77 protein-coding genes and 1 pseudogene are annotated in these 93836 nt (G+C 37.2%); 19 read left to right on the top strand and 59 right to left on the bottom strand.

What is annotated here, in order from left to right:
* Nucleotides 1-144: 144 nt before the first annotated feature.
* The 4 genes from CWS20_RS13015 to CWS20_RS13030 form a co-directional block, all read right to left on the bottom strand.
* Nucleotides 145-861 carry a GntR family transcriptional regulator gene (locus CWS20_RS13015; protein WP_066193465.1) on the bottom strand — a complete coding sequence of 239 codons (717 nt, stop codon included), beginning with the start codon at nt 859-861 and terminating at the stop codon, nt 145-147.
* Nucleotides 862-975: 114 nt separating this feature from the next.
* Nucleotides 976-1338, bottom strand: a complete 363-nt coding sequence (locus CWS20_RS13020) for a hypothetical protein (RefSeq protein WP_083957261.1) — start codon at nt 1336-1338, stop codon at nt 976-978.
* Nucleotides 1339-1395: 57 nt separating this feature from the next.
* Nucleotides 1396-1599: a nucleotidyltransferase domain-containing protein gene (locus tag CWS20_RS13025; RefSeq protein WP_158237005.1), complete on the bottom strand. Its 204-nt coding sequence runs from the start codon at nt 1597-1599 to the stop codon at nt 1396-1398.
* 25 nt (nt 1600-1624) lie between these two features.
* Nucleotides 1625-1903 carry a hypothetical protein gene (locus tag CWS20_RS13030; protein WP_241504180.1) on the bottom strand — a complete coding sequence of 93 codons (279 nt, stop codon included), beginning with the start codon at nt 1901-1903 and terminating at the stop codon, nt 1625-1627.
* 336 nt (nt 1904-2239) lie between these two features.
* On the opposite strand from CWS20_RS13030, the gene CWS20_RS13035 reads away from it, so the two are divergent.
* Entirely contained in the window at nt 2240-3556 is a 1317-nt protein-coding gene (locus tag CWS20_RS13035; protein WP_083957259.1) for an alkaline phosphatase, read from the top strand.
* Nucleotides 3557-3646: 90 nt separating this feature from the next.
* On the opposite strand, the gene CWS20_RS29190 is transcribed toward CWS20_RS13035, so the two are convergent.
* The 3 genes and pseudogenes from CWS20_RS29190 to CWS20_RS28470 form a co-directional block, all read right to left on the bottom strand.
* Nucleotides 3647-3793: a BBE domain-containing protein gene (locus tag CWS20_RS29190; RefSeq protein WP_083957258.1), complete on the bottom strand. Its 147-nt coding sequence runs from the start codon at nt 3791-3793 to the stop codon at nt 3647-3649.
* A pseudogene (locus tag CWS20_RS13045) lies at nt 3757-3906 on the bottom strand (FAD-binding oxidoreductase); the annotation flags it as partial. The pseudogene CWS20_RS13045 and the gene CWS20_RS29190, both read right to left, overlap by 37 nt.
* 224 nt (nt 3907-4130) lie before the next feature.
* Complete coding sequence (locus CWS20_RS28470; RefSeq protein ID WP_241504182.1) at nt 4131-5414, bottom strand: globin-coupled sensor protein; 1284 nt, start codon at nt 5412-5414, stop codon at nt 4131-4133.
* 584 nt (nt 5415-5998) lie between these two features.
* Between CWS20_RS28470 and CWS20_RS13055 the strand changes: the two genes are divergently transcribed.
* Nucleotides 5999-7063, top strand: a complete 1065-nt coding sequence (locus CWS20_RS13055; protein WP_066193460.1) for a M14 family zinc carboxypeptidase — start codon at nt 5999-6001, stop codon at nt 7061-7063.
* Nucleotides 7064-7329: 266 nt separating this feature from the next.
* Here the strand turns inward: CWS20_RS13055 and CWS20_RS13060 are convergent, their stop codons facing one another.
* The 6 genes from CWS20_RS13060 to CWS20_RS13085 all read right to left on the bottom strand — a co-directional run bounded on the left by CWS20_RS13060 (nt 7330) and on the right by CWS20_RS13085 (nt 13020).
* On the bottom strand, nt 7330-7755 hold the full coding sequence (locus CWS20_RS13060) for an SRPBCC family protein (RefSeq protein WP_066194286.1): 426 nt from the start codon (nt 7753-7755) through the stop codon (nt 7330-7332).
* Between the two features lie 219 nt (nt 7756-7974).
* A complete protein-coding gene (locus tag CWS20_RS13065) occupies nt 7975-9624 on the bottom strand; it encodes an SLC13 family permease (protein WP_066193458.1) in 1650 nt (549 codons plus the stop codon).
* A 177-nt stretch (nt 9625-9801) separates the two neighbouring features.
* Nucleotides 9802-10128, bottom strand: a complete 327-nt coding sequence (locus CWS20_RS13070; RefSeq protein ID WP_066193456.1) for a DUF3870 domain-containing protein — start codon at nt 10126-10128, stop codon at nt 9802-9804.
* A gap of 79 nt (nt 10129-10207) precedes the next feature.
* Nucleotides 10208-11323 (bottom strand): muconate cycloisomerase family protein, encoded by a 1116-nt coding sequence (locus CWS20_RS13075; RefSeq protein ID WP_066193455.1) that lies wholly within the window; start codon nt 11321-11323, stop codon nt 10208-10210.
* A gap of 247 nt (nt 11324-11570) precedes the next feature.
* Nucleotides 11571-12353 (bottom strand): dioxygenase family protein, encoded by a 783-nt coding sequence (locus CWS20_RS13080; protein ID WP_066193453.1) that lies wholly within the window; start codon nt 12351-12353, stop codon nt 11571-11573.
* 292 nt (nt 12354-12645) lie between these two features.
* Nucleotides 12646-13020, bottom strand: coding sequence for an SLAP domain-containing protein (locus CWS20_RS13085; RefSeq protein WP_066193450.1), 375 nt, complete (start codon nt 13018-13020; stop codon nt 12646-12648).
* 385 nt (nt 13021-13405) lie between these two features.
* Between CWS20_RS13085 and CWS20_RS13090 the strand changes: the two genes are divergently transcribed.
* Genes CWS20_RS13090 through CWS20_RS13115 form a run of 6 tightly spaced genes read left to right on the top strand, consistent with a single transcriptional unit; the run spans nt 13406 to nt 17398 of the window.
* Entirely contained in the window at nt 13406-13780 is a 375-nt protein-coding gene (locus CWS20_RS13090) for a YwqH-like family protein (RefSeq protein ID WP_066193448.1), read from the top strand.
* A 23-nt stretch (nt 13781-13803) separates the two neighbouring features.
* Nucleotides 13804-14076 carry a DUF5344 family protein gene (locus CWS20_RS13095; protein ID WP_066193445.1) on the top strand — a complete coding sequence of 91 codons (273 nt, stop codon included), beginning with the start codon at nt 13804-13806 and terminating at the stop codon, nt 14074-14076.
* Between the two features lie 13 nt (nt 14077-14089).
* The gene (locus CWS20_RS13100; protein WP_066193443.1) at nt 14090-15643 is read left to right on the top strand and encodes an LXG domain-containing protein; all 1554 of its coding nucleotides are present in this window, start codon (nt 14090-14092) and stop codon (nt 15641-15643) included.
* Nucleotides 15644-15658: 15 nt separating this feature from the next.
* Nucleotides 15659-16504: a hypothetical protein gene (locus CWS20_RS13105; protein ID WP_066193441.1), complete on the top strand. Its 846-nt coding sequence runs from the start codon at nt 15659-15661 to the stop codon at nt 16502-16504.
* The gene (locus tag CWS20_RS13110) at nt 16501-16959 is read left to right on the top strand and encodes a DUF5085 family protein (RefSeq protein ID WP_066193439.1); all 459 of its coding nucleotides are present in this window, start codon (nt 16501-16503) and stop codon (nt 16957-16959) included. Before CWS20_RS13105 ends, CWS20_RS13110 begins: the two co-directional genes overlap by 4 nt.
* Nucleotides 16952-17398 carry a DUF5085 family protein gene (locus CWS20_RS13115; RefSeq protein ID WP_066193437.1) on the top strand — a complete coding sequence of 149 codons (447 nt, stop codon included), beginning with the start codon at nt 16952-16954 and terminating at the stop codon, nt 17396-17398. The genes CWS20_RS13110 and CWS20_RS13115 overlap by 8 nt, the downstream gene beginning before the upstream one ends.
* A 771-nt stretch (nt 17399-18169) precedes the next feature.
* Here the strand turns inward: CWS20_RS13115 and dmpG are convergent.
* From dmpG to CWS20_RS13135, 3 genes are read right to left on the bottom strand one after another with little or no spacing between them, the layout of a single operon-like run.
* A complete protein-coding gene (dmpG, locus tag CWS20_RS13125; RefSeq protein WP_066193433.1) occupies nt 18170-19192 on the bottom strand; it encodes a 4-hydroxy-2-oxovalerate aldolase in 1023 nt (340 codons plus the stop codon).
* A gap of 24 nt (nt 19193-19216) precedes the next feature.
* Complete coding sequence (locus CWS20_RS13130; RefSeq protein ID WP_066193430.1) at nt 19217-20092, bottom strand: acetaldehyde dehydrogenase (acetylating); 876 nt, start codon at nt 20090-20092, stop codon at nt 19217-19219.
* A gap of 12 nt (nt 20093-20104) precedes the next feature.
* Entirely contained in the window at nt 20105-20878 is a 774-nt protein-coding gene (locus tag CWS20_RS13135; protein ID WP_066193428.1) for an IclR family transcriptional regulator, read from the bottom strand.
* Between the two features lie 299 nt (nt 20879-21177).
* Here CWS20_RS13135 and CWS20_RS13140 point away from each other — a divergent pair, with 299 nt between their 5' ends.
* The gene (locus CWS20_RS13140; RefSeq protein WP_066193426.1) at nt 21178-21801 is read left to right on the top strand and encodes an acyltransferase; all 624 of its coding nucleotides are present in this window, start codon (nt 21178-21180) and stop codon (nt 21799-21801) included.
* Nucleotides 21802-22015: 214 nt separating this feature from the next.
* Here the strand turns inward: CWS20_RS13140 and CWS20_RS13145 are convergent, their stop codons facing one another.
* From CWS20_RS13145 to CWS20_RS13170, 6 genes are all read right to left on the bottom strand, one after another.
* On the bottom strand, nt 22016-23482 hold the full coding sequence (locus tag CWS20_RS13145; RefSeq protein ID WP_066193424.1) for an alanine/glycine:cation symporter family protein: 1467 nt from the start codon (nt 23480-23482) through the stop codon (nt 22016-22018).
* 101 nt (nt 23483-23583) lie between these two features.
* A complete protein-coding gene (locus CWS20_RS13150; RefSeq protein ID WP_066193422.1) occupies nt 23584-25068 on the bottom strand; it encodes an aldehyde dehydrogenase family protein in 1485 nt (494 codons plus the stop codon).
* Between the two features lie 19 nt (nt 25069-25087).
* Complete coding sequence (dapA, locus tag CWS20_RS13155; RefSeq protein WP_066193420.1) at nt 25088-25981, bottom strand: 4-hydroxy-tetrahydrodipicolinate synthase; 894 nt, start codon at nt 25979-25981, stop codon at nt 25088-25090.
* A 16-nt stretch (nt 25982-25997) separates the two neighbouring features.
* Nucleotides 25998-26885 carry a proline racemase family protein gene (locus tag CWS20_RS13160; protein ID WP_066193418.1) on the bottom strand — a complete coding sequence of 296 codons (888 nt, stop codon included), beginning with the start codon at nt 26883-26885 and terminating at the stop codon, nt 25998-26000.
* Nucleotides 26882-27919, bottom strand: coding sequence for a proline racemase family protein (locus CWS20_RS13165; RefSeq protein ID WP_066193416.1), 1038 nt, complete (start codon nt 27917-27919; stop codon nt 26882-26884). The genes CWS20_RS13160 and CWS20_RS13165 overlap by 4 nt, the downstream gene beginning before the upstream one ends.
* Nucleotides 27916-29064, bottom strand: coding sequence for an NAD(P)/FAD-dependent oxidoreductase (locus CWS20_RS13170; RefSeq protein WP_411814280.1), 1149 nt, complete (start codon nt 29062-29064; stop codon nt 27916-27918). Before CWS20_RS13170 ends, CWS20_RS13165 begins: the two co-directional genes overlap by 4 nt.
* A gap of 193 nt (nt 29065-29257) precedes the next feature.
* Between CWS20_RS13170 and CWS20_RS13175 the strand changes: the two genes are divergently transcribed.
* From CWS20_RS13175 to CWS20_RS13190, 4 genes are all read left to right on the top strand, one after another.
* Nucleotides 29258-30874, top strand: coding sequence for a sigma-54 interaction domain-containing protein (locus CWS20_RS13175; RefSeq protein WP_066193414.1), 1617 nt, complete (start codon nt 29258-29260; stop codon nt 30872-30874).
* 76 nt (nt 30875-30950) lie between these two features.
* On the top strand, nt 30951-31226 hold the full coding sequence (locus tag CWS20_RS13180) for a (2Fe-2S)-binding protein (RefSeq protein WP_066193413.1): 276 nt from the start codon (nt 30951-30953) through the stop codon (nt 31224-31226).
* Nucleotides 31219-31554 (top strand): (2Fe-2S)-binding protein, encoded by a 336-nt coding sequence (locus CWS20_RS13185; RefSeq protein WP_066193411.1) that lies wholly within the window; start codon nt 31219-31221, stop codon nt 31552-31554. The genes CWS20_RS13180 and CWS20_RS13185 overlap by 8 nt, the downstream gene beginning before the upstream one ends.
* A complete protein-coding gene (locus CWS20_RS13190; RefSeq protein WP_066193409.1) occupies nt 31547-32779 on the top strand; it encodes an NAD(P)/FAD-dependent oxidoreductase in 1233 nt (410 codons plus the stop codon). The genes CWS20_RS13185 and CWS20_RS13190 overlap by 8 nt, the downstream gene beginning before the upstream one ends.
* Before the next feature lie 319 nt (nt 32780-33098).
* On the opposite strand, the gene CWS20_RS13200 is transcribed toward CWS20_RS13190, so the two are convergent.
* From CWS20_RS13200 to CWS20_RS13210, 3 genes are all read right to left on the bottom strand, one after another.
* Nucleotides 33099-33647: a competence protein ComK gene (locus CWS20_RS13200; protein WP_066193405.1), complete on the bottom strand. Its 549-nt coding sequence runs from the start codon at nt 33645-33647 to the stop codon at nt 33099-33101.
* 138 nt (nt 33648-33785) lie between these two features.
* Nucleotides 33786-34829, bottom strand: coding sequence for a DNA sulfur modification protein DndB (locus CWS20_RS13205; protein ID WP_066193403.1), 1044 nt, complete (start codon nt 34827-34829; stop codon nt 33786-33788).
* A gap of 3 nt (nt 34830-34832) precedes the next feature.
* Nucleotides 34833-35915 (bottom strand): DNA sulfur modification protein DndB, encoded by a 1083-nt coding sequence (locus tag CWS20_RS13210; protein ID WP_066193402.1) that lies wholly within the window; start codon nt 35913-35915, stop codon nt 34833-34835.
* A gap of 448 nt (nt 35916-36363) precedes the next feature.
* Between CWS20_RS13210 and CWS20_RS13215 the strand changes: the two genes are divergently transcribed.
* Nucleotides 36364-36759, top strand: coding sequence for a (deoxy)nucleoside triphosphate pyrophosphohydrolase (locus CWS20_RS13215; RefSeq protein WP_066193401.1), 396 nt, complete (start codon nt 36364-36366; stop codon nt 36757-36759).
* A 19-nt stretch (nt 36760-36778) separates the two neighbouring features.
* Here the strand turns inward: CWS20_RS13215 and CWS20_RS13220 are convergent, their stop codons facing one another.
* From CWS20_RS13220 to codB, 4 genes are all read right to left on the bottom strand, one after another.
* Nucleotides 36779-39583, bottom strand: coding sequence for a DEAD/DEAH box helicase (locus CWS20_RS13220; RefSeq protein ID WP_241504183.1), 2805 nt, complete (start codon nt 39581-39583; stop codon nt 36779-36781).
* Between the two features lie 200 nt (nt 39584-39783).
* Nucleotides 39784-42660: an AAA domain-containing protein gene (locus CWS20_RS13225; protein WP_066193397.1), complete on the bottom strand. Its 2877-nt coding sequence runs from the start codon at nt 42658-42660 to the stop codon at nt 39784-39786.
* A 788-nt stretch (nt 42661-43448) separates the two neighbouring features.
* Complete coding sequence (locus tag CWS20_RS13230; protein WP_066193396.1) at nt 43449-44717, bottom strand: cytosine deaminase; 1269 nt, start codon at nt 44715-44717, stop codon at nt 43449-43451.
* Entirely contained in the window at nt 44686-45957 is a 1272-nt protein-coding gene (gene codB / locus CWS20_RS13235; protein ID WP_066193394.1) for a cytosine permease, read from the bottom strand. The genes CWS20_RS13230 and codB overlap by 32 nt, the downstream gene beginning before the upstream one ends.
* Before the next feature lie 469 nt (nt 45958-46426).
* On the opposite strand from codB, the gene CWS20_RS13240 reads away from it, so the two are divergent.
* Complete coding sequence (locus CWS20_RS13240; RefSeq protein ID WP_066193392.1) at nt 46427-47374, top strand: zinc-binding dehydrogenase; 948 nt, start codon at nt 46427-46429, stop codon at nt 47372-47374.
* A gap of 361 nt (nt 47375-47735) precedes the next feature.
* Nucleotides 47736-48956 (top strand): serine/threonine transporter SstT, encoded by a 1221-nt coding sequence (sstT, locus tag CWS20_RS13245; RefSeq protein WP_066193390.1) that lies wholly within the window; start codon nt 47736-47738, stop codon nt 48954-48956.
* Nucleotides 48957-49657: 701 nt separating this feature from the next.
* On the opposite strand, the gene CWS20_RS13250 is transcribed toward sstT, so the two are convergent.
* The 6 genes from CWS20_RS13250 to CWS20_RS13280 form a co-directional block, all read right to left on the bottom strand.
* Nucleotides 49658-51874, bottom strand: coding sequence for a M6 family metalloprotease domain-containing protein (locus CWS20_RS13250; protein WP_066193387.1), 2217 nt, complete (start codon nt 51872-51874; stop codon nt 49658-49660).
* 481 nt (nt 51875-52355) lie between these two features.
* A complete protein-coding gene (locus CWS20_RS13255) occupies nt 52356-52601 on the bottom strand; it encodes a hypothetical protein (protein ID WP_066193385.1) in 246 nt (81 codons plus the stop codon).
* A 219-nt stretch (nt 52602-52820) separates the two neighbouring features.
* Nucleotides 52821-53525, bottom strand: a complete 705-nt coding sequence (locus CWS20_RS13260; RefSeq protein WP_066193384.1) for a YfjC family protein — start codon at nt 53523-53525, stop codon at nt 52821-52823.
* 30 nt (nt 53526-53555) lie between these two features.
* The gene (locus tag CWS20_RS13265) at nt 53556-53864 is read right to left on the bottom strand and encodes a hypothetical protein (RefSeq protein WP_083957282.1); all 309 of its coding nucleotides are present in this window, start codon (nt 53862-53864) and stop codon (nt 53556-53558) included.
* Nucleotides 53865-53917: 53 nt separating this feature from the next.
* Nucleotides 53918-55582, bottom strand: coding sequence for a T7SS effector LXG polymorphic toxin (locus CWS20_RS13270; protein WP_066193380.1), 1665 nt, complete (start codon nt 55580-55582; stop codon nt 53918-53920).
* A gap of 655 nt (nt 55583-56237) precedes the next feature.
* Nucleotides 56238-56834 (bottom strand): TetR/AcrR family transcriptional regulator, encoded by a 597-nt coding sequence (locus tag CWS20_RS13280; RefSeq protein ID WP_066193378.1) that lies wholly within the window; start codon nt 56832-56834, stop codon nt 56238-56240.
* 164 nt (nt 56835-56998) lie between these two features.
* Here CWS20_RS13280 and CWS20_RS13285 point away from each other — a divergent pair, with 164 nt between their 5' ends.
* Both CWS20_RS13285 and CWS20_RS13290 read left to right on the top strand, forming a co-directional pair.
* Complete coding sequence (locus CWS20_RS13285) at nt 56999-58339, top strand: short-chain fatty acid transporter (protein ID WP_206391993.1); 1341 nt, start codon at nt 56999-57001, stop codon at nt 58337-58339.
* A gap of 22 nt (nt 58340-58361) precedes the next feature.
* Nucleotides 58362-59885 (top strand): class I adenylate-forming enzyme family protein, encoded by a 1524-nt coding sequence (locus CWS20_RS13290; protein WP_066193376.1) that lies wholly within the window; start codon nt 58362-58364, stop codon nt 59883-59885.
* 111 nt (nt 59886-59996) lie between these two features.
* Here the strand turns inward: CWS20_RS13290 and CWS20_RS13295 are convergent, their stop codons facing one another.
* From CWS20_RS13295 to CWS20_RS13410, 24 genes are all read right to left on the bottom strand, one after another.
* Nucleotides 59997-60179 (bottom strand): hypothetical protein, encoded by a 183-nt coding sequence (locus CWS20_RS13295; protein WP_066193374.1) that lies wholly within the window; start codon nt 60177-60179, stop codon nt 59997-59999.
* A 499-nt stretch (nt 60180-60678) separates the two neighbouring features.
* The gene (locus CWS20_RS13305) at nt 60679-61173 is read right to left on the bottom strand and encodes a YehS family protein (RefSeq protein ID WP_066194280.1); all 495 of its coding nucleotides are present in this window, start codon (nt 61171-61173) and stop codon (nt 60679-60681) included.
* A 539-nt stretch (nt 61174-61712) separates the two neighbouring features.
* Complete coding sequence (locus tag CWS20_RS13310; protein WP_066193372.1) at nt 61713-62567, bottom strand: malate synthase; 855 nt, start codon at nt 62565-62567, stop codon at nt 61713-61715.
* A gap of 690 nt (nt 62568-63257) precedes the next feature.
* The gene (gene rlmD, locus CWS20_RS13315; protein ID WP_066193370.1) at nt 63258-64628 is read right to left on the bottom strand and encodes a 23S rRNA (uracil(1939)-C(5))-methyltransferase RlmD; all 1371 of its coding nucleotides are present in this window, start codon (nt 64626-64628) and stop codon (nt 63258-63260) included.
* A gap of 252 nt (nt 64629-64880) precedes the next feature.
* Nucleotides 64881-65795 carry a diacylglycerol kinase gene (locus CWS20_RS13320; protein ID WP_066193368.1) on the bottom strand — a complete coding sequence of 305 codons (915 nt, stop codon included), beginning with the start codon at nt 65793-65795 and terminating at the stop codon, nt 64881-64883.
* Between the two features lie 238 nt (nt 65796-66033).
* Nucleotides 66034-66378, bottom strand: coding sequence for a hypothetical protein (locus tag CWS20_RS13325; RefSeq protein ID WP_101226321.1), 345 nt, complete (start codon nt 66376-66378; stop codon nt 66034-66036).
* Nucleotides 66379-66512: 134 nt separating this feature from the next.
* The gene (locus tag CWS20_RS28015) at nt 66513-66665 is read right to left on the bottom strand and encodes a hypothetical protein (RefSeq protein ID WP_157090502.1); all 153 of its coding nucleotides are present in this window, start codon (nt 66663-66665) and stop codon (nt 66513-66515) included.
* 53 nt (nt 66666-66718) lie between these two features.
* Nucleotides 66719-67915 (bottom strand): ABC transporter permease, encoded by a 1197-nt coding sequence (locus tag CWS20_RS13330; protein WP_066193363.1) that lies wholly within the window; start codon nt 67913-67915, stop codon nt 66719-66721.
* A 2-nt stretch (nt 67916-67917) separates the two neighbouring features.
* Nucleotides 67918-68604, bottom strand: a complete 687-nt coding sequence (locus CWS20_RS13335; RefSeq protein ID WP_066193361.1) for an ABC transporter ATP-binding protein — start codon at nt 68602-68604, stop codon at nt 67918-67920.
* Entirely contained in the window at nt 68601-69725 is a 1125-nt protein-coding gene (locus tag CWS20_RS13340; RefSeq protein ID WP_066193359.1) for an efflux RND transporter periplasmic adaptor subunit, read from the bottom strand. The genes CWS20_RS13335 and CWS20_RS13340 overlap by 4 nt, the downstream gene beginning before the upstream one ends.
* A gap of 5 nt (nt 69726-69730) precedes the next feature.
* Nucleotides 69731-70378: a YknW family membrane protein gene (yknW, locus tag CWS20_RS13345; RefSeq protein WP_066193357.1), complete on the bottom strand. Its 648-nt coding sequence runs from the start codon at nt 70376-70378 to the stop codon at nt 69731-69733.
* A gap of 619 nt (nt 70379-70997) precedes the next feature.
* Complete coding sequence (gene carB, locus CWS20_RS13350; RefSeq protein ID WP_066193355.1) at nt 70998-74198, bottom strand: carbamoyl-phosphate synthase (glutamine-hydrolyzing) large subunit; 3201 nt, start codon at nt 74196-74198, stop codon at nt 70998-71000.
* Nucleotides 74185-75291 carry a glutamine-hydrolyzing carbamoyl-phosphate synthase small subunit gene (gene carA / locus CWS20_RS13355; protein WP_066193353.1) on the bottom strand — a complete coding sequence of 369 codons (1107 nt, stop codon included), beginning with the start codon at nt 75289-75291 and terminating at the stop codon, nt 74185-74187. Before carA ends, carB begins: the two co-directional genes overlap by 14 nt.
* Nucleotides 75292-75388: 97 nt before the next feature.
* Nucleotides 75389-83557 carry a non-ribosomal peptide synthetase gene (locus CWS20_RS13360; RefSeq protein WP_066193350.1) on the bottom strand — a complete coding sequence of 2723 codons (8169 nt, stop codon included), beginning with the start codon at nt 83555-83557 and terminating at the stop codon, nt 75389-75391.
* Complete coding sequence (locus tag CWS20_RS13365; RefSeq protein WP_066193348.1) at nt 83551-85014, bottom strand: methylaspartate mutase subunit E; 1464 nt, start codon at nt 85012-85014, stop codon at nt 83551-83553. Before CWS20_RS13365 ends, CWS20_RS13360 begins: the two co-directional genes overlap by 7 nt.
* Nucleotides 84986-85465, bottom strand: a complete 480-nt coding sequence (gene glmS, locus CWS20_RS13370; protein WP_066193346.1) for a methylaspartate mutase subunit S — start codon at nt 85463-85465, stop codon at nt 84986-84988. Before glmS ends, CWS20_RS13365 begins: the two co-directional genes overlap by 29 nt.
* 83 nt (nt 85466-85548) lie before the next feature.
* Nucleotides 85549-85812, bottom strand: coding sequence for an acyl carrier protein (locus CWS20_RS13375; protein WP_066193344.1), 264 nt, complete (start codon nt 85810-85812; stop codon nt 85549-85551).
* 153 nt (nt 85813-85965) lie between these two features.
* Nucleotides 85966-86994: a 3-oxoacyl-ACP synthase III family protein gene (locus CWS20_RS13380; protein ID WP_066193342.1), complete on the bottom strand. Its 1029-nt coding sequence runs from the start codon at nt 86992-86994 to the stop codon at nt 85966-85968.
* A 13-nt stretch (nt 86995-87007) separates the two neighbouring features.
* A complete protein-coding gene (locus CWS20_RS13385; protein ID WP_066193340.1) occupies nt 87008-87910 on the bottom strand; it encodes an ACP S-malonyltransferase in 903 nt (300 codons plus the stop codon).
* A gap of 15 nt (nt 87911-87925) precedes the next feature.
* Entirely contained in the window at nt 87926-88852 is a 927-nt protein-coding gene (locus CWS20_RS13390; RefSeq protein ID WP_066193338.1) for an ACP S-malonyltransferase, read from the bottom strand.
* A 21-nt stretch (nt 88853-88873) separates the two neighbouring features.
* Nucleotides 88874-89617, bottom strand: coding sequence for an SDR family NAD(P)-dependent oxidoreductase (locus CWS20_RS13395; RefSeq protein ID WP_066193337.1), 744 nt, complete (start codon nt 89615-89617; stop codon nt 88874-88876).
* Between the two features lie 8 nt (nt 89618-89625).
* Nucleotides 89626-90255, bottom strand: coding sequence for a GNAT family N-acetyltransferase (locus tag CWS20_RS13400; RefSeq protein WP_066193335.1), 630 nt, complete (start codon nt 90253-90255; stop codon nt 89626-89628).
* Nucleotides 90256-90274: 19 nt separating this feature from the next.
* Complete coding sequence (locus CWS20_RS13405) at nt 90275-90964, bottom strand: helix-turn-helix transcriptional regulator (protein ID WP_066193334.1); 690 nt, start codon at nt 90962-90964, stop codon at nt 90275-90277.
* A 59-nt stretch (nt 90965-91023) separates the two neighbouring features.
* Nucleotides 91024-92004 (bottom strand): ornithine carbamoyltransferase, encoded by a 981-nt coding sequence (locus CWS20_RS13410; RefSeq protein WP_066193332.1) that lies wholly within the window; start codon nt 92002-92004, stop codon nt 91024-91026.
* A 197-nt stretch (nt 92005-92201) separates the two neighbouring features.
* Here CWS20_RS13410 and CWS20_RS13415 point away from each other — a divergent pair, with 197 nt between their 5' ends.
* Complete coding sequence (locus tag CWS20_RS13415) at nt 92202-93650, top strand: class I adenylate-forming enzyme family protein (RefSeq protein ID WP_066193331.1); 1449 nt, start codon at nt 92202-92204, stop codon at nt 93648-93650.
* The last annotated feature ends 186 nt before the right edge of the window (nt 93651-93836 follow it).

A 93836-nucleotide genomic window follows, 5' to 3' on the forward strand; every position in this document is an offset into this window, starting at 1 on the left:
AAAATTGAATAATTAAATATTAAATGATAACACTATAAATTGTCAACAACTTATAATACTAAGTATTATTTTTTGTACAAACAAAGATGTCTATTTAAAAGAAATTGAACAACTTTTCTTTTAAATAGACATCTTTTTCACCCGTTAGTATCGATAATATGAATGATACTTCCATGTCTTAGTATTTATATGGAATATATTTAAATCAATAGGGACTTTATTTTCATCATATGATATTCTCGTACCTTTCAACACTGCTGATGAATCTGGTATCTGTAAGGCTCCTGCTACATAAGGATCTGCAATGACTGCCTCAATCTCATCTTCTACTTCTAAAATATCTATATTTTTCTTTTCTTTTAATAGTTGTTGGACCGATGAGAAAGAAGTATTCTCCATATAATCTTTTAGCGGAATAAGCGGCCTCAAATAATGTTCTAAATAAAACATTGGCTGATTATTCAAGTACCTGATTCTTTTCAAGTAAATGAGATTCTCTTCCTCGTCTACTTCAAGAAGCTTGGCAAATAGAGGATTTTTTACCACTTTTCCTTCGATGGTTCTTACTGATATTTTTTCCCACTCATTAGAATAATGATTTCTAAATCCGGACATGCTTGTCCATGATTCCTTTGGCTGTCTATTGGATACGAACGATCCTTTTCCTTGAACTCTGTATATAATTCCGTTATTTTCAAGCTGCTTTAATGCCTGTCTTACTGGTGTCCTGCTCACAGTGAACAACTTCTCCAATTCCATTTCAGAGGGCAATATTTCTCCTACTTTATAAAGACCGTCATCAATCTTTTGTTTTATTACATTATATATTTTTTGATAAGCCGGGGTTGTTTGTATAGCCATTCTTCCTCTCTTTTCCTTTTTTTATCTATAATAACGCAAATTAATACTATGCACAATAACTTATAATACTAAGTGTTAATATATGTGATTTTCATTAATATCCTAGGAAACTAATCATTCATAACGTTTCATTTCTATTCTATCGCACCATCTATGCCCTGCAGGAAACTGCTTAGCTAACGCTTTCTTCAGCCACAACCGTTCTGAGATTGCTAGTTTCCAAATTACATTCTTCAAATCCGTCTCATCCTTCTCCCTCAAAACCGAACTCCCGCCTTTATAAAGAAGTTGAATCTCAGGTCTTAAATAAGGAATTCCTTCAGGCGACAACATTCCTATTTCGTTTACAAATTTACGAACCGTTTTTTCACGCTTATATACCCAGTAATCACCATCTGTCTCTAATAGCATAACTTGATAAGACCAAACTTTTTCTCCTTTTTTCCGCACCCAGAGGTTATCGTACTTTGAATGCAAAAACTCATCTGATCTCCATCGGATTAATTCTCCTTTATGTGCTTTGAACAATTCCCATTATGGATGTAAAAATTGCTGCAATATTTTATTATCACGTTGGAGAATCACAATATCGATATCATCATGCTGCCTTGTTTGCTTCCTAAGATAAAGGTCAAGCGCCCATCCGCCTGCAATCCACCATTTTAGCGGGATTGGAGCGAATATAGTGCCTATTTTATTAATAGACAATGGCTGCCATACTTCCGGTTTATTTTTCATACAACCTCCTGAATCATCAATATACTCACAGTTCATCCGGTTCTGCCAGCCCCTTCTGCTCTGTATTTGTCTTTTTCAATCTTTGGTCATCTAATGCACCGAAAAAATCATTTAATAGACGAGCGTATAGCTTTGATTTTCTTGGCACGTTATATAATTCTTGGTTGCCGTCAAATTTCATTTGGAGGGTGCCTGTTTCCGTATTAAGCCAAAATCTATAGCTGCCTTCTTTGTATACATGTTTACTGTTTTTCATTGGATTCACCGCTTCCTTCATTAATCTTGTATATCTTTCTATCTCCACAGTCGCATCCCTTCTAAACTGATAAAAAATGGTTACTTTCCATCCGAATATATATTAATAGTGTAGAAATTGTAAATTATTGAATTTATGTAAATTTCACTTTGCACTCAAAGTTAGGCCGAAAGTTTCACTATGATAATAAATGTTATGGTAGATTTTCTTTTTCTCTATAAAACAATGTTTAAATTAGGTAGTTATTCATATAAAAAAAATGACTATTGATGTAATTTCACCTTTTCTTCCTCCATTTACAGATTGTTCACCTCCGCTTTAAATTGGCTTAATCCTCTTCTTCTATATTTAGAATGTAAAACATAGTCGAGGAGGTAATAAAAGATGTTCAAGAAATCTATCAAAAAGAAGCTGCTCTCGTTCGCTTTAGTATCTACCATTGCTGTTGGCGGTGTTGCCGGAAGCTTATCTGCTCCTGAAGCAGAGGCAAAGTCCATACCTAATAAAGGAAAAGCCAAAAATGTTATTTTTATGATACCAGATGGCTATTCCACTTCTTATGCAACAAACTACCGCTGGTATAAAGGAGAAGAAACAGTGTTAGATTCCATGCTGGTTGGAATGCAGCGTACATATTCAGCTAACTCAAAGGTAACTGACTCAGCTGCTGCTGGAACGGCAATGGCTACCGGTGTAAAAACAAATAACGGCATGATCAGCACCTCACCTGATGGCAAAGATTTAGAAACCGTGCTTGAAGCTGCGGAGAAAAATGGAAAATCATCAGGATTAGTGGCAACATCAACGATTACCCATGCAACGCCTGCCGTATTTGCTTCACATGTAGCTTCTCGTGCAGACGAAGCGGAAATTGCTCCTCAATTGTTGGATAATGATGTAGATGTCATTCTTGGTGGCGGTAAAAATTACTTCCCTGAAACATTATTAAATGATGCAAAAAAGGATGGCTATAAATACGTTTCAAATAAAAATGAGCTGAAAAACACGAAAAAAACGAACAAGCTTATCGGCTTATTTGCTGACGAAGGCATGGCGCCTGAATTAGATCGCGATGAAACAAATCAGCCAAGTCTTGCAGATATGACTAAATCTGCATTAGATGTATTAAAAAGAGATAAAAACGGCTTCTTCCTAATGGTTGAAGGCAGCCAAATTGACTGGGCTGGTCATGATAATGATGCAGCTTGGGCAATGAAGGATAGTGAAGCTTTCGAGGATGCAGTCGCTGAAGCAGTTAAGTTTGCTAAGAAGGATGGCAATACTCTAGTTGTTGTTACTGGCGATCATGACACTGGCGGAATGTCTGTTGGCGGATATGGAAAAGGTGATGCAAACCCAGAAATCCTTCGTAATGTAACCGCTACTGGAGACTATATGGCAAACGAACTGAACAAAAAACGCAGCAATGTTAAAAAGGTAGTTAAGAAATATACTTCTTTAGACTTAACGAATGATGAAGCCAATAGGATTAAATTAGCTGAAAATCCATCAATGGAAATTAACAAGGTCATATCAGAACGAGCGCTAGTCGGCTGGACAAGTACTGGGCATACTGGTACAGATGTGCCTTTATATGCATACGGGCCAGGCTCTGATCTTTTTGCTGGCTTGCACGAAAACACTGACTTGCCAGTGATGATTGCTAAGGCGATGAAAGTGAAGTTTAAACCAGGGAAATAAATAAAGATCGAAAGGAGCGGTTATGCTCCTTTCGTTTTTTTTGAAAAGGTGGCACAAAACTTCACTTCTGCTGTAATGCTAAATCCATTTTTAAAAAGATGGAATGCTCTGTGGAAATTCAAATAGATCCGTAAGGTCGTATTTTGTTTTTATTTCACGAAGCCGCTTAAAGTTTTCTCCATAATAGGCGGTAGGCCAATCTTCAAAGCATTTAAAATATCCCTTGTATCCTGGCAAAACACGATGATTCTAGGGAATTTGGGAACACTTAAATTTTTGTTAACTCTTGCCTGCTCATATTCGGAATCATCAGGTGTTACAATTCGTCCTGTAAGTTTAGTCTTTTCCAACTATATAACTCCTTTCTCAGATAGAGTGAGAAGTGTTATATCGTATGATACCCTATGGGAAAAGACACATATTGTCTGAAACGTTCTGCATATTTTTTGTAATTTCCCGCAAAACAAAAAGGCTACTCGCAAGTCTAAAAAGACAAACAAACAACCCTAAGATGACAAAAATACTAATATCCAGTTACCCGCGCTTTTAGCTGGAGCAAATGAGGCAAACTCATTCAGACAATATTGGATGCTTCTATCAAATGTTCAGAAGAAGAAGCTACATCATCAGTTGCTCTACCAATTTGCTCAATCACAATGGTTAAGTTCTCCATTTGGCTTTGTGCTTCCTGTGTACGATTTAAACTTACACAGGAAGCATCATATATACTGTCTAACATTCCATCTGTTTTCGCTGCTTTTAATTTTCCTTCACGGATATCATGGTTAATCTCTTTAATCGATGAAATGACAAGTTCTGAATAAGATCTTGATGTATTAATAAGCTGCATAATATCGCTAATGGAGGCTTTAGTTTGTTCCGCTAATTTTTTTACCTCTTGCGAAACAACTGCAAACCCATTTCCATGTTCACCGGCTCTTGCTGCCTCAATAGCTGAATTTAATGCTAATAAATTCGTTTGATCAGCGATGTTTTGTACAATTTCCACTACCTTTAATATTTCAACGGATGATTGCTTAAGCTGCTCAACTGTCTGCTCCATTTGATCATTATTATCAACAACGGCCTCAATCGTTTCCAATAAGGAAAACATCTCTTCTTTTCCCCGACTTACTTGCTCTTTAGTCTCATTTGACACTTCATTGCTCAGCCCAACCAGCCTATAAACCTGTTTACTGCTGTCAATTAATTCTTTGACAGATTGATTCGTTTCATTTGATAATGCTACAAGCTCTGAACTGATGACGATAATCTTTTCTTTAACTTCCTTTTTGACCTTTTCATACTGATTTTCAAGTTGTCTCTGATTCTCTTTTTCGTATTGCTCCAGCACAATTTGCTGTTCTAAATTCATTATTTTCGAAACCGCTTTCAGCTTATCATACACTTCATCTTTTGTACTGCTATTCTCGTTGATTAGTTTCATTAGTGATTCTAGCAAGTCTTGAAAAGCACCCATATACCATTCCGGCCTCAGACCAATACGGTAATGAACTTTAGCTACCTTTAATCTTTTCTCAAAAAAACGATCATCAATTTTCCCGCTGAAAAGGTCAATTATATGGTCCTTCAGCGTTGTCCTTAGCCGATCTACTGTACTTTGGTCATGAATAATTTTCTCAAGCTCAGGAACTTGAAAGATCGTGCTGTAAAAAGAATCTACAATGAGTAAAATATTTTGCTTTACCAACGTTTGCAGACTGGCGATAATTTGAAGTTCTTCCACATTAATATCAAGCATTTTTATCTTTGCTGCTAGCGATGGATGAGTTGTAATTAATTCTACATTGAATTCATTTACTAACTCGTTAAATGAGCTTTCTTTCATTTTAAACATCTTAAACACTTATCATACCCCCAAGGTTATATATTTTATTTAACATACGTAAAACTCTTACATAGTTATATTCAACCATTACTTAATACCTAAAATAAAGATATTTTAAACTATTAAACACAATTTTTCATTTATTCAATAGAATTAATACCAATTGATAGAACAATTATTAACCTCTTTTAATACTAATAGGACCATAATTATTACTCTTACGCTCTCTGTTTTGCTCTGCTTCAGGAGAATAATTTCGCGTTATCGCCTGAAATTTTCGGTTTTGTTCAGCTTATTATTCACCCGAAGTTCTCGGTTCTGTTCTACTTCAAATTGTTTTTTAATCTTCCGAAATAATCAAAAGCCTCACAGGAAATTTCGTTCTAGCTCTATTTATCCGATTTCTTTTCTATAAATATTGCTTTCACATATTTCATTTAAAAACTCAGCAGGATAGTCCTCTAGAAGTTCCAATTTTTCACGAAATTTTTGTCGAAACATTAAGGAAATTAGGCTATTAACTTTAATAGTGTAAATATTTAGAATGATATAGAGATATAGAGAACTAGCTATTATAGAACGGGGGACATGATTTGAATTTAAAAAATAAAGTATTAACCGTTTCTTTGTCAGGATTAATGGTATTCGGGGCTATGGCAGCAGGGTCATCATCTGTAAGCGCTGTCGGCAATGGACCTATGCCAGGGAATGGATCTGTACAAACATCCATTTTGCATACATATGATAGTATGGTAGATTACTTAAAAAAACAGGAAGCCAAACAAAAGCTGATGGAGCTGGAAGTGATTGGACAAACAGTAAAGGGGCGGGATATTTATATGGCAAAATACATCTCCAATCCCGATAACCCTACAATTCTATTTTTAACTCAGCAGCATGGAAACGAACAATTAACGACGGAAGGCGCTCTTGAATATGTCAAGCACCTAGGAACTGGGAAAACAAAGGGCGTTCTTGATCATGTGAATGTGCTGATTATACCGATGCTAAATGCGGATGGAGCAATGGGTGACGTGGATTTTTCATTAGAAGATTACATTGCTGATGGCGACCGCCATTTAACTCGCTATAATGCAAATAATGTCGATTTGAACCGCGAACATGATAAAGATCCAGCGGAAATGGAGCTTGAAGCAAAAGTGCTACATGAGAATGTTTTACAAAAATATGATATCGACTATATGATTGATCTCCACCATCAAGGGGCATTGAGTGAAACAAACGGCGAGCTTGTATCTGGATCCATTCTTTATCCAACAAACGCCCAAGTAAAACCAGAAGTGGTTGAGCGCTCTAAGAAGCTCGGTTCTGTCGTCTACAATACACTTGAACCTAAAGGATGGGGACATATAGGAAAATACAACGGCGGCTCTGGAGCCAATATCGGCAGAAACGGGATCGCAGTACGCTACGATATTGCCACACTTCTATTTGAAATGCGCGGCATGTCCGATCACTATCTTGAGTCATATGTACTTGGGCAAAAAAGCAACGGCTATCTTATTAAGCAAACGATTGAGACATTAGATGCAACCGTTCGTTCCATTTCAACAGAATCAATTGAAAATGCTGACATAAGCTTCTGGAACACACTCCCTACCCAAACAAACAGACAGCAAGAAGAAGCTGATGAATAAAAAACTTTGAGGAGACTCTTTACTAGAGTCCCCTTAAAGTTTTGCGTTTGGAGAGGTGTCCGCCGACTCCTTCGTGAGTGGCAAAACAGTCCCACTATTTTTAGGCGTAGTGCCCAGGGTGTCCTGAATTTCGGGTACTGCTTGCCGACGTAGCGTCTCGATGCTCGTGCATGGTAGGCCTCAGAAAATGCCAAACTTCATCATTTTGATTTTGAAAATAAGTTTCTCGGCAGCCTGAAGAGACTCTCCACTAGAGTCTCCTTTTATCATTTTGTATGAGCGTCAGGTGCTTTATCAAATACTGCATTTAAAATCACATTATGCTCAAGAAGCGCCTTTAGCGCACAAAGGACCATCGTATATCCGCCCATGGAATCAACCGCTTGATTGACAATATCATCCTCATTTCCTTTAAACCCTGAATTTACTATCGTTACAAACGTTTCTTTATTCGTTCTTGAATCAAAAACCCACTCAGTCTTAGTGCTGTCTGAGGACTTGATTAAGATACGCTTATTTAGCTGTAGATCTTCAACATATACCTGGTCTGATACTCCGTACATTTCCCAATCCCATGTTACAAGCTTTTCCGTTTCTAATCTCCCGCTGCTTTTAGTAAACCAAAATTTTGTCGTCACTTCAGGATTCACGAAAGCTTCAAACACCTCTTCAACAGGTCTTCTTATAAGCATTTCTGCTTTGACGATGGGTAAATTTATCACAATTCTCAGCTCCTAATAGCTTTTTAATATTAATGTAGCAAATTAGTTAGATACATTCCATTTATTCTCTAATTAGTGTGCCCTTAAACACTGACATCTAGGTTTACTTGAAATGGAAATGGGGACATGAAGGCTGTATTCAAACTAATAAATGCCTGGTCCCCACGCTGCAGGAACCAGGCACTCGATTTATTTTAATTCACTTGGGAATTCCAACAAATTCAGATCAAAAACAATCGGGAACAAGAAATAAATAAACGTGATGATTAGTATTGTCGCCAGGATCGTAATCCATGTCCCCTTTCTGAGCATATCCATGATAGTCACTTTCCCCGTGCCGAAAATAATCGCTTGCGACGGAGTTCCAATCGGCAGCATGAATGCAAAACCCGCTCCTAAGGCTGCCGCCGCCATTAATGGGAGAGGATGCGCATCAATCGCAAGTGCCAGCGTTGCCGCGATTGGCACAAAAATCGTTGTGATAGCTGTATTCGGTGCGATCTGAGTAATGCCTATCGTTAAAATGGTTGTAATCGACAGAATGAGAATGTATGGCGTTCCTTCAAGCAATAATAATTGGCTGCCAATCCAAGTAGATAAATCCGTTCCACTAAAACCAGCTGCGATGGCGAGTCCTCCACCAACTAGTAACAGAACATCCCATGGCATATGTTTTAATGAATCACTTTCCAATATTCTGCCTCCGTTTTTCTTGGATGCCGGGATCAGATAAAGAAGAATCGCGCCAGTCATGGCAATCATCGTATCACTTATTCCAGGAATAATATCTGTCCAAATAAAAGATCTTGTTAGCCACATAAATGCCGTTAAACTAAATACTATAGAAACAATTTTCTCCTCGTAAGTCATTTTTCCTAACGCTTGCTTTTCATCTAATACAAATTGTCGGCCATGCTCCAATCTTTTTACTTTCATTGGATAGGCGATTTTCGTTAAATAAAAGGCTGCAAAGACAGCTAGGATGAGAATGAGCGGAAATGCGAATAAAAACCATTTAGCAAATGAAATTTCGATGCCGTACATCTCTTTAATCAACCCTGCTAAAATCAAGTTGGGTGGTGTTCCGATGAGCGTCGCACTCCCGCCAATTATGCCTCCGAAACCAATAGAAAAAACGATAGATTTCGTAAACTTCTTATCTTCCTCTAAAGTATAAGTGCCTTCTTTTTTCATCAATTCAACCACTTTGAAAGCGATCGCTGTTCCAATCGGAATCATCATCATTACAGTAGCAACATTTGAAATCCACATAGATAAGAAGCCTGTTGCAAACATAAAGCCGTAAACTAAACCTGAAGTGCTCGTACCGACAAAGCTAATAATTGTTAATGCGATTCGTTCATGAAGCTTCCACTTTTCGAGTGCTAAAGCGATGGCAAACCCGCCTAAAAATAAGAAGATATTCGGGTCCCCATAGCTTGCAGTTGCTTGTGCGCCAGTGATTGTCCCCATTAATGGCAGCAGAACGATTGGCAAGAGTGAAGTGATGCCAAGAGGCATCGCTTCTAAAATCCACCAGGTTGATACCCATAACGTAATGGCTAAAACTGCTCTTCCTTCTTCACTTAATCCTGGAAGCGGCAATAAAAATACGGTCATTAAAAATAATAATGGCCCAAGCAGCAGACCAACGAATTGGCTTTTTGTATAAGCCGGTTTTTCATTCTGTTTATTTCCTCCGTCAGAAACAGCAGCGTCAACACTTTCCTTTGGACTTTCCGTTTTCACCTTTCTTAAACTAGCAAAAGTGATTAAATCTTTCGAACGCTGATGCGATAACCATAATGATTGACTCCATGTACGTAGAGATTTTTCCATTAAAATTCCTCCTTTAAAAGAGCGCTTACATTTATACAAAAAAAGCCCTTTAAAAAGGTGTTTCCATTCAAACGAATGGCTGCACACTTTTTAAAAGGCCAGATGTTTATTAAGGTACATTAAAAGAGGACTTCTCCTAATTGTTAATAAACAGGCAAATATAAGATTAACATCGCTTTATTTATGACTTTTCAAAAAAGTATCCCGATATTTTTGATGAGCAACCTTTAAGGCAACAGTGAGCGCCTGCTGGGAAGGAATAACGCAGTTTGTTTCCACATCGTCAATTAATGCTGATATATCCCGGCTAAAGTCAGTACCAACAATCATCCTTTTTAAATAATCCTTTGCTAAATCAGTCATAAAAGTAGAATCTACATTTACAACAATATGTGTTTGCTTATTCACTTCAAGCATCAGACCGATTTGTTTATTGTTTTCATACATCGGTGTATTTTGCGGTGCTTTTGCATAAGCCGTTATAAAAGCTGTTGCCATTGCCATGATTCAACACCCCTTCAGGAAGTAAGATATCTATCTATCCTCATTCTATCAAAATCTTCCGAATACTGAATGAATGTTTTTAACAATTCCTCGAATAATGCTTTACTTTATCAATATCTATCTCCATACCAAAGCCAGGTCCGTCAGGAATAACAATCTCATAGTTTTCGAATTTCACCTCATTGACGGTTATTTGATCCTTAAATAACATCGGGCCAAACAGCTCAGTTCCAAACTCAAATGCTGGGATTGTCGCATAAACAGACGCACAAACAGCCGTGCCTAAGCTAGATTCAATCATCGTTCCTCCGTATAAGCCAAAGCCTGCGCCTTCCGCAATGGCCGCTACCTTTTTCGTCTCCAGCAATCCTCCATGCTTGCATGGCTTCAGTGCGATACAATTTCCAGAGCGATGTTTAGCAATTTGATAGACTTCATGCACAGAATTCGCCGACTCATCTGCCATAATCGGCACCTTAAATCTTTCAGTTAATCGAGCCATTCCTTCATAATTCCAAGTAGGCAGCGGCTGTTCCACCATTGATACGCCGCCCTCTTGCAACGCCTCAATGCAATAATTGGCCGTCGTCTCATCCCATGCCTGATTGACATCCACTGTGACTCGCGCTTGATCGCCTACTGCAGCAATAATTTTTAATACGTGGTCTACGTTTTTATAAGGATCGCCTTTGCCGATTTTTAATTTGAAAATTTTATGGCGCTTTTGCTGCAAAAACTCTTTTGCTTCTTCAATATCTTTGCCAGTATCTCCGCTCGCTAATGTCCATGCGAGCGGCAATGAATCATGAATTTTTCCTCCCAACAATTCATATGCCGGCACTTCTTTGCCTTTCGCAGCCAAATCAATCATCGCAGCTTCAACAACTGCTTTAGCAAAATGATTGCCTCTAACAGCACTAGAAACTTCAAACATGATTTTAGAAAAATGTTTCGGGTTTTTCCCAATTAAGTGAGGGGTAATATACTGGTCAATATTTGCTTTAATGGCTTCAGGCGTTCCTTCCCCGTAAGAAGCTCCCCCGATTGTAGCCACTTCTGCCCATCCTTCCAGCCCAGCTTCTTCTGTCACGCGCGCCACGACAATCGATTGCTCAACAATCGTGTGCATCGCCAGCTGATGAGGGCGAACGGTAGGGATATCCAATATATAAATATCTACTGAACGTATTTTCATTTTGACAGCTCCTTAGTCTTTTTCATTTTTTGCATAAAAAAGGCCTTTTAAAAATGGCAGATTACATGACAAATAGATGTAATCTCTCATTTTTAAAAGGCCGTTGCGTTTACTAAGGTACATTAAAAACGGTGATTCTTAATAGTTAATAAACAGGCTTTTGTATGCGTTTTTTATATTATGTAATAATTTTCGAATAAATTCAACAGCTTTTTTTGGAGCAGAGGAAAAACCTCTGCCCTCGTCCCTATTCTGGCCTCATAACAAAATTTAATGAAGCTTCCTTATGATCTCCTTTATCCACAAGCTTCGTCATCAGGTCTTCTCTTACCCCCTCAGCCACATCTGTTTCAAGCCACTCATCCCCTTCGAAGAACACTTGAGTAATCAGCGTTTCATAGCCTTCTGCTTCAAACATGATGTGAAGGTGGGCAGGGCGCATTGGATGCTGCTCCATGTAATTTAGAAATTCACCAGTAGGGCCATCGGTCGGAATCGGATAAGGAACCGGGACAATTGTCTTCACAAGGAAATCGCCATTTTCATCCGTATAAAAATGACCGCGCAAATTATATTTTGGCGCATCGGAATCAAACGCCGAGTATGTTGCCGAATGATCGTTATGCCACATTTCTACCTTTGTGTTTGCCAATATCCTTCCGTCTGTACCACTGACATTCCCTTTAAAATACAGCACTTCACCAGCCTCATCCGCCCGCTGCGTCAGCACCATTGGCTGTCCATGCACTTGTTCAATTAATGGAGACCCTTCGATAAAATACGGACCTAATAGTGATGGCTGCGTTCCCGGCTTATCCGTATACATCGCCTGCAAAACATGGGTTTCCAAGAATACGTCTGCATACAGCGGCAGCTCCCCCGTGCGCCCTAAACGGTCCGCCCATTTCACAAAATTTGTGTACTCCTCGTGATTCAGCTTTGCTTCTTGCAAAAACGCCTGAATATGCTTGATGAACAAATTGAATACCTCTTCCACTCTTTCATTCTTTTTCACTGCTTCCTTCTGCATCTGTAATCCCTCCATTTTTCAAATTAACTTTTATGTTAACTTTGTGTTGTTTTTTTATGCCATCCCCCTGTTAGACACAAAGTTATTCCTATTATTAAGCGCTTTCAAAGCTAAACAAAAATGGCTGCCTTAAATACAACTATCAAAAATGATAGTTATCTTTTAAGGCAGCCATTCGTTCACTAGTTGTTATTAAAAAAGGTCGTTTTTTAATAGCTAATGAATAGGCGAAAAGTAATCTATTTAATTTTATTATAAATGAAAATTTAAAATATTCAACAACTTTATTGAATTAGATTTCTAATTTCGCATTTTCATGCAATGGACCTTTTATTATCGTGTTCAATGGAAATATAAATGTCCATGGCATACTTGTATGCGGCTCAATAATCAATGATTTGATTGAAAATTGATGCTCAGCCGCTTTTCCTGCCCTATCATGATAACTAATTTTACGCTCATGAAAGGAAAATGGCTGTTTGGATGTATTATGGACAATTGCTGTTACGAGCAATTCTTGCTTATGATTCCTAGCATGCCATAACGGTGTAAATTCGATTGGCTGATTTTCCATCACAGCCGCCTCAGCGAAACATAACTCAATCAATTTGCGGTCCTTTATAGAAATTGTCTTGTCCCATTTTGGGTGAAAAATTAGTTTTTGCATCCATTCGCACCTCGCTTTATTAATAAATTATAGCAAATTCAGTAAGACAGTCACGAATTTACATAAGCAGGCAAACATCAGCAACTATTTACACCTTATTTTGGAATGTATCGCCTTTATCAAAACTAAAGACCTATATTCCGCCAACTACTTTTTCACTAAATATTTTTGTTAAACGGCTGATGATTTAATGTAAGTTTACAAAACACAAGAAGAAAGACCCGAAAAAATTGCCTGTAAACATCCAAAAGACATTCGAACGAAACCTACTATGACTTTTATACCAATATATACCTCTTTTCCTTTTTTATGGTTTATCACAAAACGCAAAAAGTGTATAATTACAATTATTATCATACTAAGTCACCAGAGTGAGGTGAGCATAATGCAGGAAAATCAAATGTTAATTGCCAGCTTAAATCGTGAAAAGGCTGCCCTTCAATCTCAGATTCAAGCAAATCTGGAAAAGATTCAGCGATTGACACAAGCAAAGACGAACATCGCTCATGAGCAGGGAGAATTTTGGTCGCAAAAAAGGCTGATTTCAGAGCCGGACCTTTCAGCTGCATGGTTAGGGAAGCATGCCAATGAATTTAAGAATATTCGTACGAATATGGAACAATCCTATATGGCAATTAATACTCAGCAGGTAGAGAATATTTTGTCAGACATCGAACAAAAAATAGCTCAATTAGAAAGTATCAATAATGGCTATTCCAATAGTATTGCATCCATCAACTACCAAATTTGTCTATTATAAAGGGAAAGACGGAGGTTAACGTTATGACGGAAATTAAAATTCAGCAGAGTCCTACTGAAGCGGCTTTTAATCAACTCAAGTCCAAGACAGGCGAGCTGAACACAGCAAAACCGGCTGTAAACTTCAATGAATCCAACCTAGAATTCCTTCAGCAATTAGAAAACATTGAAACAACTTATTATCAAATGATTCATCAATACAAAAGCCTCTTATTAAAGGCTGAAGACGCAGCGGCAACAAGCATCGCAGATTTTATCGAATTTGAACAGAGCTTAGGAAGGAATATAATGAAATGAAAGGACCAATCAAATGAAAGTATTAAAAGTTTCTGAGGTTACTAATGGAATTGATACCATCTTAAGCAAAAAGAAAGAAGAGAAAAATCAAGTCCACTCCATTCGCAATGCAATGAATAAAGTGATTAACTTGGATAATGCTTTAAAAGGTGAAGGCGGAACCGCCATTAAAGATAACTTTATGCAGTTACATATCCCAATCCTTCTCTCCCTTGATGAATTTATAGATACGTATACCGAAAAACTCGAGGAAATTAAAAGCATTATAGATTCCTATGAATCAGCTGATGGATTGGTAAGAGAGAGTTTTATCGAGCAGGACGTAAATGCTGGCATAAACAGAATTGAACAACTGACCCATGAAATTGCGGATAATATTAATAGACATTTGAATGCTGTGAACGACCTGGTCAGCCCGGCTCCGATCAGCCTCTCACAATTCGATCAAACGGTCAGCGATTCCAGGCAGCAAGTGAGAAAAACGTTGGAAGGCCTTCAGAAATTGGACGCAAACAGCAAAAAAAGCCTCAAGCCTGCTGACAATGACTTGCAGAAAACGCAGAAGCTGACTAGTAAATTTGAAGGGTTTGCAAAGAATGGCGTCCTATTAAGTGAAAAGGATTTGCAGGAAGTCACAAAATCCATTGATACAAATACACTTGGCAAAATGTTTGAGGATTATGATCTAATCACTTTACTAAGAAACACGACAATCAGCTTTGGCGCAGCAATCATGAATTCTGGTAAACTATTAAAAATAGGAAATCTCAGCTTTAAAATGTTTGATAAGGATGGAAAAGTTTTTATCAAAATCAGAAATAAAAATAATGAGATTCTGAACCTGCGCAATTACGAAAAATACCGAAAGATGCTTCAGGAAAACATGGGCGGCCGCTGGAAATGGAAACGCAATTTTGTTACTGAATTATTAACTAAAGGTGTTCCACTATATGACAATAGATTATTAAAAAGGTTTCGAAGCAGCAGCAACAAATTTATCAATAGCCAATTTGATGATTTATCCAGATATGTACAGCGCATAGAAGATCCCTTTATAAAAGTGGCAGGTACGACCTTCAAAAATGAAATGAAAATTTGGGAAAGCTTTAAAGGGTGGAAAGATGCTTCAAAATTGACCAAATTTGGTAAAGGTGCCGGCATAGCGGGAATTGGTCTAACCGTCTTTGATAATGCAACAAGCAATTTTTACAATGATAAGACAGGCAAATGGGATTATACCAGTGGTGAACAAATTAAAAAGTTTACAGTTGATACGACAGTCGATTTAGGAGCGGGAGCCGCAGCAATGGCCGTAGGAGCAGCAGCGGGTTCAGCCATACTTCCTCCTGCTGGCACCGTTGTCGGAGCTGTTACTGGTGCTGGATTATATTTACTTGCAAATTTAAAACTCTCTATCTTCGATCCGCCAAGAAGTGTTGTACAGGCCACAAAAGACCTAGTTAACAAGGGGGTAGATGTAGGAGGAGATTTGGCTAGTAAAGCGGTAGATGGAATAGGAAATGCAGTTTCAAATGTCGGAAAAAAACTTGATAAGATATTTTGGTAGTTTCAGGAGGCTTATATGTTAAAGCAATGTAAGGAAGAAGATTTTTATCAGCTTAGATCAGTTGCAACTGGCCGGTTGCGTCCAAATAAGGCTTCATCATTTCTATGGACCACATTTTTTATTAGCTTGTTAACGAATGGCATAGTTATCTGGGGGGTTTATGGTACCGATTATCATTTACGACCCTCGTGGCTTCTTTTTGCAAATATTTGTCTAGCGAGTCTAATCATTCAATTGATTATTGCCCTTTTTTATTCGAAAGAGACGATGGCTTATAGATTTCAAAAAGCCCAATCTATATTTTTAAGTATTGCCGCATTTAAAATGTCAATTGACATGTATGCTAGCATGACCATTATTAGTGAAGGGGATATTTACCCGAGTCATATAAAGTCCACTGGATTTGCTTTATTTATGGGTGGATTAATCTATTTAATCATCTCTACACTGCGAGGAATAAAAAGAGTCCAGCAAGGAGAATTCCGTGAAGGCGGTAAAGGATTATATGATTTTAAACAATCAAAAGCTTCTGTTAGCCTCCCTATTATATTCGGTGCTACTATGATGGGTGGATCAATTGCCAGAACACTTTCTAATTCTACTAGTGAATTCGCTCAGGTTGGAGCAGTCTATTTTGGTCTCTTGCTAGCAGTTATTCTTCAATACACAATGGCATTCGCATTGCCAGAGTTTTTTCTACTTACATACTGTAAATTGAAATTTGAATTTTTTCATATACAAATGCCTAGGCGCCCGTTAAAAGAGACACCAAGAGAAACGCTCATGGCAAAAAAACAAGCCCAACAAGTAAAGGCTAGTAAAAAAGGGACTCAAAAAAAGGCAAGGAGTAAGAAAAAATGAAAATAAAAAGAGCTCCTATCGTTTTCCATAATGTACTCAGTACGAAATCAAGATGTAAAACTAATGAATGGTACCTTATAGCGAGGGACTTTAGAAATGCCATTATTAAAAACAACCTTTATAGTACTGGTCCAATCATTTATCAAGTATCAAACTTTGACCAGTCTGAAAATGAAGCCGATTATACATTTTTCACATCTGTAAATATGGAACTTGAAATCGATGCGAATGATAAATATCAATTCTTTAAAAAGTGGACATTTGATGATGGCTTATCACTTAGACATGCGGACATGGATGAGGAAATGGAAGATTCCTATGATTTTCTGAGGGAAGCGGCTAAAAACTATAATCTAACATTAGCTGAACCCTTCTACAATATCTTTTTAGATGTTTATGGCGAAGGAATGATTGACATTTATGCCCCTATCTTAAAGGAGAACAGTCATGATTAATCCTGCTGACTCTATCCGTTTTACAAATGTTGTTTCTAAAAAGTACCGGTTTCACTATGAAAATATCAATGACATCATTAAGCTATTTCTTGAAGAAGTTGTACAGCATAATATTAACATCAAAGGTCCATTATTTTATTCCATCAACAATGTACCAATGGATGAAATGGTGAACGCTGAGTTTTTTATGCCCATTGTAGAGGATACGATAGACGAGAAAAATGATATGTATATACATAGCTATTATGCCATTGAAGATATGGTTTCGATTTGCCTTTATAACCAGCTTGAAAAAAATACAGAAATCGCCTACCACATGCTGCTCGATTATATGAATCAGCATCAACTAAATCAGGCTACTCCCTTCTACCATGTCATTTCAGGCGATGAAACACTGCAATATGTATTCATCAAAGTAGGGGCATCAAAGCTAGCATAAACCAGAAGGACACATCCCCATCTTTGGTATGTGTCCTTCTTTGTTTTCATTTTCGGTTTTCAGAGGAAGCTATATGTTAAAAAATTGTTTTTAATATATATTAATACGAAAGTAGAATTGGTATAAAATGATAAATACTAACTCTAAATTAGAACAACCAGTCAACAAATTTTAGCGTGGACCAAAATTCAAAACAATTGTAGAAAATACTCCAATATATAATGAGTAGTAATTTTTTAGAATGAATGCTATCTATTTTATGCATGTATTAATAAGTTTAATTTTTTTAGTAATTGGACTATATGCTTTTTATAAGTTTTATCAAATGTTTTCTCGTAAAAATAATAGTAAGCATATCTCAAAAGGAAAGAACAAACAGAAAAATTTTGCTAACAAAACAAATAAAAAAAATTGTGTTCCTAGTATTAAAGAGGCATTCATACTTAATTAGTAAACGATGAATGCCAATTACTAAGTTAGATTTATAATCTATTTATCCTTCAATTTCTTCTTTTCTGTAAGCATTTTTATAGCATTCTAAGCTACATGTGAAGTTTTATTATCTATGCTTTTATTTGGACGCACGAGCAGCCATACCAACCCTTCAAAAATACATAACACGACTGCGCACCTTTAATGACTCGACTGTCTAGCTTCTCTCCCGCAGGAGTCAAGTAAACACCTCTCCAAATCCAACTGAAATTTTGTTGCTTTCAATTTGTCTACACTCTAGAAAGAAGGGAAAGTAAATTCCTTCACACTATTTTCTTTTTAGGCGAAAGTTTTTGCTTTTGCTAATTCAGCCGCTACATCAACAATCATATCTTCTTGGCCGCCGACAACTTTTCGCTTGCCTAACTCTATTAAAATATCTCTTGCATCGAGGTTGAATTTAGCTGCAGCACGCTGTGCATGGAGAGCAAAGCTAGAGTATACGCCTGCATAGCCGAGTACAAGGCTTCCTTTTGTAATTTCCTGCGGCACCGGCAGCATCGGTGCGATTACATCCTCTGCCAAGTCCATCATTTTATACAGATCCACACCCGTTTCAATGCCCATGCGCTCTAGCACGGCTACAAGGACTTCGGTTTGCGTATTTCCTGCTCCTGCTCCTAGACAGCGCACACTGCCATCGATCCGCGTCGCACCTTCTTCAATGGCAGCAAGTGTATTCGCCATTGCTAACGATAAATTATTATGTGCATGGAAACCGATTTCAACGCTGAGATGCTGCTTCATCGCGCGAATCCGGGCACGAACCTGATTAGGCAAGAGTGCACCTGCAGAGTCGACGACATACACAATATCTGCCCCATAAGTTTCCATCAGCTTCGCCTGTTCAACGATTTTCTCAGGCTGAGCCGTATGTGACATCATTAAGAAGCCAACTGTTTCCATTCCTAATTCTTTTGCTGCATAAATGTGCTGAGCTGATACATCTGCTTCTGTCACGTGAGTAGCAATCCTGGCCATTTTTGCTCCAAGGCTCGCTGCCTGCTTTAGCTCTTTTACTGTTCCAATGCCAGGAAGCAGCAATACGGCAATTTTAGCTCGGTCAGCAACAGATACTGCCGCTTCAATTAATTCAAATTCATTTGTCTTTGATAAGCCATATTGCAGTGAGGACCCAGCCAATCCATCCCCATGAGCGACTTCAATATACGGCATATTCGCATCATTCAACGCTTTAGCAATGGCTGCTACTTGATCGACAGTATATTGATGCGAAAGAGCATGACTGCCATCACGCAAAGCAACTTCTGTAAGCAGCACTTTATTTTGTTTACTTGTCATTCATTATCCTCTCCTTTTGCTTTTTTAATTTGCAATCAAATTTTTGGCAAACTCCTCAGCCACCTTCACACCAGCTGCTGTCATAATATCAAGGTTTCCGGAATATTTAGGCAAATAGTCGCCTGCCCCTTCCACTTCAATAAAAATAGTCACTTTGTTTCCTTCAAATATCGGCTCCGTACGCAAGCGATAGCCCGGTACATAACTTTGAACCGCTTTTTCCATCTCCTGAATCGATCGTTTAATCGCCTCTTCATCCATTGATTTATCTTCTACCATCGCATAAACCGTGTCTCTCATTAAAATTGGCGGTTCAGCCGGATTTAGTATAATGATGGCTTTACCTTTTTTCGCACCGCCAACAACTTGTATCGCTCTTGATGTTGTTTCCGTAAACTCATCAATATTTGCTCTCGTTCCCGGTCCGGCGCTTTTGCTGGAAATGGTTGCAACGATTTCTGCATATTCTACCGAGCTTACACGGTTCACTGCATGCACCATCGGAATCGTCGCTTGGCCGCCACATGTAATTAAGTTAATATTTGCTGCGTCAATATGGTCGCTTAAGTTGACAGGTGGAACAATCAGCTCACCAACTGCTGCCGGCGTCATATCAATGATTTTCTTACCGGCCTCCTTCAACATCCTCGCATGGCGGAGATGCGCCTTGGCTGAGGTTGCATCAAACACAATATCCGCCAAATCAGGCTTTTCCAAAAATCCGTCAATACCAGTATCTAGCGCTGCATATCCCATTTCCTTCGCCCGGCGCAAACCATCCGATTGCGCATCAATGCCAATTACTGCTGTCAATTCCAATATTTCTGAGCGCCCAAGCTTAATCATCAAATCTGTTCCAATGTTTCCTGAACCTAATATTGCCACTTTCACCTTATTCAACCTAACCCCTCCTTAAGTATTCTCTCTCCTATAGCCAATTGCAGCAGAAATCGCTTCTGCCGCTTCCTTAATTCCTTGTATAATCGCTTGCTGCCTGTCATTGCTAAAACGCACAGTCGGGATCGCACAGCTAATTGAAGCCACGACTTTCCCTTGGTGATTAAATATAGGACTTGCCACACACTTCAATCCAATTTCAATTTCCTCATCATCCATTGCGAATAAATGCCGACGTACTTCGGCAAGCTGCTTCTTCAGCTCCGCCTTATCCACAACCGTTTTGATCGTATATCGTTCCATGGAAAGCTGATCGATAATTTCTTCTCTTTCCTCAGCCGGCAAAAAAGCCAAAATCGCTTTCCCCACCCCTGTACAATGCAGAGGTGCGCGCTTGCCGACCTGTGAATAAATCCGCAAAGAATGCGACCCTTCCAACTTTTCCACATAAACCGCTTCGCCTTGAACATAGGCAACCAGATGAATGGTTTCACCTAGCTGTTCACCCAGCTTCTTAATAACCGGCCTCGAGATGTAAGTAATATCCAATTGGCTACCTACAACATTGCCGAGCTCAAACAGCTTCATTCCCAACTGGTACTTCGCATTCTCACCGCTTTGATAAAGATAACCCTTATAAACAAGCGTTTTAATAATTCCATGAACAGTACTTTTCGAAAGCCCAAGTCCCTCACTGATTTCTTTCACGCTTAACTCTTTTTGCTGCCCAAGAAACAGCTCCATAATTTCAGTCGCTCTCATCACCGACTGAATCAACTTCTCTGACATGATAGCCTCCAGTTATAACATTCGTTATTGTCGAACGATGTTCGTTATTACCACATGATTAAATATTAAAATAATTTAAAATAGTTTGTCAATATATATTCTGAAAAAAGGTGTAAAAAGAAGAAAAGAGACGTTCTGATTATTCCATCTGCCACTTTTATAAAAAAAATGTAAACAAACAGCTATTTTCATAACAGTTTCCTAAAAGTTATTTAAGGTTCTGTAAATTAAACCTTTAAAAGCCAAAACCCATGCTATAATACATTCCAACTTAAAGCGTTATTCTAAGGAGGAGCATTATGATCCTGCAAGAAGAAATTAAAGGCCTTACGACGAAAGTATATGGTAAAAATAATAGATTGGAATTGCATGAGGATGATTATATTTTTAAAAATGCTGACCTGAAAATCACGGGCTCAAACAATGTTATTACGATCGGAAAAGGGTCCAAGCTATCCAATATTCTTATACATATTCGCGGCTCTAATAACGAAATCACGATTGGCGAGAATACCGATTTGATTGGTCATATCCTCTTAAAAGGAAAAAAGCAGAGAATATCGGTTGGAGACCGAACAACCTTTAAACATGTTTATTTATTGTCACAAGAAGGAAAGAACATCGAAATAGGAAAAGACTGCATGTTTTCCTATGACATCGCTGTTCGAACGACAGACGCTCACTCCGTCATAGATTTGGAGACAAACGAAAGAATCAATCAAGCAAAGGAAGTGATCATCGGTGATCACGTTTGGGTAGCAGCAAGCTGCTTAATCTCAAAGGGTGCAGCCATCCCTAATGACTGCATTATTGGTGCCCGATCCGTCGTAACAAAACCTTTTGCAGAAGAACATTGCACCATCGCCGGATCACCAGCTAAGGTGATTAAGACAGGGACGACTTGGTGCAGGGATAGAATTTGAGACAATGCCGCCTGGAGAAATCATTTTTTTGAGATTACAAAGTAGCAATATAATCCTTCTTCATGACCACTCTATATTAATAGATTATTTGAATGGTTAAGTATGACTGCATTTAGGTTTTGAAGAAGTTTTAAGATGCCTCTCAGTGGATCGGAAAAAATATACTATAAAGATTAACGTAAAGAAGGTGCCCCATAAAGGAGCACCTTTCACCTCAACCAACAGATTTCTTTTCATTCTCTTTTTCTTTTCTCAACTTTTCCTCCCAAAAGTCAGCGCCTTTGATTCCCAATTTAACCGGGTCAAATACTGGGTCGATTCCTGCTTTTTTCTGTGAATCATAGTCTTTAAGTACTTTTAGTGCGGGCTTTGTTAATAATAGGATGGCAACTAGATTTAGCCAAGCCATGCTGCCGATTCCCAAGTCGCCAAATGCCCATAATAGAGACGCTGATTCGACGCTGCCAATATAGACCATAACTAAGAATAGTACTTTCCATACTGTTTTCATCCATTTAAATTTCATCTTCTTATCTAAAAACAGCAATGTTGTTTCAGAGATATAGTAGTAAGCCATGAGAGTTGTAAAAGCGAAGAAGAACAGCGCAATGGATACAAATAAAGGACCGGCACCAGGCAAGACGGTTTCTACAGCAGCCTGCGTATATAAAGGACCGGCTTCCACGCCTGACATCGTATCGACAATCGGGCTTCCTCCCTCAGGTGTCACACTGTACATGCCCGTAATGAGAATCATTAAAGCGGTAGCCGTACAAACAACAATTGTGTCAATATAAACAGAAAAAGCTTGTACAAGACCTTGCTTTGCAGGATGAGAAACCTCTGCCGCAGCTGAACTGTACGTGCCTTCTCCTACACCAGCGACATTGGAGAATACGGCGCGCTTTACTCCCCAAGCAATTGCCGCACCTACAATTCCTCCAAAGATTTCATTTGCGCCAAAGGCACTAGAAAAAATAAGCGCAAACATGGCAGGTATTTCAGAGAAGTTTGCTCCTAAAATAATGATTGTCATGATGACATAGCCTACGGCCATAAATGGAACAACTTTATCAGCGACAGAAGCAATCCGCTTTACTCCACCAAAAATAATAACAGCTAGTAGAGCAACTAGGACAATCCCTGTCATGCTCGTGTTTATACCTGTGGTATTTTCAAAGCTAACTGCAATCGTATTTGATTGTATGCCCGGCATCAGCATGCCATACGATACAGTAACGACAATAGCAACAAGAATGGCGAACCATTTAATATTTAAACCTTTTTCAATAAAGTATGGTGTACCGCCCCGGTATTCATTGCCAATTTTCCTTTTATACACTTGGGCCAATGTCGATTCTATGAAGGCGCTGGCACCGCCTAATATCGCCATCACCCACATCCAAAAAACCGCACCCGGCCCCCCGAATGCAATCGCTGTTGCAACACCGGCAATATTTCCTATCCCGACACGGCCAGCAAGCGCCATGCAAAAGGCTTGAAAGGAGGAAACGCCCGATTCCGAGCTTTTGCCTTCAAACAGCAGCTTAATCATTTCCTTTATATATCTAATTTGGACAAAACGAGTAAGGAGTGTAAAATACAGACCTGCTCCCAATGCGAAAATAACAAGACCTAAACTCCATACTTGGCTCACTAGCCAATCAACAATCGCTTGCATCAAATTCCCCCTAAAATATATTTAAGAATATTCAGAATCAATCAACCAAAAGAAAACGGACAGCCTTAAACTCTTCTTCCTGTCCGCTCCGAACGTATTGTTTACTTAATATTCACCCACACACTTTTCACTTCAGTATAATTATCAAGGGCATAAGAGCCCATCTCTCTGCCAATGCCTGATTGCTTATAGCCTCCAAATGGCGCAGCGGCATCTTCAAGATTATAATCATTGATCCAAACCGTACCTGCTTTTAATTTGTTCGCTACTTTATGGCCTGTCTTCATACTTTCTGTCCATACACCTGCAGCAAGTCCGTACGGTGTGTTATTCGCTCTTTTAATGACTTCTTCGATCGTATCAAACACTAGAACCGAAACAACTGGTCCGAAGATTTCTTCCTTCGCTATTGTCATGTCATCTGTTACATCCGCAAAAACAGTTGGCCTAACAAAATAGCCTTGACCTATGCCCTTCACGCCGCCGGCAGCCAATCTCGCGCCTTCTGCCTTCCCTTTTTCAATATAATTCAGCACACGCTCCTGCTGCTTCTTTGAAACGAGCGGCCCCATTTCTGTAGCAGCTTCCGTTCCTGGTCCAATTTTCACTTGTTCAGCCATTTTGGCAAGTTCAGCAACAACTGTTTCATAATGCTTGCGATGAACAAATACGCGCGAGCCTGCGCTGCAATTTTGGCCATGGTTATACATAATCCCGTTAAACGCACCTGGAATAGCTTCAGAAAGATCAGCGTCTTCTAAAATAATGTTAGGCGATTTGCCGCCGAGCTCCAATGTGACATTTTTAATCGTTTCAGCTGCTTGGCGCATAATATATTTCCCTGTCGTCGTAGAGCCGGTAAAGGCAACTTTATCCACATCAATATGATTGACAATCGCTGCTCCTGCTTTATTCCCAAAGCCGGGAACAAAGTTTACTACGCCTGGCGGGAAGCCTGCTTCCTTGAAGAGTCGGGCAGTGTATAAAAGCGAAAGTGGCGTCTGCTCTGCCGGTTTAAGCACGACAGTACAGCCTGTTGCAAGCGCCGCCCCCATTTTCCATGCTGACATCACTAACGGATAGTTCCACGGAATAATTTGCCCAACGACACCAATCGGCTCATGTCTAGTAAAATTCAAATAATCTTTAGAAATGGGAAAGGTCTGACCTAGAATCTTTGTTGCCCATCCAGCATAATAACGATAGTGCTCCACTGTTTGCGGAATATCATCTTCTAGAGCAATATGATAAGGTTTGCCATTATCGAGCGCTTCTAACTGTGCCAGCTCTTCTTTATTCTGTTCAATTAAATCTGCCAGTTTATAGATGATATGCGCACGCTCTGCTGCACTTAAGTCAGGCCATGCCCCATGCTCAAACGCCTCGCGTGCCGCTTTTACCGCTTGATCGACATCCTCTTCCTGCGCTTCACTAACATAGGCAAGCACTTCCTCTGTGGCAGGATTATATGTTTCGAAAGTTTGCCTATTTATTGAAGGAACAAATTCTCCATTAATAAATAGTTCAATATCGCCATCTAAAAACGCTTTTACCTTTGGCTTTAATTCAAATGGTGCAGTCAGCATTGGCTCATCCTCCTATCAATTATTGAGAAACAACATTCAAGCTTTCCAAAATTTCTTTTAGCTTATCCTCTTCCTCTTCTGTCAGCCCAAGACGCGGAGATCGAGCCGGTCCGCCTGCTTGTCCATTTAATTCCATTGCCCGTTTAACAATTTGCACATACTTGCCTGAACCCTCGAGAAATTCACATAGCGGCAAAATTAAATCATTTATCTGCCATGCTTCCTCCTCTTCACCTTCTTGAAAAAGGTTATACATTTTTGTTACCAAGCCAGGCACAATATTGCCTGCAACTGAAATCCATCCAGTCGCTCCAACAAAATAGGATTCCATCACTAATTCTTCAGCACCGCAAAAGACTTCAAAGTCTCCTTTTCCCATTCTCGCCAAATCTCTTGCCTTGCGAATGTCCCCGCTGGATTCCTTAATATGCGTGACATTCTTGCAAGCTCTTCCGATTTCCAGCATGAGCTCAATGCTCATGTCCACACCTGATGTAAATGGATTATTATAGAGCATGATAGGAATATCTACTGCTTCTGAAACGGATTTAAAATGATGGTAAATCTCTCTTTCTTTTGGCTTCATATAATATGGATTAATGATGAGTGCACAGTCAGCTCCATGGGCGTTTGCCTGCTTTGTATACTCAATCGTTTCTGCTGTCGTTTCTGCTGCTGTACCAACAATGACCGGCACACGCCCATTTACTGTATTCATGACAGTTTCGACCATTTGGAACCTTTCACTTTTCGATAAACTGACAAACTCACCAGTACTGCCGTTAATGACAAGCCCTGCTACACCTTGATCAATAAAATAATTCACATTATTTACAACGCCTTGCCAGTCGATGCTTTGTTCCTTATCCATCGGTGTAATTAGCACTGGATAAGCTCCTTGTATTTTCTTCATTTATTACTCCTCCTTGTTATTTTATTAAGAAACCTTTAGCTAACGGATCAGTTGGATCAAGGACGAACGTTTGCATACTTGTAATGAAGCCTCTGCTTTTTAATCTGCTACCTTTATCTGAATGGTGCATTTGCAGTCGGCTGCCGAAAATACTTTCATTTATAAATAGCTGTTCACTTGCTGACTCTTTTTTGAAGTTCGCAAAGCAAGCCGCCGTCGTTTCAAAGCCTGGCGATCGCAAAATTTGCCCATCCTTGTTAAAGGTCATTGTTTTTATATGACTAGATTTGCTATCTATTAAGACTATCCCGTCAACACGATCATCCAGTAAGGTAGCTTTGCTCTTTCCCAAATTCGAAAGCTGCGGCAACTTCTCCAGCTCAATCGTGATATTGGAATCAAATAAGGCAAGCCTGTAGCTATTGCCTTCCGCAATGGAATAATCTGCTTGTTGATTTGGAATAACATGGACATCGTCCATAGCCATCCACACTTCTATGACTTCATCCTCTTCTAAAATAGCCGTGACTTGTATAATGCCAGCGATGGTTTCTATTGTATATTGTTGAGATGACCTTACCTCAAGCTTGCCTGTTTCTAATAAACATGTAATGACAGCGACTATTCCGCTATAGGAAACGGTCATTTCTCCCTCATGATTAAAGAAAAGAGCAGCTGCGTCTGCTTGTTGATGATATGGAGGGAGCACAGCACACCCCGATAAACCTGCGTATCCCCGCGGTTCTTTTAACAGCAGGCTGATTTCTTTTTCAAACTTGATTGGAAATTGTTCTGACAGCTGATATAAACTGTTCGTTCTTGGCAAAGAGAGATCATGAATAATGCGAAAGGCTTCACCCGCAACGTGAATATCTATCGTAGAGTAGATTTTATTCAGCTTCATTGCACTTCCTCCATTTCATGATCCATTGGCGGAATAAGTAAAAAGCCCTCATTCAGTGGATCAGCTTCATGGGAAAAGAAGCGATGAGTTCCCATCAGCCATGCGGACCCAGTAATTCTAGTGATGACCGCTTCTACTCCTTTGACATGCGTTGTCTCAACGACTTGTCCTTTAAATAGAGAGCCCACAATACTTTCATGAACAAATTCTTCCTCTATTTGGATTTTTCCATCGTTATACAAAACGGCCAATTTAGCAGAGGTTCCTGTCCCGCATGGCGAGCGATCGATGCCGCCTGGAGGAACGACAACAGTATTTTTCACATCGGCATCTTTATGATCAGGCGTGGTATAAAACTCTACATGCGTCAGTCCTCTAATAAATGAGTGCTCAGGATGTACAATTTCTGTATAATCATTGATGACATTTCGAATCGTAATCGCCGTATTGATTATATGTGCGGCGTGCTCAGGCATTAATTCCACACCAACAGAGGCAGCATCAATAATTGCATAGAAGTTGCCGCCGTAGGCTATATCAGCATCCACTTTTCCAACGCCCTCGACTTCTAGAGAAATTTTCTTCAATAAAAAAGCCGGGATGTTGCAAAAAGAAACTTCCAGCGCTTTTCCGTTTTCAACCTTAATCTCTACATCTACGATTCCCGCTGGTGTATCTAGCTTTAACGCAGTAATCGGCTCCCTAATTGGAATTAATCCTGCTTCTACTAAGGCAGTGCACACGCCAATTGTGTCATGCCCACACATCGGCAAATACCCGCCTGTTTCAATGTAAATGACCCCAATATCAGCATCAGGATGGCATGGGTCGGTTAATAGTGCACCTGACATGACATCATGTCCGCGCGGTTCATTCATTAGCAGCTTGCGTATCCAGTCATGTTCCTTTTTCATATGCAGCATTTTCTCCGACATTGTCTTTCCTTCCAGCTTCGGCAAGCCGCTTACTAATGTCCTAGTAGGGTTGCCGCCAGTATGCGTATCAATCGTTGTAAACATCTTATCTGCCTTCATAGACTGACCGTCCTTTCTTTGAAGCGATTAAGTCTTAAAGGATCCGTTGGAATTGACGTCTCCTTTTCATTGATTAGCTCTTCCATTACCTTCCCTGTTACTGCTGCGAGACTGATGCCATCTCCCTCATGTCCAGCCGCGACGTAATAATTCGGCAGTTCATCAACAGCAGAAACAATCGGCAGATGATCCTCTGTCCAAGGACGCAAGCCCGCATAAGCGCGAATGACCATCATATCGGCCATTTTCGGATAAAAACGGATCGCACGGTTTGCAATGCACTGAATGATTTCATTGTTCACTTTTAAATCGAAGCCGGCAAATTCCCGGCTGCTTCCGATTAGGAAGTTCTGGCTTTCTGTTGGTTCAAAAACGAGCGCCACCCCATACTTTTCTGTCAGCGAATCGACTTGTCTTCTGCCCCCAAATTTAGAGATCAAATAACCGAACTCCATTACCTTCCTCGAGCCAACATGCTCCTGTCTTGATGCAACGATAATATGACCTTTTCTTGGCAGGATGGGGATGTTCAAGTCCAGCATTTCTCCTAATTTCGGCGCCCAAACACCAGCGGCATTGACGACATAATCAGCTGTAAACACGCCATTGCATGTTTCTGCTGTAAACACTCCGTGTTCATGCTTCATATTTGTTACTTCAGTATGTTTATATGCTTTTGCGCCTGACATCTTCGCAGCCTCTAGTAAGGAAAATGCCAGTAAATACGGGTTGACCGTTGAATCTGTTGCGCATTCTAATCCACCTAATAAATCATCCGCAAAAAATTTAGATTCTTGGCGAATGTCTTGTCTGTCCAGCATCCTAAAAGGCAGGCCCGCATTCTTTTGGCGATTCACCCATTGCTGGGCTGCCTCCATCTCTTCTTCAGATTCACAAACTAAAATACTCCCTGGCGCCCGATATTCAAACGGCTGCACTAGCTCTCTGCTTAGTTCTTGAACGAGCTGCTGGCTTACCAATGACATTTGACTATCGAATCCGGGGTCTTTATCAATGGCTAATATGTTGCCGTCACACCTTGAGGATGTGCCGCTGACAAATTCGCCTTTATCAATAATTGTCACGTCTCTGCCTGATTTAGAAACATAATAAGCAATGGAGCAGCCAATAATGCCTCCTCCCATAATCAGCACTTCACAATGTGGCAATCAGTTCTCCTCCCTTCAATCAAGCTGCTAATCAATTAAGTTGCAAATAACGTGCCAAGTTTCTACATCATTTGCAAATAAATTGTGTAAAAATTTTTAAAATTAAATTAAGATAAATGTATAATCATTTTTACACTGTCAAACTTTTTTTACACATAAAGGAGGAGCTATGTCACTATCCTTGCCGCCATTAAAAGAAGCTGTAAAAAAACTGCTAATCACGGACAATATCGAAGAAATGACGAGCATCTCTCTTTCATTCAATCGTTCATGGGACGATTTATTGTCAGCATTAAAGCAATGTCCTACCATTACAATAGTCGACGATGAAGGACACTCTCTCGGGTATTTAAGCGCAGGACAAATCGCAGAATTCATCTATCACCACTTCAATCAATTAAGCGAATATTATCACGCCGTTCTCAAAACGTCCGACTCCTCTGTTACAGTCATTAATGCGAACGGAATCGTCTGTTCCTGGACAGAAGGTGCGGAAAGGATATTTTCTGTTAATAATCAAGACATAATCGGCAAGCCAATCACCGATTTTTTCGAATATGAAAAGCTGGAAATCTTGCAGTCTCTTAATGAGGGGAAAAGCATCACCGGCCATTATCATCAGCCAAGGTCCGATTTATTCGTCCTCATTAATTCAAACCCAGTCTATTTAAACGGCCATATCATCGGCGCAGTTGTATCGGAAACAGATGTCACCCACCAAGTGGCACTGAACGAGAAGCTGTTCCATATGTCGAATGAAATGCACCGCCTTGAGCAGGAAATGGCTAAATATAAAAATACACACGACGCCTTTCACACGATTAAAGGAAAAAGCACGGCAATCAAAAATACGATTGCACTGGCTAAAAAGGTTTGCACCGTTAAATCCACTGTATTAATACTCGGGGAAAGCGGGGTCGGCAAGGAGGTCTTCGCGAAAGCCATCCATGAAGCGAGCGAAGGACCAGGCGCTCCCTTTATCTCCATTAACTGCGGCGCCATTCCTTCATCATTATTTGAAAGTGAATTATTTGGCTATGAACGCGGTTCATTTTCCGGTGCAGATCCGAAAGGGAAGAAAGGGAAGATTGAGCTTGCTAGAGGAGGTACGCTATTCCTTGATGAAATTGGCGAACTGCCTCTCGATATGCAGGTGAAGCTATTGCGCGTACTGCAGGAGCGCAAATACTACCGGGTTGGCGGAGAGAAGGAAATCGACATTAACTTCCGCATCCTTACGGCGACAAATCGCGACTTGCCGCAATTAATGAAGGAAGGCAAATTTCGCGAAGATTTATATTACCGCCTAAATGTCGTCAGCATCCCGATTCCGCCCTTAAGAGAGCGCAAAGAAGATTTGATAGAATTGGTTCATCATTTTATCTACAATTTTTCAATCAGCTACAACCGGCCGATTCATCAGCTCGCCCCCGAGGTCATCCATGAGCTTCTTCAATACAATTGGCCAGGCAATATAAGAGAGCTGAGAAATGTGGCAGAACGCCTTGTTGTGTTTGCAACAGACGGAGTCATTAGAAAAGAGTATTTGCCGTTCACCCCCAATCATTCTGATCAATCCAGTAACGTTGGTTTTTTAATAGAAGAGAAATCAATAGAAAACGAGGAACCCATTTTGCCTCTGCAAGTTGAATTGGAAAAGCATGAGCGATGCATCATCGAAAAAGCATTGAGATTAACAGCAGGCAATAAGGTGGAATGCGCCAAGCAATTGGGAATTACGCGAGCCACTTTATATAATCGAATGAAACGTTTAGGCTTGCATTAAATTGCAGGCCTTTTCCTTTAGTTGGTATGAATTTTGCATATTAATCACAATAGATTACCAACAAGGAGGAAATGACATGCATAAAGACAATACAATCATCATTTGCCGCTGCGAAGAAGTCACATACAGTACACTTCAAGAAACAGCCAAGCTTCATCAATGTTCCGCTCGCGAACTAAAACTGCGTACAAGAGCCGGCATGGGATTTTGCGGTGGACGCACATGCAGGCCGATATTAGATAGAGTGATAGAAGATTTCATTCCAAACACTACTGCCGATGCGATTCCGCTTAAATACCAGCCCCCTGTCAGAGCAGTCACGTTCGGAACGGTAGGTGGATCCAATGACTAGAATCGTTCACCATCCAATCTTAGGCAGTCTCAATAACAGGCAAAAATTTTCATTCGTCTTTAATGGACAAGAATTAGAAGCGTACGAAAATGAAACCATCGCCGCAGCACTGCTAGCCAATGGCATCCGCACCCTTCGCCATCATGAAGAAAGCGGCAGCCCGCGCGGATTCTACTGCAATATCGGCCATTGCATGGAATGCCGCCTAACCGTAAACGAGCAAGCCAATGTACGAGCCTGCCTCACCACTGTCAAGCCAAACATGGCCGTACAAAGCGGAAAGCAGCATCCGAATATCGTAAAAAGGATGGTGGAGGAAAATGAGTGAAATCCTCATCATCGGCGCAGGACCAGCAGGATTATCAGGCGCCATCGCCTGCGCCCAGCATGGATTGAAAGTAACCATCATCGATGAATTTATCAAACCAGGAGGCCGGCTGCTTGGGCAGCTACACCAGGAACCATCAGGCGAATGGTGGAATGGGATGAAGGAAGCGGAGAAACTAATTAATGAAACGAAAACCCTTCCAATTGACATTCGCTGCGGAGTATCAGTATATAATATCGAGCGACACGATGCCGACTGGTACGTCTATACAAATGAAGGCGTATTCGAATCTCCATACGTCCTCATCGCAACAGGCGCCGCCGAATATGCCATTCCCGTTCCCGGCTGGACCTTGCCTGGCGTCATGTCCATTGGCGCCTCCCAAGTCATGACAAACGTTCACCGCGTCCAAGTCGGCAAAAAGGGCATCATCATCGGAGCCAACGTACTCGCCTTTGCCATACTAAATGAGCTGCAAATGGCTGGAATCAATATAGAGAGAGTCGTTCTACCTGCTGAGAGTCCCATTAGCAAAAAGGAAAGTAACCCTGAAGAAGTGCTGAAAATCCTTACCGAAGCAGGGCATCTGGCTCCATCTGCCCTGCTTCGGAATGGCAGTAAATTGATGAAAATAGATAGCCTAAGGAGAATGGCGTTAAAATACTTCCCTAAAGGCGGAATGAAAATCAATGGCACCCCACTGCAGTTAAAAAAAGCTGCCATCGAAATTGTAGGAAATGAAAAGGTAGAAGGCGTCAAACTAGCAACCATCGATTCGCAAGGCAACATCATCTCAGGAACTGAAAAACTCTATGAAGCCGACTTCGTCTGCATTGCCGGCGGATTATATCCGCTCGCTGAACTTGCCGCTGTCGCCGGCTGCCCTTTTAAGTACATCCCTCAGCTCGGTGGACATGTTCCGATTCATTCGAAGAATATGGAAACCCCGATTCCAGGAATGTTTGTTGCCGGAAACATTACAGGAATTGAAAGCGGCAAAATTGCCATGGCCCAAGGAACAGTTGCTGGATTAGCCATCGCAATGGCGTCTCAATCAAACGCTAAGATTGATGAACAATTACAGCAGGCCCTTCAAAAAGTGGAAGAAGTTCGGACAAAAAGCCCCATTCAGTTTATCCCAGAGATTGCTGAAGGACGGCTAGCAATGGAAAGAGTGTGGGAAAAAGAAAGTAATAGAGGAGAATTGGAGAGGGTGATTTTCTAATCGTTATATCTCTGTGGAGGTTTTCAAAATGGAGCGCTTCAGATGGATATTTGCAAGTTATCTTGTTGAGGCTTTTAAGAATGGTCGTTTCAGGAAGATCTATCTGTTTTATCTCCGTAATGGTATTCAAAGCACTTCACAGAGATATATCTGTTTTATCTACGTGAAGGCTTCCAAAACTGAGCACTTGGCAGAGATATATCTGTTTTATCTACATAAAGGCATTGTAATTCAAAAGTGAACCCACTCACTAACATATACAACATTTATCACCGTGAAAACTTTCGAAAGGAGCACTCTATACATATACTCTTTTTCATCATTTCTTTATACGATAATTCCCGCTGCTATCTTTAATAATCATATATCCTTTAAGCAGTTTGGAAGTTGATAATGATTCTATACTCATCGTCCTTTGGAGTATAGCCTTAAACTTGATCGCTGTGTCCATTCTGTTTTTGGCACGTTGATAGCTCATATGAACATTCAAGCGGTACCCGTCTGTTAATAAAAAGACGGTTTCCTCCCTGGATAAATCAATGGGACGCTCTGTGTGTTCCAAAGCAAGCCAAATACAATCACGGTTTGAAGCAGCCATTAATGAAAACCAATACATATCCTTCGCTCCAGATATTCGGATTGGAAGCATTTTTGTTTTTCTAAGAATGGATTGAGATGCTTTTACCGCACCTTCATAACCTGAGCCATATGCCTTAAAACTTGATTTAATCATGTCCAGCGGCTTTTTTTTAACGATAAACATATTCCTATCTTCTACAACCTTTGAAAATGTGTAATTATTCTCAACATGCTCTGGAATAATTGCTTTCGTTTTTTCGTTAATAATATAGTTTTCAGTCACATCCATTAAACTAGGCCTCCTTTTCACTACTAGCTATTTTACATTTAGTATTTTAGGAGTATACTAACAGAGGTTGGTATACTCCAATCAAGAGCACCCAAGGGAAATCTCTAGCCGGAGAACCTTGAGTGCTTTCTTTTGCCATTAACGACGATAAACATCACCTCCTTGACTCTCCATCCATTTCACAATTTGCTGGATAGTCTCTAAATCTTTATTCAGATAAAAAAACTGATCTCTTCCTTTTAGCGAGCCATTAAAAGTTTGCCATAATGGATTTCTTTTGCTCCAATCAACATCTTTCAAAGCATCCATTCGTTCTTTAATGATGGTTTTACGTGTAAAAAAGTTTTTATGCTTACAGCCATTATTTGTATATAAACCAAGTGCCATTACTAAAGGAAAATTCGCCAGCATTGACTTATTAAAGTTTCCTATTTCATATGGATCTACCATGTTAAATAGTTCATTCAGCCATAGATTGATGAGTTCAATATACTCTTCCACCTGCAATACTGTTTCCACATTCTTTTCTTTACTTAATTCAGTCTTTTCCGCTATACATACATATATAATTCTTCGCAGTTGTGATAACGATAAAAACTTTTTATTTGTTGGACGAATGATTGTACGCCTCTCTGTTTCTATCCCGGCAGCTTTTAACACATTATTGGAGATGATTACACGATTAGTGATTTGATTTAATATATTTCTTGAATCGTACTCAATTCTTTTAGAAAGAGCGACCTGCTTACCCTTTGTATTCATATCAATATAAAGCTGATCAGCCTCTTCTTTTGAAAAACCTTCATACAAATGAACGGCAATTTTCGTATCCTCCAACATATAATGCAAATCATATGCTTTTTTCATTTCTGCCTTGATTTCGCTGTTCATTGCCCGATTGATCTCTGTTTCCAGCTGGCTGAAAGCTTTTAAGCGGTGGCTGCCATCAATTATGAGCAGTTTAATTGGTTTTGTTCGTGCAAATTGATTTTTATCAGTGGTGGCAACTAGTGGAGGTAAGTAGATTTCCTTCGATGTAGCATTGTCAAAGAGGTATTTCTTTATTTTTCTCAAATGCAACTGACTCGTGTCCCTCATTTCTACCTTTTCGTCTTGAATCATTTTTATCAATTCAACAATAGAATAAATAACTATTCTATGGTTATTGGTTTGGCTTGTCATACGTTATTTTTTCGCCTCCTCAATCTTACTTAACATTTTAATCGCTGTTTTTTGAATATTTTTAGTTTCCGAATAGCGCTTTATCCTTTTTGTCTGCGGTTGATATAAATGATCGAATAAAGGATCATTATGCTTCCAACTGCATGGCAAAAGCTTTAATTGCTCAATCGCCTCATAATAACTGCAATCATTCTTTAATTTCAAACGGTTAACACAATAAGCAAGCGCCACTTGAATGCCTGTTAAACCGCTTACATATTTCTCTCGATTTCCCATTGCCCTTGGAAATAATATTTGCCAAGCCAAGAAGAATTCCTTTGCAATCTGTGGAACCTCTTTAGGATCACAGCGAAAATAAGGCTGTCCCTTTTTTACAGTGAGAATCCCTTCAAATAAAGCAATTAAGCATTTTCTCATTGTAGCGAGTGACGTAATGGATGAATTATTACTAGTCACTCTAGACAGCTTTGTTTCAATTTCAAATACATCCTCTAATTCACCAGCAACTTTTCTTGTAAGTTCTGTATATTCATCACGCTTATCATATTGCATCACCTGCCCAATATGAGCATCTCTTCGCTCACTATTGAGATCAGAAAAAAGTTGCCTCTCTTGCTTCTTGTCAAGGTCTAAGTAAATCTGCATGGAAATCGGGAAGTTGTTCAATTGATTTATATAATCTGTAAGTATTTCTGCCTCTTTCAAATTTCCAAACTCTTCAACTGCCTCTTTTCTTGATTCTAAGTGAATAATCGCACTAGCTATACTAGATTGCCTATGTTGTCCATCAATGATCGCCATTTTCCCATTTGGAGTAAGTTCCCACTCATCACCAACGCTTCTAATGAACCCTCTAGCTGAAAACACAAATGGTGAAAAATAAAATGGTTCCCCTGCTTCAAGTGATTCAATAATAAACGCTCTAATCTCCCCCCTTTTCTTAGGATCTATCTTTCTCTGAACACTCTCATCTACAATAAAAAAATTCTTCATCGTCTTAAACTTCATTTGCAGCATCAACGCCCTTTTACCAAACTGTTTATATTCTGTACCTTGAATACGAGTGGATATATCATTATTAAGCATGGTTCAACCTCCCGCAACTTTATTCATGTGTTATTATACCTATTTATGTTGTTGTTCGAAACACTTTTTCTGTATATTCTGATTGTTGTTTACACTTTTTGTGTTGAACCGTTTTTTTTCTTGTACAGCTTAGTGTGTTGTAATATTGACAATATTTATTAAACGTGATAAGAGATGAATTATAAAAATAAGCCAACTCTGTATTCATATGATGCTTTATAGCCAGTATCTTCAGCTTCGATTACATCATAGAATTGGCCACTTGATTATAGATGATTTTTTTCGGTACTGGAATTTGAGTATGTTCTTTCCACGGTGTATTAAATTCATCTGCTTAGACGTAAAATTGCTGGACTAATCTAAATTGAACGACGTACTTTACCTTTAATTTTCGATTTATTCCCTAATGATATATAATTAATAGAATGATAATATTTGGAGGAGCAATATGAAAAAAGAAATTAATGTAGTTGCAGCGATTATTGAAAATGAACATAATGAGATACTCTGCGCCCTTCGATCACCTGAGATGTCGATTCCTAATATGTGGGAGTTTCCTGGTGGTAAAGTTGAAAAAGATGAGGATATCTTTTCTGCTTTAAAAAGAGAAATACAAGAAGAACTAGATTGTACAATTGACATTTCAAATCAATTCATTTCTAATACACATGAATATGAAACATTTATTGTTCATCTAAAGTCGATTAAATGTAAGATTATTCATGGAACGCCTAAAACAAGTGAGCACTCTTCATTAATTTGGCTTAAAAGAGAGAACTTACCTTCCTTAGTATGGGCTCCTGCTGATGTACCTATCGTTGAAGAGTTGATGAATGAAAAATAGTCTTCTCTCAACGAGAAGACTATACTTTTTTTGTGAATTCCAGGAGTAATTTAGCTGGAATCTCATATTCTAATTCAATCTTAACGGTGATCGGTTTTTCTCCTTCATATTCCAACGTATCCCCTTTTCCAATATAAATAAACGGCTCTACCTTACCATCAATCTCCCTATACTTTCTCACAAAAAAATGCAGCCTAATACCTCTTTCTTTATTATATATAATATTCTTCCCACGTTCAGAGGTTTGAGCTGTGGTATGTGGAGTCTGCCATTGAAAATACTGTGAATTTAAGATTTTATCTTTATAGTTAAGCTGTTCTTCAATACCCTCTTCTTTGTGTAAATCAATATATATAAAATAGTCACTATCTTTCGTCAATAATCCCGAACCTCTAAATGAGCTATGGCTTTTACGGAAATTAGATAAAAGAGCAGCATCCATCATCTGGTATTGTTCGTATAACTTAAAATGTGGAACACCATAATATTTATCGCCAAACTCTTTTTCGTAACGAAAGATTCCGTATAGTAATAGATCTTCTATAAATTTTTTGTATTCAGGATTAGAAAGAACCTCATTCAATCGTTTAGTTTTATATAGGGTGCCATCTTTTAAATAAACTAATGGAAAGAATCTCTTCTTTTCTGAGCTATCATAATAATATTGGCTTAACACTTCAAAGGCATGTAGAACGCTATCCTCATCTACATACTTAACTATCTTCAATATTTCTCTTTTCGCTTGCTTAAGTGTGATGTCATCATGATCAAGTAAATATTTCATAATAACAAAATCGAAAACCCGCTTTAATGGTAGTTTACTAGAAAACTCTTTAAGAACAGAGTCAAGGTTCTCATCAGTTAGTAGCGCTAATAATTGGTTATCCTTCTCCACCTTAGCAACAAAATGCAAATACGTTTTTTCTTTTTTAATAAAACGAATTGGATCTGGTGCTCCATCAAATTGTAAGTAATTCAGTAAGAAATATGGCACATGACCGTGATTTAACTTTTTAAACTCATTGTATTCTTCCTTCAAGTATTTCATTGAATTAAAATTCTCTTGGTCTATTTGTGATAAGATTCTTTCCTGAGATATTCTATCCATTTGAATATGAGTACACCCGGGTATATTAGAAAAATCAGTTGCAACAGCTACCTTTAAGCTCTCTTTATCATAATAGCGGTTTCCATTCAAAGCCAATGCAATTAAAAATACTTTATTATGATTACCGATAAAATCTAAAACAGTCAGGAAGCTTTTATTTTCATATTTCCTCAAACCTCTTCCTAACTGCTGAATAAAAATGATAGGAGAATTTGTTGGTCTGAGCATTAATACTAAATTAACAGAAGGAATATCAACCCCTTCATTAAAGATATCGACTGTAAAAATAAATTCCAAAGGGTCGTTATCATCTTCCAATCTGCTTATCACTTTTGCTCTTTCATTATTTGTATCGTCACCTAACAAAACCGCGCTCATATATCCTCGTTGATTAAACTGATCCGCCATATATTGAGCGTGTTCTCTACTAGCGCAAAAACCTAAACATTTGCGGTTATTACCATCGAAACTATAAAAATTCATCTTATCAATTATAAAATCTACACGTTCATTTACTTTCAATCGTTTAGTAATTGTATCAATGTCCTGTAAAGATACATCGCTTAAATCTACCCCATCAATATCTGTTATTCCAAAGTAATGAAATGGAACAATGAGTTCATCATCTAATGCTTCATGTAGCCGCACCTCTAAAGCAACATTATTATCAAATATCTCAAATACATTATTACTGTCACTTCTTTCAGGAGTTGCAGTCATCCCCAATGTAAATTGAGGAATAAAGTAATCTAAAATACTTTGATATGTCGGGCTTGCAGCATGATGTGCTTCATCTATAATAAGATAGTCAAATGTGTCTCTTGCAATATCCTGATAACACCTAGAAATTGTCTGGATCGTTGCAAAGACATAGTCTGAATTGGAATCCTTATAATTTCCTGTCAACAAACCAAAAGATATTCCGTTATTTGGTAATAGTTGTTCAAACGTCGCTTTTGCTTTCCTTAAAATATCTTCCCTATGGACAATAAACAATAGTTTTTTAGGTCGAAAATTTTTCACATCGAAAGCAGACATATATGTTTTTCCGGTACCAGTTGCAGCGATAACAAGTGCTTTGCTTTCTCCAAAACTTCTTAAACGATTCAAATTTTCAATCGCTTTGCTTTGCATGGAGTTGGGGACAATATATGAGCTTTTACTCTCGAAAATCATTTTAGGAACTTGCCCTATTTTTAAAGTTTGCACAAAATCCTTATACTCTTCAATCAATTTTTCATCTGCTTCTCTACTAATATCCCATAAATGATCGTATGCTTTTAGAACATCTTTAATAAATGTTCCACTTTTCTTGGTAATAATTTCAACATTCCATTCGATATTACTTTTTAACGCACTTTGAGTAATATTCGAGGAGCCGATAATCACCTTATAATAATCAGGATAATCAAATATATAGGCTTTTGTATGAAAGCCTATTTCTTTATCTGTTACAAAAATCTTTAAATCAATATTGTTATACTCTTTGATCTTCATTAAAGCCTTCGCATCAGTAAAGTTCAAATATGTAGAAGTAATTATTCTACCGTTTATTCCTTTATTTTCTGCTTCCTTCAAAGAATCTAATAATAATTGTAAACCACTAAAATTTACAAACGCTACACTGAAATGAAACCCTTCACATTCTCTTAAGGAACGAACGATTTCAGATAACAAGTTTCCCTTTTCTGTATTAACGATTAGCTTTTTTTTCACGGACAAGATAGTTTCTCCTTTTTAAACTGAGTACTTATCGATATTCTCAGCTACATGATATGCAGTTTTGAACAGTTCGTTCGATTCAAACTCTTTTAATTCACTTAGACTTTTTAAAAGGTGTTTCTACATTAGATAAAACAACCTTTTTGACCATCTGTAAGTATTTACAGTAAAGTTTCTGAGGATATTTAACTCTATTAAAAGTTTGTCACCATTTTTTTCAACAACCCACTTGGGACAGCTTCACTATTTGAGAGACAATCTATTTCTCCAAAGACTAAGAAACTATCTTTCGCTCTTGATACAGCTACGTTCAGCAAGCTTTTACTAGCATCAATGAAATAGCACCCATCACTCTTCCCATATACAGTAGACATAATAATTACGTTTCTTTCTCCCCCTTGAAATGTATGAACAGTACCAACATCAATGATTGATTTTAATTCCTTTGGTAACGCACTTTTAATCGCTGCTACCTGCATTTTAAAGGGTGTTATTATACCTAAAATATTTTTAGGGTTTGTTGTTGGATACACAGCTTTTAAATGTTCGAAATTCTCTATTACCCAATTTGCTATTTCTCTTGCTTCAACTTCATTATATCTACTACCTGCTCGTTTACTAGATTGGATACTACCTATTTGGTAGTGCCCAAAATGAGGAATTGATATTTCATCTAATTTGCATTTTTCATCCTTTTTCCCTAATCCTCTTTTGGGCTCTAAATGCCCGTTATAAACTAGCTTGTTGCAATACTCAATGATCTCATCATAACAGCGTCTATGCTCACTTAAAAACAACCCTCTTTCATCAAACTTCTCATATTTACAGCTTTTGCTAGCAACCTTCATCACACTTGAATCCGATGTATTTAATCCATTTATTGTTAGATGATTGAATTCATCTTTCAGATTAATCACTTCTGCTGTTTTTGCTAAGGACATATCTAGTTTCCTTGAAATATTCCAAACAGGTTCAATTTGATTAACATCTCCAACTACAACTGCTCTTTTCGCTAACGAAAATGAACATGCAGCACTTTCAGGGGTTACTTGTCCTGCCTCATCAACAATTAATAAATCGATTTTATTATAGAGATATTTTTGCTGTCTCTTTTCATAGGCACGAAGAAGCTTTGGCAATTGATAAAATGTCATAACATAACAAGGTGTAAGCATACTTAAATTTTCATACAATAGAGCCAATACATTTTCAAAGGTTTTTCCTCTTTGTTTAGCACTTAGTTTCTTCACATTTAACCATCTACATTCATAATAATGAACCGCTAACCAGAATGATAAATATCTTACGGAAGTATCCAAAACTTCATTCAATTTATCAATACTCGTTACATCGGATATGTTAAAATCCTCACTTTGTATAGAATTAAGATTGATTAAATTACTTATGACTTTCTGAACGCTTAATTTGATTTCTTCTACTTTTTTAATTAATTGCTCTTTTTCTTGCACGTTGTTTCTTACATTTTTAATTATCAAACTATAATTTGAAATAATATCCCCTATATCCATACGCTCATCTAGAAAAACTTCTTCAAGGTTTATCAAGGTACTTATTCTATCTTGAACTTTCTGTTTAAAACTCGGCAAAAATTTTAACCAACGATAATAGAAAGGAATCTTTTTATATTCAGCTTGCCACTCATTTGCTCTTAATTTTAACTGTTTTAATTGGGCTGTTCCGGCTTCTATCTCTTTATCAATATCTGAAATAAACGTCTCTATATCTTTTTCATTTTGACTTATTTCAAAAAATTCGTTAAACAATTTTAATAGAGTATCGGTATCATTTTTTATTTCCTTTAATCTGCTCCAAATTTTCTCTTCACAATCATCTAAAGAATTAATTGGTGTTTTAAAATAAGTGAGGCATTCCTTTAAGAATTTAACCTTGGATTTCTGGATATTTTCCTGACTTTCCACTTCTTCAAAAAAGTTTTCTCCTTTAGGATTCGTATGGTGAAAGCCTTTTTTTGTTGCTTCATTCTTTTTACTAGAAGAAGGAAAATAAACTGCAAAGCTATTTACACCCTCAATCCATCTATTCTCTAAATTGTTATTTACCCACTTTTTCTTTATTTTTCCGAATGACTCGATAATATTTGTAACAGCTTGGTTATTTGTTGAAGAAGCGACAATTAGAGGAGCATTTTCTCTATTTAATGCTCTTTCTACATATAAATTTGCCACAAGTGTTTGCAATAACGTAGTTTTCCCCGTACCAGGAGGGCCATTAACAGCTAGAATATCGCCTTCTTCCATATTATTAAAATGATCAAGGCATTCTCTTTGTGAAGGAGAAAGTCCATACTCTCCCCCCATTTGTCCAATATGTTTTCGTGACTCCAATATGGAACTTTTGATTAATGGATGTATTGAATTAAACCCTTGCTTAATAAAGTTCAAATATAATTTGGAGTTTGAAAAGTTACCTTTTAACAAGTCATCATATAAAGCTAAAATATTTCTTGTTGCAATGATTGTCTCATCTTTAAACAAATAAACTTTTTCTTCTAATTCTATACCATTGACTATTAGATCAGTTACTTCGAATCCAGTAACCTGTTCATACAACTCTTTACACAATATAAAGTATGATTCCCAATCCAAGCATTTTTTAAATTCGTGAAAATGAAGACCCATGTAATCATCAAAAGTTTCTAAACTTCCAACCGCTAATGTTTCATCTATTAATGGGAATAAATATTCGCGGGGTATCCACGGAGTTTTCAATTCTGGAGGAAATAGCTTTCCATTCCTGTCTAACAATGCTGGAATAAAAAAAATACCCGTTAATTCCTCAATATTACTATGAATTTTATCCTGTCCTTTAAAAATTGTTTTAATCGTTTTTGGAACAATTATTACTTCTGTTTTATCGTCTGAATCATTGTTTTCTCTCTTAAGTAAATTTTGAAAATTCATTTCTGAAAGTTTACCTAATTCAACATCTCGGAAAGGAACAAGCTCATATGAACTCTTTTTAAAATCTATTGGAAGCTTTGCTGCAATACTATCTCTAAAATATTGGGTTATGTGTAGATTTACTTGCATAAATAAATCCTTTCGTTTTTATATTTGTAATAATAGATATACTTATATAGAAATAGAGAAAGGTAGAAAATATGAAATACAAACCTTAAATCTCCATATTGTATCTAAATGGATCACGTAATGATCTAATATTTTTTAATAAAGTAAACACTTTACCATGGATAAATTCTCAGGAGCATTTATTTTTTTAAGCGTAATTACCTATACAAGCTATTAAATTGTCTATTCAATTCACCTGAACAAATTTAAATAGACATTTTGTTAATATAATAAAACAGTTAACAATAAAGCATTTGGATACATTAAATGAATGTTAAAATATAATTACAATTAGTTCCAGATTTCGCAAAATATAATTATATTTTACCAATATCCAGCCATTTTAGATAGGTCAAATTGATCACTAACGAAAACACATATCTAAATATAAAAGGATTGATAGATGGATTCCCTCAACATATCAATTTCTTAGAGACCTCATTTATTATGAAATGATATTTATTTTTATTTCAATCTATTTTTAATTATCTGATTAAAAATAGATTGAATTGAGAGATTAATTTCGTGGACAAGGGACAAGCAGGATGATTGGGGCTACTTCGTGGAGGTAATGCCTGAAATTTTGAAAATGCAGCAATTCGGGCCCTACCCCGTAAAAGCAGTGCCCGATAAGCATTCATCTAATTATCCAAACGCCAAAAAATGTAAATATAAAAACTAAGTAGCCAAGATACACCCGTGGTATCTTGGCTATTCTTATTTCCTCATCGAACTGTTACGACTAACGTTTACTTCCTAAAATCGACAACTTCAACAGCATGACCAATGTTTATTGAAGTCTCCTGCGGCTTCGTCTCTGCAATGACTCTCCCATTTCTAACAGAATAAAGCACAGTTGCCTGCTTCCTCACTGCTTCATACTCATTCTCTGCTGCCAGTACAATAAAGTTGGCTGGCTTGCCTGCTTCAATGCCGTACTGCTCTTCGATTTGCAGTGTTCTTGCGCTGTTTTTTGTGATTAGATCAACCGAATTGACGATTTGTTCATAGCCCATGAGCTGTGATGCATGGATACCCATGTGAAGTACTTGCAGCATATTGCCTGTGCCAAGCGGATACCATGGATCGAAGATGTCGTCATGGCCAAAACAGATGTTTAATCCCGCTTCCTGCAGTTCTTTCACTCGTGTAAGTCCTCTTCTTTTTGGATACGTATCAAACCGTCCTTGAAGATGGATATTCACTAATGGGTTAGAGACAAAGTTTAAGTCGGCGAGCTTCAATAGCCTGAACAGTTTATATGTGTAGGCATCGTTGTACGAGCCCATCGCAGTTGTATGACTGGCCGTCGTGCGCGCGCCAAGTCCGCGTTCGTAGGCTTCTTTTGCGACGACTTCGACAAAGCGGGATTGCTCGTCATCTATTTCATCACAATGGATGTCAATGAGACGATCGTATTTTTCAGCAAGATCAAAGGCAATTTTCATAGATTCAACGCCATATTCTCTAGTGAATTCGAAGTGCGGAATGCCGCCAACGACATCGACGCCCATTTTTAACGCTTCTTCCATTAGCTCCGCGCCATTCGGATAAGAAAGTATCCCTTCCTGCGGGAAAGCGACAAGCTGGATATCGACATAAGGGGCCATTTCCTCCTTCACTTCTAGCATCGCTTTCACTGCTGTCAAAGTTGGATCAGTTGTGTCCACATGGGTGCGGACGTGCTGAATGCCTTGGGCGATTTGCCATTTAAGTGCCGTTGTTGCACGCGTTTTGACATCCTCATGTGTTAAGAACGCTTTGCGCTCTGACCAGCGCTGGATGCCTTCGAATAATGTGCCACTTAAGTTCCATTCCGGCTCGCCTGCCGTTAACGTTGTATCTAAATGGATGTGAGGCTCGATAAACGGCGGGAGGACAAGTGCTCCATTTACATCAATGATTTCTTCATTTTCAGTCGTCTCAAGTGTTTGTGTGATTGTTTCAAATTGTCCATCGTTAATAACAAGATGCCATAAGCCTTCTTTACCCCGCAATTTTGCGTTTTGAATAATCATCTTCTATCCCCTTTTCTTTTGATGTTTTTGTTAAAGCCATAAGAGCAATGTAGATAACCGCTGTGCCTATTAGAGCATTCAATGGTGTGATTCCCGGTGCCAGCTGGGCAAAAGCGACGCCAATCACCCATGCGGCCATTGCCACCCAGTTGACTGTTTTAAATTTCATATCGGCGAATAACGGATAATTTCTGCGTTTTACGAAGAAATAATCAGCAATAATGATGGCCCCTATCGATGGCACCGCTGCACTTAAAACATTGAGAAAGCCGACAAAATTGTTATACATCCACATCGCAAAGATTGTACCAACCAAACCATTGATTACGACGAAGACCTTCTTAGAGATTTTTGTAATATTGGCAAATCCTAAGCCCGAAGCGTAGAGCGCGTTATCATTCGTTGTCCAAATATTGAGACCGAGTACGATAATTGCCGGAATCATCAGTCCTTGCAGAAACATGACTTCTGAGATTTCTGCCAGATTATAAGCCATCGCGCCGACAGCACCGAATAGAAACATAAGTGAATTCCCTAAGAAAAACGCAATCACTGTTGCGGTGACAGCCTGCTTAGAGCTTTGCGCGAAACGAGCAAAGTCAGGAGTAAGCGTACCGCCGCTAATGAAAGAGCCGATACAGATTGATAGTGCTGCTGCGACAGTTAATGTTTGCGCAGGTGTATAATCAAGCAATCCTTGTAAGCCGCCAAGCGTAGAAATCCCTTCAAAAACAGAGTAGCCGCCTAAAATGGCAATTGCAGGCACTGCAATAAAACCAAGAATGACGAGTGATTTCATTCCAAAAATCGCTGAAGCGGTCATCGCTAAACCAAAGATGAAAATGAGTGCATAAACATTCCAGCCCATCGCATTCGCTACCGGCACAGCAAACATTGCTACCCCGACTCCAAACCAGCCCACCTGGGTAAAGCCTAGTAAAAAGGATGGTAAATAGGAGCCTTTTTCACCAAAGGCATATTTAGCCAGTAAATGCGTGGATAATCCCGTTTTTGCGGCAATATGCGCTAATGCTCCAGTATAGATGCCGAGCAGAAAATTACCTGCCAGCACAATGACGAGAAATTCTGTAAAGCTTAAACTGATACCGAGCTCTCCCCCTGCCAGCATGCTCGCTGAGAAGAAAGTGAACCCAAGCATAACGGACAATGTCTTCCAAAAATTATTTCTCTGCGTTTTCGGCACCGCTTGCCACGAAAACTCTTGATCGATTTTACTCATCAAAATCCCTCCAAAAAGTTTCCTGATACCAATAAGCAGAAAAAAAGAGGCTAATCGTCAATGGAAAACTGACAATTAGCCTCTCAATCTATTATAGCCTGCGCGAATAGGCAAAAGTACAAGCATTCCCTCTAGGAATTGCCTCAACTTTTTCTCGCAATCTACAAACATCCGCTGCCCTTGCCAGCCTCTCTGGACTGAATTAAAGGTACCAGTATTAAATTATGTTTATTATTGCAGAAAAGCATCGGGGCGTCAATGGAAATTTTACTAACATCCCATTTAACAATACTGAAAGAATACATTGTTAAAATATTCAAAATGTATACAATTTCAATTCAAAGGCGTATAATTAAATTGTCGACAATCTACTATTTACTCTTTTCTGAATTTATAACTAAAGACAGAAATGTAATGGCTTACATTAATAGTAGATTTATTTTTATACAACAGAAAGAGGGGAAACAACATGAAGGGTTGGGAATTTACAGCAACAAATGTACCGTTAAAGGTGATTGAAAAACCGGATCCGACAGCAACAGAGGGCCGTGTGATTATTGAGGTAAAGGCTGCTGGTCTTTGCCATTCAGATGTAGGTGCGTTAAATGATCCAAAATGGATGGATATTATTGAGAAAAAACCAATTATTATGGGCCATGAAGTAGCTGGCATCATTACTGAAGTGGGAGAAGGCGTTACTGACTTCAAAGTGGGCGACCGTGTTGGCGTTTGTCCGGTTAGCCTAGTTGGTATGGGGCCTGGCTACGGATATGACGGCGGCTATTCTAGCAAAGTATCTGCGCCAGCAGTTGACCTTGTTCCAATTCCAGATGGAGTAACTTATGCCCAAGCTGCAGCTGGAACAGATGCCGGAATGACATCTTATCATGCAATGTTTAAACGCGGCGGTGCCAAGCCTGGCATGAAGGTAGCGGTGATTGGCATCGGTGGATTAGGACAAATCGCAGCACGTGCAGCAGTTGTTGCTGGAATTGAAGTTTACGCTGTAGATGTAAGTCCGAAAGCTCGTGAATTGGCTAAGGAAATCGGTGTAAAAGCTGTCTATGAAGATATTAAAGAATTAGCGGATATTGCACCTGACCTCGTTGTAGACTATGCTGGTTTCGGCACAACAACCGCAGGTGCAATTGATATTGTCGCTCCAGGCGGTAAAGTAGTTTTAGTAGGGATGGGCAAATTGGAATCAACCATAAATACTGACCCGCTCATCTTAAAAGCTGCAAGTCTGTTAGGAAGCGTAGGCGGTGATAAATATGATATTGCCGAAGTTTATAAGCTAATGGCTTCAGGCGATATTAGCCCTTCGATAACAGAAATCACTTTTGATGAAATAGGTGAAGGTCTCGCACGCTTAGAACGTCATGAAGTAACAGGCAGACTTGTTGCCATTATGTAATTCTAAAATGCTTTCTTTAATGCAGAAAGATGAATAGTCTGACTGCTTTAAAGGAAGCATTTTTGCTCATCATATAGTGTTTATTTGTGCAAAAATCAAAGTAAAAACATTTGCGCTCTCTCTTAAGACATGTCTTTTTATGTATATTTGTTTATTTGCTTAAATAATTTTTAATCCTCGAAAATCTCTACTCATTCCCTATATTATTGAATTTTCATGCCCCTAATTGAATATTTTGAAATAATTACATATTCCGTTATTAACTCATCCGTGGTAAACTTATTTTCATGATACTGTCCGCCAGAATTAAACATTTGTACACTATACTAATATAATTAACTACTAACCTCGGAGGAAAATCATGAAAAACATCTTACTTAAGTGGAATCAAATCAGCTTGGTGAAACGAATACTATTAGGTATCATTATCGGTATTTTGTTAGCAGTTACTATCCCTGATGCCGCAAGTTGGGTTTCAATTTTTGGCTCCTTATTTGTAGGCGCTTTAAAAGCTGTAGCACCCATTCTAGTTTTATTCTTAGTCATGCATGCTATATCAAGCCATAAGAGCGGCAAACAAACCAATATGAAATCTATTCTTGCCCTTTATGGATTAGGTACACTGTTAGCCGGCGCTGTTGGTGTCATCGCAAGCTTTTTGTTTCCAATTAGCTTATCACTTACAACCGGTACACAAGACATCACACCACCTGGCGGAATTTTAGAAGTTTTTGAGACATTGTTGTTTAATATTGTAGATAATCCTATTAATGCGATCATAAATGCTAATTATATCGGAATCCTAACTTGGGCCATCCTTCTAGGACTCGTGCTCAAAAAAGCGGCTGATACAACTAAAATAGCCATTGCCAATTTTTCTGATGCTATAACAAAAATCGTTAAATGGGTCATTGATTTGGCACCATTAGGAATTATGGGTCTTGTATTCGATGCAATTGCTACTAGCGGGCTTTCTTCTTTATTAGAATACGGACAGCTGCTTGCCCTGCTGCTTGGCTGTATGTTCTTTGTCGCACTGGTGGTCAATCCAGTAATCGTATTCATTTATACGCGGCAAAACCCTTATCCGCTCGTATTTAGAGTTTTGAGGGAAAGCGGTCTGACTGCCTTCTTTACACGCAGCTCAGCAGCAAATATTCCTGTAAATTTAACATTATGTAAAAAGTTAGGACTAGATAAAGATACTTATTCCGTGTCTATTCCTTTAGGTGCTACTATTAATATGGCAGGTGCCGCTGTAACCATTTCAGTTTTGACCCTTGCAGCAGCGCATACACTTGGTCTTAATGTGGATATTTGGACAGCAGTCATTCTCATGGTTATTGCAGCCGTTTCCGCTGCAGGTGCTTCAGGTGTTGCCGGCGGATCGCTCTTGCTAATCCCGCTTGCTTGTAGCTTGTTAGGTATCCCTAATGAAATTGCCATGCAAGTTGTAGCTGTCGGCTTCATCGTCGGCGTGTTGCAGGACTCTTGTGAAACTGCTTTGAACTCATCTACAGACGTATTGTTTACAGCGGCTGCTGATATAGCTAGAGAGCGTAAAGAAAACGCTGCTGCTTAAATTGAAATAGAACCCGCTTTACTTTCAAAGTAGAGCGGGTTCTTTACGCTCAAACCTACGAGCATGGTTGCATTTGAGCATGCTCATTATTCTTTCCCTAAGTGTTCCTGCAATGCCTTTACAAACTCAATGCGACTGTAGGCAGGACCGCCTTCCACCGATGGATCGACGATATTAACAAACGCTTGATTATTTTTGAGCGCATTTGTGCTATTTGCAATTGGGTTATTTTGAAGGTCTTCCATTAGCGGAAAATGGTATAAATAGGTAGTCTATATTCATTTTTTGGGGGTACTCAAGTAAAAGCCGTCATAGCTTCTGGAACTGGAACCGAAATTGGGGATACTCAGCTGAAATCGTCATAGTTTCTATAACTGGAACCGAAATTAGGGATACTCATGCTGAAATGGTTATAGTTTCTATAACTGGAACCGAAATTGGAGCTACTCATGATGAAATGGTCATAGTTTCTGGAACTGGTATCGAAATTGGGTAATGGTAAGCAACGGGGGAACTTCATGCCAGCAAGGTCTCGACTTCCAATCAATGATTCATCCCCTTTATTTCCCAAACCGTAAAAAGACTCAGCATCCGTAAATACTGAGTCCTTTAGTTAATACTCTTAAACTACTAATGAAGATTATAGTATTTTTTCAGCCCTATCTTACAAAACAATCATCGACAATTGGAACATACTTAAATTAATTTTCCAGCAGGAATGTAGTGTAATGCAGTAAAGCATCCCCAGCACGCTCAGAGATTTTTCCATCTGTCTCGCTTTTACTAATCAATGCTTTAAACCCTTCAAGGTGTTTGCGTACCTTTTCATTTTCTCCTTGTTTTTCAAAACGTTCTACTGCAGTTAAGTGCATCTCAAATGCACGGACCGCACTGCTGTCGGTGAATTCTCCCTCATCGTTAAAGTAAGAGACGAGCGAGTTAAGTCCAGATGCATTTACAATATTAAGTAAAGTATAATCTTCCGCTGCTGTTTGCTCAGAATCAGTTTCAGAAGCAGCAGTGAAAGTTAAGTTTGTAAGTGCTTGTTCCCCTTCAGGAATTTCTACATAAACAGGTACCTCTACTGTTTCGCCAGCTGCAACTTCAACGAGGTTATTAAGCAGTTTCACTTCCCATCCAGCTTCTGTAAAAGCATTGAGACGGAAAATATCTGATTCTTCACCAGTATTTGTCACGTTATAACTGTATGTTGCAATTTTTCCTGGTACCGCATGTTCGGTTGAACCAGAGCCAACTGCCACACCGCGTTCATAAGGACCGGCACCATCTAAGTGGCGCACGGCTACGCGATAGGAAAGTGCTCCATCTTCGGCAACAAGCTTATCAAGAATATAAAAGTGGAGACGATTATGCTCGTCGATATATTCATTGACAATCCCCTCAGCCGTGCCTGCTTTAAATGTTGAATCCACTAGTTGTTCTAATGAACCTTTAGAATACTTTACTTCTGTTCCATCAGGTCGAGTATAGTCAACTACATCTATATCCTCTGGATGAGAGTCAACTACCCATATATTTGGCGCTTCTTCCGTATTTCTTGTTTTTGCCAGCAGCACGCCGTCGTCGTGGGTGAAGGAGTCATAGCCTACTCTGTCAACAACCTCAACAGTATAGTTGTTATACCATTTCTCGCCGCGGTGCATATCTGCACGCCAATCATCATCAATATAGTTGATTGGTGTATGGTCTACCATTTCAATATTAATGCCATATATGCCGTCGCGCCCAAAGGCTTCACCAGTTGGTACGGAGCGAGTTAAAATATCAGCAAATAATGGTCCGGTTTCCTCAAGGTCATCACGCTGGACGTTAATATACTGGTCTTCTTCCAAGAAGCCTTGCTTAATTTTATTACGCAGCATATGATGCGGAGGAACTGATCCGCCTTGAGTGGCTGGAATCATCCAGCGCGTATGTCCACCGCCAGGTCCATTGAAGCTGCCGCTGCTCATTAATTCCCACGAACCGGCATATGTTCGAATTGGCGGATTGGCTTGTGGATTATTATAGTTATCTCTCAGACCCATTAAATGTCCGAATTCATGAGCATACGTCGCCATGCCGTTGCTTGAGCCTTGAATGGAAGTCGTGCCGCTCGCACTAGACCAAATAGATTTTGCAGCAAACCAAGAAGTCCAAGGCACATAGCGAGTGATGACCCAATTTTTATCCAAGCCATATTGTGCCGGCGGTCCAAATTCAGCCGGGATTTCATCAGGATTCATAAACATCATCTCGCCAAACTCCTGCCATACACCTGTTTCAGCATAGCCGGAGTGCAAGATGAATATGAAGTCATATTCTTCTCCGGAAGCATCCAAATCAGCTTGCGCCTTAGCAACCGCCTCTGGCCTCAAGCTTTTCGGACTATAGCCCTCAGGCAAAAATGACTGCTGATTAAATTCATTCAAGCCATATTGGAATTCATTGTGATCCATACGATATACACCATACCCATCAAGCTCCACTTCCCATTTTCCATAAGAATTTTCTCGCCAAAAATCACTAATCGTGCGATAGTTATTTAGCTCTTGAGGCGTATTCAAATAATCCAGCCAAAAATCGACAAGCTCCTCCTCAGGAACATTGCCAATTTGCGGATTTCCAGCCGGATCTGTCCCTGCATCATTCAGCACTTGGAACGGCAGGTCAGGAAAATCAACAAGCACCAATGCACCTCTCAATCTTCTCTCTGGCTCTACCTCAACATCCTCCCAGCTTGTTCCCGGAAGCTGATTAAAGTCCTCCCAAGTTTGATCCCGTGGCAGAACCCAAGACTCTTTATCTATTGGTTCAGGAAAATCAGATAGCCCAGGCTGTGTAGCGAAGGCTGTTGCCGATGAAAAAAGCAGTAGAATACCAAGCAGTGTGCCAGTCAACATTTTAAACAATTTCATAAAGACCCCTCCCTTTTAACATTTGAATTGTGTTTCACTATGTAAATCACTTTTTTTCATAAGGAGAGCGACTGCCGAGAAGGACTGAGGAGGATAGACATATAAAACACACAATCTACTAAAACGTAAAAACCTTATTCCATTGCTCCTCCTTCCAATTAATTAATGACAAGGGTAAGACGAGCAACACGATGCCTAACCCCTTTTTAAAAAGTAACACAAAAATTCTAAATAATTTGAATAAATGATAAATTTTTTAAAAATAAGGAAAAGGTCATATATATATGTTTTGTTAAATTTTTTCACATTTACACCTCCTCACTGTTTCACTTCACTATAAAAGGCAAATGTTATCAGAAACCTGACATTTGTCTTTCATTTTGCGTTCTTTGACCTGACTGATGTGCACCGATAGATTATATCGAAGAAGGAACGATTCCCTTAAAAGGGCGCAAATGCTCTGTCCCAAGCATCGGCTTTTTCATTTCTTTACTTCATTACCACAGACGACTTCCATGACTCTTCTTAAAATGGCTACAGCGCTTGAACCGTTAAAAATAGGAAGATATCCTATTGGCCAGCTAATTTCAGCCAATGCACCATAAGCATTTGCCCTTCCATAAACAATTTGCTCTAAAGATTCACGAGCCTTAGCACGACTCTTAGCATTTGATTGTCCTTTCTCAGTAGTTAGTAGCTGTACCACAATGAAAAGTGGATAACTCATGGATAGGCAGCTTTTTAGATGCGATTTGTTGGTTGCTAGCTGACCTTAGCTGTCCTTGTTAATTTAGGTGCAGATGCATGTCTGCCTTTGCTATGAACCGTAATTTCATGGTCATCAGTGCTGCACAAAAATTCCTTTTAATACACAAAAAAAACAACGGCTCTTAGGACCATTGCTTTTCTGCTTTATTTAGACTAACTCGAACATCTATTATATTTTTCATTCAAACAAAGCCCGAAATGAAAACGGAGCGATGGTTAGCGTATCTCCACTGCTTTCAATAAACCACGTGTGTTCTTTACCAGTGATGTATAAAAGGGAACCAATGGCTACTTGTTGACCAAGGCGATAATCATATAGGGAATTTAATTTTCCTTGTTTTCCTGATAATGCTTCTAAAAAGTCTGGAGTAAACCATTCCGATTCTTCTTTTGTAAGCTCTTCACTTCCTAAAAATTTATCTATCACCTTTTCGAACAGTGACTCCTTGATTGAAAAAGCTTCACCGCTTTCCATTGAATGACTTAAATCCATCAGTTCGCTCAGTTTTTGTTCGCTGTCTTCCTTAAAAAGCTTAAAGATCCGATTTTCATATAAGGCTTGCTGAACGGTAAATGCTTCATTACAAAAAAGCGAAGTTGTCGTTACACCAGCATTCGTCGCAATTTGACAACGGATGACTCGTTCTACATTCGTCAATCCCATCATAAAGTCTCTAAACTGCTCTTCAACCGCTTCTTGATTTTGTTCAACGGTTAATAACCCTTTAGAGATCAACCCATTTGCTGCACAGTCTAAACGACATTCCAATTCACTTTCCGAAATTTCACCGTAGACCTCATCCTTTATTGAAGATGCAGCCTCTGCGCCACCAAGTAAAAGCAACGACAAAATATATTCTTCTGCAGTTAGAACATATGACATATAACATTTTCCCTTTCAGTTTTTATCGCCTTACATAGACTCTGCAAAATGACTAAATAGCATAAAGAAAATAATGGCTACTATTAGTAATAAAATTGCATAGACTACCAATAAGATTCTTGCTACAAACCAATTAAAGCGCTCATAAACACTACTTGCCACATATTGAGTTAACCCAAAAAATGGAAAAGATAATATCATCAAAAACTCTAAATCATGGACAACCCAACGATAAAATCCATTTCCAGCCGTTTTACTAAGCAAATATAAAAGTGAAAATAATAAATTAAAGGTTAATAATGCTCCAATTATACCACATACAATTGCTAAAAATTCCATCACGCATCTATCATCCTTTACACTACCTTTTCGTCGGGATTTTTTAAACGATATTACAACCAGCCAAAGAGAGCATCTTTCGCATCATTTAATGCATTTTTTGCTCCCTCTATTGCACCTTTTGCCGACTCTTTTACGTTATGAATCGTCTTTCCTACGGCAGCACCGGCATCACTCATCCATTTATTTGTGTACTTCGATGCCCATTCTCCAACCGCTCCGCCGATAACACTACCGACAACTGCTCCTGCCGCTGCGCCAAAAGGAGCAAATGGCCCCGAAAGAGCACCGCCAATGACCGCTCCAACATAAGCTCCTGCCGTCGCACCTGTCACACTGCCGGCTACTTTATTTACCTCTTCTCCAACAACCCGGCCTCTTGCTTCGTATTTTTCTTTTTCTGGCAGGTTTCCTACATCCCACCTGTTTGCAATATTGCTAACTGCGGAGTAGGTCCCAATAATAGCTGCTCCAATTCCTGAAGTTTTTGCAGCGATTTTTTTAAAGGCACCTTTTGCAATAACCATCTCGCGAGACGTGTTTTTTATCACCTTGCTTTTGATATTCTCGTGAAGGGGGCGATTTCCGGTTGCCATCTTCCAAACCTTCCCTTTAAATTTTTCGGACGGCGTTCGAACATCTTGTGGTTTTTTAGCGCTTAAAACATTTTTCTTTTGCGCCTTCAAACTTCTTTCTATATTACGATTTCTCTTTGATATTCTATTGATTTTTTGAATAAGTAATCTCGACCACTTTGGTCCAGCTTTCCCTTTTAAAACCTTTAATACTTTTTGATTATATTTAAATGTATAATGGTTCTTTTTCTTCGTATATTCAATTCGCAGCAATCCTGTTTTATGTACTGCCGTCATAATCGCTAGCGGAGCAAATGCTCCCATTGCTCCATTCTTTAGAGCTAAGAGAAGGCCTTCAAGCTCATCTTGACTTTCAGTTGATTCTATACCTTTATTACTTTCGTATGCTAATAATAAGCTCATCGCACGCTCACTTGTTGAAGAACCGCTAGCCACAATATTACTATTAGTTGAAGCGACTGGTGAATGGATGGTTTGGCTAGTTAATTTTTCAAATAAGGAACCAGCTTGGTAGCCATTAATACTAATCTCCTTACTGCGAAACATTGAATCTATTTGTTCCACATAACCTAGCGCAATTTGGCTACTTTCTGATATGGTATCTAAGTTATTTGTTTGTTCGTAGTCAAATCTATGCAATTGCTCAAGTGTATCATCAATTTTTCTCTCTGCCAGCGATACTTGACCTAAAAATTCATTATCTTCAACAGTTGGTAAAGCAACAATATCATTAACAGAATGAATTACCTGGTTTGTTTCATTCGTTAGCTCAGATGTCAATGTCGCTGCCTTATTCAGAGCAAGAGAAAGATCAGTTTGCAGGAAGTTTTCACGGATAACACCTGTACTCGAGGATTCAAAGGCTTGCAGGGCACTCTTTATATTGATAAGCGTCTGCTTATAGTCTTCAAGCATGGATTGATAAAAAGTTAAAAACGGAATATGACAATCATCGTAAAACGATCGTATCGCCTCTCCTCCCTCGCCCTTCAACGAATCTTCAAGACCAATCACGCCGTTTACATCAGAATGAATTTTCTGAATCCCTTTTTCCTGTGAGTCCAATTGCGCAAGCAGCGAATCGAGCCCAGAAAGAAGTGATGCAACCTCCAAAGTCTTCATCGTAAAATCTCCACCTTCTATCACCAAATGACTATTTTTTTATCAACAAGTTCAAATAAATACATATAAAATTTATTTTACCAATTAAATACAATAGCTGGAATAGGTGGAATGGATTATGTTTCCTTTTCAGGTAATTCTTTTTTACTATAAATAAGTTACCGCTAAGTCACTTCCTGAGTTAAAGGAATGACACTGCAATTATTGCATTCTTTCATTAATCAGTCACATGTCCTCGTAAGCTTTTGAATTAGTTCAACTTTTTCTAGGGACAAGAAAAGGCGGCACCCACATCGGAGCCTGCCTTCTTTATTTTAGGTTAAGCCCTAGGCTATGCACTCCTACGTACAGTATTTGCGGAAACATCTCCATTGTCCACTTCCAGCATATTATATCCCCCGCCCTCCAGCACGCTCAAGTTCCTGAGCAAGGGTCCCTGGATTACAAGGTGAGCCGACTACTAATACAGCAGCAGAATTTCCTTCCTCATACCAAATTGGGATGGCTTCCTCTGCTTCCCCAACTACAAAGGCTGCATTGCGTCTAGATCTTATATTGTTCTATTAAACGATATTCATTTCAGCTTTCACGGAGATAAAATAGATATACCTCTGTGAAGTGCGCAGTTTTTGAAAGCTTTCAAATTTTTACACTCTCAATCTTGTCGCAACCCAGCGATTACTGTATGAAATAACAGCTTATATTCCTTAGTTAACGAATAGGTTCCTTGGTGAATGCTCCAGTCATACAGCATGCCCCTAATCGCTCTAGCAAACACAGTGACCATTGACTTTGTTGGTATATCTTGGCGAAAGTAGCCCTCCTCCTTTGCTTCATCACATAATCTCGTTAACACCTCATACAGTGGACGATTAGGATTAAGGAAAAAGCTTTCTTTATCCACATTCAATTCATGCTCGTAAATCGTTCTCGTGACATCCCATCCAAAATGTTCATCAATAAAATCCATCTGCATTTCAAAAAATTTATGAAGCTTTTGCTCGATGAACTGGAGCTTGGCCAATTCTGGTTCCACATCATTAATATAGTATTGGTCAATTTCTTTAAACTTCTCGAAGAAGATATCGTGCTTGCTTTTGAAGTGATTATAAAATGCGCCTTTAGAAGTATTCGTCTTATCTATTATTTCATCTACTGACACATGGCTAAACCCTTTTTCTTGAAACAAAGCTAATGCAGTCTGTAATATTTTCCTTTTCGTTTCTAATGCTTGCATTTGTCGTTTATTCATATAAATCTTCCTTTTCAGAATTTTTAATTTTCTAATTGACAAATAGACTATAGTTTGCGAAACTTGTTTTCATAAACTATAGTCTATTATTCTTAATTAATTGTGTACACGTCAAGCTTCAATTTTGAAAGCGCTTTAATATTTTACTACTAGGAGAGATTACTGTGCTATATCAAATTTCACAGCGTTTTAAGCTAGGCGTAGAACGCTTTTTACCGAATCCGTTCATTTTTGCCCTCATATTAACGATTATTACGTTACTTGCTGGGATTATATTAACAAATGAAAGCCTATTTAGCATGATTGAACATTGGTATGGAGGGTTTTGGGATTTCCTCGGCTTCTCTATGCAAATGATTTTAATCATTATTACCGGCTATGCGCTTGTACAAGCACCCATTGTTCAAAAATGGGTACAAAAAGGAGCTTCTATTCCAAAAAACCAAAAATCAGCGATTATCATCACCATGATTGTTGCTGCTGTCAGTGGTTTTATTAGTTGGGGCCTTGGATTTATCCTTGGCACATTATTCGCCATCGAAGTGGCAAAAAAAGTTCGCTCAGCAGACTTTAGAATATTAATAGCAGCAGCCTACACCTCGACGATCTCAATCTTACCAATTAGCATCACGCTTACTGCACCTATTCTTGTCAACACCCCTGGCCATTCTTTAGAAGATAAAATGGGACTTATCCCGCTCACAGAAACAATTTTTAGTCCAACAATGTTATTTATGGCTTTCATTGGATTTGCATCCATGCTATTCATTTATATTCGAATGATGCCAAAGAAAGAGGACATTATTCCAATCCAATTGAATAATGAAACAGCAGCTACATTAGAAACAAACCAGACCACTATAGCAAAACCAAGCATTGCAGATCGATTAGATAATAATAAAATCATTAATTATATCGTTGTCAGTATTGGTATGATTTGGATTGTGTCCTATTTTTACCATAACGGTTTTAATCTTGATTTGAATATACTGAATTTTACATTTATTATTCTTGGCTTAATTTTACATGGATCACCTAAAAGCTATGTAAATGCGATTACTAAAGGAATGCCGTCTGCCAGCGGGATTGCCCTACAGTTTCCATTTTATGCGGGAATTATGGGCATGATGGCAGGATCTGGGTTAGTATATATCATCGCTAATGGAGTAGTCTCGATTTCTAATGAATTCACTTTTCCTTTTTTTAGCTATGCATCATCGATTTTTATTAGCATATTTGTTCCATCAGCGGGCGGGCAATGGCAGCTTCAAGGTCCAATAATGGTAGAGGCAGCTCAGGCATTGGGCGTATCCTTAACCGTTCCTGTGAATACCTATTCGATTGGAGATTTAGTTGCAAATCTTATTCAGCCATTTTTTGTTCTTCCAGCACTTGGTCTCTCCGGTTTAAGTCTTAAAGATATATGGGGATATTGCCTTGTTTCCCTCATTGTCTTATTTATCATAGGAACAATCGCAGTTACCTTTATTCCTATCATATTTTAACTAATCAAGGAGGTCAGACTCAATGATCATTACTGGAGATAAAACCGTTTACTCACTTATCCAAGAAAAAGCAGAGCAACATCCCAATAAAATATTCTTATATTATCAGGACGAAACAATCACATACGAGCAACTTCTTTACCGAGTTAGACAAACAGGGCATTTATTGAAATCTAAAGGTGTAAAAAAAGGCGATAAAATTGCCATCTTGCTTAATAACTGTCCTGAGTTTTATGACTTGTGGTTTGGCTGCTGTGCTATCGGCGCAGTTTTAGTCCCTATTAACACAGCATCCACTCCATATGAAATTAAATACTTTCTTGAACATTCAGATAGCGTCGGTTTTTTTTCCGAAAATCAACTACTGACAAATGCGGTCAAACAACTTGATGCAATCAACCGTCTCTCATTCGTAGAGACTGTGGAAGATAACTGGTCCGAAACATTAAATCAATTTGATTCTATCGCGCTCAATGAAGCAATTCAATATGATGATGTTTGCTGCATGATGTATACATCCGGGACGACTTCGAAGCCAAAGGGAGTGGAAATTACAAACCAAAACTACATCTTTGCTGGAGAAACATCGATTCACTATCAATGGTTAAAACCAAGCGACCGTTACTTAATTTTTCTGCCGTTATTCCATGCAAATTCTCAATATTATACAACAATGGCGAGCTTAACGGTTGGATGCTCCATTGTACTGCAGAAAAAATTTAGTTCATCGACCTTTTGGGATGATGTCAATAAATATAAGCCAACGGTTTCAAGCTTTGTTGCAACAATTATCAAAATGCTCCTGCAAAACGAAGCACATCCAATAGAGCGCAATCATAGCTTGAGACAAGCAGGCTACGGATTATTTGTTACATTTAACGAACTTGAACAATTCGAAGAACGTTTCGGCGTAAAACTATTTCAATGGTATGGCATGACAGAAACGATTACTACATCTATCGTTACACCTATACATGAAAAGCGCATTCGAGATAAGCACACGGGTATTGTTCCGATTGGTAAGCCTGCATTAAGCCATGAAGTGAAAATTGTAGATGATTACGGGAATGAAGTTAAACCAGGTGAAGTCGGTGAAATCATCGTTAAATCTCCTTCCCTTATGAAGGGGTACTACAAGAATGAACAAGCTACCGCCGAAACGATTAGAGATGGCTGGCTTTATAGCGGTGACAATGGCTACTATAACCACAGCGGGTATATTTGGTTTGTTGATCGTAATAAAGATATGATTAAACGGGCCGGTGAGAATATTTCCTCCCTTGAAGTCGAGAATGTTATCCGCGATCATCCTAGTGTAGAGGATTGTGCGGTAATTGCAGCCCCAGACCATTTACGGGAAGAAACAGTTGTCGCTTATATAAAAATTCTGGATAATAAAACATTAACAAAAGAAGACATAGACGTTTTTTGCAAGGAACGGTTATCTTATTTCAAGGTTCCACAATTGTATCGTTTTATCGATAAGTTCCCACGTACCTCAATCGGGAAAATTCAGAAGAACTTATTACGAGAAATGCTAGAATAAAACAAATGAAAGGGCCTGAACTCTATTGTCAGAGCTCAGCCCTTTAGATTCCCAATTTATGATGCATTGTTTCACGTTTTGCTGCCCATTTGCCCATTCATTGGAGACGTCTTAATTCATCCCATCCCATTGACCTTGATTTTTAGATGATTTTTCCTTTTTAGCTTTTTCATTATGTGCTTGATTGGCAGCAGCACTGCCAAGTTCTTTAGAAAATTCTGTATCAGTTTTGCTTGAGTCAAATCCTTTTTTATTTTTTTGATCTGGACCGGTTTTTCCATTTCGTTTTGCCAAAATAATCACCCCTTCTTTTTTTAATATTACTGTTTAAGGAGAAATTATACGATTAAGCCGTTAATTGAAGGAAACGATTAAAGTTGTGTATAAACTGATATCATGACATATCAGCAAAATAACTAAACAGCATGAAGAAAATAATGACTAGTATCAGCAATAAAATTAAATAGCAGAGAAGTAAAATTCTTGCAACAAACCAATTAAAGCGTTGATAAACTGCACTTGCTGCATATTGTGTCAACCCCAAAAATGGAAAAGATAAAACCACCAAAATTTTCCCCGCCGTTCTGCTAAGCAAATATAAAACAGTAAAGAAAAGATTTATGGTTAAAAACTGTTATGGGCTATCTTTAATAAGCCGTTAGAACAAAATAACAACAACGGTCAGAACAATATATCCATTCTTATACTGGTATTATAGAACACCTAAACAAAAAAAGAGTTCAAAATTAGAACTCCTTCATCAGCTAAAATACTTAAATTGGCTATTCTTTGCTCATCCTCTATACTTGATCGCTAGTCCTTTTAAGAAGTTTCTAGCAAAATTGTCTAGGCATACTTTATAATTTTTATGTCCTTCTTTTCTTAAAAAAGCTCCGATTTCTCCTTTTGAAACGTTTAATCCAGTCATTTTGAATATATCTATCATGTCCTCTGTTGTTAATGCCAATGCGATTTTTACTTTCTTTAAAAGGATATTGTTTACGTTTGTATTATTTTTTATGGATGGTTCTGGCGTATTAGCTTGGCTTGGTTTTGGCTCTTGTCTTCCTCTTTTATAGATAATGAAGCCATTCAAAAATGAATTTAACATACTATTCGTCAATTTTATTTGGCTGTCCATCTCTTCTTCATCATCTGACTTTTTGAGGATTTTTACCACCTCTGGTACGGATACCTCTAATCCTCCAAGTTTAAAGATCTCTGCCATTTCACTATTTTTGATTTCTAAAGCATATCTCAATCGAATTAATATATCATTATTATCTATCATCATACTTCCTCCTATTTAACAAACGGACACGGCTCTTTATAGCAACAGGACTATTTTAAGTATTATAACTCTATCATCAATCTCTTGATTAGTGAAGGCAGAATAACATAGATGTAGTAGTGTTTACCTTATTGTGTTTAGTGTAAGGCTAGAATGGACATATTTATGTTCTTTACCTATAGAAAAGAAAAACAATATGTTCGCAACGCTTAAAAGGTCATGGATAATATCGACAAGCTGAAACCAGCACTTGTTCAATTTCTAAACTCACTTGAATAGAAGCAGGTATTTCCCTTATCGGGAACCTGCTTCTTCTTTTAAAATCATCTGCACTACTGCTTCCACTTGTCCAGATTGTATGTGGCAACACAATATGAAATGCTGTTAAGTTTTTCATTTAATGCTTTTATTACTAAATAGTGCGAATGCTATAGATTCGGATGTTATTGTCCTTTAACACGTATTTTATATTTATCTCTATTTATTCTCATCTGAAAACAAAATCAGTGTCATTCTTATTATCTCTGGGCGAACGTCTATATACGCATTAATGCGCCATTAGGCTTTGGTAACTCTTGCTCTGTTATCTGATTCATTTTACAAAAATGTTCAAAAAATTGTTGTGCCAGCTCTCGTTCCTTTGGGTCACTTTTCAACGAAACTATATCATGCAAGATTTGAGCCATCCATGAATTATCAAAATAACGGTATTTACCTGTATTCCATGACATTTTTTTGGGGAACTTCTCATTTACATAATATTCCCAGAAAAGCATCTGATCCGACTCCTGTTCTGTAAGTTGGAGTCTGTATTTGGTATGAGCAGGGATATTCCCATCTTCACAAAGCTTACCGACAAAACCTTCATTCACCATATAGACACCTAAGATACGTCTGTCTTTTTCAGGCATGCCGGAATCTATTGCTGTTAACAGGACAGCGCTATTTTGGTGCAAGCGGATGGGTTTGTTTGGCTTCCCCTTGTTATTGCCACTTTTTATTGCGCCTGAAAAAACCTTCCACTCTGAAAAAGAACTATTCTGTTCATCTGTGTCACACCAAAATACCATTTGTGATTCGGGATGAAGTTTATGATTTTTCATAAGTTTTTCATATTCCAAGCGAAGTTCTTGTTTTTTTCGTAGTAGTTTTTTTTCCTCTTCCTTCTTCCATTCTTCCTCCTTTCGTTCCATTTCCTTTTCTTGTATAATTTTTTCAAGTGAAATAGCAGCACTTTTATCATGCAGTTTTAGGTGCTTTCCAAATACGTCAGGAAAAACAAACTTTTTATTTTCCGTTGCGAAAAGTATTTCAATACTAGAATCATTATGTTTCACTATACTACCCATGCCAAAACGCTTGTGTGTAACTTTCTTATTGATTAGATTCATTATTCTAGTCCTCCTTGTAGAATAAAAACTCGGTTACTATTTGATAGTAAATTGATCATATTATTCAACCAACTTACACTTAAGACTCACAAAACTATTTGAATTTTCCTTCAGTTTAAAAAGAATATTAAAAAAACGTATCCATAATTCTATCTGCAAAAAAACACAGCGGAATTCGGAATACGATTAAAAAACAAATGTAAGACTATTGTAACATTTTTTTAAAAAAATTACAAATTAATTATTGACAACACAATTTATTGCGAGGTAAAATAAAGTTTTATTCTCTTCAATTCATGAAATAATTATGAGACAAAGGCCACCAAAAAGTCGCGACACTTCTGAAAAACCCTATAAATAACTTAGTGTTACAAGTAGAAGGCATAAAGAACAAAGGAAGGCATTATTAGTAATCCACAAGAAGCTATTATCTCAATGGAATTGTTTAGAAAAATGTTCTTTACAGCCCCCACTCTACTGTGCGGTCTATGAAAAAGAAGGTGGTTTCGAAGCAATCATCAAAATGGTTCTTATACGTAGGAGCGATGCTCGTCATGGTAAAAAGTCCTGTAGGCTTATACCATTAATGAAGACTTTCTCAAGGAAATGATTCTGTATACTATTCGTTCACTTCTTCAAGAAATAGTAATAAAAAAACGAATTCCGAAATCAGGAATCCGTTCTTAATCATTATACTAACTCCAACCACGCGACAGCTTCACAATGTACAGTCTGCGGAAACATATCCACCGGCTGCACTTCCACTGTCTTATATCCCCCGTCCTCCAGCACACGTAAATCCCGTGCAAGTGTTCCCGGATTACAAGAAACATAAACAACCTTCTTCGGTTTCATATCAATAATCGTCTGCAATAATGCTTCATCGCAGCCTTTGCGCGGTGGGTCGACGACTAGGACATCGGCAGAATTGCCTTGCTCATACCACTTTGGAATGACTTCCTCTGCTTTTCCGACGGCAAAGTCTGCATTGCGAATATCGTTGAGGTCCGCATTGCGCTTCGCATCCTCAATGGCTTCAGGGACGATCTCGACACCGAAGACTTTCTTTGCTTTTTGCGCTAAAAATAATGAAATGGTGCCGATTCCGCAATAAGCATCAATGACTTCTTCTTCGCCAGTTAGGTTAGCGTACTCTAATGCTTTTTCGTACAATACCTTTGTTTGGTCAGGGTTTACCTGATAGAAAGAACGCGCGGAGATGGCGAATTTGATGGCGCCGATATAGTCATAGATGACTTCTTCTCCCCAAAGGACACGGGTTTCTTCACCCATGATGACATTGGTTTTCTTGCTGTTAATATTATGAACGATCGATTTTACGCCTGAGATTTCGGCTGTAATTTCTTCAATGACCTTGTTTTTGTTTGACAGGTCCTTTGTTCTTGTGACTAGGACGATCATGACTTCACCGGTGACGAGTCCGTAGCGGGCCATGATGTGGCGAAGATCTCCTTTATGTCTGCCCTCGTCATAGGCGCGGACGCCATGGCGGCTGCAGATTTCCTTTACTTTTTGGATGACTTCATCGTTTTTTTCCTGCTGGATGAGGCAGGCTTTCATGTCGATGATTTGGTGCGTTCTTTGCTGGTAGAAGCCGCCGATGAGTCCGCCCTCGTGCTCGCCGATTGGGACTTGAGATTTGTTGCGGTAGCGCCATGGGTCCTGCATGCCTAGTGTAGGGTGCACCTTCACATCTTCAAGCTTGCCGATTCGCGTTAGGACTTCGCGCACCTGCTTTTCTTTTGCGAGAAGCTGGCCTTCGTAGCTTAAGTGCTGGAGCTGGCAGCCGCCGCATTCTTTGTAGATTGGGCAGAGCGGTTTGACGCGGTATGGGCTCTCTTCGTATGTTTCAATTAAACGGGCGAAGCCGTAGCCTTTGTTTGCCTTTACGACTTTAATCTTTGCTTTTTCGCCTGGCAGGGCGTTCGGCACAAACAGCGGGTAGCCGTCGACCTTTGCAACGCCGGCCCCTTCGTGTGTGAGGTCTTTGAATTCTACATCTATATAATCGTTTTTGTTTACGGGTAATGTTTGTTTCATTGGTTTCTTCCTTTACTCATGAATTCCGTCCGTTATGCTAGAGAGATTGTATCATAAAATCATCGGGAATACGAAGGCATCGGAAGAAAAGTTGTTTTCATTAGAAAGTTTGGCAACATGAAAGGTGCTCAAATCTAACAAATAAAAACAATATAGTGACGGCTTATCTCGAACCGCCATTCCCCCTATAGTCACCCAAAAAAACATAAAAAAGCACGCCTACAACAAGCGCACTTCTCTACTTAACTCCTATTAATCCGGACGATCTTGCCTCCGAATCTTATCAAATGGCACAAATACGTCCAGGTGTCTGTAAAGGTTGACGAATTCTGCAGGCAGGTTGCCGCCGTATTCACCGTCGAGATTGAGCTGGACTTTTTCTTTTGAATGGACCTTGATGCGATTGGCGTTTGCATAGATGACATGCGGATCGTTTAGGTGCTCACCGCGAAGGGCAAGTGTGACGATGCGAATGAACTCTGCAAGATTGGTCTTCTTCAATATAAATAATGAGAACATGCCATCATTGATCGATGAATCTGGTGCGAGTTTTTCGAAGCCGCCGACTGAGTTTGTTAGACCGACAAGGAAAAGCATCGCTTCCCCTTCGAAAATTTTGCCGTCGAATTCAACGCTGATTTCTGATGATTTGATGGACGGCAGCATTTCGATGCCTTTTAAATAATAGGCGAGCTGGCCGATCAACGTTTTTAGTTTGCTTGGTACTTCGTAGGTGAGCTCAGTGATGCGGCCGCCACCTGCGATGTTAATAAAATATTTATCATTCATGCGCCCGATATCAACTGGAATCATTTCTCCTCTTGCAATAATATCTGCCGCTGCCTCGACATCTCTTGGAATTTGGAGTGCGCGGGCGAAGTCATTCGTTGTTCCAGTCGGAATAATTCCCAGCTTTGGTCGGTAGGACTGTTCTGCCAGGCCATTTACAACTTCATTGATTGTCCCATCCCCACCTGCAGCAACAACAAGGTCGAATCGATTCTCAACAGCTTTTCTCGCTGCAATCGTCGCATCTCCTTCACATGTTGTGGCGTGGCATGATGTTTCATAGCCTGCGCCTTCTAGCTTCTGCAGAACTTCCGCCAAATGCCGTTTAAAGATTTCCCGGCCGGAAGTAGGATTATAAATAATTCGTGCTCTTTTCATTACCCATCATCCTATAATTAAAATTAATACCCCTTTGTCACAGAAAGGAAACTTTCACTAGTACTTTTTTCATATTCTTATGCTGAGATTCTCAGTTTGTTCCATTTTTACATCATAACCTGTCTATGAGGCAGTTAGCAATATTTAGCTATTTCCATACCCTTACCTATTCTATTTAATCTCGACGGATAAGACAAGTTAAATCCGCTGGCAAGTTCACCTTTTCTTAACAAAAAAATTACAGCATCCCAAGCAGACTGCTTAACAAACCAAATGAATTTACGATTAAAAACAGGACAGAAGCGGTTACCCATAAAGCTGCACCTGACAGCTGTCCCACCTTTTGCAGTCCAAAGGCCGTCAGCAGGCAACTCCATATAATAAAGATTTCAGCGATTAACATTTGAAATAGTGCAGCAAAGGGCAGTAGGACCCAGCTATGCAGATCTTTAAGATAATGAAAGAGAACATAATAGCAAATGGTTTGCAGAAAAAAAACAATGCCGCCAATGAACAAAATATGGCTGTTTAAAGAAACGACCTGCTGAAAGGTAGCCTCCTTCTCAGATAATTTTATAATCAAGATATAAATCCCACTTAGTATCAGTATGATTAAAATTGGCAAAGCAACGCCGGTATTGATGATGAGCCCATTGAAAAACAGCATGAAGAAAGTATCATCAGGAGATAGGTGGAACATGACTAATAAGCTTTTAATCAAATCGGTAAAAATAAAAGAAGCTGCGCCAAACTAACTGCATACAATCGCAATGGGAAGCAGCCATACAGGCTGTTGCACCATTCTCCTAAATTGTTATTAGGATTCTCTATCATCCCGAACAAACTTGGCTTGTTTGTTTCAGTCTCCACCTTTTCACCTCCATGTGAAAAGGAAGTGTGAGCACACTCACACTTCCGCTTTGTTATTCATACCGCAGCGATTCAATTGGATCAAGCTTCGAGGCTTTGCTTGCCGGTAAAATGCCAAACACTACGCCAATGAGCATGGAGAACAGCATTCCCCCTAGCACAACCTGCCATGACATAAGAGATGGCCAGCCGGCAAACACGCCAATGAGTACTGTTACGCCCCAGCCAAGGCCAATTCCAATCAGGCCGCCAATTAAAGTCAGTGTGACAGATTCAATCAGAAATTGCGTCAGCACTTGCGCCCTTGTTGCTCCGAGCGCCTTTCTAATGCCAATTTCTCTCGTCCGCTCAGTGACAGATACGAGCATGATGTTCATGACGCCAATTCCACCGACAAAAAGGGAGATGCCGGCAATGCTGCTGATGATGAGCGTCATTACTTTCGTAATTTGGCCGATGCCTTCTGCGATTTCTTCCATATTAATAACCTGATAAGAATCCTCTGTATTGTATCTTTGATTCATTAAGTTTGCCGCTTTTTCCCCGACAATTTGCAGGTCGTCTGCTGATTCTGCCTGCAACGTGACAGTTGAAATATCTCTGCTTCCATAAATCGTAAGCCATGTTTCTGTCGGAATATAAACTTCCAGCGAGCCGAATGAGAAGATGCCTGTCGGCTTTTCAAGCACGCCGATGATTTCAACCGGCTGTGCGCCGCCAATGCGAATGACTTCACCAACAGCAGATTTGTCATCGAACAATTCCTCCTGTAGTGAATAGCTGACAATTGCCACACGCCTTCCTCCAAGAAAATCAGCAGATGAAAAGTTTCTGCCGTCTTCCATCTTCGGCGGATTCAGCTCAAAGTAAGCTGAATTTACACCCATGAGCGTGCTCTCCGCTTGTTCATCTAAATAGCTGACAGAGCCAAATTCAAGGCTGGAAGCAACAACTCTTTTCACCTCTGGAATTTGTTCAATTGCGCGAATATCTTCCTGAGAAAAGGCAGATTCATATAACGAATTCGGATTTGCCAGCATTTCTTCTTCTGATGGCTGATAAAAAAGATCCATTGTATTACCTGGGCCAGTCAGCTGTGACTTCAGCATCGCCTCGCCGCCCTGTCCGATGGCGACGACAATAATGACTGAGCCGACACCGATAATAATCCCAATCATCGTTAAAATAGATCTCATTTTATGCGCCTTCAGGGAGCTTAGAGCCATTTTCAAGCTTTCAATAAAACTCATTGTTATCGCCCCCTGACTTCATGGGCAGAAGAGACGATGATTCCATCTCTGACAAGAATCGTCCGCTGTGCATATTCGGCGACTTCGGGCTCATGGGTTACGGTGATTACTGTCGCTCCTTCTTCATTCAATTGTCCGAAAAGCTCCATAATCGTTGTGCTTGTTTTCGTATCAAGGGCACCTGTTGGTTCATCGGCAAGAATCAGCTTTGGTTCATTAACGATGGCGCGTGCGATCGCTACACGCTGCTTCTGGCCCCCTGACAATGCGTTCGGCAGCTGCCCCATCCGATCCTCCAGTCCAACCTTGATCAATGCCTTTTCAGCCCGCTCAACCCTTTCCTTCTTCGGTATGCCGCTGTAAATCATCGGCAGCTCAACATTTTTTAATGCCGTTAGCCGCGGCAAAAGATGAAACTGCTGAAAAACAAAACCAATCGATTGATTGCGGACGCGAGCCAAGTCCACCTCTTGATAGTTGGATATGTCCTGACCATCCAGCTTGTAGGTTCCGCTTGTCGGGTGATCAAGGCAGCCAATGATATTCATCAATGTTGATTTCCCTGAACCGGATGGACCCATAATGGCAATGGATTCACCTTGTTCAATCGTTAAATCAATCATCTTCAAAATATCGACCATTTCTTTTCCAATCTGGTATGATTTGACGATTTGTGTTAATTGAATCATTTCGCATTCACTTCCAGGCCGTCTGAAAGCTGTTCTGAAGGATTGGAGATAACTTTATCTTCCTCGGACAGCCCGTCCAAGACTTCCATCTTATTCCCTGTTGCGATGCCAATGGTCACTTCCTGCTTTACACTTTTCCCATCCTTTAATAGGTAAACATATGTATTCGCATCTTCAGTCAGCACCGCTTCAGCAGGTATCGTTAACGCTGTCTTGCGGTTCGTTTCAATCTCAATAATGAGCTGAAAGCCGGCTCTTAAATCAGAAATATCATCAGCAATATCGATTGAAACACCATATTGGGCAGGTCGGACTTCTCCTGGAGTAACCGGCTGGCTATCATCCGGCATCAACCCTACGAGACTAACCTCGCCTTCCCATTCCTTGTCTGGCATAACATCAGATTTTAAGATTGCCTTCATTCCTTCTGATACTTTCAAAGAATCGTATTCTGATAATGTACCTCTTGCCACCATTTCCTCATTGTTGCCGATATGAATAATCGGCGCCTGCTGCTCCATCGGATCGGCTGGCTTCAGTTCATTTACCTTTAGCACTTGTCCGCTTAAAGTACTTTTAATTTCCAAGTCCTTCATGCGCGCTTCAATGTCTTTTTTCTCTAGCAGCAATTGATGTACATCAAGATTAGCCATTCTTTTTTCCAGCGTTTGCTGTTCTCTTTCCGGCTCTATTTGTTTCTTTGCTTCCTTATCTCCCAGCTGCTCACGAAGTTCTTTTTCTTGTTCATTCAGATTATTGAGACTCTTTTCCACCTGATTGATCCGCAAATAGCCAGATTCGATTTGCAGATTGATTCTTTCTAGTTCCATAGATATGCTGTGGTCATTATATTTTGCAAGAACGGTGCCTTCCTCTACCGTATCTCCTTCTTCCACCAGCACTTTATCTATTTCTCCCGCGTCCATTGCAGTATAGATCTTCTGTTCATTTTTCAAAGCGAGTGTACCGGGAACCATTAAAGAATCAGTAATTTCCTCTTGTTCCGGCTGTACAGCTGTTACAGAAGGGCCTTTGGCAAATGCCGCGCGATAAACGCTGACACCTGCCATAGCCACAATTAAAACTACAACTCCGATTGTGATCCAAAGCTTTTTGTTCATTTAAATTACACCGCTGGCATAACTAAATTAATAATAATGCCGAGGACGAAGAAGATAACCGCAATTGTCCATGCCACTCCTTTAGACAATCCTGCTACACGATGAAGGCCAATCGCTGTAAGAATGGTTTGCCAAATAGCAAATACTTCAAAGCTATTCCAAACGCTTCCCGGCCCTGCATTTAATAGCCCTGCAACGCTAGTGATAAATACATCTGGATTTCCGCCAATTAATGCAGTAATAATTGAATTAATGATTAACCCGATTGCGCTAATTACTAAAATATACGTATTCATCGAAAACAATTGCTTAAATGTGACATCTGAGCTGGCAATTTTACAGATTAACAAGTAAATAACAGTGGAAATAAGAACGGTGAAAATCGGTGTAAAGACACCAACAATAATCATCGTAATCATGCCAATGATAAGGAAAAGACCAGCTTCCTCCTCCGTTAAATCACCTAGATCAAAATAGCTTGCATCCATAGAAAACGCCAATAATGCCATTCCTGCAGTGAATAATAAAGTAACTAATAATAGCGGTACCCAGATTTTTGGCGTTTGTTTAATCCGGTCAAATTGCTCGGACGGGCTCCAAATCATCCCAAATAAACTTGGTTTTTCTTGCTTAACTGTTTGTTCTGTTTCCATATGTATAACTCTCCTATCTCATTTGATAGTTAAATATACGCATAGTTTTGGGAAAAGTTTCATTAAATTCATAAAAAAAACAAGCATAGGAGATTTCCTATACTTTTTGCTATGCGAAATACCCATATTGATAAATAAAGTCTGTAATTTAAATCGTCTCTCTCTCATTTCAAGCCAATTTTTAATTCCATATCAAAACGAGAGACAATAAAATCAAAAAGCACGAGTATTTACTTCTGTTTCCTGTGGCAGCTTTTTTTGTACCCTATTTATAATGCATCTTCTCGATCCAATGAGGAACACTAATGGCTATGATGAATTAAAAACGTGATACTGAGAAGTTTGATTTTTAGCGATCTAAAAATAAGGTTCAACTATATAAAAACGTTCTTGGACTATTGGAAATCTTGAGCATCCAGGATATGAAGAGGCTGAACGCTTAGATAGTACTACTGTCACAAAATCTACTTCATCACCTGGTACAGAGGTAATCGTAACTTTTAATAAAAGATTTTATCTTTAATTTTTGATGTTATGATAATTTTAGAAACCCCGCCTTATAGGCAGGGGTGGGATTTTCGATATCTGGTTTTTTCTCCAACATTTGTAAATCATCACCTTAGATAGATATTATATGTTCATCTTTATAAAAGGATGATACGGAAATTTGTTCCGATTCTATAGCGTCCAATGTTATAACTGCGTTCATAAACATCTTAAATGTATCTAAATTAGTAAAAAGTGGAATATCACAATTTACTGCCTTCTTCCGAATTTCAGCATCTAACTTACTCATTCTGGTGTTAATGACCAAACTGATTTCCTTGTTATCCATGAGTTGAAATACATCAGTGGCTTCATTGTAATCAGAAGTGATAATTTTTTTATTTGTTTTTTCTATAGTTTTAAAATAATCATATATAGATTTCGATAGTATAACTGGTATATTTTTCAAACTTAGCATTTCTACAATTTCTTGAACTTTATGATTCATATCATCAATAAGTAATAATGCAAATTTATTTTTATTAAAGTTTAAATTAGCTCCACTGGCTAGAAAGGCTTTTAAAATAGCTGTATCGAAGTCAGAATCATACCCTATTACTTCTCCAGTTGATTTCATTTCCGGACCAAGCATTGGATCAATACTTGTCATCTTTGAGAATGAAAATACTGGAACTTTTAAATAGTTATTTGTATCATTTATGGAATCTCCCTCATAAACTAGTGAATCTAATGCGTAGCCTAATTGGCACTTTGTTGCGAGATCAGCCATATTAACTCCTCTTATTTTACTAATAAACGGAAGGGTTCTGCTTGAACGTAAATTTATTTCTATAATATATAGCCTTTGATTGCTATAGACAGCTTGAATATTAACCAAACCTCTAATTTCTAATTTTCTGGATATTTTCTCTGTTATTGCTAATATTTCCTTTTGAACATTTTCTCCGAGATTTTTAGGTGGGTATATAGATATTGAATCACCTGAATGGACTCCTGAACATTCAATATGTTCCAATATGCCAGGTACAATAACATTTTTACCGTCACATACCGCATCTAATTCAAGTTCAATTCCTTTAACATATTCATCAATATGCAGAGGATTACCTATTGTAAAGTTATATTGATGAATATAGCCCTTGAATTCATCAATATTTTCAATTATTATCATATCACTACCGCCAATAACATATGAAGGTCGGACAATGACAGGGTAACCTATTTTATTAACAGCTTCATACGCTTCGTTAAGGTTGAATACTGTATATCCCTTAGGATGTAAAATATCCAATTCGTATAGAAGGTTTGCAAGTTTACCGCGGTTTTCCCCACATTCAATTGATTCAACTGAAGTACCTAGTACATTGACCCCTCTTTCATTCAACCGTTTAGCTAGATTAATAGCTAATTGTCCTCCAAATTGTACTATAACTCCAATAGGTTTCTCTAATTCAATAATATTCATAATGTCTTCGAGTGTTAATGGTTCAAAATAAAGTTTATTAGATATACTAAAATCTGTAGAAACAGTTTCAGGATTATTATTTATAATGATAGATTCATAACCACAGTCTTTTACCGATTTGATCGAATGTACTGTTGCATAATCAAATTCTATCCCTTGTCCGACTTGTATTGATCCAGATCCAATAATAATAATCTTTTTCCTCTTTGAAGGAGAACTATCGTTATATTGTTCATACGTACTGTAATAATATGGCGTGTATGATTCAAATTCTCCCGCACAAGTGTCAACCATTTTATACACAGGCTTGATATTATGTAACAATCGCATACTCAAAATCTTATCCTCATCAAGATTGCCTATTTTAGCTATTTGGTAATCTGATAGTCCGATTTTCTTTGCTTTAAGTAAATACTCTTTAGTCAATTGGCCTTTTTTTAAACTTATTTCTAGATCAATAATTTTCTTTATCTTATTTAAATAATATTCATTAATCTTTGTGACTTCATATATTTTTTCTGTAGTAATACCTCTTCTAATCGCTTCACCAATCAGAAACACTCTTAAGTTATCGGGATATTTAAGCCTGTTAAATATATCTTTTAAGCTAAAATCACCAATCCCTAACCAATAATCTTCATACTTTTTACTTACAGATCTTACTCCCTTTAAAAAAGCTTCTTCAAAAGTCCGGCCAATAGCCATAATCTCTCCAGTGGCCTTCATTTGTGTACCTAGCAAGTCAGGTTTTATACCAAATTTCTCAGAGGGAAATACCGGAATCTTTACTACTACATAATCTAATACAGGTTCATAGCAAGCAAAAGTATTTTCTGTGATAGGGTTCTTAATTTCGTGAAGACCTTTTCCTACTGCAAGCATGGCAGCAATTTTAGCTATAGGATAGCCAGTTGCTTTTGAGGCCAATGCAGAAGACCTGCTTACTCTTGGATTAACTTCAATAATATAATATTGATTATTTAGTGGGTTAAGAGCAAATTGAATATTACAGCCACCAATTATATTTAAATGGTCAATAATCTTTAGAGCAGAATTACGTAACATTTGATATTCTTTATCCGTTAATGTTTGACATGGTGAAACAACAATAGAATCTCCGGTATGAATGCCTACAGGATCTAAGTTTTCCATATTACAAACGATAACGGACTGTCCATATTTATCTCGCATAACTTCCATCTCTATCTCCTTAAATCCTGCAATGCTTCTTTCTATTAAGCATTGGTTTATAGGAGATAAAGAAAGTCCATTCGCAGCTATTTCTTCAAGTTCAGATAAATTATTACATAAGCCTCCTCCTGTTCCACCAAGAGTGTAAGCCGGTCTTACAATTAATGGGAATCCAAAAATTTCAGCTACATTTCTGCCCTCAGTTATTGAATGCACGGTTTTGCTGTCAGGAACTGGTTCATTAATTTCTAGCATTAGTTGTTTAAAAAGAAACCTATCTTCTCCTCTTTTTATTGATTCCGCTGATACACCTAATAGGGTAACATCAGTTTCTTGAAGAAACCCTTCCTTATCAAGTTCATATGCAATATTCAGTGCTGTTTGTCCTCCTAAAGTGGGTAACAGCGCATCAGGTTTTTCTTTATTTATTATTTTTTTGATATACTCAACATTAAGAGGTTCCATATACACTTCATCTGCAATTACACTATCTGTCATGATTGTAGCAGGATTAGAGTTAGCTAAAATAACATGATATCCCTCTTCTTTAAGTGCCTGGCATGCTTGTGTACCTGAATAATCAAATTCTGCTGCCTGTCCGATTACTATTGGTCCAGATCCTATTACTAATATTTTTTTTGGTTTAGAGAACTTCAAGCTTTTCCCTCCTCCTTTGTTTAAATAAGCCACTAGGATTTTCAAGAAATTGTACAAATAATTCATTCGAATCATTTGGGCCAGGAGCCCCTTCTGGATGATATTGAACAGATACAACCGGATATTTTTTATGCATAATTGCTTCAACAGAACCATCATGTGAAGCAGTTTCAATTATTTCTAGGTTAGTCCTAAGAATACTCGACTTTTTAATTGTATAATTATGATTCTGTGAAGTAATCTTCACCTGATTTGTAAGATTGTTTTTTACAGGGTGATTGGGACCTCTATGTCCAAATTTCATTTTTTCTGTGTCTGCACCACAAGCTAAGGCAATGATTTGATGCCCTAGACATATTCCAAAAATAGGATAGTGAGGGATTAATTCCTTTACTAGGTTAATAACATTGGGAGCATTTTTAGGGTCACCAGGACCATTTGACAGTAATATTTTATCAGGAGACAATTTCCGGATTTCATCAAATGTCGAAAAAGATGGAACAACTGTTATATCAAAATCTCTCTTAATCAATTCATTAAGTATCCCCTTTTTCATACCTAAATCTATTACAACAATTTTTTCCCGTTTTCCTGCGATATTATATTGATTGTTTGTGGTTACTTTACTAATAAAATCCGTCGAGATATTTGCTTCGAGTATTTTGGGAAGGATTTTATCCTTTGAAAGTGTTGTCTTTGTTATCATTGCCCTCATTGTACCTTCTACTCTAATAACCTTCGTTAACTCTCTTGTGTCCACATCATAAATAAATGGAATATTTTCTTTGCTAAGATAATCTGATAATTTTATATGACTTTTATAATGGGAAGGATATTCACATAATTCCTTAACAATAAGGCCATTTACGTGAGGCTTACTCGATTCAAAGTCTTCTTCGTTAATACCATAATTACCTATTAACGGATACGTCATTACTACAAATTGACCATAATATGAAGGGTCGGTTATAATTTCCTGATACCCTGTCATACTTGTACAGAACACAACTTCTCCCATACAATTGTTTTTTCTGCAAATACCTTTACCATAAAATTCGACCCCATTTTCAAGCGTAATCTTTAAGTCATCCAAATAATTCACCCCACATTAATAAAAAATTTGTTATTAATATAAAAAAGAAAGTAAGTAATAGCTAGTTAATAACTGCTATTACTTACAAAAACGGAGTTTACTTTCTGATAGGAACTCTAGCAGCCCTATATATCTTATTATCAGTTTTTTCAATTTCATTATTATTTAGAGTATGCTTTTTAATCAATTGGCTCATTAACTTCAGTGTAGGATTTTCGAACAAACTTATTAGTTTAATATTAGTGTTGTATGCCTCATTTAATTCTATTAATAATTGAATAGCTAATAATGAATGTCCTCCTAATACAAAGAAGTCATCATTTTTAGAAATATCAACATTCGTATGGAGAATTCTTCGCCAAAACTCAGCTACCTGAAGTTCAGTTTCTTCTAAAGGAATGAAGTTCTCACTAAAAACTTCATTCCATTTTACTTCTGGTAGTTGTTTTCTATCTATTTTCCCATTTGCATTAATAGGTAATTCATTTAACAGCATCATTCTGCTTGGTACCATTGCAACTGGAATATTTTCTAGTAAGTATCTTCTGATTTCATACTCATCAACATTCGTATTCTCATGTGTCACAATATAGGATAATAAATATTCTCTATCATTATCATTGACTTTAACCACTACTGAACTTTTAATTGCTGGGTATTGATTTAAGAAATATTCAATTTCATTTAAATCAATCCTAACTCCATTTAACTTAACCTGGAAATCCTTTCTACCCAAATATTCAATAAAGCCATTTGGATGATATCTACCAATATCACCAGTATAATAGACTAAATCGTCATACTCCTGAGATAATGGGTTAATTTTAAAAGTATCATTATATTTGTTAATATACCCATTACTTCTATACTGAGTCTTAATCACAATTTCTCCCGGTTCGTTTATTGCACAGAGAGCATTTTGATCATTAATAATTAATATTTCAGTATTATTTATTGGCTTACCAATTGGAACAATAGATAAGCTTTCTTCATTATTTCCTACCCTATGGAAACATTTAGCTAACGTTGTTTCAGATGGACCATATAAGTTTACAATTTCAGTATCTTTTGAAATGATATTTTTCCATTGTGTAGCTAATTTGTAGCTAAGTGGTTCTCCAGCAAAGAATGTCAGCCTAATATCTAAACTTTTTGCATTAGTGGATGCAATCCATCTTTTTAATAATGAAGGGACTGCATGAATAACGGTGATCTTTTTATTCTTTAACCACTCAATTTCATTGTCATTGGAATTCGGTAAGCAAAGGGTAGCTCCACTTATTAAAGGTAAAAATACATCCCGTAAGTAGACATCAAAAGCAGGATTTGTGAATTGAGCAAATCTATCACTAGATTTAATATCAAACTCATTTTTTTGCCAACTTAAAAAGTGATTTAAACCTTTTTGATTACCTATAATACCTTTTGGCTTACCCGTTGACCCAGATGTAAAATAAACATAAGCTTCGGAGCCCTTTTTCACTAACGGATTTATTAATAGCTCATTTACGCTATCACTCTTAATAGAGGTAGAGATATCTGGTGATAGATACTGTACATTTATTTTATTTCTTTGAGTAGAGGACAATAAATGTTCAAAGTCGATAAATAATTTTGCATTTGCCTCTTCTAAAATATTGTTAATTCTATTGATTGGCGTATCTACATTAATAGGAACAAACACATAACCATTCATTAACATACTTATAATACTAGTTATGTATTTAAAAGAGCTCTTTCCATAAATGGCTATTCTGTCTCCGATAGTTAGATTTAATTCGCGAAATGCTTTTGTAAATTCGTTTGCATATGATAGTACATCCTTATATGTCCATATTCCATTTTTCTCTTCAATGGCAATTGATCTTAAGTTTGCCTCTATGGAGCCTTTTAAGGTACTTAAAAATGTCTCATTAAAGTTTTCATTGTAAAAACTATTATTAGGATGATAACTAAATTTATCTAGATTAATACGACCTATACGATTATTTCTTTGTTCAATTAAAGATTCACATAAAGTATTAAATTGTTGAACAAATGCCTGTATACGGGTTTCATGAATCTTGTTATTTTGAAAAACTATCTTTAACTCAAGAGAATCTCCTTTATCAATAAAATAGAACGTGATAAGGAATTTTGCTTTGGTTTCGTGCAATTTCTTCCTTTCTATTCCTAATTCTATTAATTCATTTGAATTCTGATCATAATTTATATAATTTACTAAAATGTCGAATATAGGATTAGAATTCGTTGTCCTAGAGGGTTGAATTTCTTCTACAATTTTTTCGAAAGAAATATCTTGATTTACAAATAATTCTGTAATTACTTTATTTGTTTGTTCAACCACCTCAGTTATCGTTTGGTCATTTTGTATATACGTTCTTAAAGGTAATGTATTTAAAAATAATCCAATTGCGTTTTCCCACTTTCTTGAACGATCAATAACGGGAGTTCCTAAAATCAAATCATTTTGCCCATTCATTCTATGAAGTAATATATTTAAAGCTGAAACAATTATTGTAAAGTGAGATGCTGCATTCTGATTGCTAATCTCTTGAATATTATTATAGGACTTACTTGAGAATGTAAAATCAATTTGTTTACTAAGGTGATTATGAGCAGTATTATAATCATCGACAGGAAATTTGCTCTTAATTAAATCACCACTTAGCTTCATCTTCCAATAGTCGAGTTGCTTTTTATAGGATGAAGAATGAGTATTAATAATCTGTTCTCTTGCATACTCTGAATAAGCGATTGGGTTCTTATTATTTAATTTATTCCCTAGTTTCAATTGATTGTAATTCCCGAATAATTCATTCTCGAAATATTCTAACGAAAGACCATCAATAACTATATGATGGAAAACTATTAAAAGAAGATGTTCTGTTTCACTAAACTTTAATAGCTTTATTCTATAGGGCATATCTGTCTTTAAGTTAAATGGCTTAGTTAAAATTTCATTTAATATTTTCTTGCTAAATTCATCTTTATCGTAATTTTCATCAACCTGTTCTATCACAAAATCTACTTTTTCTATGTTTTTAACCAACGTGTATGGTTTACCATTGTTTATTCTGAAGTTAGATCTTAATATTTCATTCTCAACTATAATCTTTGTAACACTTTCAATTAATAAATCGATATCTAATTTCCCTTTTATTTTTAATGAATAGGGCATATGGTAGTTATAGTCTTCTGGATGAAGTTGATATAAAAACCATATTCTTTCTTGAGCAAACGACAATGGTTTAAATTTGTTGTCTCCCTTATCTAATGCTTCTTCATTGTTGATAACCCTATTGTCAATCTTAAAAGCCATTTCCCTAATAGTAGGAGTCTCAAATATATCTCTAAGTCGTAACTCAGCATTAAAAGTTTTATTTATTCTCGATATAATTTTGACACCTAGCAAGGAGTGTCCACCAATCTTAAAGAAGTTACTTTCTACACCTACTTCTTCTATAGCTAACATTTCCGACCAGATAGTTGATATCTCTTTTTCTATTTTATTAGTTGGTGGTACATAACCAACATGGCTGAAAAGATTTTCCTTATTTGGTTTAGGTAAAGCTTTATAATCTAATTTCCCATTTTTATTCATTGGAAATCCGTCTAAGTAAACGATATATTGAGGAATCATATAATCAGGAAGTTTTTTACTTAGAAAAGTATATAAACTCTTATTTTCAAAGTAAGAACTCGAAATGATATATCCTACTAGTGTATTTTTGTTATTTGATTTATCAAAATAAACGACTGCATCTTTTATTTCACTAAACTCTTTAAGTGAGCTTTCAATTTCACCCAGCTCTACACGCATACCTCTCACTTTAACTTGTGAATCTTCTCTGCCGGTAAACATTAAATTTCCATCGAAATTTAAATAGCCTTGATCACCTGTACGATAGATTTTCTCTTCTAAATTATATGGATTATTAATGAAGCTTTTATTTGTTTTTTCTAGGTCGTTTAAATAGCCATTTGCTAATCCAATACCACCTATATATAAATCTCCAATAACCCCATAGGGAACAGGTTTCAAGTTTTTATCAAGTACATAGATGTAATTATTATCTATTGGTTTACCTACTGAAATAATTCCGTTGTTATGACCGTCTTGAGCAGTACATTCATAGCAAGTAGAATCAATAGATACCTCAGTAGCTCCCCATGAGTTAAATAACCTGACATCCATTTTCTTGAATAGATCTTTAACTAAAGATGATGATAATGCCTCCCCACTAGAGATAATTGCACGTAAATTCTTTAGCTTTACTATCTCTTCTTCATGAATTAAATCTATGAAAAGTTTTAACATACTCGGGACAAAATGCAGTATCGAAACATTATATTTTATAGAATCTTCAATAATGGCGTGCGGATCTTTATGTTCTTCAGGTTGCATAAGTGCGACTCTTGCTCCTACAATTAATGGCCAAAATATTTCAACTGCTGCATCATCAAAAGATAATGTTGTTTTTTGTAAGACAGTTTCATCCGATTTCAAATTATGATAATTTTGCATCCATAACATTCTATTAATCCAGCCGCTATGATTATTAGCAACACCTTTTGGTTTCCCAGTAGAACCAGAGGTATAGTAAACAGAAACTAGGTCTGTAGGTTTTATCTCAACTTTGCAATCATCAAGTTCTGAAGATATATCTAAGTTTAGTTGTTTAATATCAAGTATGGAGATATTTGTATCGACTGCATCATCTTCCTTACATCCTGATAGTAGTAATAATTTTGCTTTTGAGTCTCCTACTATTTCATTGACCCTTTCTGTTGGCATACTGCTGTCTATCGGTAAATAAGCGCCACCTGCTTTTAAGATGCCAAGTAATCCAATGATCAAATCAAGTGAACGTTCAATTTTAATAGCAACTATATCATTTCGACTAATACCCATGTTCTTCAACAATTTACTTAAGCATGTAGATTTTTTTTCTAGCTCTTCATAGCTAATATTCTTATCACCGAATGTAACAGCTATATTGTGTGGGGTTTTTAATGCCTGCTCCTCAAACAAATTATGCAAACCTACATTTTGGGGAATTCTTTTCGCAGTTCCCTTGTCCAACAGCCGTTCTCTTTCATTTTTATTAAGCGTATTAATCTCACCTATTTTACTGTCCAATGTACTTTTTTGGATACTACTTAGGATTTCAAAAAAGTGATTGGTTAATTGGCAGATCATATCCTTAGTAAAAAGGTCTGTTTTATACTCCCATCTACCAGATAGGGTACTCCCATCTTCATCTAAGAATAATGTAAGATCGTACTTAGATGAATAATTGTTAACTTTTTCAGGTAACCCTTCAATGAAATTTAACTGTTCTTTATTATATTTAGGAGTATTTTGAAGTGCCATCATTATATTAATGATTGGTGTAAGGCTCTGATCGATTCCTTCTCTCACTTCATTAACTATATTTTCAAAAGGTAAATGAGCATTTTTTAAGTTATTTATACTTTGATTTTGAATATGGTAAAGAAGCTCTCTAAATGTTAAATCATCATCAAGTTGTGATCTCCAAGGTAATGTGTTTACAAAAAAACCAAGTACATTCTCGAAATTTCTGCTAGGTCTTCCTGCAACAGGTGCACCAACAATTACATCATTTTGCTTTGTATATTTATAAAGTAAAAGTTGAAACACACTCATTAGTACCATGAATTTGGTTGTACCTGTTTCTTTTGAAATACTGTTTATGATTTCGACTTGCTTTTGAGGGATTGCGAATTTGAAAAAATCACCTTGGAAATTAATATCTGAATTAATCTTATGATTTGCAAATTTAACTTTCTCTAGATTCCCTTTTAATAGATTTGTCCAATATCTTATTAAATCATCTCGATTATGCTCTAAATATTTTTTGTGCCATAAAGTATAATCCTTATATTGAAAAGTATGATTTGCGTCTATTCTATTTTTATTGTCAGTTTGTATCGAATTATAAGTTGTAAATAAATCATCAATGAAAATATTAAAAGACCAATCATCAAATATAATATGATGAAAGTTAAGAAATAATATATATTCGTCAGTACCTACCTTATATAGTTTAATTTCAAATAAGGGGGCTTTAGACAAATCGAACTTTCTTTTTGATTTTTCAATCAAGACAGGATCTAAGGTGGCTGAATTTTTTCCCCAATCAACAAATTGAAATGGCACTTTGTCAAGGTTATCTACAATTTCTTGTAAAGCTGTACCGTCCGACTCAAAAATTCTAGTTCTTAATATCTCATGTTTATCACATAGCAATTTTGTAGCGTCCTGAAGTATACTTGGATCTATTTTACCTTTTAACTTTAGTTTGTATGGAATGTTATATAAATGATTACTGATTTCTAGTTTATCCCAAAACCATAATCTTTTTTGTTGAGAAGAGGCTACTAATCTTTTCTTAAGCGTCTTACTTAACAGGTTAGCTTCATCTTTTTCTTCCTTCTTTTCGATAAACTTAGCAAGCCTTTCAATGGTATTCATCTCAAAAATATCACTTATATTAATATTAATATTGAAAGCTTCTTCAATTTCACCTAATAGTTTTACTGCATTTAAAGAGTTTCCACCGATTTCAAAAAAAGATACATCGATTGCAATGCTATTTATATCTAATATTTCCTGCCAAATTGAATTGATTTTACTCTCAATCTCATTCATCTGAACTACGTTGGAGGTTTCTAAATTTGAAATTTTATAATTGGTTAAATATTGTCTATCCACTTTACCATTTTTATTAAGTGGTAGAGACTCTAGTACCAGGTATTCTTGAGGTAACATATAATTAGGCAATTTCTTTGAAAGTATTTCTTTTACTTCATCTAAATTTCTTTTGCTTCCCTTTTGGAAAACAATTACTGCTCGAAGTATCGTTTCATTATTTTTATTAATTCTTGAAATAACTACGCTGTCTTGTATGGAAATTATCTTATCTATTTGGGCTTGTATTTCATTTAATTCAACTCTAAAACCCCGGATCTTTACTTGGTGATCTACTCTACTTACAAATACTAATTGATTACAATCATCCACTCTTGCTAAATCGCCAGTTTTATATAAAATTGACTCATTATATCCTTCTTGAAAACAGTTAGGTTTATATTTTGAATCTGTTAATGAATCGTTTTTATAATATCCTCGAGTAATCCCCAAACCAGTTATATAAATTTCTCCAACTTTACCTTTTTCTACAGGATACATATCTTCGTCTAATAATAAAATAGCTGAGCGGCCGTAAGGTTGACCTAATGGAATTACACTACCTTTTCGTTCTATATTATCCACATCATTTGCCATTACACCTACAGTTACTTCAGTTGGTCCATAATGGTTAAAAATTTTACAGGTAGAGTTAATTTCTTTGATTTTTTCAACAAGGCTCCACTTTAATTGTTCTCCACCTAAAATTATGTATTCAGGTATAAACATTGATTTATTTTTCCCATATAATAGAGCTTCCATATGTGAAGGCACCAACTTAATACAGTTAATGTCATGCACCCTACAATAACTGCTCAACATAACAGAGTCAGTTATCATACTCTCTGGAATAATATGAAGTGAACCACCTGTTGTTAGCGATGCAAAAATAGGAGTAACAGATAAGTCAGCGGCAATTGTAGTTAATAACGTATAATTTAATGGCTTGTTGATCTCCATATATTGAAGAATTCCTTGGAGATGATTCAAAACATTTTTATGTTCAACCTGAACACCTTTAGGTTCCCCTGTAGTGCCCGATGTAAAAATAGTATAAATCAAATTATTAATCGTATATTCTGTTGATAAGTTACTTTCACCGTATTGATCATAATCTAATTTTTCCAAATTATAAATTTTAATGATAGAATTGTTTTTAAACTTATATTCATTTTTACTATCAGTCATTAAAAATTTAGGGTTTACTTGATTTATGATTTTTGTTAAACGGTCCATAGGTAATGATGGATCTAAAGGTACATAATATCCGCCAGCTTTAATAATACCTATGATTGCTGTAATCATCGCAATTGATTTATCAAAGCATATTGCCACTGGTTCTTCTAAGTTAATTTTTTCTTTTTTTAATAGATTTGCTAGTTGGTTTGCTTTAATGTTTAGGTCATTATACGTTATAGTGTGATTATTAAAGCGAACAGCTATCCTATTTGGATGCTTCATTACATGGTCTTCAAAAGAATCAATAACTGTTTTCGTTAAATCAATTTTTTGGTTACTTGTAAACATAAAATCTTTTTTCTCAATTAACACTTCATCACCTCATGAGATTTTCTCTTAAAAAAACTCCCATTTGAAATCGAAAATATGTCGCTAACTATCATGTCATGATTGGCTTTTCTATTTTCCATTTTTACTCGTTTGTTTATCTTTTCTCTATGAAGATTTTTAATATGAGAGTTGAAGGGTAGGTTTCCAAATTCTAATATCCTGACTGCACCTAAATGATCCCTTATTGGAATAACACTTCCTTGATTATAGATACTTGGAGCAAATGGAATATCCAATACTCCATTTGCAAAGGACTTAATTGTTCCTTGTACAAGGTCTCCATCTCCAGTGTCCAAGACTTTATCTATAATTAGATTTGTTTCTTCATTTATAATTTGGAGCTCATCAGTTACATCAATTTTAATACTTCCAATTTGACTACTTATCATTTTCACCATATGTTCAGAAGTCCTAATTCCATCCATATTTGCTTCCAGGGTAGGTATACCTTCAGCTTCATGTGGTGTTTTTAATATCATTTTATTTGCAGCAGAAAGAACAGCTGTAAGAGATCCTAAATTTATTACTGAATAAGCTGCTGATTCTTCTCGTGGAAAATTGCCCATCCACTGATGGTATACTGTTGAAAGATTTATAGTGTATCCATACTTCTTGAATATATCAGTTGCTAGAGTTCGTAATGAAATCATCGCAGCAATATCTTGGACAATATGTCCAACACTGCCATATCCTAAGCTTAGATTCTTTACACCTTGTTCTGCTGCTAATAGCCCTTCTATAATCGCAATTGCATTTGATATACTTGGCGGCACTAATGTACCTGTTAAAGGCCCAAATGGTTCTCTATTCAATGAAATGCCCATTTCTTCATAAATTCCTACTAACCTATCACAGTATTGCCAATCGTATATACTTTTTTCTAAACTAACATTTTTAGAATAAGGAATATTATAAGAAATACCTCCACCCTCATTAGAAGTCCACCCAGAAGCATGGATAATCTCTGCTAGAAGCCTACCATCTGGCGAACCATGCCTTGCCTGTAATGGTTTTGTGATTGAATTGTTCAATTCCCTACAACCTTTTAAACCATGGTTAACTGCTGGAAAGCCATTTAAGACTGATTTTTTCGTGGTTAAGCTCTCACTTAAACCTTTCTCACTTTTAAGGTATTCATTTTGCCTCGTATAGCTATCAATTGTAACAGGCATTAGATCTGCACCAGCTTTAATAAATCCTTCTAATAAGGTCTTCTGGCCCCGAAGTGTAGCGACCCCACCTCTCGGTTGAAGTAATAATTTGTTATTTCTTTTAGCATTATCTAATACTTTTGAGAAGTATTTATGTTCAGGCAAACTATTTAAATACCTAAAAGATTCATCTAAACTAAGTGATTTACCCGTAGACCAACTTTCTAGTACCTGTTTTCTTGTCTTATAAAATTGATCTTTAGTTAACTTTACGTTTTTGACTTGCATCTTTATTCTCCGTAACCGAAACAGGATGTTTAAATTTCCTCAAAGAAATATCATTATAAATGGAGTCGATTGCCCATTCTAGGTCATCTGATGCACTAAAAACTCTATTGAATCCCATCTTTAGAAATTTTCTTTCTATAACTTCCCATTCACTTTTACCAATACTTAAATTCCCACCAATATAAAGTAATACATTGTTTAAGCCGTTTTTTATGCAATTTGTAGAAAATCCCCTACAATCTAATTCAGCATGACCATATAGTGAAGATACTACAATTGCATCTGCATTTACTTCCTTCGCCGCTTTGATTAAATCTTCTTGTGAACACTGTACACCTAGGTTATGAACTACAAAACCTTTTTCCTTGAATGCGAAGTGTAGCACTTTATTTCCTACTGAGTGACAGTCCTGACCAATCACTCCCATAACAATAGTATTATCAGTATTCATTTATAAGCCTCCCAATATAATGCCTCTTGCCTAAAATTAGACAAGAGGCAATTTAATAATATTTAATAATATTTAATAAATCTTCAGCTCGCTTCTTGTGGCATGGCTGTTTTAATAAAATCTACCATTTTATTTAAAGTATTAAAGTTAGTAATTTGCATTGCGTTAATTTCTAATTTGTATTCATCCTTTAGGATTGAGATGATTCTTAGAACATCCATAGAATCCAAGTTGTATGGAGAATCTGGCCCGAATAAAATTGTATCCCCATCAATATCTTCTTTAAGGTTTACTCCATATACTTCAGCAAATAATTCTATTACCTTCTCTTTGATTAATTCATCCATTTTATTTTCCTCCTAAAATATATTTTTATTAACCAATAAGTAGACTAAAGGGCGAATCAGGTACAAATAAAGAACAATCTTCCTCAACTAAATTATCGTTAGTCTCATTCTCATTTGTATCTTTTAGTAGGTGATTCAAAATGCAACCTCCTTTTAATTTGATTTGCTGAAGCCCAATGCCCCCCATATAAAGCCAGCTCCTATACCACCAATAACCATTGATTCATCATTTGATATGGTATTGTTTGTTCTTGCTTGATGTAATACAGTTAATACCGTTGCAGCGCCTGTATTGCCATACTTATCAATATTAATTGTGGTCTTATGCTCCGGTTGATTAAGTTCTTTTAATACCTCTTTTATAATATTTAAATTTGCTTGATGAATAATATAATGGTCTATATCGTCTGGACTTAATTCCATATCATTGATAACCGAACGAATTGAATTTGGTAAATGCTTAGTTGCCATGTTCCAGACTGTTCTTCCATCCATCTTAATATAGTGTTCATTATTATCTACAGTCCATATACTTGTAGGCTTTCTTGATCCCCCTGCTGGGATCTCTACTTTATATGAAAGCTCTGAGTCCAAATTCCAGGACATCAAATTATAGCCATCTTCTTTGTAATTCAAAATAACTGCTCCTGCAGCATCCCCAAAAAACACTCGTGTTGTCCTATCAAATGGATTTGTGTATTTAGACAATGACTCTGCACCTATAACAAGGACGTTATTAATAGAAGGATTTTGAAGTAAATGAGTGCCTAAAAATATTCCATAAATCCCACCGGCGCAAGCAGCTTGATTCATATCTATAGTAATCGCATTTTTAATACCTAGAGCATCTTTAACAATTACTGCGGTTGAAGGTAATATTTGATCTGGAGTAAATGAGGCAATAATAATTGCATCAATCTCTTCTGGTGAAATACTAGCATTTTTTATTGCTTCCTTGGCTGCGGCAATACACAAATCCGATGTTGCCTCAGACTCATCTACAAACCTTCTTGTTTTAATTCCTGTTTTAGTTATAATCCAATCATCAGATGTATCTAAGCTTTCACTTAAATCATTATTAGATACTTCATTTTTAGGAACATACATTCCGGAAGATAAAATTCCTATTGGCCTAATTAAGGTGTTCACATTTTTACGTTGTTTAACAGTAGTATCAATCATCACTAGCCTCCCATTACAATCTAAATTTCAAAGGGTCAATATTAGTAACTGTAAAATCTTTTTTTAAAATAGCTCCAAAGAAGTTACTAGGGCCGATAACATAAATGTCTTTGATATTGTCATCTAACATTTTTTTGTGAACAAGTGTAAATTTCACGGGGGTATCTACACTTTTAAGCATCTCCTCTTTTAAATCTTCTCCACATGTAATACTTCTTGCATCTAAATCTGAAATAAAAGGTTTGGACAATTCCAAAAATTCATACTTAGAATAAACCTCTTTATCTAGCAAATCTCTCAATTCTTTAAGGTTACTAGTATGACTTAACTCTGCTGTGTGTATAGAAGTGCTTTTCCCTTGGACTTTAATTATGCGTTTAAGCTCATTGATGGTTTCTACCGTCGATCCTATACCTATAAGGTCATCAGATATAAATACAGATATTTCTATCCACTTTCCTTCTGATCTAAATTTTTGTATGAGTTTTTCTAAATCCCCAAGCGAATATTTATATATAAAATGCGTACAATATTCTTTATCCATATTACTCAAATAATCATCTTCTACAATGGCAGTGTCTCTCACTATTTTAAGTGCATCTTCAAAACCCAGACTACCTAGATAAACCGCTGCTGTGGTTATCCCGAAACTCGAACCGATCACATATTCAGGGTGTATTTCTTTATTACGCTTTTGTAATTCATATAGTAAAGCAAGGGTGTTAACGAAATAAGCACAGCGTTCAGTAACAATGGACTTATCCCCATTTGAAAAGTTTTTAAGCAAGGGATGATTAAGGTATTTTTCTGCCTTTATATATAACGTTTGTGCGATTGAAGATTGTTGTATAAAACGCTCAAAATCACTAAACCTCGATTTAGCCATACCTGGAAATAAAAAGACTGATTTACTCATTATAGTCCTCCATTATTAACTTCTAGCTAATTGAAAATCTTTTATTTCTAAATAACTCTTTATATCGAAGGAAACATCTGTATATTCCATAGATTTAACTAGAAATTTTCCAGGTCCAATAATGTCTAACTGTTCAATTCCTTCTTGCTTTAGCAAATGTAGAATATCTGTCCACCTGACAGGTAGAACATATTGCTCAGTTAATGATTCTTTAATCTGTTCACCATGCAATAAAGGTAGTGCGGTATTATTACACATGTTTGGAATTACTGGATCTGTAAAATCATTTACGTCCATAAACTTTTGTTTAAAGAGATCTCGCACTCTATCCATCATTGAAGAATGTGCAGGAGGGCTATAAGGAATATGAACTCCTAATCCTCCACTTTTTAATACATTCCATCCCATTTTTTCTAAGCCAGCCAATTCTCCAGTAATTATCATTTGATTGTCTGCAGTAAACATACATGGTGCAACATAATAACCTTGATTATTAGTTTCCTTCATAATTTCTAATAATTTTTCTTGGCTAATATTATAAAACATATAATTTCCATACTTATCATTAGAGTAAACAGATTTCTCACTCTCAACCATAGCTACAATCATCTTTAAGGTTGTCTCAAAGCTATATGCTCCACTTATATAACCAGATGTAATGCTACCTAGACTTGGACCGGAGACGAATGAGTATTCATTCAAATCAATATTGAGTCTTTTTAGTAATCCACAAGTGATAGAAACAATCCCACATCTACCGATATAACTTTCATTTATTAATTTTTCGTTTTCTGAGAAGAATGACTCATATAAATTAATTCCTAATATCTCACTGGCTTTTGCAAAGTATTGTTGTACTTCTTCGAATTGTTCATAATAATCTACTAGATGACCTGTACGTATGGTCATTTGTGGGGGTAATATCAGTGCTTTTTTAACCATCTGAATTATTCACCAACCTCATTAAATTGATAAGCCACCATCAACAACTAATGTATGTCCAGTTATGTAACTAGCATCATCTGAACATATAAAACATACAGCCTTTGCAATTTCTTCTGGTTGGCCAAACCTATTTAAGTCAATTTGTTTTTTATATTCCAATAAATCTTTTTCTTCAATTTGATTGAACATTCTAGTATCTGATATATATCCTGGTGCAACAACATTTATCCTCACATTGTAACTTGCAAATTCTTTACTTAAGGACCTAGTAAGTCCTATAATGCCGGCCTTACTAGCAGAGTAACTACTTAGTTTTGGTATACCTTTAATACCAGCTATAGAGGAAATGTTAGTGATACTCCCTTTTTTCTCCATGAGCATATGTAAAGAAACCGCTTTGATACAATTAATGGTCCCCATGATATTTGTTGATAGAATGTCATCCCAATTATCTAAACTATTAATTGCTAATGCTCTTTCTGCACTTACAGCAGCATTATTAATTAAAACATCAATTGTTCCATAGTCCTTTAATATCTGATTAAAAGCCTCTTCGACACTTTTGTAATCTCTAACATCCAACTGCAAGGCTTTTGATTCAGTTTGGTATTTATTGTTAATTTCTTCTATGGTCTTATTTGCTTCAATATGATTGCTAAGATAAGTTATTATAACTTTGGAACCTAGTTCAGCTAACCTAATGGCTATGGCTCTCCCAATACCTTGGGACCCCCCAGTGACTACAGCAATTTTGCCATTCAACTTATATTTCACACTCCTAAATTAGAGAAAAGGCTTCTTTGATTTTCGTAATATCTCTTAAATTTTGCTTTCGTTTCCTCTAACGTTTTTGGATCAAATATATTGTAGTAGAATTCAGGATTCTCCTCGTAATATTCATAATATTCATCACGAAGAACTGAGCAAATAACAGCATCATGATATTTACCATCTAAGAAATAGTAATCTCTTAAAATGCCTTCAATTTGAGTCGTGTGTTTCATTAACATCCCAATTGTTCTTATATTATAGAGACCTGTTATAAATTGTAGTCTATGGGCATTTTTAAAATGAAATAAATAATCCATAATTAATTTAGTTGCCTCGACACCATAGCCTTCATCCCAAATAGATGGATCCCCTATAGTACCACCAATTTGATAATTTCCTTGCGTTTTTACCTCGTGCCAAGAAATAAATCCTATTTTTCTACCGGTATTAGTTTTTACTCCCACATATCTAGTTTTATCTTGCTTAATTTGTTCCTTCATTTCATTTAATGATACAAAATCTAGCGAGCCACTCATTAGTGAACTAGTTAAGTCTGATTGTCTCCAATTATAAATTAGTTCTACATCTTCCTCTTCAAATGGAACTAAAGAAACCATTAGTCCTTTCAATTAAAGCGTCCCTCCTTTTTTACTTTACCAATTCATTTATTAATGAGTCATATGACTCTCGCTCAATAAGAGAAAGTGCTTTTACAGCTAAGCCTACTCTTGAGTTAACTTCAAATTTCTGAATGCAAGAAGTAATATGATATTCTACTGTTCTTCGACTCATATAGAGAGTATTTGCTATCTCCTGATTTGTCTTATCTCTAATTAATTCTTTAACTACAGAAATTTCAGTTTTTGTTAACGGTAACTTGTTTACATTGTTTCTAAAATACCCTTTATTTTCGTTATAACCAGAAAATTCTTTAGAATAATAAAAACCGCCATTAGAAACTGTTTGTATAGCTAATAATAAATCTTCTTTTCTTCTATTTAATATAATGCTATTAGAAAATTCCCACATTACATGTATTCTTTCGATATTAACAACAGTATCGTCAAAAATAATTACAATAGGCTTATCTTGACCATTAACTAAATGTTGTTTTTTTAAAAACTCTCTTAACTTTTTTAAGGCAGACAAATTAGTATTACTCATTATAATTAAGTCAAGTTTAATTTTATCTAAATTATTCAATTCGAATATTTCATCTTCATCATACAAACTATATTGAACATTAATTTTTATATTACAGGATTTAAGATATAAATGCGTTTGATTAATAAGTGACAAGTTTCTATCAATTATTGCTATTTTTAAAGGTCGTATCATATTTCCTCCAATAATTGTTAATCAGTTAATATGTTTGTAAATTCAAGGGAAAAGACACCTTAATTTTTTTGAAGGATTTTTTCTTTTGAATAAATGGATGCAAGTGTGGCTTTTTGTACATGGAGTCTATTTTCTGCGGTGTTATACATCAATGATCTTGGTCCGTCAATGATTTCTGCAATTGCTTCATCACCTCTAATAATTGGTAATGGATTAATAAAATAAGCATCTTGATTCGCTCTATCAAATCGTTCGTGATTTACCAACCAATTATCTCTAATTTCATTTTTATATCTTTGTTCTTCATAGCCAGGCAAGCTCAAGCTACCCCAAGCCTTTGCATAAACCACATCAACATCTTCTATTGCCTCATCTAAGTCATTAGAAAATTCTAAGTTCGCCCCTGATTCTTTTGCAGTTTGTTTAGCGAATGATAAATATTGTTCATCTAACTCAAACCCTTTAGGGTGAGCGATTCTTAGATCCATCCCAAGTAATGATGCAGCTGTTAACATACTGTGTGTACATCCTGGAGATTTCTTCCTTTCAGCATAACCCCAAGTAAATAAGACTTTTTTCTTTTTGTAATTTTGACCGTATTTTTCTTTTAAGGTAAGAATATCAGCCATTATTTGACAAGGATGATCTTTGTCATCTAATGCATTTATTACAGGAAGATTAGAATTATATGCTATTTCTTCTAATGTATTACGTCCATATCCATAATCATTCATGTTGTACCATCTGACTACTAATCCATCTAAGTATTTCCCCATAACTGTAGCCGTGTCTTTCATACTTTCTTTATTTGCTAATTGAAGCTCATGAGCACTATAGGTCAAGGGTTCCCCTCCTAAATGCTTAATTGCTGTTTGGAAAGAGATTCTTGTACGCGTAGATGGAACATTAAATAATAAGCCAATATTTTTATTTTTTAATGGCTGATCTTTAATTTTCCCACTTTTATAACTAGATGCTAAATCTATTAATTTTTCTAATTCGTAACCTTTTAGTTTTGAAAAATCGAAAAAATTCTCCATTTCTCAACACTCCTTTTGTTATAATTTGTATTTTTATATACTAAAAGTATATTATAGTGACTAAATTTTACCATACGTGAATACCGCAATTTTATACTTTTACATAATTTTCACATTTGACAAATAATTGCGTCATTTACCATAGAATTTAACATTTCTATAAATTAGTATATCTATATTTAAAGGAGGTATTTTATATGGATATATCCCAGAAAAAAAATAGTTCAATAATTTATGAAAACCAGGTTTATTCTCATAACCGTTTTAAAAACGATGTCATTAGCTATTCAATGGTTCTCTTGGATCATGGAATAGTTAAAGGAGACAGAGTCATTCTATGTTGCAATAATAACTACACTTTTTTGGTATCGCTTTTTTCACTTATGCATATTAACTGTTCAATTGTCCTCCTCGACTTAAATACTAACCACGCTGATTTGAAAATGATAAATAATAAGACAAAAGCTAAATGGATACTTACTGAAGCTGAACCTTTAGCATTTGATGGTCCTAAATACATTAGCTTAGCGACTTCATTTAATAGTATAGGAACCATTCAAATCTCTCTCGATATGGAGATAGAATTACATGAGTGGTATCACAGACCCGATGCTATAATACTCTTTTCTTCTGGCTCTACCGGTATACCGAAAGGAATGGTCAAATCCGGTGCTTCTTTATTCAATAATATGAATTCAACAGCAATAGGAATGGGATATAAGTCAAATGAAGTTATTTTACCTGTAGTGCCGTTTTTTAATATATGGGGATTAAACATGATTATTCAGTGGTGGGTAGTTGGTTGTACAATTATAATATGTAATTATCAAAGTATAAGAACATTACCAGCCATTATTAATAATTATAAAATTTCAGTAGTAGAGGCTACTATTGCTACTACTTATTTAATTGTACAAATTGCAGAGAGAAATAGAGAAAATGTTCATTTAATCAGCAATAATATACGTATGTGGTTCACTAGTGGCGCTCCAGTACCACAGGTATTAAAAAATAAATTTGAAAAAGTTTTTAAAATACCATTACTTGATTATTATGGATCATCAGAGGCTGGTAATTTAACATCCACGAATTTAAATAATCACAATGGAACTGGAAAGGTTTTAGAAGGTCTTTCAGTCAAAGTATTTGACGAAAGCTTTAATGAATCAAAACCTGGTGAAATAGGACATATCTATGCGAAAGGGAACGGTCTAATGGAAGGATACCTCGATAACAATGGTAATGTTCAATTAGACTTAAAAAACAGTTGGCTTGATATGAAGGATTTCGGATATTTTGATATAGATGGGAATCTATTTGTAATAGGTAGGCGTGACGGTGCAATACATAGGATGGGTGCAACTTTTTATGCCTGCCATATGGAAAGAATCGTAGAGGAACTAGGCATATTGAGTAAAGTAGTCAGTTTCACAGAAGATAGAAAAGGCTCATATTTAATACTGTTTATTCAATATTCTCATGAGAAATCTAGTCACATCAGAAAAGAAATAGTTGATGCATTACCTACTTATATGTATCCAGATAAACTAATTTGTATAGATGAATTTCCTTTTCTACCTAATGGGAAAATAGATAACAAACAGTTAGAGGAATATGCATTGAATAATTTAACAGTTTCTATCTAGTAAGTATTATTAAAATAATTAAAGGCTACAACCATGATAAACTGCACTCTATAAGATAGGCACTTTGAAAAAAGTCTATCTTATAGGGTGCTTTTGTTTATAATGAAAAAAGACGTAGCTGGAGCCGTTCTCCATTCGGATCAAGGCTTCCAGTATACGTCAAAGCTATACAGCAACCGATTAAAG

The organism is Cytobacillus horneckiae, assembly GCF_002835735.1.
Taxonomy (GTDB): domain Bacteria; phylum Bacillota; class Bacilli; order Bacillales; family Cytobacillaceae; genus Cytobacillus; species Cytobacillus horneckiae.

Bases quoted from the DNA above. Each gene is read 5' to 3' on its own strand.
- CWS20_RS13015 (WP_066193465.1), bottom strand. From the start codon at position 861: ATGGCTATACAAACAACCCCGGCTTATCAAAAAATATATAATGTAATA.
- CWS20_RS13390 (WP_066193338.1), bottom strand. From the start codon at position 88,852: ATGGTTAAAAAAGCACTGATATTACCCCCACAAATGACCATACGTACA.
- CWS20_RS13175 (WP_066193414.1), top strand. From the start codon at position 29,258: ATGTCACTATCCTTGCCGCCATTAAAAGAAGCTGTAAAAAAACTGCTA.
- CWS20_RS13190 (WP_066193409.1), top strand. From the start codon at position 31,547: ATGAGTGAAATCCTCATCATCGGCGCAGGACCAGCAGGATTATCAGGC.
- sstT (WP_066193390.1), top strand. From the start codon at position 47,736: ATGAAAAACATCTTACTTAAGTGGAATCAAATCAGCTTGGTGAAACGA.
- CWS20_RS13060 (WP_066194286.1), bottom strand. From the start codon at position 7,755: ATGCTTATAAGAAGACCTGTTGAAGAGGTGTTTGAAGCTTTCGTGAAT.
- CWS20_RS13070 (WP_066193456.1), bottom strand. From the start codon at position 10,128: ATGGCAATGGCAACAGCTTTTATAACGGCTTATGCAAAAGCACCGCAA.
- CWS20_RS13200 (WP_066193405.1), bottom strand. From the start codon at position 33,647: ATGGATGTGACTGAAAACTATATTATTAACGAAAAAACGAAAGCAATT.
- CWS20_RS28470 (WP_241504182.1), bottom strand. From the start codon at position 5,414: ATGTTTAAAATGAAAGAAAGCTCATTTAACGAGTTAGTAAATGAATTC.
- CWS20_RS13265 (WP_083957282.1), bottom strand. From the start codon at position 53,864: ATGGAATTTTTAGCAATTGTATGTGGTATAATTGGAGCATTATTAACC.
- CWS20_RS13085 (WP_066193450.1), bottom strand. From the start codon at position 13,020: ATGCAAAAACTAATTTTTCACCCAAAATGGGACAAGACAATTTCTATA.
- CWS20_RS13145 (WP_066193424.1), bottom strand. From the start codon at position 23,482: ATGCAAGCGATTGTTGATTGGCTAGTGAGCCAAGTATGGAGTTTAGGT.
- CWS20_RS13340 (WP_066193359.1), bottom strand. From the start codon at position 69,725: ATGAACAAAAAGCTTTGGATCACAATCGGAGTTGTAGTTTTAATTGTG.
- codB (WP_066193394.1), bottom strand. From the start codon at position 45,957: ATGAGTAAAATCGATCAAGAGTTTTCGTGGCAAGCGGTGCCGAAAACG.
- CWS20_RS13230 (WP_066193396.1), bottom strand. From the start codon at position 44,717: ATGATTATTCAAAACGCAAAATTGCGGGGTAAAGAAGGCTTATGGCAT.
- CWS20_RS13215 (WP_066193401.1), top strand. From the start codon at position 36,364: ATGAAAAAAGAAATTAATGTAGTTGCAGCGATTATTGAAAATGAACAT.
- CWS20_RS13255 (WP_066193385.1), bottom strand. From the start codon at position 52,601: ATGAGTTATCCACTTTTCATTGTGGTACAGCTACTAACTACTGAGAAA.
- CWS20_RS13110 (WP_066193439.1), top strand. From the start codon at position 16,501: ATGAAAATAAAAAGAGCTCCTATCGTTTTCCATAATGTACTCAGTACG.
- CWS20_RS13320 (WP_066193368.1), bottom strand. From the start codon at position 65,795: ATGAAAAGAGCACGAATTATTTATAATCCTACTTCCGGCCGGGAAATC.
- CWS20_RS13160 (WP_066193418.1), bottom strand. From the start codon at position 26,885: ATGAAGCTGAATAAAATCTACTCTACGATAGATATTCACGTTGCGGGT.
- CWS20_RS13205 (WP_066193403.1), bottom strand. From the start codon at position 34,829: ATGACAAGCCAAACCAATAACCATAGAATAGTTATTTATTCTATTGTT.
- CWS20_RS13170 (WP_411814280.1), bottom strand. From the start codon at position 29,064: ATGGGAGGAGGCATTATTGGCTGCTCCATTGCTTATTATGTTTCTAAA.
- CWS20_RS13100 (WP_066193443.1), top strand. From the start codon at position 14,090: ATGAAAGTATTAAAAGTTTCTGAGGTTACTAATGGAATTGATACCATC.
- CWS20_RS13180 (WP_066193413.1), top strand. From the start codon at position 30,951: ATGCATAAAGACAATACAATCATCATTTGCCGCTGCGAAGAAGTCACA.
- CWS20_RS13290 (WP_066193376.1), top strand. From the start codon at position 58,362: ATGATCATTACTGGAGATAAAACCGTTTACTCACTTATCCAAGAAAAA.
- CWS20_RS13335 (WP_066193361.1), bottom strand. From the start codon at position 68,604: ATGATTCAATTAACACAAATCGTCAAATCATACCAGATTGGAAAAGAA.
- CWS20_RS13380 (WP_066193342.1), bottom strand. From the start codon at position 86,994: ATGATTGATACTACTGTTAAACAACGTAAAAATGTGAACACCTTAATT.
- CWS20_RS13165 (WP_066193416.1), bottom strand. From the start codon at position 27,919: ATGAAGGCAGATAAGATGTTTACAACGATTGATACGCATACTGGCGGC.
- CWS20_RS13075 (WP_066193455.1), bottom strand. From the start codon at position 11,323: ATGAAAATACGTTCAGTAGATATTTATATATTGGATATCCCTACCGTT.
- CWS20_RS13140 (WP_066193426.1), top strand. From the start codon at position 21,178: ATGATCCTGCAAGAAGAAATTAAAGGCCTTACGACGAAAGTATATGGT.
- CWS20_RS13035 (WP_083957259.1), top strand. From the start codon at position 2,240: ATGTTCAAGAAATCTATCAAAAAGAAGCTGCTCTCGTTCGCTTTAGTA.
- CWS20_RS13225 (WP_066193397.1), bottom strand. From the start codon at position 42,660: ATGCAAGTAAATCTACACATAACCCAATATTTTAGAGATAGTATTGCA.
- CWS20_RS13105 (WP_066193441.1), top strand. From the start codon at position 15,659: ATGTTAAAGCAATGTAAGGAAGAAGATTTTTATCAGCTTAGATCAGTT.
- dapA (WP_066193420.1), bottom strand. From the start codon at position 25,981: ATGAAGAAAATACAAGGAGCTTATCCAGTGCTAATTACACCGATGGAT.
- CWS20_RS13240 (WP_066193392.1), top strand. From the start codon at position 46,427: ATGAAGGGTTGGGAATTTACAGCAACAAATGTACCGTTAAAGGTGATT.
- CWS20_RS13365 (WP_066193348.1), bottom strand. From the start codon at position 85,014: ATGCAAGTCAAAAACGTAAAGTTAACTAAAGATCAATTTTATAAGACA.
- yknW (WP_066193357.1), bottom strand. From the start codon at position 70,378: ATGGAAACAGAACAAACAGTTAAGCAAGAAAAACCAAGTTTATTTGGG.
- CWS20_RS13415 (WP_066193331.1), top strand. From the start codon at position 92,202: ATGGATATATCCCAGAAAAAAAATAGTTCAATAATTTATGAAAACCAG.
- CWS20_RS13080 (WP_066193453.1), bottom strand. From the start codon at position 12,353: ATGCAGAAGGAAGCAGTGAAAAAGAATGAAAGAGTGGAAGAGGTATTC.
- dmpG (WP_066193433.1), bottom strand. From the start codon at position 19,192: ATGACAAGTAAACAAAATAAAGTGCTGCTTACAGAAGTTGCTTTGCGT.
- CWS20_RS13095 (WP_066193445.1), top strand. From the start codon at position 13,804: ATGACGGAAATTAAAATTCAGCAGAGTCCTACTGAAGCGGCTTTTAAT.
- CWS20_RS13150 (WP_066193422.1), bottom strand. From the start codon at position 25,068: ATGCTGACTGCACCATTTGAATTAAAGCCAAAGGTAAAAGCGTTTTTA.
- glmS (WP_066193346.1), bottom strand. From the start codon at position 85,465: ATGAATACTGATAATACTATTGTTATGGGAGTGATTGGTCAGGACTGT.
- CWS20_RS13410 (WP_066193332.1), bottom strand. From the start codon at position 92,004: ATGGAGAATTTTTTCGATTTTTCAAAACTAAAAGGTTACGAATTAGAA.
- CWS20_RS13210 (WP_066193402.1), bottom strand. From the start codon at position 35,915: ATGCTTAATAATGATATATCCACTCGTATTCAAGGTACAGAATATAAA.
- CWS20_RS13260 (WP_066193384.1), bottom strand. From the start codon at position 53,525: ATGTCATATGTTCTAACTGCAGAAGAATATATTTTGTCGTTGCTTTTA.
- CWS20_RS13385 (WP_066193340.1), bottom strand. From the start codon at position 87,910: ATGAGTAAATCAGTCTTTTTATTTCCAGGTATGGCTAAATCGAGGTTT.
- CWS20_RS13270 (WP_066193380.1), bottom strand. From the start codon at position 55,582: ATGAAGACTTTGGAGGTTGCATCACTTCTTTCTGGGCTCGATTCGCTG.
- CWS20_RS13065 (WP_066193458.1), bottom strand. From the start codon at position 9,624: ATGGAAAAATCTCTACGTACATGGAGTCAATCATTATGGTTATCGCAT.
- CWS20_RS13405 (WP_066193334.1), bottom strand. From the start codon at position 90,964: ATGATACGACCTTTAAAAATAGCAATAATTGATAGAAACTTGTCACTT.
- CWS20_RS13025 (WP_158237005.1), bottom strand. From the start codon at position 1,599: ATGAAAAATAAACCGGAAGTATGGCAGCCATTGTCTATTAATAAAATA.
- CWS20_RS13185 (WP_066193411.1), top strand. From the start codon at position 31,219: ATGACTAGAATCGTTCACCATCCAATCTTAGGCAGTCTCAATAACAGG.
- CWS20_RS13310 (WP_066193372.1), bottom strand. From the start codon at position 62,567: ATGAATCTAATCAATAAGAAAGTTACACACAAGCGTTTTGGCATGGGT.
- CWS20_RS13280 (WP_066193378.1), bottom strand. From the start codon at position 56,834: ATGAATAAACGACAAATGCAAGCATTAGAAACGAAAAGGAAAATATTA.
- CWS20_RS13115 (WP_066193437.1), top strand. From the start codon at position 16,952: ATGATTAATCCTGCTGACTCTATCCGTTTTACAAATGTTGTTTCTAAA.
- CWS20_RS13330 (WP_066193363.1), bottom strand. From the start codon at position 67,915: ATGAGTTTTATTGAAAGCTTGAAAATGGCTCTAAGCTCCCTGAAGGCG.
- CWS20_RS13375 (WP_066193344.1), bottom strand. From the start codon at position 85,812: ATGGATGAATTAATCAAAGAGAAGGTAATAGAATTATTTGCTGAAGTA.
- CWS20_RS13090 (WP_066193448.1), top strand. From the start codon at position 13,406: ATGCAGGAAAATCAAATGTTAATTGCCAGCTTAAATCGTGAAAAGGCT.
- CWS20_RS13250 (WP_066193387.1), bottom strand. From the start codon at position 51,874: ATGAAATTGTTTAAAATGTTGACTGGCACACTGCTTGGTATTCTACTG.
- rlmD (WP_066193370.1), bottom strand. From the start codon at position 64,628: ATGAAACAAACATTACCCGTAAACAAAAACGATTATATAGATGTAGAA.
- CWS20_RS13135 (WP_066193428.1), bottom strand. From the start codon at position 20,878: ATGTCAGAGAAGTTGATTCAGTCGGTGATGAGAGCGACTGAAATTATG.